A 113503-nucleotide genomic window follows, 5' to 3' on the forward strand; every position below is an offset into this window, starting at 1 on the left:
CGGCCGGGATCAGGTCCATGCGGCGAAAGCCGTCGGGCCGGGCGCGGGGCCGGATCGCCGCGGGTGCTAGGTGGTGATGGTGCAGCCAGCTGAGCGGCTGTGCCAGCGCCTGCACGTCGGTGCCGTGGAACGAAGCGACGCCGAACAGGATCTCGATGCCGCGCGCCAGAACGTAATCGGCCAGTGCGTTCCACATCAGGAACATGCCCGAGCCGCCGCGATAGGCCGGGTCGACGCAGGACCGGCCCAATTCCAGGAGCGACCGCCCCGAGGCGCGCAGCGGCGCCAGGCCATATTCGCTGTCGCAATAGAAGCGGCCGAACGCCTCGGCCCGCTCGCCCGGCAGCAGGCGATAGACGCCGACCACATGGTCCAGGTCATCGCGCGAGCGGCGGTTGTCCACCAGCACCAGATGATCGACGACCGGGTCGAACTCGTCCCGCTCGAACCGGCCCTGATGGTCGACCAGCAGGCCGTCACCGCCCAGCTCCTCGACGAAGACGCGATAGCGCAGGCGCTGCGCGGCCAGAAGGTCGACTTCGTCCGTGGCAAGACGGGTCGCGAAATAGGACGTCTCTGGCGTCATCTTACGGCCTGGAACCCTGACTGATGGTATTTGGTCCCGTGTCTAGGCGGGGGAAGGGGACATTGCAACCGCTCGCGAATCCGGCGATGCAAGGGCGATTGACACACCTAAAAGTTGAATTACTCTGCCTTGATCGCTTAAAAGGGGTCGGTTGTGACCAGTTCAAGATCGATATGTCTGCCGTTCACGACCTGCTTGCCGGCATTGGTGAAATTGATGGTGATCCGGTCCCCGATGCGCGACTGGACCTGTCCGGTGCCCCATTCAGGCGCGCCGGGATGGCGCACGATCATGCCGGGTTCCAGGATTTCATTCATCTCACGCCCTTTCCTGAGGCATCATGCAGGCTAACCTTCCATGAACGATCTGACAATCCACTGCCCGCCCGAACCCCCCGGCGCCATCGCGCCCGAGCGCCTGGCGGCGCTGGTCGGTTCGCGGCTTTGCCATGACATCGTCTCGCCCCTGGGCGCGATCGGCAACGGGTTGGAGCTCTTGCAGCTTTCCGGCGCCTGGCCCGGCATCGACGCCAGTCCCGAGATGCAGCTGATCGCCGAAAGCGTCGAGGCGGCGCGGGCGCGGGTGCGCTGGTTCCGCGTGGCCTTCGGTCATGCCGCGCCGGACCAGCGGCTGAGCATGGCCGAACTGGCCGCGCTGTTTGCCGATGTCGAGAAAGGCGGGCGCATCCGCCTGCGGCTGGAAGCCGAGGGCGACCTGCCGCGCCCCGAGGCGCGCATGATCCTGCTGGCGCTGATGTGTCTTGAGACTGCGATGCCCTGGGGCGGCAGCGTGCTGGTCTGCCGGGGCGCCAGCGGCTGGCGGCTGGTGGCGGAATGCAGCAGGACCAAGCCCGACCCGGCGCTATGGTGCTGGCTGGATGCCGCCCCCGGGCGCGAGCGGCCCGAAGCGGGCGCCTCCGAGGTGCATTTCCCACTGCTCGCCGGCTTCGCCCTTGCCGCAGGCCGACCGCTGGCATGGGAGCTGGACGGGACCGGCGGCGAGATCGCGTTCTGAGGCTCGGATCCCGCCGGGTTTCGCCGCCCGGGCCTTGGTCCGATCAGGGCCGGATGGTGCCGTCGCCGGTGACCAGATACTTGAAGCTGGTCAGCTGCTCGGCACCGACCGGCCCGCGCGCATGCATCTTGCCGGTGGCGATGCCGATCTCGGCGCCCATGCCGAACTCGCCGCCATCGGCGAATTGCGTCGAGGCATTGCGCATCAGGATGGCGCTGTCGAGCCCGCTGAAGAAGCGCTCGGCCGTGGCGTCGTTTTCGGTCAGGATCGATTCGGTATGGCCCGAGCCATGGCGGCGGATATGGGCGATCGCCTCTTCGACGCCATCGACCAGCTTGACGGCGATGATCTTGTCCAGGAACTCCTGCCCGAAATCCGAGGGCTCGGCCGGCACGGTGCCCGGCACCTTGGCAAGCTCGCCCTCGGCCCGCACCTCGACGCCTGCGTCCAGCAGGTCCTGGACCAGCACGGGACCGTGTTTCGTATAGAACTGCCAGTCGATCAGCAGGCATTCGGCGGCGCCGCAGATGCCGGTGCGCCGCGTCTTGGCGTTCAGAACCACGCGGCGGGCCTTGTCCAGGTCGGCGTCGCGGTCGGCATAGACGTGGCAGATGCCTTCCAGATGGGCAAAGACCGGCACGCGGGCCTCTTTCTGCACCAGCCCGACCAGCCCCTTGCCGCCCCGCGGCACGATCACGTCGATATAGTCCTGCGCGCGCAGCATGGCGGCGACCGCCTCTCGGTCGCGGGTCGGCACCATCTGGATCGCCGTCTCGGGCAGGCCGGCCTGCTTCAGCCCGGTGACCAGCGCCCGATGGATCGCGGCCGAGCTGTTCAGGCTTTCCGAGCCGCCGCGCAGGATCACCGCATTGCCGGCCTTCAGCGCCAGCGCGGCCGCATCGGCGGTGACGTTCGGCCGGCTTTCGTAGACCACGCCGATCACGCCCAGGGGCGTGGCCACGCGCCGGATGTTCAGCCCGTTCGGCCGATCCCATTCGGCCAGCACCTTGCCGACCGGGTCCGCCTGCGCCGCGACCGAACGCAGCCCCTCGGCCATGGCGCGGATGCGCGCGGTATCGAGCTTCAGCCGGTCCAGCATGGCGGGCGAAAGGCCCTTTTCCTCGGCGTAATGCATGTCCTCGGCATTGGCGTCGAGGATGGCATCCTCGGTCCCGAGGATCGCATCGGCGGCGCCGATCAGGGCGGCATGCTTGCGCTCGGCGCTCGTCTCGGCCAGCACGGCTGCGGCGGCGCGGGCCTTTTGCCCCAGATCCGCGATCAGCGCATCGGCATCGGAAGAGGTCAGGTCTTTCATGGCAGCATTCCCTTGCATGACGCCTGAGATAGGCCCGGGCGCGCCGAAAAACCAGATGGAAAGGGGGAAGGTGCAGGATTCTGTTGCCAGGCTCCTGCGGGCCCCGCCTTACGCTGCTAGGCGGAAGGGCTTAAGTTTCGGTTACCCGAGCTGCTTACGCAGCCAGAGCCACCGGAGCACGGTTGTCGTTGGCAACTGTACATTTTGCACCGATGACGGTGGTAGCTCACCGAGACAAAGCAAACAGCTTTAGACGTTCGTCGATCCTGTTTCGGCCCCATGTGCCCCCAACGAGGGATTCTGGTGGAGCCGCCGGGTACCGCCCCCGGGTCCGATCCGCTTATTACCTGCGCGTTTATGTCCATAGTCCGGGCGAACCCGAACCCCACGAATATAGGCGCCGCCGTTTCGGCATGCAAGGGAGGGGAACGCCGTTCCCCTCTTGTCCCGCTGCGCGGGCCAATTCACCCCATGGAGTATTTGGAAAACGGAGAAAACCGGGATGCGCCGCCCGGCCTTCTTCGTTCCTCAAATACTCATGCGGCCGTTCCACCGGCGAAACGCCCCGCCAAGGGGGCGGGGCACGGCAAGAAAGGGCGGGGCGGTCAGAAGCCGGCCTTGATCTTTTCGAATTCCTGCAGCTGCCTTTCGCGCTGCTGCGGGTCGTTCGGGGTCTGGGCCAGGATCGGGGCGTCCACGGGCGAGAGTCCCTCCTGCACGGCCGGCTCGTCCTTGATCGTCTCCATGGCGACGGTCGAGGTATGGCCGTAGCCGATCGTGTCCAGGAGGCCCTTGGCCGATTCGGGCGCGAGCCAGGCGTTGATGAAATCGTAGGCCTTGTCCTCGTTGCCCGGGCCGTTCTTGAGGTTGATGAAGCCGCAGAAGAAGGTCGAGCTGCCCTCCTTGGCCGCGCGCTGGAAGCCGACCGGGAAGCCGTCGTTTTCCAGCAGCACCACGCCGTCGTTCCAGGACCAGGCCACGTCCACCGCGCCCGATGCCATCAGCTGTGCCTGCTCGGCCGGGTCGGCCCAATAGGCGGCGACGTTCTGATGCGCCTGGCGCAGCCAGTCGGCGGCGGCGGCGAACTGTTCGTCGGTGACTTCGGTCCAGTCGGTGGTGCCGGTGGCCAGGTAGGCCAGCGCCCAGACATCGTCGGCCGAATCGGGCAGCGAGGTGCGGCCCTGGTATTTCGGGTCGATGAAGATGTTCAGGCTGGCCACGTCCTCGGCCGGGACGTTCTCGGTATTGTAGGCTACTGCGGTCGCGCCCCAGTCGGTGGGGATATACCAGACGCCCTCGTCGTCCTTGAATATCTCGGAATCGAGGAATTCCGGGGCGAGGCTTTCGAAGGCCGGGATCTTCGACACGTCCCAGGGCTCGATCAGCCCGGCGTCGCGGTATTTCGACACCATCTGCGAGCAGGGATGGGCGACATCCGCCTTGAAGCCCGAGGCGAGCTTTTGATAGGCCTCGTCGTCATCGCCGTAGAAGGCGAAGGTGGGGCTGGTGCCGTGCTTGTCGATATAGCCCTGGAAGATCACCGGCTCCTCGAAGCCGGCCCAGTCGAAGACGGTGAGTTCGGGGTCGGCGGCCCAGGCGGCCGTCAGGCTGGTGCTGGCAAGCGCGAGCACCAGGGCGGGGAAGCGAAGAGGTTTCATGTCGGAGCTTTCCTTGAGGCAGTCTGGCATGACGCTAGCCGCCTCGCCGCATCCTCGCAAGCGCGGCCGCGCCTACCAGCGCCCCGAGGCGCCGCCGCCCCGCGACGAGCCGCCGCCGAAGCCCGAGGCGCCGCCTGCGCCCCGGTTGGCCTTGCTGCGCAGCACGGCGCCGTTCGGGCCATACCACACCGTTTGCCGGCGCAGGCGCTGGCGGGTTTCCGACCAGCCGCAGGCCGGGCAGCGCCTCGTGACATCGTCGTGCGAGACCATGTGGCCGCCCTCGGGCAGCGGGGTTTCCAAGGGTGCGACCCGCGTTTCCAGGCCGCGACGGCCGCATTGCGGGCAGCGGTTGCGGTGCCAGAGCTGCCGCGCGATGGCGCCGAGGATCAGGAGCCACGCGCCGCCGAAGAGGAAGGGGACGATCCGGTCCATCATTCCGCGTTCGGGCGCCCGGAGCGGCTGGCCCGCCGCCACCGGCCGGGCGATCAGTTCGATCACCGCCTGGGTTCCGTCGCGGATGCCGCGCGACATCCGGCCGTCGCGGAAGGCGGGCAGCATGGTGTTGCGCATGATCTTTTGCGCCAGGATGTCGGCGTCGTTTTCGTAGCCGCGGCCAAGCTCGATCCGTGCCTCGCGGTCATCGGCCAGCACCAGAACCATGAAGCCGTCGTTGCGCGCGCCGTCGCCCACGCCCCAATGGTCGAAGAGCCTTGTGGCAAAGGCCTCCAGCCCGTCGGTTCCGCCGTAGCGCGCCCGGTCGGTCAGGGTGACGACGGTGCCCTCGATGCCGGTCTGGGCGTCGAGTGTGCTGAGCGCCGTGTCCAATGCCTGCGCATCCTCGGGCGTGAGCAGCCCGGCGAAATCGTTCACGCGCAGGTCCTGCCAGTCGGGCAGGGTCTGCGCATGGGCGGGGGCCAGCAGCGCCAGCCAGAGGAGCGTGAACAGCAAGGCCGGTGCCCGGGCGGCCCGAAGCCTGGGGGGTGGGGCGGTCCTGGGCAGCCTAACCATGGTCGCTCCTTGCCTGGCCTATTATCCCGGCAGGATCTCGGGGCCGCCGGTGATCTGCGGGTCGGGCTGGCCGATCACGTCGTCGTCGCGGCCGGCGAACTCGACCGCGCGCAGGATGGTCTGGATCGCGGCGATCCGGGCGCGGCGCTTGTCGTCGGCGCGGATCACCGTCCAGGGTGCGATGCCCGAATGGCTGCGCAGCAGCGTGTCCCGGATCGCCGCGCTGTAATCGTCCCATTTCGCCAGCCCGTCCACGTCGATGGGGCTGAGCTTCCATTGCTTCAGCGGATCGCGCTCGCGGTCGAGGAAACGCTTGAGCTGCTCGGCCCGGCCCACCTCCAGCCACAGCTTGACCAGGATCACCCCGTCGTCGGCCAGCATGGTCTCGAACAGCGGCAACTGGCGAAAGAAGGTCTCGCGCTGCGCGTCCGTGCAGAAGCCGAAGACCTTTTCCACCACGCCGCGGTTATACCAGCTGCGATCGAACAGCGCGATCTCGCCCTTGGCGGGCAGCCAGTCGACGTAGCGCTGGAAATACCATTCCCCCGCCTCGCGTTCGCTGGGCTTGGGCAGCGCGACGATATAGGCCGAGCGCGGGTTCAGGTTCTCGCGCACGCGCTCGATGGTGCCGCCCTTGCCGGCGGCGTCGCGGCCCTCGAACAACACCACCATGCGCTTGCCGGTATGGATCACGTCGCGCATCAGCCGCACCAGCTGCAGTTGCAGCCCGGCCATCCGCTCGTCGTAATCCTTGCCCTTCATCTCCTCGGCATGGGGATAGCCGGGGTCGAGGATGCGCTTGCCGTCAGCGGCCGCGACCGCCTTGCGCAGCGCATCGGGAGCGTCCTTTTCCAGATAGCGGGTGATCGCGCCGACAAAGGGCAGGTCGGGCAGCGATTTCGCCCCCTTGGTCCCGTTCTTTCCGCCATTGCCGTTCTTGCTCATGCTTACGCCTCGCCGATGCGGTTCAGGTCGAAATGGGTAGTCTGGTAGATCTCGTTGATCCAGTTACCGTAGAGCAGATGCGCATGGCTGCGCCAGCGGTTCGTCGGCGCGCGCGAGGGATCGTCGTCCGGGTAGTAGTTCACCGGCACGTTGATCGGCTTGCCCGAGACCACGTCGCGGTCGTATTCGTCCTTCAGCGTCGTGCTGTCATATTCGAAATGGTTGAAGACATAGAGCGCGCGATGGTCCGTGTCCTGCAGCAGGCACGGCCCGACCTGGTCCGAGGCGATCAGCGTCTGCAGCGCCGGGATGGCATCCACCTCGTCCTGGCGCACCTCGGTCCAGCGGCTGACCGGGACCAGCACGTCGTCGGAAAAGCCGCGCAGATAGGGGCTGGCCGGCACCAGGTTGCGGTGGCGGAAGCAGCCGAAGGCCTTGTGGTCCAGCATGTGCTTTTCGAGGCGATGGAAATGCCACGCCATCGCCATGCCGCCCCAGCAGACGCCGAAGGTCGAATGCACATGGCTTTGCGTCCATCGAAAGACCCGCGTCAGTTCCTCCCAATAGGTCACCTCTTCGAAGGGCAGGTGCTCGATGGGCGCGCCGGTGATGATGAGACCGTCGAACTTCTCGCCCGTCTCCTCGACCTCGCAGAAGCGGCGGTAGAAGGATTGCAGGTGATCGGCCGCCGTGTTGCGGCTTTCGTGGTCCGACATGCGGATCAGCTGGAAGTCGATCTGCAGGGGCGTGGCGCCGATCAGCCGGGCGAACTGGTTCTCGGTCTGGATCTTCTTGGGCATCAGGTTCAGCAGCCCGATGCGCAGCGGCCGGATGTCCTGCGTCGCCGCCCGGCCCGGCGACATGACCATGACGCCTTCGTTCGACAGGATGTCATAGGCGGGCAGGTCATTGGGCAGGGTGATGGGCATCATGCGTCCTTTCTGTCGATCTTTCCGGCGGCGGTTGCGCCGGCGGGCCGTCTTTCGATGGCATGGCCGATCAGGGCGATCAGGTCGGCCGGGTTTGTCACCTCCGCGACCTCCTCGGCCAGCAGCGTCACGCCCCGCCGGGCCATGGCCTCGTAGCGCGGCTGGCGGTGGGCCAGCGCCCGGGCATAGGTCCAGCGGATGAAGTCGTCGGGGTTCACCTGGTCCTCGCGCAGCCCCTTTTCGACCCGGTAGTCGGTCCAGGCCCGGTCGAGGAACTCCGGCTGGTAATACATCGGTTTCGGCGCGCGGTCGAAGCGGCGCACCAGTTCCTCGGTATGCGCGTCCGAACCCTTGATCCAGACCAGCAGCAATTCCCGCTCCAGCGCGTCCAGCACCGGGTCGGTCTGGGCGAATGGGTCCACCACCTCGCAGACCGAGCCGCCGGAATCGCAGACGAAATTGCCGAGGTTGTAGATTTCCTGCGCGCGGCGGATGAAATGGCCGGTATCCAGCAGCGCCGCGATCTCGGCCATGCGATGCTGGTCCTGGCGGCGCATGTATTCGTCGAATTCCAGCCCGCCGCGGGTCACGCTGCCCGGCTTGCCCAGGTAGGTGGAAAGCGGCGCCAGGTTCTCGAAGGTGATGTTGCTGGCGATATAGACCGAATCCGACAGAAGCAGCTCGCGCAGGAACGGCACCTTCATCGCCTCGCGCTTGAAGTTGTCGGCGATGAGTTCGCCCATGTAGCGGGTGCCGATGCGGTAATCGACCGAATAGTGGAACCACTCGCCCGAGCCGCGCAGCATCGAGGCAAGGAAGGTCTTGCCCAGCCCCGACATGCCGAAGAACAGCACGCGCTTGCGGGGTGCGGCCAGCCATTCGGCCTTGGACTGGTAAAGCATGGGCGATCCTTATCTCCGGGCTTGGCGATAGTTAGTCCCGCGCAGGGCCAAGGAAAAGGGGGCGCGTCCCCCGGAACAGGCGGCAAGCCCCGCCGCCGCTTGGAACTTCGAGGCGGGCCACGCCCGCGCGCCCGACCCCCGGGCGCCCTGTTGCAACCGGACCGCGACGGTTGGAAAAGGCTTTGTAGTCGCGGCTTGCCGACGCAAAATCGCCCCAGGCTGGCCGGGAAAGGGGACAGGGAATGGAACAGGGGCTTCTGATCGCGCGGCTGTTTCTGGGCGTGCCCTTCATCGTCTGGGGCATCCTGAAGCTCAGGGGCGGCGAGGCCAGGATCGCGCCGCTGATCGCGGCGATGGGACTGCCCGACGCCACGGCGCTGGCCTATCTGGTCGGATTTTGCGAGCTTCTGGGCGGGTTGGCGGTCGTGCTGGGCTATCCCGTGCGCACGGCGGCATTGCTCTTGGGCCTGTGGTGCCTGGTGACCGGCTATCTGGAGCATCGCGGCAATGCGACCGAGCTGCTCAAGAACGTGACCATGGCCGGCGGCTATTTCGCGCTGGTGGCGGCGGGCGGCGGCGCTCTGGCGCTGTTCGGCGGCGCACCGGCGGGCGTGCTGGGCTGGCTGCCCTGACGAATCGGGCGGCGATTTCCGCCGCGCCGCCGCGTTAATCAATCCGCAGTAGCGTAGGCCCGACAATCGCGCTATGCTGCGCACCAGACCCGGAAAACGGGCAAGATATATCGAGGCAGTGACGGCGGTATCCCATGACCGAGATGGTCTTTGGCACCACGCCCGTGCGGGCAGGTGACCCGATTCTTCCACGTTGGTGGCGCACGCTTGACCGATGGTCCCTGGCCTGCGTGCTGGGGCTGTTCGCGGTCGGGCTGCTTCTGGGGCTGGCGGCATCGGTGCCGCTGGCCGAAAAGAACGGCCTGCCGCAATTCTATTACGTCACCCGCCAGGCGGTGTTCGGCGCCATGGCGCTGGTGGTGATGCTGGTGATCTCGACCTTCTCGCCCCGGATGGTGCGAAGGATCGGCGTGCTGGGCTTTCTGGCCGCACTGGTGGTGCTGGTCGCGCTGCCCTTCATCGGCACCGATTTCGGCAAGGGCGCGGTGCGCTGGCTGCGTTTGCCCGGCGGCATGTCGGTGCAGCCGTCGGAATTCCTCAAGCCTTGCTTCGTCGCCATCTGCGCCTGGTTCATGGCGGCAAGCCAGGAGGTGGGCGGCCCGCCCGGCAAGACCTTCTCCTTCGGGCTGGCGGTGATCGTGGTGCTGCTGCTGGCCATGCAGCCCGATTTCGGGCAGGCCTCGCTGGTGCTGTTTTCCTGGTGCGTGATGTATTTCATCGCAGGCGCCCCGCTTTACCTGCTGGGGGGCGTGATGGGGCTGGCCTGTATCGGCGGCGTCTTCGCCTATGGCGCATCCGAGCACTTCGCCCGCCGCATCAACGGCTTCCTGGCCGCCGAGGTCGATCCGCGCACCCAGCTCGGCTATGCCACCAACGCCATCCAGGAGGGCGGCTTCTTTGGCGTCGGCGTGGGCGAGGGCTCGGTCAAGTGGTCGCTGCCCGATGCGCATACCGATTTCATCATCGCGGTCGCGGCCGAGGAATACGGGCTGATCCTGGTCCTTATCATCATCGCGCTTTACGCCACCATCGTCGTCCGCTCGCTGTTGCGGCTTCAGGACGAGCGCGATCCCTTCGTGCGCATCGCCGGCACCGGGCTTGCCTGCGCCTTCGGCGTGCAGGCGCTGATCAACATGGGCGTGGCGGTGCGGCTGTTGCCGGCCAAGGGCATGACGCTGCCCTTCGTCAGCTACGGCGGCTCGTCGGTGATCGCCTCGGGCATCGCGATGGGGATGCTGCTGGCGCTGACCCGCTCGCGCCCGCAGGGCCGCATCGGCGACGTGCTGGGACGGGGTCGGGGATGAGCGCCGCACCGCTTTGCCTGATCGCTGCCGGCGGGACCGGCGGCCACATGTTTCCGGCGCAATCGCTGGCCGAGACGCTGCTGGCGCAGGGCTGGCGGGTCAAGCTTTCCACCGATGAACGGGGCGCGCGCTATGCCGGCGCGTTCCCGGCCGAGGTCGCGCGCGAGGTGGTCAGCTCCGCCACCACCGCGCGCGGCGGTGCGCTGGCCAGGCTCGCCGTGCCCTTCCGCATCGGTGCCGGCGTGCTGGCGGCGATCCGGGCGATGCGGGCCGACCGTCCCGCGGTGGTGGTGGGGTTCGGCGGCTATCCGACCATCCCGGCCATGTCGGCGGCGCTGGTGCTGCGCATTCCGCGCATGATCCATGAGCAGAACGGCATCATGGGCCGGGTGAACATGGCCTTTGCCCGCCGGGTGGATCGCGCGGCCTGCGGCACCTGGCCGACCCGTCTGCCCCCCGGCGTGCAGGGCATCCATACCGGCAACCCGGTGCGGCAGGCGGTGCTGGACCGGGCCGGTGCGCCCTATGTCCCGCCGGGCGAAGGGGGCCTGAACCTGCTGGTGATCGGCGGCAGCCAGGGTGCGCGCGTGCTCTCGGACATGGTGCCCGAGGCCATCGCCGGCCTGCCGGACGAGATGCGCACCCGCCTGTCGGTCAGCCATCAGGCCCGCGCCGAGGATGCCGAGCGCGTGATTGCCGCCTATGCGAGTGCCGGCATCAGCGCCGTGGTGCGGCCCTTTTTCGACGACGTGCCGCAGCGGCTGGCCGATTGCCAGCTGGTCATCAGCCGGGCGGGCGCCTCGTCCATCGCCGACATTACCGTGATCGGCCGCCCGGCCATCCTGATCCCCTATGCCGCAGCCACCGGCGACCACCAGACCGCCAACGCCCGTGCCCTTGCGGAATCCGGTGCGGGCGTCGTCCTGCCCGAATCCGTGCTTGACGCCGAGAGCCTGAGGCGCGACATGCGGGACATCCTTTCCGACAGCGCCCGCGCCACCGCCATGGCAGCTGCCGCGCTAACGCTTGCCCGCCCCGACGCGGCGCAGCGCCTTGCAGATCTAGTGACGGAACTGACCCGATGAATGCAGCGACCAAACTCCCGGGCGAACTGGGCCCCATCCATTTCGTCGGCATCGGCGGCATCGGCATGTCCGGCATCGCCGAGGTGTTGATGACGCTGGGCTACCAGGTGCAGGGCTCGGACGCGAAGCGCTCGAAGATCACCGACCGGCTGCAGACGCTGGGCGCCACCATCTTCGAAGGCCAGCGTGCTGAAAACATTGGCGAAGCCGGCGTGGTGGTGATCTCGACCGCCATCAAGAAGGGCAATCCCGAGCTTGAAGAGGCCCGCCGCCGCGGCCTGCCCGTCGTGCGCCGGGCCGAGATGCTGGCCGAGCTGATGCGGCTGAAATCCAACGTCGCCATCGCCGGCACGCATGGCAAGACCACCACCACCACCATGGTCGCGACGCTGCTGGATGCGGGCGGCTTCGACCCGACCGTCATCAATGGCGGCGTGATCCACGCCTATGGCAGCAACGCCCGCGCCGGCGCCGGCGAATGGATGGTGGTCGAGGCGGACGAATCGGACGGCAGCTTCAACCGCCTGCCCGCGACCATCGCCATCGTCACGAATATCGACCCCGAGCATATGGAGCACTGGGGCAGCTTTGACGCGCTGCGCAAGGGTTTCCAGGATTTCGTCTCGAACATCCCCTTCTACGGCCTTGCCGTCTGCTGCACCGACCACCCCGAGGTGCAGTCGCTGGTGGGCAGGCTGACGGATCGCCGCGTCGCCACCTTCGGCTTCAACGCCCAGGCCGACGTGCGCGCCATCAACCTGCGCTATGAAAACGGCGTGGCGCATTTCGACATCGCGCTGCAAGGCGAGGCCGAGCTGAACGAGGGCGAGGTGCCGGTGATCGAGGGCTGCACCCTGCCGATGCCGGGCGATCACAATGTTTCGAATGCACTGGCCGCCGTGGCCGTCGCCCGCCACCTGGGCATGAAGCGCGCCCAGATCCGCGAGGCGCTGGCGCGCTTCGGCGGGGTCAGCCGCCGCTTCACCCGCGTGGGCGAGGTGGACGGCGTCACCATCATCGACGATTACGGCCATCACCCGGTCGAGATCGCGGCGGTGCTGAAGGCCGCGCGGCAGGCGACCAAGGGCCGGGTGATCGCCGTGCACCAGCCGCATCGCTATTCGCGGCTGTCCAGTCTTTTCGACGATTTCTGCACCTGCTTCAACGAGGCCGACGTGGTCGCCATCGCCGAGGTCTATTCTGCCGGCGAGGAACCGATCCCCGGCGCGTCGCGCGACGACCTGGTGGCCGGGCTCATCGCCCATGGCCATCGCCATGCCCGCGCGGTGATGGACGAGGGCGACCTGGAACGGCTGGTGCGCGAACAGGCGCGGCCGGGCGACATGGTGGTCTGCCTGGGCGCCGGCACGATCTCGGCCTGGGCCAACAACCTGCCCGAGCGGCTGACGGAGAAAGCCGCGTGATCGCCCTGGCCAGCCATCCCGCCACCGCGGCGCTTTGCGCGGTGCTTTGGGGCGTGATGGCCTGCCTTCTGCCCTTCGTGCGGCTGCGCTGGCGTCATTCGGTGCTTTGGACGCTGGTGTTTTTCGGCGTGCCGGTGCTGGGCTGGCTGACCTATCTTTGCGGACCCGGCTTCGGCGTGCTGTTCCTGGCGCTTGGCCTGTCGCTGCTGGTCTGGCCGCCTTTCGAGACGCGCCGCCGCCGCCGGCACGGGGCGCATTGAGGCCATGGAGATCGTCTGGCTGATCGTCGGCGCGACCGTGGCCGCGATGCTGTGGTTCGGCGCGGCGCGCATGGGCTCGCGTTCTTTCGCGGTGCTGGCGCAGGGGCTTGTCGCGCTGCTGGTCTCGGCGGGGCTTTGCTACCTGATCGGGTCGGGCAAGACCGGCGGCTATCTTGCCGGCATCATCGGCGCGGTGCTGAGCCTGCTGATGCTGATCGCCGCTGCTGCCGTGGCGGCGGGGGCGCTGCTGCGCTGGCTTTACGATCGCCTGCGGCCGCCGGCGCCGGCGCGTGCGCCGCTGCGCCCGGCATGGGACCTGATGGGCGTCGGCGCCCTGTCTGCGCTGGCGGTCATTCTCAGCGCCATGGAGTGACGCGCATCCCCTTGTCAGGGCGGGGGCGACGAGGCGCCACTGCAGGAGGTGACGAACTGGTCGACCTGTTACCCCGCCTCACTGGACGCCGGGCAGATCGTGGCCGAGATGATGGCACATTGACCGCCGCGGATGCGGCCGCATTGACGGGCTGCGCCGCGCTGATTAGGAGCGCAGCATGACCCAGACGCTTCCCACCCCCCGCGGCAGCCTGACCCCGAACCGAACCCTTGCCGACCTGACCTGGCTGCGGGTCGGCGGCCCTGCGGACTGGCTGTTCCAGCCCGCGGACGAGGCCGACCTGGCCGCGTTCCTCGCGGCGCTGGACCCCGCGATCCCGGTCTTTCCGATGGGTGTCGGATCGAACCTGATCGTGCGGGACGGCGGCATCCGCGGCGTGGTGATCCGGCTGGGGCGCGGCTTCAACGCCATCGCCTGCGAAGGCGGCACCGTCACCGCCGGGGCTGCGGCACTGGATGCGCATGTCGCGCGCCGCGCGGCCGAGGCGGGGCTGGACCTGACCTTCCTGCGCACCATTCCGGGCAGCATCGGCGGTGCGGTGCGCATGAATGCCGGCTGTTATGGCACCTATGTCGCCGATCACCTGGTCTCGGTCCGCGCCGTGGCCCGCGACGGCGGCCTGCATGAGATCGCGGCAGCCGACCTGCGCTTCGGCTATCGCCATTCCGATCTGCCCGAGGGCTGGGTCGTCATCGAGGCGCGTTTTCGCGCCGAGCCGGGCGATCCCGCCGAGCTGGCCGCTCGGATGGAGGAACAGCTTGCGCGGCGCGATGCAAGCCAGCCGACGAAGGATCGCAGCGCCGGCTCGACCTTCCGCAACCCGGCCGGGTATTCGTCGACCGGGCGGGCGGATGACAGCCACGAATTGAAGGCATGGACCCTGATCGATGCCGCCGGGCTGCGCGGCCATCGCCTGGGCGGGGCGCAGATGTCGGAAAAGCACCCGAACTTCCTGCTCAATGCCGGCGGCGCCACCGCCGCCGAGCTGGAGGCGCTGGGCGAACTGGTGCGCCGCAAGGTGCGCGAGACCAGCGGGCACGAGCTGAAATGGGAGGTCATCCGCGTAGGCCGGCCCTAGGAACCGGCCGTAACCTGCCGTCATTGCCGGAAATATCGCGGCAAACGCGAAAAGGGACTTTTGCGATTCCGCCCAAGCGGCTATCCTGACCTGACAAATACCCGGATCAACCGGGGACATGAGGCAGAAATTGGCGGGCAGGTCGAGCAGGACGGCCCCGAAAGTCGTGGTCCTGATGGGCGGACCCTCGGCCGAGCGCGAGGTGTCGCTTTCGTCGGGGCGTGAATGCGCGGTTGCGCTGCGGCAGGCGGGCTATGAAGTCGTGGAATTGGATGCGGGCAGGGATCTGCCCGCGCGTCTGGCCGAGCATGCGCCGGACGTGGTCTTCAACGCCCTGCATGGCCGCTGGGGCGAGGATGGCTGCGTGCAGGGCCTGCTGGAATGGCTGGGCTGGCGCTATACGCATTCCGGCGTGCTGGCCTCGGCGCTGGCCATGGACAAGTCCCGCGCCAAGGAGATCCTTCGCCTTGCCGGCCTGCCGGTGCTGGACAGCCTGATCGCCGATGCCGACGAGGTGCGCGCCCGCCACGTCATGGCGCCGCCCTATGTGGTCAAGCCGAACGACGAGGGCTCTTCGGTCGGGGTCTATATCGTGCACGAGGCCGCGAACGGCCCGCCGCAGCTTTCCGACAAGATGCCCGCGCGGGTCATGGTCGAAACCTATGCCCCGGGGCGCGAGCTGACCGTCGCCGTGCTGGGCGACCGCGCGCTTGGCGTGACCGAGATCGTTACCGAGGGCTGGTATGACTACGACGCCAAATACACGCCCGGCGGCTCTCGCCACGTCATCCCGGCCGACATCCCCGAGGAAATCGCCGCCGCCTGCCGCGATCATGCGGTGCAGGCGCATCGGGCGCTGGGGTGCCGCGGGCTGACCCGCAGCGATTTCCGCTGGGACGAAAGCCGCGGGCTGGATGGGCTGATCATCCTCGAGGTGAACACCCAGCCCGGCATGACGCCCACCTCGCTCGCGCCCGAGCAGGCGGCCCATTCCGGCATGGACTTTCCCGCGCTTTGCCGCTGGATCGTCGAGGAGGCGCTATGCAGGGCCTGAACCCCTTTCACCGCGACCAGGGGGCGGGGGGCCGGCCGGCCCCGGTGCGCCCCGCGCCCGCGCGTCCCGCCCCGGTGGCGCCGCGCACGCCGAGAAAGGACCCCGCGCCCTCGCGGCTGGCCTATCGGCTGAACCGGATGATGCTGCGGCCGCTGGTGCGGCGGCTGGTGCATGTCGGGCTGCCCGCCTTTCTGGCGGCGCTGGTGGCGGGGATCTGGCTTTCGGACGACACCCGCCGCGCCAACCTGACCGGCGGCGTCGACGCCATCGTGGACCGCATCCAGCATCGCGACGAATTCATGGTCAAGATGATGACCATCGAAGGCGCCTCGCCGGTGGTGGACAAGGGGCTGCGCGCCATGCTGCCGGTCGAACTGCCGGCATCGAGCTTCGAGATCGACCTGGAAAAGCTGCGCGAACGGGTGCTCAAGCTGGACGCGGTCGAGACGGTCGACCTGCGCATCAAGCCGGGCGGCGTGCTTTCGGCCGTGGTGACCGAGCGGGTGCCGGTGGTGCTGTGGCGCCATGCGCGCGGCATCGAGCTGCTGGACAAGACGGGGCATCGCGTCGCCTCGGTCACCTCGCGCGAGGTGCGCGGCGATCTGCCGATCATCGCCGGCGAGGGCGCCGACCGCGCCGCGCCCGAGGCGCTGGCGCTGATCGACGCCGCCGGGCCGATCCTGCCGCGCTTGCGCGGGCTGGAGCGCATGGGCGAACGGCGCTGGGACGTGGTGCTGGACCATGGCCAGCGCATCAAGCTGCCCGAGGACAAGGCGCTTCAGGCGCTGGAACGCGCCATAGCGCTGAACGGCGCCCTGCACATGCTGGACCGCGACATCTCGGTCGTCGACCTGCGGCAGGAGGCGCGGCCGGTGGTCCGGCTGGGACTGGAGGCGCAGAACGCCATCCGCCAGGCCCGAGGCCAGCCGGAACTGGGCCCGGACGGAACGCCGCTTGCGCCCGAGGCGACGGCGGGCAATGCGGCGAAAGCCAAGAAAAAGAGCGGCTAACAGCTTGAGGAGGCAGGGGAAATGAAGGATCTGTATCAGGGCCAGCGGGCAATGCGGAACATGCGCCGCCAGGCCATGCAGCGCGGCGTCATCGCGGTTCTGGACATCGGAACCTCGAAGATCGCCTGCCTCGTCCTGCAATTCGACGGCCCAAGCCAGTTCCGCGAGACCGACGGCGTCGGCCCCATGGCCGGGCAGTCGAATTTCCGCGTCATCGGCACCGCCACCACCCGTTCGCGCGGGATGCGCTATGGCGAGATCGAGACCATGGCCGAGACCGAGCGCGCCATCCGCACCGTGATCCAGTCGGCGCAGAAGGTCGCGGGCGTGCGCGTCGATCATGTCATCGCCTGCATCTCGGGCGCCCGGCCGGCCAGCTATGGCCTTGCGGGCGAGATCGTGCTGCCCGCCGGCAAGGTCGGAGAGGGCGACGTGGCGCGCGTGCTGGCCGCCTGCGAGGTGCCGGATTTCGGCCGCGGGCGCGAGGTGCTGCATGCCCAGCCGGTGAATTTCGCCCTCGACGGCCGCTCGGGCCTGTCGGACCCGCGCGACCAGTCCGGCAGCAGGCTGGCCTGCGACATGCATGTGCTGACCATCGACGGCGATGCGGCCAGCAACCTGGTGCATTGCATCCGGCGCTGCGACATGGAACTGGCGGGCGTGGCCTCGGCCTCCTATGCCTCGGGGCTTGCCGCGCTGGTCGAGGACGAGCAGGAACTGGGCGCCGCCTGCATCGATCTGGGCGGCGGCACCACCGGGGTTTCGGTCTTCATCAAGAAGCACATGATCTTTGCCGATGCCGTCCGCTTCGGCGGCGAGCTGATCACCCAGGACATCGCCAAGGGGCTGCGGGTCGGCCATGCCGTGGCCGAGCGTCTCAAGACCCTGCATGGCGGGCTGGAGGCCACCGGCCGCGACGACCGCGAGATGATCGAACTGGGCGGCGAGACCGGCGACTGGGACACCGACCGCCGCGCCGTCAGCCGCGCCGACCTGATCGGCATCATGCGCCCGCGGGTCGAGGAGATCCTGGAAAACGTCGCCGGCATCCTGGACGCGGCGGGCTTCGATTCGATGCCCTCGCGCCAGATCGTGCTGACCGGCGGCGGCAGCCAGATCCCCGGGCTGGACGTGCTGGCCTCGCGCATGCTGGGCCAGAACGTGCGGATCGGCCGGCCGCTGCGCATCCAGGGCCTGCCGCACAACGCGACCGCGCCGGGCTTTTCCTCGGCCATCGGGCTGGCCTTGCTGACCGCGCATCCACAGGACGAATGGTGGGATTTCGACATGCCCACCGAACATTATCCGGCGCGCAGCCTGCGCCGGGCCTATCGCTGGTTCCGCAACAACTGGTAGGGCTGCGGAACCCGGATGCGGTGGTGTGGGCGCGCGCCTCCACCACATGCAGCAGAATGGGCAAGATGCCGCCGAAAACCCCAGCGTCCACCGCGATATTTGGTGTGCCGGGTGTGTTTTTCGGGTGACGCTCGGCGCGAATCTGGCTAGGCTGGCCAGCATACGGGGATTCGACCGGACTGCGCACATGTCCGGCGCAACAGATGAAGGCAGGCGAGACATGGAACGGCAGATTCACCTGATGCTGAATGATGACCAGGAACTGAAGCCGCGCATTACCGTCTTCGGCGTCGGTGGTGCGGGTGGCAATGCGGTCAACAACATGATCGACAAGCAGCTGGAGGGCGTCGAGTTCGTCGTGGCGAATACCGATGCCCAGGCGCTGCAATCCTCCAAGGCCGAAAGCCGCATCCAGATCGGTCCCAAGGTGACCGAGGGGCTGGGCGCCGGCGCCAAGCCTTCGATCGGCGCCAAGGCCGCCGAGGAAACCATCGAGGACATCGTCGACCACCTGATGGGTGCGCATATGTGCTTCATCACCGCCGGCATGGGCGGCGGCACCGGCACCGGCGCTGCCCCGATCATCGCTCAGGCCGCGCGCGAGATGGGCATCCTGACCGTCGGCGTCGTGACCAAGCCTTTCCAGTTCGAGGGCACCAAGCGCATGCGTCAGGCCGAGGAGGGCGTCGAGCAGCTCCAGAAGGTCGTGGACACGCTGATCATCATCCCCAACCAGAACCTGTTCCGGCTGGCCAACGAAAAGACCACCTTCACCGAAGCCTTCGCCATGGCCGACGACGTGCTCTACCAGGGCGTCAAGGGCGTGACCGACCTGATGGTGCGCCCGGGCCTGATCAACCTCGACTTCGCCGACGTGCGCGCCGTGATGGACGAGATGGGCAAGGCGATGATGGGCACCGGCGAGGCCTCGGGCGAGAACCGCGCCGTGCAGGCGGCCGAGAAGGCCATCGCCAACCCGCTGCTGGACGAGATCAGCCTGAACGGCGCCAAGGGCGTGCTGATCAACATCACCGGCGGCTACGACCTGACCCTGTTCGAAATGGACGAGGCGGCCGAGAAGATCCGCGAAAAGGTCGATTCCGACGCGAACATCATCGTCGGTTCGACGCTGGACCCGTCGATGGAGGGTTCGATCCGCGTCTCGGTCGTGGCGACCGGCATCGACGCCTCGGCGGCCGAGCTTCCCGTGCCGCGCCGCGGCATGAAGGAGCCGCTGACCCAGCACCCGCCCGTCGCGCAAAAGCCGGTCGAGGAAGAGCTGCCGGTGCCGCCGCGCCGCACCGCGCCCATCGCCGAATCCGCGCCGGTTTCGCGCCCGCAACCCTCGGCTCCGGCCGCGCATTACGACGAAGAGGACATGCCGCGCCCGGCCTATCAGCCCGAGCTGCGCCAGCCCGCTGCCCCGGCTGCACCCGCCGCGCAGGGTGATGCGCTGAACGGCGATGCGGGCGGCTTCGTTGCACCCACCCGCCGTCCGCAGGCCCCGGCCGGCACGCCCTCGGATGCGGTGATGCAGCGCCTTGCCGCCGCCGTGCAGAAGGCGCCCGAGCGTCAGGCCGCAGCCCAGAACCGCGCCGCCCAGCAGCAGCAGCCGGCCGAGCAGGGTCGTGCGCAAGGCCGCATGGGTGGGCTCAGCCGCATGCTCGAACGCATCTCGGGTCATGGCGAACAGGCCGACAAGCCGGCGCCCTCGACCATCGCCGAGCGCGTGAACGAACGGGTCGCGGCGCGCAACCGCAGCGGATTCGATGCCGGTTTCGACGATCTGGCCAGCCCCGACCGAGCCGGCGACAATGTCGAGATCCCGGCATTCCTGCGCCGCCAGGCGAATTGAGCCGATCACAAGATTCCGGCGACGGATTGAGAGGGGACCGCTTTGGCGGTCCTTTTCCATTTTGAAATCATATGGTTACGGATGGAGGCCGGGTAGGGGACGGAACCCCCGGCCGATTGTTTCACCCCGTTACAAAAGGTTATTTGAGCAATCGGCAGGGGATGCCTAACTGAACTTCACGGCTGGCGGGAAGTCCCGTCGCCAAGGTTGTTCACAGGAATCGGCAGGCAAGACCATGCAGACCACCATCGCTCAGAAAGCCCAGTTCCGCGGCGTCGGGCTGCATTCGGGTGCGGCCGTCCGGCTGACGATCCTGCCGGCTCCGGCGGATCACGGCATCGTCTTCGTGCGCACCGATCTGGACCGCGCCCGCATTCCGGCGAACTGGGACCACGTCACCCCCTCGCAGCTTTGCACCTTGCTGGACAACGGCCGGGGCGCCACCGTCTCGACGGTCGAGCATGTGATGGCGGCGCTGTCGGGAACCGGCATCAACAATGCCGTGGTCGAGGTGAACGGGCCGGAAGTCCCGATTCTCGACGGTTCCTCGGCGCCCTTCGTGCAGGGCATTCTGGAGGCCGGCCTGCGCCAGCAGCACGCCCCCCTGCGCGCGATCCGCGTCCTGCGCGAGGTCGAGGTGCAGCAGGGCGAGGCTTTTGCCCGCCTGTCGCCCGCCGATCACCTGGAGATCCATTTCGACATCGACTTCGTGGATGCGGCGATCGGCCACCAGGAAAAGCGCCTCGACATGGCGAATGGCAGCTTCGTGCATGAGCTGATGGACAGCCGCACCTTCTGCCGCCAGGCCGACGTGGTGCAGATGCAGCGCAACGGGCTGGCGCTTGGCGGCACCTACCTGAACGCCGTGGTGGTCGATGGCGACAAGGTGCTGTCGCCGGGCGGCCTGCGCCACCGCGACGAGGCCGTGCGCCACAAGATGCTGGATGCGGTGGGCGACCTCGCGCTGGCCGGGGCGCCGCTTCTGGCGCGCTATACCGGCCATCGCGCCGGGCATGCCATGACCAACAAGCTGCTGCGCGCGCTTTTCGCCCAGCCGGATGCCTGGGAATGGGTCACGCTGACCCCGGCGATGGAAAGCCGCCAGCCCGGCGCCGGGGTCATCGCCTCGGCCGCGCGGCTTGCGCCCCGCGCCCGCCAGCTGGCCGTCGCCTGAAGGTGACGGCCGTGCCGCCGCTTTTGCGGTTTTGGCATTTTGCGCAGCCGGATTTTCTGTGCTAGGACGACCGGGCCGCGCGGGCCTTCCGCCCATGCGGCGGCGTGAATTTCTGACGGGCGGGATGGAATGACAGTCATCAGATCGGGTTCCTTGGTCGCGGCTGTGCTGTCGTTGGGCCTTCTGGCAGGGTGCTCCGGCGGTGCGGGGAAGAAGCCCGAATCATTCGAGAATTTCACCGCGGAAGAGATCTACAAGCGCGGCGAATACGAGCTGGAGAATTCCCGCAGGCCCAAGGACGCGGTGCAATACTTCACCGAGGTCGAGCGGCTTTATCCCTATTCCGAATGGGCGAAGCGTGCGCTGATCATGCAGGCCTATTCCTATCACCGCGCCCGCGACTACGAAGAGGCGCGCGGTGCCGCGCAGCGCTTCATCGACACCTATCCGGGCGACGAGGACGCGGCCTATGCGAAATACCTGCTGGCGCTGTCCTATTACGACCAGATCGATGAGATCGGCCGGGACCAGGGCCTGACCTTCCAGGCCCTGCAGTCGCTGCGCGAGGTGATCGAGCAATATCCCGACACGGAATATGCCCGCTCGGCCATCCTGAAGTTCGACCTGGCCTTCGACCATCTCGCCGCCAAGGAGATGGAGATCGGCCGCTACTACCTCAAGCGCGGCCATTACACCGCGGCGATCAACCGTTTCCGCGTCGTGGTCGAGGAGTTCCAGACCACCAGCCACACGCCCGAGGCGCTGATGCGCCTGACCGAGGCCTATCTGGCGCTTGGCCTGAACGACGAGGCGCAGACCGCGGGCGCGATCCTGGGCCACAACTTCCAGTCCTCGCCCTTCTACCAGGATGCCTTCGCCCAGCTGCGCGGCCGTGGCTTGCAGGCCGAAGCGCGCGGCGACAGCTGGCTGACTCGGGTCTATCGCCAGGTCATCCAGGGCAAGTGGCTGTAGCCCGGCGATGCTGCGGCATCTCGACATCCGCGACATGCTGCTGATCGACCGGCTGGAACTGGCGTTCCGGCCGGGCCTGAACGTGCTGACCGGCGAGACCGGGGCGGGAAAGTCGATCCTGCTCGACTGCCTGGGCTTTGTCCTGGGCTGGCGCGGCCGTGCCGATCTGGTGCGCGCGGGGGCCAGCCAGGGCGAGGTGACGGCGGTCTTCGACCTGCCGCCCGGCCATCCCGCCCGCACATTGCTGGACGAAGCGGGCTTTCCGGTTTCCGACGAGCTGATCATCCGCCGGGTGAATGCCGGCGACGGGCGCAAGACCGGCTGGATCAACGACCGCCGCGCCTCGGGCGAGGTGCTGCGCATGCTGTCCGAACTGCTGGTCGAGCTGCATGGCCAGCATGACGACCGCGGCCTTCTGAACCCGCGCGGCCATCGGCTGCTGCTCGATGCCTTTGCCGGCGTGGACCTGGCGCCGACCCGTGCCGCCTGGGCCGCCCGGCGCGCGGCGCGCGCGGCGCTGGAGCGGGCCGAGGCGGCGCTGGCTGCCGCCAGGGGCGAGGAGGAGTTCCTGCGCCATGCGGTAGCCGAACTGGACAAGCTCGATCCGCAACCGGGCGAAGAGGCCGAGCTGGATACCCGCCGGCGGGCCATGCAGGGCGCCGAGCGCATCCGCGAGGACGTGGCGCGGGCCTTGCAGGCGCTGGGGCCCGAGGGGGCCGAGGGCGCGATGCTGGATGCCGCGCGTTGGCTCGACGGTGCCGCCGAGCGGGCCGAGGGCCGGTTGGAGAACCCGGCCGCCGCATTGCAACGGGCGTTGATCGAACTGGGCGAGGCGGTCTCGGGCGTCGAGGCGGCGCTGGAGGCGATGGATTTCGACCCGCGCGACCTGGAGGCGACCGAAGAGCGGCTGTTCGCGCTGCGTGCCCTGGCGCGCAAGCATGACGTGCTGGCCGACGATCTGGCGGGCCTGGCCGACGAGTTGCGGGCGCGGCTTTCTCGGATAGACGCGGGCGAGGGGGATCTGGCGCGCCTGCGCGACGCGGTGGCTGCGGCCGATGCCGCATATGACGCGGCGGCGGCTGCCCTTTCGCAACAGCGCGCCGCGGCTGCCGAGCGGCTCGATGCCGCGATGGCGGCCGAGCTTGCGCCCTTGAAGATGGAGCGGGCGGTTTTCAGAACCCGGCTGTCCGAGGCCGAGCCGGGCCCCGAGGGTCGCGATGCCGCCGCCTTCACCGTCGCCACCAATCCGGGCGCGCCGGCCGGTCCGCTCGACCGCATCGCCTCGGGCGGCGAGTTGTCGCGTTTCCTGCTGGCGCTCAAGGTCTGCCTGGCGCGGGGCAACGATGCGCTGGTGCTGATCTTCGACGAGATCGACCGCGGCGTGGGCGGCGCCACCGCCGATGCGGTGGGCCGGCGCCTTGCCCGGCTGGCCGACGGGGCGCAGGTGCTGGTCGTCACCCACAGTCCGCAGGTCGCGGCGCTTGGCGGGCATCACTTCCGGGTGGCGAAATCGGTGCAGGACGGCATGACCACCTCGCAGGTCACGGCGCTGACCGCCAGCCAGCGCATCGAAGAGATCGCACGCATGCTTTCGGGCGAAGAGATCACGCCCGCCGCGAAAGAGGCGGCGCGCGCCCTGCTGCAGGTCTAGTCCATGATCCGGTCCACCTGCCGGATGATCGACAGCACCTGCGCGCTTTCCGGGTCATAGCGGATCAGCTTGCCGTCGACGATGCCGTAGCGGCTGCCCGAGGGCGCCTCGCTCATGCCGTAGAGGCCGGGGCGCGTCACCTGATGCAGGCGCGCGTTGTCGAGACGATCACCCACCCGCAGCATGGTGGGCGCTTCGGCGGCGGCCGGTTCCGCCGCCTGCCCGGCACTTTGGGCAAGAGTGGCCGGGGCAAGGACGGCGAGCAGCCCGGCGGCGAGAATCAGGCTCTGGCGATTGCGTAACATGGCTCCAGCCTGGCACAGAAAACTTGATCGAGGGTTAAACGCCGCAAACCCCCGATCGGCTCCCTCACGAATGCGAGAAATCAGCCCTGCCGGTGCCGAGCCTCGAATCTGGGCAGCATGGCCGAGAAATCGCGGCCCTTTCCGTCCTCTTCCTCGACGAAGCGGGCATAGAGCGCGGCGGCCAGTTCGCCCATCGGCGTGTCGGCATCCGCGGCCTCGGCGGCCTGCTGGGATAGGCGCAGATCCTTGAGCATCAGCTCGGCGGCGAAGCCCGGCTTGTAGCCGTTGTCGGCAGGCGACGCCGGCCCCACCCCCGGCGCAGGGCAATAGGCGTTCATCGACCAGCTGTAGCCCGAGGAGGTCGATACCACGTCGAACATCCTCGCGCGGTCCAGCCCCAGCTTGTCGGCCAGCGCAAAGGCTTCGCAGGTGGCGATCATGGTCACGCCCAGGATCATGTTGTTGCAGATCTTGGCGGCCTGGCCGGCGCCCGCCTCGCCGCAATGCACCGCCTTCTGGCCCATGATGTCGAAGAGCGGCTTCACCTTGTCGAAAGCCTCGGCCGAGCCGCCGACCATGAAGGTCAGCGTGCCGGCGGTGGCACCGCCGACCCCGCCCGAGACCGGCGCGTCCAGCGCGCCCAGGCCCGCCGCCTGCGCCTGCCCGGCCACCGCGCGGGCGCTTTCCACGTCCACCGTCGAGCAATCGCAGAACACCGCGCCCGCGGCCATGGCCGGGACGATCTCATCCGCGACCGCGCGCAGGATGGCGCCGTTCGGCAGCATGGTGATCACCACCTCGGCGCCCGCGGCAGCCTCGGCGGCGCTGGCGGCCTTGACGACGCCCTCGGGCATCGGCGCGGCCAGGTCGAAGCCCGCGACCTTGTGCCCCGCCTTGGCCAGATTGGCCGCCATCGGGCCGCCCATATTGCCCAAGCCGATGAATCCGATCTTCATTTGCCGTTCTCCCATTCGATTTCGTCCTCGCCCAGCGGCGCCAGCATCGCCTCGACATGCGCCGGGCTGGCATCGGCCGACCATTGCGGGTTGCGATCCTTGTCGATGATCTGCGCCCGCACGCCTTCCAGGAAATCGCTCTCGGCCGTGGCGCGGGCGGTAAAGCGCAGCTCTCGCGCCAGGCTGTCGCGCAGGCTGGCATCGCCGCGCGCGGCACGCACCAGCGCCAGCGTAGCCGCCATCGACAGGGGCGAGTTGCGGCGCAGCGGCTTCAGCGCCGCCTCGTCGCCCGCCGCCTCCAGCGCGGCGACGATCTCGGCCACGGTATGGCCGCCGAAGGCCGAAAGGTCGCGGCCCTCCAGCGGCGCCTCGGGGCGGGGGTGGGGCGCGAGCGCCGCCACGTCGCCGGTCTCGGCCAGCCGCTCGATCAGCGCCGGCCATTCCGCCTCGGGGATATAGCTGTCCGCAAAGCCGGTGAAGATCGCGTCGCCGGCGCCGATCCGCGCGCCGGTCAGGCCCAGGTATTCGCCGCAGCGGCCGGGCGCATGGCCCAGAAGCCAGCTGCCGCCCACGTCCGGGATCAGGCCGATGCCGGTTTCGGGCATGGCGATCTGGGTGCTGTCGCCGACGATGCGGTGGCTGGCATGGCCGCCGACGCCGACGCCGCCGCCCATCACGAAGCCCTGCATGAAGGCGACGATGGGCTTGGGATATTCGGCGATCCGCGCGTTCATGCGGTATTCGTCGCGGAAGAACTCGCGGCCGACCCGGTGGTCGCCTTCCAGCCCGGCGCGATAGACGGCGGCGATGTCGCCGCCCGAGCAGAAGGCGCGCTCGCCCTCGGCATCGATGACGACCAGCGCCACCTCGGGATCGTCGCGCCACTCTTGCAGCGCCGCGTCGATGGCCAGCGCCATCTCGTGGCTCAGCGCGTTCAGCGCCTGCGGGCGGTTGAAGGTCAGGCGCCCGGCGCGGCGGTCCTTGCGGATGATCATCTCGGCCATTCAGTCACGCTCCGCCAGCAGGGCGCGGCCGACGATCAGCCGCATGATTTCATTGGTGCCTTCCAGGATCTGGTGCACGCGCAGGTCGCGCACGATCTTTTCGATCCCGTAATCGGCAAGATAGCCGTAACCGCCATGCAATTGCAGGCACTGATTGGCGACCTCGAAGGCGCGGTCGGTCACATGCAGCTTGGCCATGGCGCAGAACTTGCTGGCGTCGCGGTCGCCCCGGTCCAGCTTCCACGCCGCCTGGCGCAGGAAGATGCGCGAGGATTGCAGCGCCGTCTCCATCTCGGCCAGACGGAATTGCAGCGCCTGGAACTGGTCCAGCGTCTGGCCAAAGGCGCGACGCTCGCCCATGTAGCGCAGCGTCGCGTCCAGCGCCGCCTGTGCGCCGCCAAGCGCACCGGCCGAGATGTTCAGCCGCCCGCCGTCCAGGCCGGCCATGGCATAGGCAAAGCCCCGGCCTTCCTCGCCGATCAGGTTCTCCTCGGGGATGACGCAATCGTCGAACTGCAGCTGGGCGGTCGGCTGCGCCTTCCAGCCCATCTTGTGCTCGAGCGCGCCGAAGCTGAGGCCGGGCGTGCCGGCCTCGACCACCATGGTCGAGATGCCGCGCGGCCCGTCCTGCCCGGTGCGGACCATGACCAGATAGCAATCCGAATAGCTGCCGCCCGAGATGAAGGCCTTGGTGCCGTTCAGCTTCCAGCCGCCCTCGACCCGCTCGGCCCGCGTGCGCAGCGCGGCGGCGTCCGAGCCCGAGCCCGGCTCGGTCAGGCAATAGGAGAACACCTTTTCCATGCTGCACAGGCCGGGCAGCCAGCGCGCCTTGTTCGCGTCGGTGCCGAACTTGTCGATCATGCCGCCGCACATGTTGTGGATCGACAGGAACGAGCCGACCGAGGGGCAGGCCATGGCCAGCGCCTCGAAGACCAGCGTTGCGTCCAGGCGCGAAAGCCCGGTGCCGCCGTGTTCCTCGCCGACATAGACGCCGCCGAAACCCAGCTCGGCGGCCTTTTGCCACAGTTCGCGCGGAATGGTGCCCGCCTCTTCCCAGGCGCGGGCTTGGGGCGCGATCTCCGCCGTCCCGAAATCCCGGGCCAGATCGAATATCGCCTGCTGCTCTTCGCTCAGCGCGAAATCCATGTGCTCCCCCTCATGTCTTTCGTGATGATGTATCTTGCCGGTCATGGCCGGGAAATGTTGCGCAAGTTTTGCAGGCTTGCGCGGAAAAGGGCGGGGGCGTCTCCGCCCCCGCCCGAAAGTCGCTTAGTCCATGGCCTTGAAGTTCAGCGCCACGCCGTCCTTGATGCCCGAGAACCAGCGGGCGGTGACGGTCTTGGTCTTGGTGTAGAAGCGGAAGGCGTCCGGGCCGTATTGGTTCAGGTCGCCGAAGGCCGACTTCTTCCAGCCGCCGAAGGTGTAGTAGCTCAGCGGCACCGGGATCGGGAAGTTGATGCCGACCATGCCCACGTTCACCCGGCTGGCGAAGTCGCGCGCCGTGTCGCCGTCGGCGGTATAGATCGCCGTGCCGTTGCCATAGTCGTTGTCCATGACCAGGTTCAGCGCATCCTCGTAGCTTTGCGCCCGCACGGTCGAGAGCACCGGGCCGAAGATCTCTTCCTTGTAGATCTCCATGTCGCGGGTCACGTTGTCGAAAAGCGACGGGCCGCAGAAGAAGCCGTTCTCATAGCCCTGGATCTTCAGCCCGCGGCCGTCCACGACCAGCTTGGCGCCCTGTTCCACGCCGGAATCGATCAGGCGGTTGATGCGCTCCTGCGCGGCCTTGGTGATGACCGGGCCGAAATCCACGTCCTCGCCGGCGGTATAGGGGCCGACCTTCAGCTTTTCGATCTTGGGGATCAGGCGTTCGATCAGCGCGTCGGCAGTCTTGTCGCCGACCGGCACCGCGACCGAGATCGCCATGCAGCGTTCGCCCGCCGCGCCGAAGCCGGCGCCGACCAGCGCGTCCGCCGCCTTGTCCAGGTCGGCATCGGGCATGATCAGCATGTGGTTCTTGGCGCCGCCGAAGCATTGCGCGCGCTTGCCGTTGGCGGCGGCGCGGCCATAGATGTATTGCGCGATCGGGGTCGAGCCCACGAAGCCCACGGCCTGCACGGTCGGGTGGTCCAGGATCGCGTCCACGATCTCCTTGTCGCCGTTGACGACCTGCAGCACGCCGTCGGGCAGCCCGGCCTCTTGTGCCAGTTTCGCCAGCATGATCGAGGTCGAGGGCACGCGCTCGGACGGCTTCAGGATCATCGCGTTGCCCGAAGCCAGCGCCGGACCCATCTTCCACAGCGGGATCATCGCCGGGAAGTTGAAGGGGGTGATGCCCGCGACCACGCCCAGCGGCTGGCGCATCGAGTAAAGGTCGATGCCGGGGCCGCCATTGTCGGTGAACTCGCCCTTGAGCAGCGCCGGCGCGCCCATGCAGACCTCGATCACCTCAAGGCCGCGCTGCACGTCGCCGCGCGCATCGGGCAGGGTCTTGCCATGCTCGCGCGAGACCAGCTCGGCCAGCTTGTCCATGTTGTCGTTGATGAGCTGGCCGAATTTCATCATCACCCGCGCGCGGCGCTGCGGGTTGGTGGCGGCCCAGGCGACCTGCGCCTTTTCGGCGCTGCGCACGGCGGCGTCCAGCTCGGCCGGGGTGGCCAGCGGCAGGCGGGCGATCACTTCGCCGGTCGCCGGGTTCATGACATCGCTGAAGCGGCCCGAGGTGCCCTTGACCTCTTTGCCGTCGATCCAGTGCGAAAGTTCTTCCATGGGTGCCTCCCGAGGGTTTCACGGTTCGGGCGGATCATAGACTTGCAGCATTGCCGGAAAAAGAGGAAGTCTGGCAAAAGGGTTTTGCATTTCTGCAAAGGTGGCCGGCATGGACTGGGACGACCTGCGCATCTTTCTGGCCGTGGCGCGCGCCGACAGCCTGTCGGGGGCCGGTCGCCGGCTGGGCATCGACGCCTCGACGGTGGGCCGGCGGGTGGCGCGGCTGGAAGGCGCGCTGGGGGCCAAGCTTTTCGTCAAGACGCCGCAGGGCTATGCGCTGGCGCCCGAGGGCGAGCGGCTGCTTCCCCATGCCGAGGCGGTCGAGGCGGCGCTGAGCGGTGCCGAAGAGGCGCTGAGCGGGCCGGGCGACCTGACGGGACAGCTGCGCATCGGCGCGCCGGACGGCTGCGCGAACTATCTTTTGCCGCAGGTCTGCGCGCGCCTTTCCGAGGCGCATCCGCAGCTGGAGATCCAGATCGTCGCGCTGCCGCGGGTCTTCAACCTGTCCAAGCGCGAGGCGGACATGGCCATCGCCGTTTCGCAGCCGCAGGCGGGGCGGCTGGTGGTGCAGCGGCTGACCGACTATCAGCTGCACCTGGCGGCGCATGAGGATTACCTGCGCGCCCATCCGCCGATCCGCTCGCGCGAGGATCTGCGCGGTCATCGCATGATCGGCTATATCGCCGACATGATCTTCGACCGCGAACTGGATTACCTGACCGAGACGGGCGCGGAATGGGCGGCGCTGACCTCGAACTCGGTCTCGGTGCAGATGCAGGCGATCCGGGTGGGGGCGGGGCTGGGCATCGTGCACGACTTTGCGATTCCCTTCTGCCCCGGCGTGCGGCGGGTTCTGGCAGACCAGATTTCGCTCAGGCGCAGCTTCTGGCTGATCCGGCACGCCGACGACCGCCGCTCGCAGCGGATGAACCGGCTGGCGGATGCGCTGGCGCAGGGCCTCCGGGCCGAGGTGGCGCGGCTTCAGGCGCTTGTCGTCCCTTGATCGCTGCACTGCGACATCGGGCTTGACGCAAGCGCGGGTTGAGGTGACGCTGGGCGCCAGGACAGCCTTCGCCAGCCTGAGGAGGAATAGCAATGCTCGTCAACCAGATCCTTTCGATGAAAGCCAGCGGCGAGATTTTCACCGTCGCCCCGGGCGCCAGCGTGGCCGATGCCGCCAAGCTGCTCTCGGAAAAGCGCATCGGTGCGATCGTGGTCTCCGAGGATGGCAAGGTTCCGCTGGGCATCCTGTCCGAACGCGACATCGTGCGCGAACTGGGCCGGCGCGGCGCCGATGTGCTTGGCCTGCCGATCACCGAACTGATGACCCACAAGCTTGCGACCTGCACCACGGGCGAGGATGCGCTGGTGATTCTGGACCGCATGACCCAGGGCCGTTTCCGCCACCTGCCGGTGGTGGACGAGGCGGGTGCGATGGTGGGGCTGATCTCGATCGGCGATGCGGTCTCGGCCCGGCTCAAGGAGCTTGCGGCCGAGAAAGAGGCCCTGACCGGCATGATCATGGGCAATTGAGCCGGCGCCTTCCCGCCCGTCCCGCGAATCGCCGGATGGGCGCATGGCCTTGCATTCCTTGGCGAAACCCTGTTTGACTGTCGGCATTCGGCGAGGAGAAGGCAATCCCATGCGCATCGGGCTTTACCCAGGCACCTTCGATCCCATCACTCTGGGTCATCAGGACATCATCCAGCGCGCGCTGGAGCTGGTGGACCGGCTGGTGATCGGCGTCGCCATCAACCGCGACAAGAGCCCGCTGTTCGCGCTTGAGGATCGCGTCGCCATGGTGCGCGAGGAATGCGACCGGATCGTCGCCAAGCGCGGCGGCGAGATCGTCGTCCACCCGTTCGAGAACCTGCTGATCGATTGCGCCCGCGATGTCGGCGCCACGGTCATCGTGCGCGGGCTGCGGGCGGTGGCGGATTTCGAATACGAATTCCAGATGGTCGGCATGAACCGGGCCATGGACGACAGCATCGAGACGGTATTCCTGATGGCCGATGCCCGCCGCCAGGCCATCGCCTCGAAGCTGGTCAAGGAGATCGCGCGGCTGGGCGGGGACGTCTCGAAATTCGTCTCGCCCACCGTCAGGGATGCGCTGGTCGGCCGTTTCGCGCGCTGAGGCTGTTTCTTTACCATCGGCCTGCTAACCTTTGTCCCATCGACGGAGGAACAGATGGTCGTGACCGATTCGGACCCCAAACCCATTCCCACCCCGATTCCCGATCCCGAGCGGGAGCCGCTGCCCGACCCCTTGCCCGATCCGGGCCCGGACGAGATCCCGCTGCCGGCGGTGATCGGCCTTGACGCCATTCCGGCGGTGCTGGCGGCGGGCTGGCGGGATTTTCGCCGCGCCCCCGCCTTTGGCCTGCTGTTCGCGGCCTTCTATGTCATGGGTGGGCTGGTGCTGACGGCGGTCGCAACGGCTGCGGGGCAGGAATGGTGGTTGATGCCCTTCGTCGTCGGCTTTCCGCTGATCGCGCCCTTTGCCGCCGTCGGTCTTTACGAGGTCAGCCGGCGCATCGAATCGGACCGGCCGCTGATCTGGCGTGAGGTGCTGGCCGTCGTCATCGCGCAAAAGGACCGGCAGGTGCCGTCGATGGCCATGGTCATCCTGCTGATGTTCATGTTCTGGGTGTTTGTCGCCCATACCATCTTTGCACTGTTTATGGGCGTTTCGGCGCTGACCAACATCACCTCCTCGCCCGAGGTGCTGTTGCAGGGCCGCGGCCTGGTCATGCTGGTGGCAGGGACGGCGATCGGTGCGGGCTTTGCGGCGCTGCTGTTCTCGATCACCGTGGTCGGGCTGCCGCTGATCCTGGACCGCGAGGTGGACCTGATCTCGGCCATCATCGCCAGCTTTCAGGCGGTCGGGGCCAATCTGCCGGTCATGCTGTCCTGGGCGCTGGTGATCGCCACGTTGCTGTTTGCCGGCATCGTGCCGCTGTTCCTGGGGCTGTTCATCGTGCTGCCGGTGCTGGGCCATGCCAGCTGGCACATGTATCGCCTGCTGATGCCGGACGCCGAGCCGATGTCATGAAAAAGGGCGGCACAAGGGCCGCCCGTCCTGCCGGATGATCCTGCGATCACTCGGCCGCGTCGGCCTCGCGCGCGGTGGGGGGCGCCAGCTTCTTGGTGACGCCATTGGCCAGCGGATCTTCCTGGCGCTGGACCGAGCCTTCGAAATGGGCGCCGGATTCGATGGCGATGGTCTTGTGGATGATGTCGCCCTCGACGCGGGCAGTGGCGGTCAGGCGGACCTTCAGGCCACGGACGCGGCCGACGACGCGGCCGTTCACCACCACCTCCTCGGCGACGATCTCGCCGCGGATGGTGGCGCTTTCGCCGACGACCAGCTGATGGGCGCGGATGTCGCCCTCGACCGTGCCTTCGATCTGGATATCGCCCTGGGTCTGGATATTGCCGGTGACGGTCAGGTCCGAGGACAGGACCGAAGGCGTGGTGCGCGCCCGCGGCGCGGCTGCCGGAATGTCGTAACTCGTGTCGAGGCTGCGCGCGGGTTCGGGCTCGGGGGTCGGCTGGGTGCGGGGGCCAGGTTCGGTGACACGGGTCTTAGAAAACATTTTGGGCTGCCTTGATGAAGCTCATGGGATTCACGGCACGGCCGTTCACGCGGACTTCGTAATGAAGATGCGAGCCGGTCGATCTGCCGGTATTGCCCATATCACCGATCTGGCTGCCGCGCGATACCTTTTGGCCGGCCTTCACGCGAATCTTGGACAGGTGGCCATAGCGGGTTTCGGTGCCCAGCTCGTGCTGGATCTTGATCAGGTTGCCATAGCCGCGCTGCCAGCCGGCAAAGATTACCGTGCCCTCGCCCGTGGCATAGACCGGCGTGCCGACCGGGGCGGCCATGTCGATGCCCTCATGCGCGCGGCCCCAGCGCCGGCCGAAGGGCGAGGTATAGCGGAAAGCCGACTTCACCGGCATGGCCAGCGGCATCTTCTCGATGGCGATGCGATAGCTGTTCACCTGGTCCAGCGTGATCAGGATCTCGTTGGCCTTGGCCTCGCCCTGGCTGATCTCGGCATTGCCGCTGGAGGAATAGCTGACCGGGTTCAGCGGCCCGCCCTGGCCGGAATAGCCGCGGCGCACGGTCTTGAGGATCTCGTCCGGGTTCATGCCGACGGCGCGGAACATGTCGTCCAGCGGCTTGACCGAGACCGAGACGGCATCTTCGAGCTGCGCCAGGATTTCGTCGTTGCGCGCGACGATCTGGTCGCGCTCCAGCGTGACGGCGTCGGCAAGGCGCTTGGCGTCCTCGGCCTGCTGCACTGCCTCGATGCGCTGGCTGGCCGCCTGCTTCAGCTCGCCCGACAGGATGTCCAGCGCGGCTTGCAGTTCGGCGGTGCGGACGGGGGCGGCCTCGCCATCGGCGGCGGCCAGGGCCTCGGCCTGGTGCTGGGCCCTCACGACATCCTGCAGGCTGGCCTGCACCGCGCCCAGGCCGGTTTCCAGTTCGCGCCGCTGCGCTTCGGATTCCAGCAGCAGCGACTGCATGCGCGACACCTGGTCCAGCGCGACGGCAAAGCGGTTCTGCGCGGCCGCGGCCTCGGCGGCGCGGCGGTCGCGTTCGGCGGACAGGTCGGTCAGCCGCGCTTCGAAGGCGCTTTGCGCCAGCCGCGCCTCGTCGCGGGCCGAGCCGGCGCTGATCGCGTCGATGACCAGGATCGAGCTGGCGATGATCGACCAGCCGAAAACCAGTGCGATCCCGCCAAGGCCAAGAAGCTGCGTGGCCGGACGCAGCCGCAGGAAGCGGGTCGTTTTGTCCGATTTCAGGAAGAGGCGCTGCTCTGGCAGCCAGCGCTCAAGCACCGAATTCAGGCTATGAGTGATGCGCAATGTCCCGGGTCCATATTGTTTCGGCCGACCTGCCGGGCAGAGGCGGTCATGGCTGCGCACGGATAAATCCGACCTGTGCTCAAAGCGCAACAGCGGTGGGGCCTCTGCACATCCCTTGGGCGGATTGACGCCGATCCATGCCCAGGCGGCGGGTGGATATCCGCCGGTGGCAAGGGCAATCGGCAATGCAACCCAAGATTGATCTCGGGAATAATCCAGGCAAATGGCTGAAATGGAAAGTATAATTTGTCAGCACGATTGCCCGGATCGCTTTCGGCCGGCCACAGCGCCCATTTGTCGCAGACTGGGGAGTTTGCCACGCAAATGGGCAGGGTGCCCTGATCCCGGTGCCGGGCCGGGCGATTCCCTTGCGGTTTTCGCGGCCGGCGCAGGAACCGTGCGGCGGTTCGGGGCGTTTGCGGCCGTTTCAGGCGATCTCATAGGGCAGCGGCCCGGGCCGATCCGGGGGGATGCGGATATGGCGGTCCACGGGGGGCACGGAACGCTGATGGCAGTTCGGCCGGGGGCAGATCCGGCAAGAGACGCCGATCGGCTCGAACAGCTGCGGATTGCCGATATCCAGCCCGTCGGCATAGACCACCTCGCGGGCATGGCTGATCTCGCAGCCCAGCCCGATGGCGAAGCGGCGCACCGGGGCGCCGAAGGCGCCCGCGGGTTTCGATACGTCCCGCGCCAGCAGCAGGTAACGCTTGCCGTCCGGCGTCTCGGCCAGTTGCCGCAGGAAGCGGCCGGGCGTCTCGAAGGCCTGATGCACGTTCCACAGCGGGCAGGCGCCGCCGAAACGGGCGAATTGCATCCGCGTGGCGGAGTGGCGCTTGGTGATCGTGCCCGCCTGATCGACGCGGACGAAAAAGAACGGCACGCCCCGGTCGCCGCCGCGTTGCAGGGTCGAGAGCCGATGCGCGACCTGTTCCAGCGAGGCGTGGAACAGATGCGCCAGCCGTTCCAGGTCGTGCCGTTCGGTCCGGGCGGTGGCAAGAAACTGGGCATAGGGCATCATCGCCGCGCCGGCGAAATAGTTCGCCAGCCCCAGTCGCGCGATGTCGCGGGCCGAGGCGCTGCGGAACCGCGCAAGCTCCAGCGTCGCTTCCAGAAGGTCGCCGCGCGTTTCCAGCGCCAGCAGATGCAACAGCTGGAAGGCTTGCGTCGCGGGCTCGGCCGCCGCGTTCAGCGTGATGCGCTTGCCCTCGCGCAGATAGACCGGGCCGCTGCCCAACTCGGCCATGACCACCTCGATGCCGCGCTCGGCCAGCGCGGCGATGGCGCGGTCCAGCGGGCGCAGGTCGGGACGCGAACGGGCGAAATGCTCGGCGGCGCGGTCCACGGCGTCGATATAGTTGTCGCAGTAATGGAAGAAGTCCCGCACCTCTTCCCAGGGCGAGGGCGTGGCATTCTGCGCCCCGGCGCCAAGCGCCTCGTCCAGCGCGGCCAGCCGCTCCTGCCCCTCGCGATGGGCGCGATAGAGGTCCAGGAAGGCGCGGGCCAGCGCCGGCGCATTGGTCGCGGCCAGCCGCAGGTCGGCGCGCGGCGGCGTGGCGTCGAACAGCGGATCGGCCAGCGCCTCGGCCATGTCCATCACCATGCGCTCGGCATCGCCCACCGCCATGGCACCCAGATCGACCGAGAATTCCGAGGCGAGCCGCAGCAGCACCCCGGCCGAGACCGGGCGGTGGTTGTTCTCCATCTGCGAAAGATAGGGCAGCGAAACGCCCAGCCGGTCGGCGAAGGCGCGCTGGGTCAGCCCGGCGCGGGCACGCGTCTCGCGCAGCGCGACGCCGGCATAGATCTTCTGGGTGGCCATCTGACCTCCTGGCTTTGCAAAGACAGGGATACGCTTTGCAAATGCCTTGCCGCAAGAGGGATCAGCCGCGGTTGATGACCTGCCTTTCGCGGATCATGACCCACAGGATGAAGCCGATCGAGGCGACGGCCGACCCCGCCATGATGACCAGCAGCGGCGAGGCGCCGGTATCGTCGTGCAGCAGCGCGCCGGCCAGCGCGGCCAGGCCCGCGCCGCCCGCCACCGCCATGGCGCCGCCCAGCCCGCTGGCGGTGCCGGCCAGTTCGGGGCGCACGCTCATCATCCCGGCATTGGCGTTGGGCAGGAGCATGCCGTTGCCCAGCCCCATCAGCCCGACCGAGCCGAAAAAGACCAGCGGTGTCAGCCCGCCCATCAGGTCGACCACCAGCGCCAGCACCAGGAAGACCGAGCAGATCAGCGCTCCCGACAGGATCATCCGGTTCATGCCGATCCGGGTCGAGAACCGGGCCGAAAGGTAATTCCCCAGCGCATAGCCGATCGAGGGGCCGGCGAACCAGTAGCCGACCTCGGCCGGCGACAGGTGCAGCACCACCTGGCCGACAAAGGGCGCGCCGCCCAGATAGGCGTAGAACGATCCGGCGCTGAGCGTCGCAGCCAGCGCATAGCCCCAGAACCGCTGCGAACGGGCCAGGACCGGATAGGTCGCGACCTGCTGGCGCAGCGGCACGCCGCCGCCGCGCGCCGTCTCGGTCAGGTCGAAGGCGCACAGCGTCATGACCGCCAGCCCGGCCAGCCCCATGGCGACGAAGCTGGCCCGCCAGCCCAGCGTCTCGTCCAGAACGCCGCCCAGGGTGGGCGCGACCATCGGCACCAGCGACATGCCCATGGTGACATAGCCGATCATGCTGGCCGCCTGTTCGGCCGGCACGATGTCGCGTACCACGGCACGGCTGATGACGAAGCCGGTCGTCACCACCGCCTGGATCAGGCGGAAAAGCATGAACCAACCGGCATCCGTGGCCAGCAGCGCCCCAAGGGTCGCCAGCAGGAAGATCGCAAACGATCCCAGCACCACCGGCCGGCGCCCGAAACGGTCGCTGATCGGGCCGCAAAGCAGTTGCAGGACCGCGCTGACCGCCAGGAAGGCCGAGACGGACAGCTGCATGAAGCCGTATTCCACGCCGAAATCCCGCGCCATGGCCGGCAGCGAGGGCAGGAAGATATTCATCGAAAGCGCCCCGGCGGCCGAGATCGAAACCAGCGTCAGGATGCTTGGACGGCGGGGAGTGGAGGGGGTCGCGCTGCTCATGCCCGCACCTTTGCCCGGCCGGCGGGCGAAGGCAATCGCCTGTTTACGCGGCACTGTTTCGCGTCAATGCGCAGTGCTGCCGGAATTGTGGAAGATCAGGAAGGCGCCGAAGCAGATGCAGGCAAAGCCGGCCGCCACGTTCCAGGTCAGCTTCTCGCCCAGCCAGGCCCAGGAGAACAGCACGAAGACTGAGAGGCTGATCACCTCCTGGATGGTCTTGAGTTGCGCGGCGTTGAAATGCCCGTAGCCGCTGCGGTTCGCCGGCACCTGCAACACGTATTCGAAGAAGGCGATGCCCCAGCTGACCAGGATGACCAGCAGCAGCGGCGCGGCCTTGAACTTCAGATGCCCGTACCAGGCGACGGTCATGAACAGGTTCGACAGGATCAGCAGGCCGATGGTGACGAAAGGCACCGGCAGGTTCATTCGGCAGGATCCCAGCTGCGGTGTTTTTCCAGGTTTCCGAAGCGGGTGAAGCGGCCCTCGAAGGACAGCTCGACCGTGCCGATGGGGCCGTGGCGCTGCTTGCCGATGATGACCTCGGCCTTGCCGTGGCAGGATTCCATGACCTGCTGCCAGGTGGCCATCTTGTCGAGGTCGTGGTCGGCGGGCTTCTCGCGCTCGCGGTAATATTCCTCGCGGAAGACGAACATCACGATATCGGCGTCCTGCTCGATGCTGCCGGATTCGCGCAGGTCGGAAAGCTGCGGGCGCTTGTCCTCGCGCGCCTCGACCTGGCGCGACAGCTGCGACAGGGCGATGACGGGGATGTCCAGTTCCTTAGCGACGGCCTTGAGGCCCTGGGTGATCTCGCTGACCTCGTTGACGCGGCTGTCCTTGGCCGAGGCTGCGCGCAACAGTTGAAGATAGTCCACGATCAGCAGGTCCAGCCCCATGGTGCGCTTGAGCTTGCGGGCCCGCGCGGCCAGTTGGTTGATCGGCAGTGCCGGCGTGTCGTCGATGTAAAGCGGGCAGTTCTGCAAGTCGTGCGCGGCCTTGACGAAGCGGCGGAACTCGTCCTCGGTCATGTCGCCGCGGCGGATCGCCTCGCTGGGAACCTCGGCGGCTTCGGACAGGATGCGCGCGGCCAGCTGCTCTGCCGACATCTCCAGGCTGAAGAAGCCGACGACGCCGCCCGCCACCGTACCATGGCTGCCGTCGGGCAATTCGCCCAGCTTGTGCGACTTGGCGACGTTGAAGGCGATGTTGGTCGCCAGCGAGGTCTTGCCCATCGAGGGCCGGCCGGCCAGGATGATCAGGTCCGATCGGTTCAACCCGCCCATCTTGCCGTCGAGGTCGACCAGCCCGGTCGAGACGCCCGACAGCCCGCCGCCCCGGCTGAAGGCGGCATTGGCGGCGTTCAGGGCCCCGGTGACGGCGGCAAGGAAACTCTGGAACCCGCGTTCGGCCACGCCCTGCTCGCCGAGCTTGTAGAGGACCTGCTCGGCTTCCTTGATCTGCTCCTCGGCGGAATCGCTGACCGAGACGGTCGAGGCACGCGCGGCGATGTCCTGGCCCAGCCCGATCAACTCGCGGCGCAGGGCGAATTCGCGGATCATCTGCGCATAGTCGCGTGCGGCATGGGACGAGATCGCCGCCCCCGCCAGCCGCGCCAGATAGGCCGGGCCGCCCAATTCCTTGAGCCCGGCGTCGTGCTCCATGAAGGCCTTGATCGTCACGGGGCTTGCCAGCGCGTTCCTGGCGATGCGCTCGGCGCAGATCTCGTAGATGCGTCGATGGACCGGGTCGTAGAAATGCCGCGCCTGGATGATGCGGGAAACGTGGTCGTAGACCTCGTTATTGGTCAGGAGCGCGCCCAGCAACTGCTGCTCGGCCTCGATCGAGAAGGGCACCGCCTGCGCGGCGGCGGCCTCGGCGATCTCGCCGGGCTTCCTGACTTCGACGGCGCGCAACTCGCTCATCCCATGCTCTCCGACGTCCGACTCGGCTGGGGGTCGTTATCCACCTTATGCGCCCCGGGGTCCATCGGGATATGCTGTGGATAAGCTGTGGGCGAATTGCCGCCCCCGCGCCTGTGGCAAGGGCGGCATGGGTATTTGAAAAACGGAAAAGACAAGGTGCGGCACCCGGTCTTTCCGTTTCTTAAATACCCATGCGACCGTGCGGCAGCTCGATGCAGCCGCCGCGGGGATTTCAGGGATGCGCGGCTTGCCAGGCGCGGGGATCGGTCAGGAAGCTTTCGACTTCGGTGAGCGTCGCCTCGTCATAGAAGCCTTGCGCCTTGGCTTCGGCCAGCACGTCCCACCAGGTGCAGAGATAGTGCAGCCGGACGCCATGGTCGGCCAGGCGCTGCGTGGTTTCGGGGAAGATGCCGTAATAGAAGATCACCGCCGTATCGGCGCAGGTCGCGCCGGTCTCGCGGATCGCATCGACGAAGCTCAGCTTCGAGCCGCCGTCGGTGGTCAGGTCCTCGACCAGCAGCACCCGCTGGCCCTCGGTCATGGCGCCTTCGATCCGCGCGTTGCGGCCGTAGCCCTTGGGCTTCTTGCGCACATAGGTCATCGGCAGTTCCAGCCGCTCGGCCACGAAGGCGGCGAAGGGGATGCCCGCCGTCTCGCCGCCGGCGACATTGTCGAAGGCGGCAAAGCCCGCTTCGCGCAGCACGGTCGCCGCCAGGAAATCCATCAGCGTCGAGCGGATGCGCGGAAAGCTGATCAGCTTGCGGCAGTCGATATAGGTCGGTCCCTTCAGCCCCGAGGCATAGGTAAAGGGCTCGGCCGCGTTGAAGTGCACCGCCTTGATCTCCAGCAGCATGCGGGCGGTCAGCCGGGCGATTTCCTCATGCGGAGGGAAGGGCAGGGTCATGCGGGGTCCTCAACGTGCCAGTAGAGCGGGAAGCCGGGGTCGAAGACGGTGACGGTTTCGTCGCCGGCGGCGATATGGGTCGGATATTCGGCGGGCGTGTCGCGCCGGACCAGCCGGATGCGGTCCTGGTTCGGCTCCATGCCGTAGAAGGCGGCGCCGTTGAGCGAGGCGAAGCCTTCGAGCCGGTCGAGCGCGCCTTCCTCCTCGAAGACCTGCGCCAGGATGGACATGGTGTTCGGCGCGGTGAAGCAGCCGGCGCAGCCGCAGGCCGCTTCCTTGGCGCGGTCGGGATGCGGCGCCGAGTCGGTGCCGAGGAAGAAGCGCCCATCGCCCGAGACCGCCGCCTTGCGCAGCGCCAGGCGGTGGGTTTCGCGCTTGGCGACCGGCAGGCAGTAGTAATGCGGCCGGATGCCGCCCGCCAGGATGTGGTTGCGGTTGATGACCAGGTGGTGGGTGGTGATGGTCGCGCCGATATCGTCGTTGGCGGCGACATAATCCACGCCGTCCGACGTGGTGATATGTTCCATCACCACGCGCAAGCCGGGCGTGGCGCGGCGGATCGGGTCCAGCACGCGGTCGATGAACGCCGCCTCGCGGTCGAAGATGTCCACTGCCGGATCAGTCACCTCGCCATGGAAGAGCAGCGGGATGCCGGCTTCGGCCATGGCTTCCAGCACGCCTCGCACCTTGTCGAAGTCGCGCACGCCCGAGGCCGAATTGGTGGTCGCCCCGGCCGGATAAAGCTTGACGGCCGAGATGATTCCCCCGGCATGGGCGGCCACCACATCGGCCGGATCGGTGGTTTCGGTCAGGTAGAGCGTCATCAATGGACGCAACGTCACTTTCGGACCCAGCGCGGCCCGGATCCGGTCGCGATAGGCGGCCGCCTGCGCCCCCGTCACCACGGGCGGCACCAGGTTCGGCATGATGATCGCCCGGCCAAAATGGCCGGAAAATGAAGCCACTGCCTGCAGCATGGCGCCATCGCGCAGGTGCAGGTGCCAGTCGTCGGGGCGTCGGAGCGTCACGGATTTGGTCATGATTTTTCCTGTATACCGGGTGCGGCAGCAAGGCCATAGGGCAAAGATCCGTCCCAGCCGGCCTCTTGGCATTTCGTCGCCATGGGCGCAGCCTCTCTCGCCTGTTGTTCGCGCAAAGGGAATTCGTGTGATGGGTTTCGGAATGATGAACTACTCGGCCATGCAGGCGCCTCTGATGCTGTGGCAGCAGATGGCGCGCATGGCCTGGGAATCGCAGATGGTCATTGCCTTGCGGACGGCGGGCATGATGGGCCTTCTGCGACAGGACGCCGCCGAACCGCAGCGCATGGTGATCGAAAAGGCCGATGCCGCCTCCGAGGCGCTGCATGCCGCGTTGCGCGCGGCCGGGCGGGGCGAGCGGGCCGATCGGGTCATGGCGGCGGCGCTGCGGCCCTATCGCAGGCGCACCCGCGCGAACGTGCGGCGCCTGTCGGGCAAGGACTGAAGGCGCCTGCCGCGGCCCTGGGCCGGATGTGAAAACGCGCCCCCGTTTACCGGGGGCGCGTTTCGCTTTTCACGTCCGAGTCACGGGGCTCAGATCAGCTTGCCCATGGCGACCGCGGTGTCGGACATGCGGTTCGAGAAGCCCCACTCGTTGTCATACCAGGTCAGGATGCGGCAAAGCCGGCCCTCCATCACCTTGGTCTGGTCCATGTGGAAGACCGAGCTGTGCGAATCGTGGTTGAAGTCCGAGGAAACCAGCGGTTCGTCGGTATAGCCCAGGATGCCCTTCAGCGAACCGTTGGCGGCGGTGCGGATCGCTTCGTTGATCTCTTCGACCGAGGTGTCGCGGGCGGCTTCGAAGACCAGGTCCACGACCGAGACGTTCGGGGTCGGCACGCGGATCGCGACGCCGTCCAGCTTGCCCTTGAGCTCCGGCAGCACCAGGCCCACGGCCTTGGCCGCGCCGGTCGAGGTCGGGATCATCGACAGCGCCGCGGCGCGGGCGCGATACAGATCCTTGTGCATGGTGTCCAGCGTCGGCTGGTCGCCGGTATAGCTGTGGATCGTGGTCATGAAGCCGCGGGCGATGCCGATGCTGTCGTTGAGCACCTTGGCGACGGGCGACAGGCAATTGGTTGTGCAGCTGGCGTTCGAGACGACGATGTCGTCCTTGGTCAGCGTGTCGTGGTTCACGCCATAGACGATGGTCTTGTCGGCATTGTCGCCGGGGGCCGAGATCAGCACGCGCTTGGCTCCGGTCGACAGGTGCGGCTGCACCTTTTCCTTGGAGGCGAAGATGCCGGTGCATTCCATGATCACGTCGATGTCGCCCCAGGGCAGTTCGGCCGGGTTGCGGATCGCGGTGACCTTGATCGGGCCGCGGCCGACATCGATAGAGTCGTCGGTCACCTTGACCTCGGCGGGGAAGCGGCCGTGGACCGAATCGTAGCGCAGCAGATGCGCATTGGTCTCGACCGGGCCGAGGTCGTTGATCGCCACGACCTCGATATCATTGCGTCCCGATTCGATGATCGCGCGCAGCACGTTCCGACCGATCCGGCCAAAGCCGTTGATCGCTACCTTTACAGCCATAGGTTTCCTCCGCCGCTGATGATGTTCCGCGCTGCAAATAGCCCGCATCGCCGGGGGAATGCAAATGCCTGAACCCCCTTGGGGCGGAAACTCGACCGAAAGGCCTATGTTAGCGGTGCAATTGCGGCATATCGACGCGGGTGGGCCATCCGGGCGACGGTGCAGGGCCCGGGCCGGGGCATAATTCGCTGCGATGGGTGCCGGATGCGGGCGAATCGCGCAGGCTGTGGGGTCAGCGCCAGAAGCTGAGAAACTCGATCAGGCTGGCGAACTGCTTGCCCAGGAACACCGGCAGGCCCCAATGCAGCACCAGGGCATCCGCCGCGAACAGTCCCAGGATGAAAAGGCCCAGCGTGAGCGCGATCTGATTTGTCATACCGTCCGTCCCGGGGCTGCCTTGCTTGCGTCGCGATGCGCCGTTCCGCCCCTTGCTAGGGCAGAGGCCGGGTCCAGGCAAGGCATTGCGCCTTTCCCCGCCTTGCACGATGCCGCCATGCGCCGTCCTGCTGCGGCGTCCTTGCCGCGCGTCCGTTCCGGTCCTGCGGTGCCGGGTTCGATGGGCCGGGTCCGGGGGGCCGGTTGGCCGCCCTGCCGGATCAGCCGGTCGGGCTTTCCGTTTCCGCCTCCTCTTCCTCGGGTTCCTGCGCGATCAGGAACAGGTCGCCCGCCGCTTCCATGCGGCGGATGGTGATCACCACCTGGTCCATGGCCTCTTCGGCGTCCCGGGTCGAGACCTTGCCCAGTCCCTCCATCTCTTCGCGCATCGATTCGGCCAGGCGGGGCGAGATGCCGCCCAGCAGGAAGTCCACGGTTTCGCGCGACGGGCCGCGGGCGCCGGCCAGCGCCTTGAGCAGCACGGGGTTGTCCACCTCGCGCATAATGCGGGGGATGTCGCGCGCGTCGATGCGGCGGGGGATATGCGCCCAGGTGAAGATGGTCTTGCGCACCTCGCCCGCGAAGACGGCATCGTCGTCGTCCAGCCCGGCCAGCACGCTGTCGCGCATGCCGGAGGGCGAGAAGTTCAGGATCGCACCGACCTTTTCACCCGCCTTGCCCTCCAGCGGCGGTTGCGGAACGGCGGCGGCCGCCTGGATCAATGCCCTGCCGATGCGCCGCAGCGCCTCGGTCCCGATGCCGCCCGTCAGCGACATCGCATAGGCGATCTGGCGGGCGCGTTCCTTTTCGAGCAGGCCGAACACCTCGGCCGCGCGCGGCACCGGCAGTTTCGAGAACATCACCGCCGCGATCTCGATCGCTTCGGTCCTGGCCAGCTCGGCCAGCAGGCCCGGCGCCATGGCCGCGATGCTGTCCCACGGATCGCCGGCGCCGTTCAGCGCCGCCAGGCGCCGCAACTCGTCGGTGGTGTCGGGGGAAAGGTGGCCGTCGAGCAGGTTCAGCGTGCCGTCGATATCGCCCGGAAAGGACAGGCTGATCGCCTCCAGCCGGTCGCAGAATTCGGAGACGATGGCATTGCGCGTCTCGCGGTCGATGACGCCCATCAGCGCCATTTCCTGTGCCAGTTCGGTCTGCAATTCCGGCGGCAGCCGGGCCAGGTCGATGTCCCCGCCCTCGGCCAGCACCAGCCGCACGATCACCGCCGCCTTCTGCCGCGGACTGAGCCCCGCCGTCGCCCCGAGCGCCGGAACACCCATGGATTGCCCCCGATTCCCAACTTTCCGGGGGCAATCTGGCAGGGAAAAGCGAACAGGCGGTTAATGCGCGCCGTTTTCGCCGAAGACCCGGGCGAAAATCGTGCCCACATGCTTGGTGTGATAGCCCAGGTCGAATTTCTCCTCGATCTCGGCGGGCGAAAGCGCGGCCGTCACCTCGGCATCGGCCAGCAGCTCGGTCTTGAAGTCGGCGCCCTGTTCCCAGACCTTCATGGCGTTGCGCTGCACCAGGCGATAGGCGTCCTCGCGGCTGACGCCGGCCTGGGTCAGGGCCAGAAGCACGCGCTGGGACATGACCAGGCCCTTGAACTTGTTCATGTTCTTCAGCATGTTTTCGGGGTAGACCACCAGCTTTTCGATCACGCCCGCCAGGCGGTTCAGGGCGAAGTCCAGGGTGATCGTCGCGTCCGGCGCGATGCCGCGTTCGACCGAGGAATGGCTGATGTCGCGTTCATGCCACAGCGCCACGTTCTCCATCGCCGGGACCACCGCCATGCGCACCAGGCGGGCAAGGCCGGTCAGGTTCTCGGTCAGCACCGGGTTGCGCTTGTGGGGCATGGCCGAGCTGCCCTTCTGGCCGGGGCTGAAATATTCCTCGGCCTCCAGCACTTCGGTGCGCTGCATGTGGCGGATCTCGATGGCGATGTTCTCGATCGAGCTGGCGATGACGCCCAGCGTGGCAAAGAACATCGCGTGGCGGTCGCGCGGGATGACCTGGGTGCTGATCGGCTCGGGGGAGAGGCCCATCTTCGCGCAGACATGTTCCTCGACGCGGGGGTCGATATTGGCGAAGGTGCCGACCGCGCCCGAGATGGCGCCGGTCGCGACCTCGTCGCGGGCGCGTTCCAGCCGTTCGCGGCCGCGCGCCATCTCGGCGTAGAAGCGGGCGAAGGTCAGGCCCATGGTGGTCGGCTCGGCATGGATGCCGTGGCTGCGGCCGATGCGGACGGTGTTCTTGTGCTCGTAGGCGCGTTTCTTCAGCGCGGCCAGCACCTTGTCCATGTCGGCCAGCAGGATGTCGGCGGCCCGCACCAGCTGGACGTTCAGCGTGGTGTCCAGCACGTCCGAGCTGGTCATGCCCTGATGGACGAAGCGCGCCTCTTCGGCACCGATATGCTCGGCCAGATGGGTCAGGAAGGCGATGACGTCGTGCTTGGTCACGGCCTCGATCTCGTCGATGCGGGCGACGTCGAACTCGACGTCCCTGGCCTTCCAGACCGCTTCGGCGTTCTCGCGCGGGATCACGCCCAGGTCGGCCTGGGCGTCGCAGGCATGGGCCTCGATCTCATACCAGATCCGGAACCTGGTCTCGGGCGACCAGATGGCGGTCATTTCGGGGCGGGCATAGCGCGGGATCATCGGGGGCTCCTGTGTTTGCGGGGGTTCTAGTCGCTTGCCTCACGTCCCGCAACCGCGCCGGCATCATCGCGGGGCAGAGGCCCTTGCCGGGCGCGGCATCCGGCAGGCGGATCGCGAGGGAAGGCCCCCTTCGCGCCGAAAGGCCCCGCCCAAAGGAAAAGCCGCCCCGTGGGGCGGCTTTCCCGTGTCACTGTCCCTGCCGTGGATCAGCAGCTGTAATACATCGCGTATTCGATGGGGTGCGGGGTATGCTCGTAGGCATAGACCTCTTCCCATTTCAGCTTGATGTAGCCTTCCAGCTGGTCGCGGGTGAAGACGTCGCCGGCCAGCAGGAAGTCCATGTCCTTCTCCAACTCCTCCAGCGCCTCGCGCAGCGAGCCGCAGACGGTCGGGATCTCGGCCAGTTCCTCGGGGGGCAGGTCGTAGAGGTCCTTGTCCGAGGCCGGGCCCGGGTCGATCTTGTTCTTGATGCCGTCGAGGCCCGCCATCAGCAGCGCGGCAAAGGCCAGGTAGGGGTTCGCGGCCGGATCGGGGAAACGGGCCTCGACGCGCTTGGCCTTCGGCGACTCGGTCCACGGGATCCGCACGCAGCCCGAGCGGTTGCGGGCCGAATAGGCGCGCAGCACCGGGGCCTCGAAGCCGGGGATCAGGCGCTTGTAGCTGTTGGTCGCCGGGTTGGTCAGCGCATTGAGCGCCTTGGCGTGCTTGAGGATGCCGCCGATGAACCACAGCGCCTCTTGCGACAGGTCGGCATATTTGTCGCCGGCGAACAGCGGCTTGCCGTCCTTCCAGATTGACATGTTCACATGCATCCCCGAGCCGTTGTCGCCCTTCATCGGCTTCGGCATGAAGGTCGCGGTCTTGCCATAGGCGGCGGCGACGTTGTGGATGACGTATTTGTATTTCTGGATGTTGTCGGCCTGCTCGACCAGCCCGCCGAAGATCATGCCAAGCTCGTGCTGGGCGGTGGCGACCTCGTGGTGGTGCTTGTCGACCTTGATGCCCATGCGCTTCATGGTCGAGAGCATCTCGCCGCGGATGTCCTGGGCCGCATCGACCGGGTTCACCGGGAAATAGCCGCCCTTGTGGGCCGCGCGATGGGCGAGGTTGCCGTCCTCGTAGACGGTGTCGGTGTTCCAGGCGGCATCGACCGAGTCGATCTCGAAGCCGACCTTCTGCGGCGTCACCGAATAGCGGACGTCGTCAAAGAGGAAGAACTCCGCCTCGGGGCCGAAATAGGAGATGTCGCCGATGCCCGAGGATTTCAGATAGGCCTCGGCCTTCAGCGCGGTGCCGCGCGGGTCGCGGGCATAGGGCTCGCCGGTGTCGGGCTCGACCACGTTGCAATGCACGCAAAGCGTCTTTTCGGCATAGAACGGGTCGATATAGGCCGAGGATGCGTCCGGCATCAGCTTCATGTCGGACTGGTCGATGGATTTCCAGCCGGCGATCGAGGAGCCGTCGAACATGAAGCCTTCCTCGAAGAAGTCCTCGTCCACCAGATCGGCGACCAGCGTCACATGCTGCAGCTTGCCCTTGGGATCGGTGAAGCGGACGTCGACATATTCGACTTCCTCGGCCTTCATCAGATCCAGAACGTCCTTGACTGTCATTGGGATCCTTCCTCCATCAGTCTGCCCGGCGCCGCCGCCGGGCATGGGTCATTGGTTCATGGTGCGGGTGGGCGGGATCAGACCGCGTCGTCGCCGGTCTCGCCGGTGCGGATGCGGATGGCCTGTTCGACCGGCAGGATGAAGATCTTGCCGTCGCCGATCTTCTCGGTGCGCGCGGCCGAGATGATGGCGTCGACGGCGGCTTCGACCAGGTCGTCGGGCAGCACCATCTCGATCTTCACCTTGGGCAGGAAGTCCACCACGTATTCCGCGCCGCGATAAAGCTCGGTATGGCCCTTCTGCCGGCCGAAGCCCTTGACCTCGGTGACCGAGAGGCCCTGGACGCCGACTTCCTGAAGGGCCTCTTTCACATCGTCCAGTTTGAAGGGCTTGATGATGGCTTCGACTTTCTTCATCGCCTGATCCTTCTCTCGCGACTTGCCTGCGACCTGATTGGCGGGTTTGATGATGCGCGTCCATGCGGCTTGATGGGGAAAGCGGCATGCAGACAGCGAATCGCGGGCATGTGCCCGAATATTATGCAGGTTGCCTGAATTATGTGCGATGAAGCGGCCCAGAGGCGCGAAATCCTGACGACTCGGCAGATGCGTGCGGTCGAGGGCGCCGCCATCGGCAGCGGCAGCGTCACCGGGTCGGCGCTGATGGAGCGGGCCGGCGCGGGCGTCCTGTGCGAGATGCTGGCACTGTGGCCCGAGTTCGAGCGGCCGGGGCATGCGGTGATTCTCTGCGGTCCCGGCAACAACGGCGGCGACGGCTATGTGGTGGCGCGACTCCTGGCCGAGCGCGGCTGGCAGGTGCGGCTGGCGGCGCTGGCACCGCCCGCGACGCCCGATGCGCAGGTCGCCGCCGCCTGCTGGCAGGGCGCGGTGGCGGCGCTGTCCGATCTCGGCCCCGAGGATTTCCCGCCCGGCTCGCTCTGCATCGATGCGCTGTTCGGCACCGGGCTGGTGCGGCCGCTGGCGCCCGGCATCGCGGCGCCCCTGCGGCTGGCGGCAGCGCAGGGCTGCCGCATCGTCGCGATCGACATTCTCAGCGGGCTTTGCGCCGACAGCGGCCGGGTTCTCGGCGGGCTCGACCTGCCCCGGGCGGCGCTGACCGTCAGTTTCCAACGCGCCAAGCTGGGTCATGTCCTGGCGCAGGGCGGGGATCTGAGCGGCGTGCTGCGCATCGTCGACATCGGCATCGACGGCTGGATGGCGGCGGCAGGCGAGCCCGGGCGCTTCGCGGGGCCGGTGCCCGCGCTCGCCAAGCGGGCCGGCCATAAATACGACCATGGCCATGCGCTGGTCCTGGGCGGCGGGCCGGGGCAGGGCGGAGCGGCGCGATTGACGGCGCGGGCGGCGCTGCGCATCGGTGCCGGGTTGGTGACGCTGGCCTGTCCGCCCGAAGCGCTGCCGGAAAACGCCGCAAGGCTGGATGCGGTGATGCTGCGCCCCGTCGCCGACCGCGCCGGGCTGGAGCATCTGCTGGAGAATCCGCGCTTCAACGCGCTGGGCCTCGGGCCCGGACTGGGGCTTGACCGGGCGCGGGATCTGGTGCCCGCCGTGCTGGCCTCGGGCCGGGCGGCGCTGCTTGATGCCGATGCGCTGACCGCCTTTGCCGATGCGCCCGAGGCGCTGTTCGCCGCGCTGCATCCGGGGGCGGTGCTGACCCCGCATGGCGGCGAATTCGCCCGGCTGTTTCCCGATCTGGCGCAGCGGCTGGCCGCACCGGCCGAGACGGGCCCGGCCTTTTCGCGGCTGGACGCGGCGCGGCAGGCGGCCGAGCGGGCGGGCTGCGTGGTGCTGCTCAAGGGGCCGGACACGGTGATCGCCGCGCCGGGGGGCGAGGCGCGCGTCGCCGCCGCCGTGGGCGAGGCGCAAGCGCCATGGCTGGCGACGGCGGGCGCGGGCGACGTGCTGTCGGGCATCGTCACCGGGTTGCTGGCGCGCGGCTTCGCGCCGCTGGAGGCCGCCGCGACCGGCGCCTGGCTGCATGCCGAGGCGGCGCGCGATTTCGGCCCCGGCCTGATCGCCGAAGACCTGCCCGAGCGGATTCCGGCGGTGCTGCGGGCTTTGGGCTGCTGAACTTTCCGCTCGCAAGCCGCCGAGGGCTTTGCTAAGAGGGGCGCCGATCCCTCGCCGCCTCGTGGCTGATGCGGATCGGCATGCGGGTGTGGCGAAATTGGCAGACGCACCAGATTTAGGTTCTGGCGCCGCAAGGCGTGGGGGTTCAAGTCCCTCCACCCGCACCATTCAGTAAAACCAAGGGCTTTGACTGAAACGACGCTGCGCGGTCCTAGGGATTCGCGGCGGAAACAGCGATTTCCCAACCGCTCCCCCGTGCCCTCTATTCGTCCCGCCGCGGCGAAGCCCCTTGTGCCCGTGATGGGGCAGCCCGCGGGCAGGGATGCCCGTCCAGCCCGCCCCCGGATCAACCGCCGCGCATGCGCCGCAGGTAGCGGGCAGAAGCGTCCCGCCGACAAGCGCGCCGACCGCCGGGGCGCGTGGCCGGGTTTCCCAGACGTCCCGCTTCGGGTCGGAACAGGGCTGCGGAAAGGGGCCGCAACCAGGAGATGTTCGGTGAATCCCCCGCCCGTTTCGGAATAAATCATTGAATATCAATTGATTGAATGGTGATTTGTGAGGGGCTGTTAACCTATCCTAAAGGGTAGCTGGCCGAAACCGAACAGATCGTTTTAATTGTATCTCATTAAGCAATCTCTATTGTTGGTTGGTGAGTGATGTTGGTGAATGGCAAGGCCACGCATGCTACGGGCATGCATTATCCCCATGGCGACAATGGCAGCCTGACCTTTCTGCAGGTCTCGGGGATCGGGGTCGGCGGACAGGGCTTTTCGGGCTCGGTGGCCGACTGGTGCGAGCAGGGCTTTTCGATCTGCGAAAGCTACCTGATCGAGGCGCAGAACCTCTTCGTGGAAGGCGATCCCTCGGGGTTCCTGGCCATGGCCGAGGCGCAGTTCGACGCCGAGCTTGTCGATGAGGTGCTGCTCCATGCCAACGCCCTGCTGAAGGGCGTGGCCTTTTGCCGCCTGGCAGGGCGGCTGCAACTGGCCGAGACGGGCGATGCCCCTCTTGGCCTGAACTGGACGGCCATCGCCAACCTTTGGTGCGCGATGGAGACGACCAAGGGCGACATGCGCATGCCGCGCCTGGCGCCGGAATTCGAACGGCGGATGCGCGGCGCGATGCGGCTGTCCTGAGCGGGCCCGCAGGCATCGGAATGCTTGGATCGCCGGCTGGTTTTGGCTATGACGGCGCTCCAGTCAGCAGAGGATGCCGCCCGTGGACGCAACCGACCGCATTGCCCGCACCATCGCCGCCGAGATCAGCGCCAGCCCCACCCAGGTCGCTGCGGCCTCGGCCTTGCTGGACGGGGGTGCGACCGTGCCCTTCGTCGCGCGCTATCGCAAGGAGGTGACGGGCGGGCTGGACGACACGCAGCTGCGCACGCTGTCGGAACGGCTGGCCTATCTGCGCGAACTCGAGGCGCGGCGGGTCTCGATCCTCGAATCGATCAAGGGGCAGGGCAAGCTGACCGACGAACTGGCCCGCGCCATCGCCGGGGCCGGGACCAAGGCCACGCTCGAGGACATCTACCTGCCCTTCAAGCCCAAGCGCCGCACCAAGGCGATGATCGCCCGGGAAAACGGGCTGGAGCCGCTGTTGCGTGCCATCCAGGAAAACCGTGCCGCCGAACCCGAGGCGCTGGCGGCGGGCTATCTGGCCGAGGCGGTGCCGGACGTGAAATCGGCGCTGGACGGCGCGCGCGACATCCTGGTCGAGGAACTGTCCGAGAATGCGGCGCTGCTGGGCCGGCTGCGCGAATTCATGCAGGCCGAGGCGATCATCTCGGCCAAGGTGGTGCCGGGCAAGGAGCAGGTCGGCGCCAAGTTCAGCGACTATTTCGACCAGTCCGAGAAATGGGCGAGCATCCCGGCGCATCGCGCGCTGGCGATCCTGCGCGGCGCCAAGGAAGAGGTGCTGACCATCGAGATCGCGCCCGAGCCGGAAACCGGCGCGGCGCGGGCCGAGGGCATCGTCGCCTCGGCGCTGGGACGGCTGGGCGATCAGCCGGGCGACCGCTGGCTGCGCAAGGTGGCGGGCTGGTGCTGGCGGGTGCGGCTGTCGAACACCATGTATATCGACCTGCTGACCGAGCTGCGCGCGCGCGCCCATGCCGAGGCGATCCGGGTTTTCGCCCGCAATCTCAAGGATCTGCTGCTGGCCTCGCCCGCCGGCCCGCGCCCGACCATCGGGCTGGACCCCGGCATCCGCACCGGGGTCAAGCTGGCGGCGGTGGACGGCACCGGCAAGCTGGTCGAGACGGCGACGCTGTATCCCTTTCCGCCTAAATCCGACCTGCGCGGGGCCGAGGCCGCGCTGGCCGCCGCCATCGTCAAGCACGGGATCGAGCTGATCGCCATCGGCAACGGCACCGCCAGCCGCGAGACCGAGCGCTTCGTGGCCGAGGTGCTCAAGCGCCTGCCCGAAGGCGTGAAGCAGCCCGTGAAAGTAATCGTCAGCGAGGCCGGCGCCTCGGTCTATTCCGCCTCGGAACTGGCGGCCAAGGAGTTTCCCGGCCTCGACGTGTCCTTGCGCGGCGCGGTCTCCATCGCCCGGCGCCTGCAGGACCCGCTGGCCGAACTGGTCAAGGTGCCGCCCGAATCGATCGGCGTCGGCCAATACCAGCACGACGTGGACCAGCGCCAACTGGCCAGGACGCTGGAGGCGGTGGTCGAGGACGCGGTGAACGCGGTGGGGGTGGACCTGAACACCGCCTCGGCGCCCTTGCTGGCGCATGTCGCGGGGCTGGGTCCGTCGCTGGCGCAGAACATCGTTGCCTGGCGCGACGAGAACGGCGCCTTCCCGTCGCGCGCTGCGCTGAAGAAGGTCGGCGGCCTCGGCCCGCGCGCCTTCGAGCAATGTGCGGGCTTCCTGCGCATCCGCGATGGCAAGGAGCCGCTGGACGCTTCCTCGGTCCACCCCGAGGCTTACGGTGTCGCGCGCAGGATCGTCGCCGCCTGCGGCCGCGACATCCGCCAGATCATGGGCGACGGCGCGGCGCTGAAGGGCATCCGCGCGGAAGCCTTCGTCGATGAGCATTTCGGCCTGCCCACCATCCGCGACATCCTGTCCGAACTGGAAAAGCCCGGCCGCGACCCGCGCCCGAGCTTCGTCACGGCAAGCTTCGCCGAGGGGGTCGAAGCGATCGGCGATCTGCGTCCCGGCATGGCGCTGGAGGGCACGGTGACGAATGTCGCGGCCTTCGGCGCCTTCGTCGATATCGGCGTGCATCAGGACGGGCTGGTGCATATCAGCCAGCTTGCCGACCGTTTCGTCAAGGACCCGAACGAGGTGGTGAAGGTCGGCGACGTGGTCAAGGTGCGGGTGACCGAGGTGGACGTGGCGCGCAAGCGCATCGGCCTGACCATGCGCAAGGACGGCGGCGCCTCGGCCCGCGACGCGCAGAAAGAGCGCGGCCCCAAGGCCCAGCCGGCACGCGGCCCGAAATCCGCCGCACCCGCCGGAAAGGAACAGCCCGGCGCATTGGGCGCGGCGCTGCTGAACGCGCTGCGAAAGAACTGAGGCGGGCTCCATCCGTCGCCGAAACGCTCCGCCGAACCTTCCCCAGGGGGAACATCGGGCAGGTCGCAGGGCGAAAGCGTCAGGGCACCAGCAGCGCCGCGCGGAACTCGGGATCCGAAAGCACCACCTCCTTGGTGCCCAGCTCCGCCGCCCGCCGCAGCGCGCGCGAGGTCTGGACCTGCGCGAATTCGACCGCCTGGGCAAGGCCGCGCCCCTGGCCAAGCGCGGCGGCGATCAGCCCTGCGAACAGGTCCCCGGTCCCGGCCAGCGCCACCGGCAGGTGCGGTGTCGGGTGCCGCGTCAGCCCCTGCGGCCCCAGGATCACGCTTTCCAGCATCCCGGGCGCCGTCTCGCGCAGCTTGCAGCCGGTGACGATCAGCTGCGCCTCGGGCGCCATGCGCAGGGCCAGCGCGGCGCGGTGGACATCGGCCAGCTCCGCGATGGGCTGGCCGGTCAGCCAGGCGACCTCGAACGGGTTGGGCGAGGCGATGTCGGCCATGGGCAGCAGCCGGTCGCGGAAGGTGTCGGCGATCTCCTGCGGCACATAAAGCCCCGGCTGCTCGTCGCCCAGCACCGGATCGCAGTAATAGCGCAGGCGCGGGTTCGCCGCCTTGGCGCGGGCGACGAAATCGGCCGTCAACTGCGCCACCTCGACCGAACCGATATAGCCGGTCAGCAGGAAATCCGCGCGTTCCGGCAACCCGCGGTCCCAGGCGCCCTGCAACAGCTCGGCAAAGAAATCGCCCGGCAGCGGCCGGCCGCGCAGGGTCGGATAATCGGGGGTGTTGGAAAAGATCACCGTCGGGATCGGCGCCACCTCCAGCCCTGCTGCCAGCATCGGGAACACCGCCGCCGAATTGCCGACATGACCCATGACCACCTGGCTCTGGATCGAGATCACCAGCGGGCGGGTCATGCGCTGCCCTCCAGCCGCTTCGACCAGTCCTCGACCCGGCCGCTTTCCAGCCGGCGGACGGCATAGCGCCGCCAGCCCTCGGCCAGGATGTCCAGCGCGGCGATGCCCTGCAACTCGCCAAGGTTCAGCCGGTCCACGTAAAGCGCATGCCAAAGCCGGCGCAGCGTCCAGTCCGGTGCCACGCGGTCGACCAGTTCCAGCCGGTCGCCGGGCGCGACGATCCCCGGCTCCAGCACGCGGTAGTACCAGCCGGTGCGGCCGCTCTCCTGAACGCGTCGCGCCATGGTTTCGACCCCGAAGCGGTGGTTCAGCTTCCAGCAGGGCTGGCGCCCCTGCGAGACCTGCACCAGGGCCGAGCCGAGCCGGAAGATGTCGCCCACCGCCACATCCGCCTCGGTCAGTCCCCAGGTCGAGATGTTCTCGCCAAAGGCGCCGGGCGCATCCAGCAACCCCCTGATTTCTCTGTTCTCCAAATACTCCACGGGGGTTCGGGGGTGTGAAACCCCCGGCGGTTCCGCCGGGCGCAGCAGCCCAAGCTCTTCGCGCCACGCCGCATAATGGTCGAAGGGATAGTGATGCACGGCCTTTTCCGGCCCGCCATGCACGCGGCGGTCGGCCTGCTCGTCGCCCGAAAACCCCTCGGGACCAAGGGCGAGCGGGCGATCCACCGGGCGCTTGTCGATGCCGCTTTTCTGGTCGCTTCCGGGCAGCGGGGCGGCCTTGCCCGTCAACAGGATGATCTCCGCCATGGCTTCCCTCTGTTCGCGCGTCGCACCCAGATTAGCCAAAGCCCCGGCAGGCTCAAGGGAGCGGGACGGGGGCCGGGCGGCCATGGCGCCGCCCGAACCATGGGCAGCGCCGCCCACGACTGCCCGCCAATCGCGCAAAACCGGGACGGGCTGGGTCGCGTGCGGCGGGATGCGTTGCGGGCGCGGGGTTCCGGTGGCACCTGCTGGGACGGGAGAGAGCAGGAAGCAGATGGACAAGCGCCTTTCGATCGTCGTCATCGAATCCGACCCGGAGCGCGCCGCCCCGATCGTGGACGGGCTGCGCGAGATCGGCGACCACGACATCCGCATCATCTCGGAAGAAACCGGCCTCGCGCGCCACATCGCCGAATGCCGGCCCGACATCGTGCTGATCGACCTGGCCAATCCCTCGCGCGACGTGCTCGAAGAGCTGGCGCTGGCTTCCGGCCCGACCGAGCGGCCGGTGGCGATGTTCGTGGACCGCTCGGATGAGCATCTGACGCGCGCTGCGGTCGAGGCGGGGATATCGGCCTATGTCGTGGACGGGCTGCGTCCCGACCGGATCAAGCCGGTGCTGGATGCGGCCATCGCGCGCTTTCACATGTTCCAGCGCATGCGGGCCGAACTGGCCGCGACCCGCGCGGCATTGGAGGAGCGCAAGGTGATCGACCGCGCCAAGGCCGTGCTGATGAAGGCGCGCGGCATCGACGAAGAGGCCGCCTATGCGCTGTTGCGCAAGACGGCAATGGACCAGGGCAAGCGCGTGGCCGAGATCGCGCAACAGCTGGTCCTTGCCGCGGGGTTGCTCTCATGCCGCTGACGCCCCTGCGCCTGGGCTATGTGCCGCTGATCGATGCCGCGCCGCTGATCGTGGCGCGCGAGCTGGGCTTTGCCGCCGAGGAGGGGCTGGAGTTCCAGCTTCTGCGCCTGGGCGCCTGGGCGCAGGCCCGCGACATGCTGGGCGCCGGGCTGATCGAGGCGGCGCATATGCTGGTGCCGATGCCGGTCGCGCAGGCGCTGGGGCTTGGCCCGGCGCTGCCCGACCTGGACCTGGTGATGTTCCTGTCCCAGGGCGGGCAGGCGGTTGCGGTCAGCGCCGCGCTGGCCGCAAGGATGCGCGAACAGGGCCATGATTTCGACTTTCGCGATGCCCGCAAGGCCGCCCGCGCGCTGCATCGCGCCGCTCCTGACCGGCTGCGCGTCGGCGTGCCGTTCCATTTCTCGACGCAGCTGGAACTGATCCGCCACTGGCTCGGTGCCTGCGGCCCCGGCCCGGCGCTGGAGGTCGTGACCGTGCCGCCGCCGCTGATGGCCGAATCCATGGCCGCGGGCGAGGTCGATGCCTTCTGCGTCGGCGAGCCCTGGGCATCGAGCGCGGTGGACCGGGGCCTTGCCGCGCTGCTCTTGCCCGGCACGGCGATCTGGGCCTCGCCGCCGGAAAAGGGGCTGGTGCTGCGCCGCGACTTCACCGAAGGCCAGCCGCAGGTGACGGGTGCGCTGATGCGTGCCGTCTGGCGTGCCGGGCGTTGGCTGGACGAGCCCGAGAACCGCGATACCGCCGCCGAGATCCTGTCGCGGCGCGAATATCTGGACCTGCCGGCGGAACTGGCCGAGCGCGGCTTGACCGGGCGGTTGCAGGTCACGCCCTCGGGCGAGATCCGCCATGTGCCGGGTTTCATCGCCTTCCACGCCGGCGCGGCGAATTTTCCCTGGAAAAGCCTGGCCGCATTCTTTGCGCAGCGCATCGCCCTGCGCCACGGGCTGGAACCGGGACCGGCGATGGAAAAGGCGATGGCGCATTTCCGCACCGATCTTTACCGCCAGCACCTGCGTGCGGCGGGGGCGGCCTTGCCCGGCGCCTCGGCCCGGCTGGAGGGCGCGCTGGCGCATGACCGCGAGGTCGCGGCCGAAAAGGGCCAGATGATTCTGCGCGCCGATGCCTTCTTCGACGGCACCATCTTCGAACCACCCTTCGCCGGCTGAGCGTTTTGCAGGCAGGCCGGGCGCGGTGCTGCCCGGCTTTCGGGCGGAGTCGGCGGAGGATGCTGCGATGCCGCATCAAGGCTTGATCCGGGCTGCGTCCTGACCCAGTCTGATCCCATGGCCCGGCGCAACGGCGCGCCAACGGCCCGCTCGCAATGATGCGGCACGGATTCCCGCGACGATGCGGAAATCCTCTCCTCCGAAAGCGCAATCCCGCTGCGGCCTTTCGCCGCCCGTCCGCGCTTTCCGACAGCCTTCGCCATCAGCAACGCATCGGAGCCACCATGCCCGCCGTTCCCCCCGTTCCGCCATCCGAGGCCAGCCGCGCGCTGGGCCTCTCGACCTTCGCCTTTACCATCTGCTTCGCCGTCTGGACGATCTTCTCGATCATCGGCCTGCAGATCCGCGAGCAGCTTTCCCTGACCGAAACCCAGTTCGGCCTGCTGATCGGCCTGCCGATCCTGACCGGCTCGCTGGTGCGCATCGGGCTGGGCGTGCTGACCGACCGGCTGGGCGGGCGGCTGGTCTATACGATGACCATGCTTTCCGCCGCCGTCGCGACGTTCCTTTTGTCCCTTGCCACGACCTGGCTGCAGATGCTGCTGGCGGCGCTGGGCGTCGGGCTGGCCGGCGGTTCCTTTGCCGTCGGCGTGGCCTATGTCTCGCGCTTCTATGCCGAGGGGCGGCAGGGCACGGCGCTGGGCATCTTCGGCACCGGCAATGTCGGGGCCGCCGTGACCAAGTTCGCCGCGCCCTTCGTCATGCTGGCGCTGGGCTGGCAGGCGACCGCGCAGATCTGGGCCGCCGCGCTGGCGCTGGCCGCCGTGCTGTTCTGGCTGCTCAGCAAGGACGATCCCGTCACCGCCGCAGGGGCCGGCCGCAAGGCGCCGCTGCGTGCCGAGTTCGCGCCGCTGGGTCAGGTGCGGGTCTGGCGCTTCTCGGCCTATTACTTCTTCAGCTTCGGCGGGTTCGTGGCGCTGGCGCTGTGGCTGCCGCATTACCTGACGCAGGTCTATGGCTTCGGTGTCGGGACCGCCGGCATGATCGGCGCGGCCTATTCCATCCCCGGCTCGATCTTCCGCGCCTATGGCGGGGTGCTGTCCGACCGGATCGGGGCGCGGGCGGTGATGTATGCGACCTTCATCGTCTCGCTGGTCGCGACGGCGATCCTGTCGATCCCGGCGGGGGTGCCGGTGCCGGTCTTCCTGGCGGTGATCTTTGTGCTGGGCTTCTTCATGAGCCTGGGCAAGGCGGCCGTCTACAAGCACATCCCCAGCTATTACCCCGGCCATGTCGGCGCGGTCGGCGGGCTGGTCGGCATGATCGGCGGTCTGGGCGGCTTTGCCCTGCCGCTGCTCTTCGGCTGGCTGCGCGACCAGACCGGGCTGTGGTCCAGCTGCTTCATGGCGCTGTTCCTGCTGGTCGGGCTCTGCGCGCTGTGGATGCACGCCTCGATCCGCCAGATGGGCCGCGCGCCCCTGCAAGCCGCCTGAGAAAGGAGTCACGCCATGAAGAAACTTGTCGTCATCGGCGCCGGCATGGCCTCGGGCCGCCTGCTGGAGCAGCTGTTCGAGGCCGCGCCCGGCGAATGGCATGTCACCCTGTTCAATGCCGAGCCGCGCGGCAATTACAACCGGCTGATGCTGTCGCCGGTCCTGTCGGGCGAAAAGACCTATGAGCAGATCGTCACCCACGACGCGGACTGGTATGCCGCGCATGGCGTCGATTGCCGCTTCGGCGAGCCGGTGGTCAGGATCGACCGCGCCAATCGCGCCGTCTATTCCAACGCGGGCGGCGCACCCTATGACGCGCTGGTCATCGCCACCGGCTCGGCGCCCTTCATCATTCCGGTTCCGGGCAGCGACCTGCCGGGCGTGGTGACCTATCGCGACCTCGAGGACACCAACGCGATGATCGAGGCCGGCGTGGCCGGCAAGGATGCCGTGGTGATCGGCGGTGGGCTTCTGGGCCTTGAGGCCGCGGCCGGCATGGCGGCGCGCGGCGCCCGCGTCACCGTCGTCCACCTGATGGGCCACCTGATGGAGCGGCAACTGGACCCCGCCGCCGGCTACCTGCTGCAACGCGACCTGGAGCGGCGCGGCATCAAGGTGCATTGCAAGGGTGCGACCAAGGCGATCCTGGGTCATGGCCAAGCCGAGGCGGTGCTGCTGGAGGACGGCACCGTCCACCCTGCCGACCTGGTCTGCATGGCGGTGGGCATCCGCCCCGAGGTGCGGCTGGCCAACGACGCGCATCTGGAGGTCGAGCGCGGCATCGTCGTCGATGACGCCCTGCGCACCAGCGATCCGCATATCTTCGCGCTTGGCGAATGCGTCGAGCATCGGGGCCAGGTCTTCGGCCTTGTCGCGCCGCTTTACGACCAGGCCAAGGTGCTGGCCCGGACCCTGCTGGGCGAGGAGGCTGCGTTCCGCCCGGTGCAGACCGCGACCAAGCTGAAGGTGACGGGCTGCGACCTGTTCAGCGCCGGCGACTTCGCCGAGGGCGAGGGGCGCGAGGACATCGTGTTCCGCGACCCCGGCCGCGGCATCTACAAGCGGCTGGTGCTGGAAAACGACCGCATCGTCGGCGTGGTCATGTATGGCGACACCGCCGACGGCAACTGGTTCTATGGGCTGATGAAGGACGAAACCGACGTCGGCGAGATGCGCGACACGCTGATCTTCGGCCCGGCTTTCCAGGGGGGGGCCAAGCTGGACCCTATGGCGGCCGTTGCAGCCTTGCCGCCTGAGGCGGAGATCTGCGGCTGCAACGGCGTCTGCAAGGGAGCGATCACCGACGCGGTGCTGAATGGCGCCACCACGCTGGAGGCGGTGCGCGCCTGCACCAAGGCCAGCGGCTCCTGCGGCACCTGCACCGGGCTGGTCGAGCAGGTGATGAAGCTGACGCTGGGCGACGGCTTCGTCGCGCCCGCGCCCGCCGGCATGTGCAAATGCACCGATCACAGCCACGAGGACGTGCGGCGGCTGATCCGCTCCATGGGGCTGAAGTCGATCCCGGCCGTCATGCAGGAACTGGGCTGGAAAACGGTGGGCGGCTGCCATTCCTGCCGCCCGGCGCTGAACTATTACCTGCTGGCCGAATACCCGCTGGACTATCGCGACGACCGCCAGTCGCGTTTCGTGAACGAAAGGAACCACGCCAATATCCAGAAGGACGGCACCTATTCGGTGGTGCCGCGCATGTGGGGCGGCGTCACCACGCCCTCCGAGTTGCGCGCCATCGCCGACGCAGCCGAGAAATATGCCGTGCCGATGGTCAAGGTCACCGGCGGCCAGCGCATCGACCTGCTGGGCGTGAAGAAAGAGGACCTGCCGCATATGTGGGCCGACCTGAACGCCGCCGGGCTGGTCTCGGGCCATGCCTATTCCAAGGGGTTGCGCACGGTGAAGACCTGCGTCGGCAGCGAGTTCTGCCGCTTCGGCACCCAGGATTCGACCGGGCTGGGCATCCGGCTGGAAAAGCTGCTTTGGGGTTCGTGGACGCCGCACAAGGTCAAGCTGGGCGTCTCGGGCTGCCCGCGCAACTGCGCCGAGGCGACCTGCAAGGACGTGGGCGTGGTCTGCGTCGACAGCGGCTACCAGATCAGCGTCGCCGGCGCCGCCGGGATGGAGGTGAAGGAGACCGAGCCCCTGGCCGCGACCCCGTCCGAGGACGAGGCGGTCGAGATCATCACCGCCTTCGTCCAGCTTTACCGCGAACATGCGCGCTATCTGGACCGGCCCTATAAATGGGTGGCCAAGGTCGGGCTCGACTGGGTGCGCGAGCAGATCGAGGACGTGCCCACCCGCCGCGCGCTGGTCGAGCGGTTCGAGATCAGCCAGTCGGTCTATCGCCGCGATCCCTGGGCCGAACACTCCACCACCACCGAGACGCCCAAATGGGCACCCCTTGCCGATCTGACGCTGGAGGCTGCGGAATGACCATTTTCATCGATATCGGCGCCCTGGAGGACATTCCCCGGCAGGGCGCGCGCGTGATCCGCACCGCGCAGGGCTGCGTCGCGGTGTTCCGCACCATGGACGACCGGGTCTTTGCGCTGGACGACCGTTGCCCGCACAAGGGCGGCCCGCTGTCCGAGGGCATCGTGCATGGCGATCGCGTGACCTGCCCGCTGCACAACTGGGTGTTCGACATGAACTCGGGCACCGCGCAGGGGGCCGACGAGGGCGCGGTCCGCACCTGGCCCGTGCGCGTCGAACAGGGCCGCATCCTGATCAGCGCCGAACTCGTCTCGCGCCCCCGCGCCGCCTGAAGGAGCAAACTCATGTCCTATGTCAATCCTGCCGATTTCGCGAAGAAGATGATCGATGCCGGCGAAGCCAAGGTCTTCATGTCCACCAAGGACACGCTGATCCGCGCCTATATGGCCGGCGCGATCCTGGCGCTTGCCGCCGCCTTCGCCGTGACCGTCACCGTGAACACCGGCGAGCCGCTGATCGGCGCGCTGTTGTTCCCGGTCGGTTTCTGCATGCTCTACCTGCTGGGCTTCGACCTGCTCACCGGGGTGTTCACGCTGGTGCCGCTGGCGCTGATCGACCGGCGGCCGGGGGTGACCTTGCGCGGCATGCTGCGCAACTGGGGCCTGGTCTTTTGCGGCAATTTCGCCGGCGCCTTCACCGTCGCGGTCTTCATGGCGATCATCGTCACCTTCGGCTTTTCCGAGGCGCCGAACGCGGTGGGCGAAAAGATCGGCCATATCGGCGAGGGGCGGACGCTCGGCTATGCCGCCCATGGCGCGGCGGGGATGCTGACGCTGTTCGTCCGCGCGGTCATGTGCAACTGGATGGTTTCGACCGGGGTGGTCGCGGCGATGATGTCCACCACCGTCTCGGGCAAGGTCATCGCCATGTGGATGCCGATCCTGATCTTCTTCTACATGGGTTTCGAGCATTCCATCGTGAACATGTTCCTGTTCCCCGCCGGGCTGCTTCTGGGTGGGCAGTTCACCATCATGGACTACATGATCTGGAACGAGATCCCGACCGTGCTGGGCAACCTGGTCGGCGGGCTGACCTTTGTCGGCGCCATGATCTATGCCACGCATCACAAGACCTCGCCCCGGCGCGCGGCTGATGCGACCGCCGAAGCCCCCGCCCGGCCCGCGGCCGTTCCCGCCGAATGAGGAAGCCGATGCAGACCATCCGCACCACCTGTCCCTATTGCGGCGTGGGCTGCGGCGTGCTGGCGACGCCCGACGGCAAGGGCGGGCTGGGCATTGCGGGCGATCCCGATCATCCCGCGAACCGGGGCCGGCTTTGCGTCAAGGGCTCGGCGCTTGGCGAGACGGTCGGCCATGGCGGCCGGCTGCTCGCCCCGCGCATCCACGGGCGCGAGGCCGGCTGGGACGAGGCGCTGGACCTGGTCGCGCACCGCTTCCGCGACACCATCGCCGAGCACGGGCCGGATTCGGTCGCCTTCTACGTCTCGGGGCAGCTTTTGACCGAGGATTACTATGTCGCCAACAAGCTGATGAAGGGCTTCATCGGCTCGGCCAATATCGACACCAATTCGCGGCTTTGCATGGCCTCGGCCGTTGCGGGGCACCGGCGAGCCTTTGGCACCGACACGGTGCCGGGGCTCTACGAGGATCTGGAGCTGGCCGATACGGTGGTGCTGGTCGGCTCGAACCTGGCCTGGTGCCATCCGGTGCTTTACCAGCGGCTGGCGGCGGCGCGCGAGGCGCGGGGCACGCGCGTCGTGGTGGTCGATCCGCGCCGCACCGCGAGTTGCGACATTGCCGACCTGCATCTGGCGCTGGCGCCGGGCGTGGATGCGGCGCTGTTCAACCTGCTGCTGGCCGAGATCGCGCGGCGCGGCCTAGCCGGCGGGGATGCTGCCGCGCATCTGGACGGGTTCGACGAGGCGCTGGCCGCCGCGCGCGGGACGCTGCCCTCGGCCACCGGGCTGGCGCACAGCCAGTTGCGGCAGTTCTTCGACCTGTGGTGCGGCAGCGACAAGGTGGTGACGGTCTGGTCGCAGGGCGTGAACCAGTCCGACAGCGGCACCGACAAGGTGAATGCGATCCTGAACTGCCATCTCGCCAGCGGCCGCATCGGCCGGCCGGGCATGGGCCCGCTCAGCGTCACCGGCCAGCCCAATGCCATGGGCGGGCGCGAGGTCGGCGGGCTGGCCAACATGCTGGCCTGCCATCTGGAGATCGAGAACCCGGCGCATCGCGAGGCGGTGCGCGGCTTCTGGAACGCGCCGCGCATGGCCGAGCGGCCGGGACTGAAGGCCGTGGACATGTTCCGCGCGGTCGAGGATGGTCGGATCAAGGCGCTGTGGATCATCTGCACCAACCCCGCCGCGACCATGCCCGAGGCCGATCGCGTCTCCCGCGCCATTGCCGGCTGCGATTTCGTGGCGGTCTCGGACATCATGGCGCGGACCGACACCACGCGGCTGGCGCATGTCCTGCTGCCGGCGACCGGCTGGGGCGAAAAGGACGGCACGGTGACGAATTCCGAACGCCGCATCAGCCGCCAGCGCCGCACCCTCGCCCCCGCCGGGCAGGCGCGCGACGACTGGCGCATCCTGGCCGAGGTCGGGTGCCGCATGGGCTGGGCCGATGCCTTCGGCTGGACCAGCCCCGCGCAGGTCTTTGCCGAACATGCCGCACTGTCCGGCGTCGCAGGCGGGCTGGGCAGCGATTTCGACATCTCGGCCCATGCCGGGATCACCGCGGCCGAATATGACGCGCTGGAGCCCTTTCTGTGGCCGCAATCGGCAGGCAGGCAGGGCGGGCGGTTCTTTGGCGACGGGCGGTTCCATACCCCCTCGGGCCGCGCGCGGATGGTCGCGGTGACGCCGCGCCCGCCGCAGCCGGTGGATGCGGATCATCCGTTCCGGCTGAATACCGGCCGGGTGCGCGATCATTGGCACACCATGACCCGCACCGGCCTGTCGCCGCGCCTGTCGCGCCATCTGGCCGAGCCCTTCCTGGAACTGCACCCCAGCGATGCGGCCCGGCTGGACCTGACGCCCGCGAGCCTTGCCGAGGTCTGCGGCCCGCATGGCCGTGCCGTGCTGCGGGTGCTGGTGACCGACCGGGTGGCGCCGGGCCATCCCTTTGCGCCGATGCATTGGACGGGCGAGACCGCGCCCTCGGGCCGGATCGATGCGCTGGTGCCGGGGACGGTCGATCCGGTCTCGGGCCAGCCGGCCCTGAAATCGGCGGCGGTGGCGATCCGGCCTTTTGCCGCGCGCTGGTTCGGCTTTGCCGTCTCGGCGGGTGCGATCCGGCCGGATTGCGACTATTGGGCGCGGGCGACGCTGCCGCGCGGAGAGCAGGCCGAACTGGCCGGGCTGGAGGTGCCGCAGGACTGGACCGCCCATGCCCGCGCGCTGTTCGGATTGCCGGACGAGCCGCTGGTGCTGCACGACCGGACGCGCGGGCAGGTGCGGCTGGCCTTTTTGCGCGATGGCCGGCTGCAGGCGGCGCTGTTCGTCGCGCCGGGGCCGGTGGGCCTGTCGCGCAGCCATGTCGCGGCGCTGCTGGGCGAGGGCGGCGCCGAGGCGCTGGCCGGCCACCCCGGCGCCGACCGCCCGGACGAAGGCGCGCTGGTCTGCGCCTGCTTCGGCATCGGCGTGAACAGCATCGTGCAGGCCATCGCCACCCGGCGCCTGACCTCGGTCGAGGCGGTGGGGCAGGCGTTGCGGGCGGGCACCAATTGCGGCTCGTGCCGCCCCGAGATCCGCGCGCTGCTGGAGGCCGGCACCGCCTGCCGCGCGGCGGCCGAGTAGGGATCGGCCGCGCCTATTCGCCGTCGCAGGCAAAGACCATGGCGCTGCCCGGCTGGGCGGCGACGTGGATCAGGCTGCCCGGCGCGGGCAGGATCAGGCCGGGAACGCGGGATTTCATCGCCGCGCCGCCGGGTTCCAGCCGCATCTCGATCAGGCTTTCGCGACCCAGATAGCGCGCACGCTCGACCCGGGCCGGCGTGCCGCCGGTGTCGGTGTCGGGGTCGGTGGGCACCAGGTGCTGGGGACGGATGGCGACCTCGGCCCGGCTGCCTTCGGCAAGGCCGGGGGCCGGAAAGGTGCCCAGGCTGGTCTGAACCCGGCCGCCTGACACCCGGCCAGAGACGATGTTCAGGTCCGAGAAAAAGGCCGCGACGCCCCGATCTGCCGGGCGGTTGTAAAGCTCGTCCGGGCGGCCTTCCTGGATCAGCCGGCCCTTGCGCATGACGGCGATGCGATGGCCCATCAGCATCGCCTCTTCGGGATCGTGGGTGACCATCAGCACCGTGGTTTCGGTTTCGCGCAGCAGGTCCAGCGCCGCGTCGCGCACCCCGTCGCGCAGCCGGTGGTCGAGGCTGGAGAACGGTTCGTCCATCAGCATCACGCAGGGGCGCGGCGCCAGGGCCCGGATCAGCGCCACGCGCTGCTGCTCGCCCCCCGAAAGCTCGTGCGGATATTTCGCGGCATGGCCGGACAGGCCGACGCGCTCCAGCAACTCGCCGATCCGGTCGCGGTTCTGCCGTGCTGGACCTTGCAGGCCGAAGCCGACATTGGCCGCCACGTCCAGATGCGGGAACAATGCGAAATCCTGGAATACCAGCCCGACCGGGCGCCGTTCGGGCGGCAGGAAGCCGCCGGCGTCGGACATGGCCCGGCCGCCGATGCGGACGGCGCCGGAATCGGGCCGCTCGATGCCGGCGATCATGCGTAGCGTGGTCGACTTGCCGCAGCCCGAGGGGCCGAGCAGGCAGGTCACCTCGCCCTGCGCCACGTCGAAGCCAACATCCTCGACCGCCGCCACGCCTGCGAAGCGGCGGCACAGCGCCGAAACCTCCAGCATGGGCAGGGATGGGGCGGGGTCCGGCGCGGCATCGCGCGCATCCACCTGGCTGGCCCATTCGGGAGGGCTGGCGAATTGGTTCATCGGCATCCCTTCGTGGCCGCAGACGCATGAGGATTATTTACATTGCTAATTAGTTTAGTAAACATGTCGAGAAATCGCAAGGAGGACAGGCTATGCGTCTCGGACTATCTGGACTGATCGGTGCCGTGCTGGCTGCGCAGGCGGTTGCCGCAAGCGCCCAGGAACTGAACCTTTACACCACGCGCGAGCCGAATCTGATCGAGCCGCTGCTGGCCTCGTTCACCGAAACGACCGGGGTGAAGGTCAATACCATCTTCCTCAAGGACGGCCTGCCCGAGCGGGTCGAGCAGGAGGGCGAGGCCTCGCCCGCCGACGTGCTGATGACCGTGGATATCGGCAACCTGGTCGATCTGGTCGATCGCGGCCTGACCCAGCCCGTCGAATCCGAGGCGCTTTCCGCCGCCATCCCCGAGAACCTGCGCGACAAGGACGGCAACTGGTTCGCGCTGTCGCAGCGGGCGCGGGTGCTTTACGCCGAGAAGGACCTGGATCTTGCGAGCTTTACCTATGAAGACCTCGCCAAGCCGGAATGGAAGGGCAAGGTCTGCATCCGCTCGGGGCAGCATCCCTATAACGTGGCGCTGACCGCCTCCTACATCGTGCATCACGGCGAAGAGGCCGCCAAGACCTGGCTGGAGGGCGTCAAGGCGAACCTGGCCCGCACCGCCGGCGGCGGCGACCGCGACGTGGCCCGCGACATCATGGGCGGCATCTGCGAGATCGGCATCGCCAATTCCTACTATGTCGGCCTGATGCGCAGCGGCGCCGGCGGTCCCGAGCAGGAGGAATGGGTCAAGGCGATCAAGGTCGTCCTGCCCACCTTCGAGGATGGCGGCACGCAGGTGAACGTCTCGGGCGCGGCGGTGGCCAAGAATGCCCCGAACCGCGACCAGGCGGTGCAACTGCTGGAATACCTGGTCTCGGACGAGGCGCAGAAGATCTATGCCGAGGCGAATTTCGAATATCCGGTCAAGCCCGGCGTCGCGGTCAGCCCGGTGATCGAGGATATTGCCGATCTCAAGGTGGACGGCACCGACCTGACCGAGATCGCCCGCCAGCGCAAGGCGGCGAGCGAACTGGCCGAGGCGGTGGGCTTCGACAACTGAGCCCGTCCGGGACACAGGCCGCATGACACCGGAACTGGCACAGCGCCCCCGCGTCCGCGCGGGGGTGGGTTGGCAGGCGGCAGCCCTGGCTGTCGCCGCGCTCGTTCTGCTGCCGGTGCTGGCGCTGGGGCTGTTCGCGCTGCAGGGCAGCCCGGGGCTTTGGGCGCATCTGGTCAGCAACGTGCTGCCGGTCGCGGCGCGGCAGACGGTGATCCTGCTGGTGGGCGTCGGCATCATCGTCGCGACGCTCGGCACGGCGACGGCCTGGCTGGTCGCGGCCTGCGATTTCCCAGGGCGGCGCTTTTTCGGCTGGGCGCTGCTGCTGCCCTTGGCGGTGCCGACCTATATCGTCGCCTATGCCTATCTGGACCTGCTGCATCCGGTCGGGCCGGTGCAGGGCGCGATCCGCGGCTGGCTGGGCTATTCCAGCCCGCGCGAGTTCCGCCTGCCCGACATCCGCTCGATGCCGGGCTGCATCCTGCTGCTGGGGCTGGTGCTTTACCCCTATGTCTATCTGCCGGTGCGGGCGCTGTTCGCGATGCAGGCCGGCAATCTGCTGGACGCAGGGCGGACGCTGGGGGCGGGGCCGGTCGCCACCTTCCTGCGCGTGGCGATTCCGCTGGCCCGGCCCGCCGTCGCCATCGGCACGGCTCTGGCGCTGATGGAGGCGATGAACGACATCGGCGCGGCCGAGTTCCTGGGCGTGCGCACGCTGACCGTCTCGGTCTATTCGACATGGATCAACCGCTCGGACCTGCCGGGGGCGGCGCAGATCGCCTTGGCGATGCTGGCCATCACCATGGCGCTGGTCATGCTGGAGCGGCGCGGCCGCAGGCGCCAGCGCTACGCGGCGGGCGCGCAGCGCAGCCAGCCCTTGCGGCGCACGCGCCTGCGCGGCTGGCGGGCCTGGGGGGCCATGCTGGTCTGCGCGCTGCCGGTCACATTCGGCTTTGCGGCCCCGGCCTGGTATCTGGCCGGCGCGGCCTGGGCGCGCTATCGCTTTGCCGGGCTTTCGCCGCGCATCCTGGAAGAGGCGGGCAACACCGCCTTCTTCGCCGGGCTGGCGACGCTGGTCGCGCTGCTGCTGGGGCTGGTGGTGACCGGTGCGGCGCGGATGCGGCCCGGCACCCTGACCCGGACGATGGTGCGGCTTTCGACGCTGGGCTATGCCGTGCCGGGCACCATCCTGGCGATCGGGCTCTTGCCGGTGATCGCGCTGGCCGACCGGCAGATCGCCGCGGTCTCGCAGGCGCTGCTGGGCGTGGGGCCGGGGCTTTTGCTGCTGGGTTCCGGCGCGGCGCTGATCTATGCCTATGTCGCGCGCTTCCTGGCCATCGCCAGCGGCGGGATCGAGGCGGGGCTGAGCCGGGTGCCCCGCTCGCTCGACCATGTGGCGCGGACGCTGGGGCGCAGCCCCGGCCAGGTGTTCCGCGAGGTGCATGTGCCGATCTCGCGCCCGGCGCTGGCGGCCTCGGGGCTGTTGATCTTCGTCGATTGCGTCAAGGAACTGCCCGCCACGCTGCTGCTGCGGCCGCTGAACTTCGAGACGCTCTCGACCCATCTTTACGGCGAGGCGGCGCGCGGCACCTATGAGGACGCGGCCATCGCCGCGCTGATCATCGTGCTTATCGGCATCCTGCCGGTGATCGTCCTGGCGCGGACGATCCGCCGGTGATTGCGGCATATTGTCCCTTTCCTCCGGCGCGGATTTCTGACAGGGCTGCGGATATGCGGGTTCAGGACGGATATCGGACGGCGGGGCTTGGGCGCGGCGCGTCGCTGCGGCGACTGTGCTGCTGGCTGGCGGTGCTGCCCTTCCTGCTGTTTTCGCTGATCCTGCCCGGCACCATGATCGCCCGCGACGCGCAGGGCAGCGTCACCGTCGTGCTGTGCTCGGGCGAGGGGCCGGTCCAGATGGTCGTGGCCGCCGATGGCAGCCTGGTCCCGGCCGACGAGGCGCCGCATGCCGATCACCATGCCTGCGACTGGGCGCCCCATGGCCAGCCGCTGTTGCAGGGCGCTGCCGCCGATGCGCCGGTGCCGCTGTTGCCGCCGCTGCGCATGGCGCGGGTGCTGGATCTGCCCGACCACCTTTATCGCGCCGAGATGCTGGCGCCTTCGGCGCGGGGGCCGCCCGTGCTCGTCTGACGGAACCTTGCTTCGGCAGCCCGTGGGCCAGGACCCGGCGGGCGCTATTCCCATCAGATGAGAACGATCATGCAGAACCATGTTTTCGGCGCGCTTTGCGCCACGCTTCTTGGCCTTGCGGCCGGTCCCGCCCTGTCCCATGCCACGCTGGAGCGGTCAGAGGCCCCGGCCGGCGCCGCCTATCGCGCGGTGATCCGCATCGGCCATGGCTGCGACGGCCAGGCCACCCACACCCTGCGGGTCGAACTGCCCGAGGGCTTCTACAACGCCAAGCCCATGCCCAAGGCTGGCTGGGTGCTGGAGACGGTAAAGGGCCCCTATGCCCAGCCCTTCGACAACCACGGCACGCAGATGACCGAGGGCACGCGCGAGGTGATCTGGTCCGGCGGCGAATTGCAGGACGACTGGTATGACGAATTCGTCATCCGCGGCACCGTCGGCGCGGATGTGGCGCCGGGCACGGTGCTGTATTTCCCGACCGTGCAGGAATGCGCGGATGGCAAGGCGGACTGGACCGATGTCTCGGGCAGCAAGGAGGTGCCGAACCCGGCGCCGGGCCTGACCGTTGCCGCCGGCAAGGCCGGGCACGGCCATGGCCATGGCGATCACGCGGCGGCGAGCTCGGCCGGGCCGGTGATCCTGGGCGACCTGACGCTGGACGGCGGCTTCAGCCGCGCCACACCCCCCGGTGCGCCGGTGGCGGGCGGCTTCCTGACCATCGCCAACGGCGGGGCCGAGGATCGGCTGGTCGCGGCCAGCGCCGATTTCGCGGGTCGCACCGAAATCCACGAGATGGCCATGGAGGGCGAGGTGATGCGGATGCGCGAACTGCCCGAGGGCCTGCCGATCCCCGCCGGCGGCACGGTTGAACTGAAGCCTGGCGGCTATCACCTGATGTTCATGGAGTTGAAGCAGCCGCTGGTCGAGGGCGAGACGGTGAATGTTACCCTGAGCTTTGAAAAGGCGGGCGAGGTCAGCCTGCCGCTGGCGGTCGGGCCGCGCAACGCGGGCGCGCAAAAAGGAGATGGCCATGGCGGGCACTGAACGCAAATCCGGGCTGAAACCGCTGCGCTACGCGTTGTGGGCGCTGGTCGTGCTGGCCCTGGCCGGCTTGGGCTGGTTCCAGTTCGTCTCGCCCCGCACGGGATCCGGTTCCGGCTCGGTCGCCGATGCCGGCGCCGCGGCGCTGGGGCGGGGCGAGTATCGGCTGACGGCGACCGACGGGACCGAGTTCAGCCAGGCCGCGCTGAAGGGACAGCCCTCGGCGGTGTTCTTCGGCTTTACCCATTGCCCGGATGTCTGCCCGACCACGCTGGGCGATGTGGCCAGCTGGCAGGAGGAACTGGGCGAGGACGGCAAGAACCTGCGGGTGTTCTTCGTCACCGTCGATCCCGAACGCGACACGGTCGAGGCGCTGCGCGAATACGTCTCGTGGGTGCCGGGCGTGCTTGGCGTCTCGGGCACGCCGGAAGAGGTTGCCAAGGCGATCAAGGCTTTCCGCATCTATGCCCGCAAATCGCCGCTGGAGGGCGGGGATTACACCATGGACCATTCCTCGACCATGCTGCTCTTCGACGGCAACGGCGACTATGCCGGGCTGATCGGCTATCAGGAGGATCGCGAGCGCGCGCTGGCCAGCCTGCGCCGCCTGCTGAGCAGCTGACCCTTTGTGCGGCGCCGGGTTTCCGGCGCCGCCTTCCGATCCGGCGCGTGGCCGCTGGATCCCCAGATTTCTGCATCCGAAATGTTTTGGAAGGCTCCTGCGCGGCCGATTATGGGCTGCTCCGGCCGATTCGGCCTGAAAAACGGCCATCGGGCTCGGATGGAGATATCCATGTTAGCGTATGACATCTGCTGCGCCCGCGGCACGGCTTTGCCGATGGGCTCCACAATGCGGATTTTCTCAGGAAACGCATGGTTTTTTGCCTGCCGCTCGGATCGTTCCGCGCGGTCCTGCCGGATTTCTTGACCGGATTGGCTGGATGCGGTAAAAACTTCCCGAAAGGTTTCGGATTGACTGCGGAAGGGCATGGACAAGGCCCCGAAGCTGCGAACGGTGCTGGGGAGGCACCTTTACCAAGGGGAGGAAATCGATGGGAAAATTCAGCCGGGGCGCGCTGCGCCCGGTCGCATTGGCTGCGCTGATGGGCGGCATCGCGCTGCCTGCCGCGGCGGACGAGCTGTTCTATGTCGCGGGCGGGGTCGGCAAGCAGGCCGAGCATTTCAAGGACCTTGTGAAGCCCTGGGAGGAGCGCACCGGCCATACCGTGACGCTGGTGCCGATGCCGCAATCCAGTTCGGACCAGTTCGCGCAATACCGGCTGTGGCTGGCGGCGGGGACCAGGGACGTCGACCTGTATCAGACCGACGTGATCTGGGCGCCGCAGCTTTCCGAATATTTCGTCGACCTGTCCGATGCGGCCAAGGATATCGTCGGCGAGCATTTCCCCTCGGTCATCGAAAGCCAGACCTCGGACGGCAAGCTGGTGGCGCTGCCGCTTTATACCGATGCACCGGCGCTGTATTATCGCACCGACCTGCTGGAGAAATACGGCAAGCAGGTGCCCGGGACCTGGGCCGAACTGACCGAGACCGCCAGGCTGATCCAGGACGGCGAGCGTGCGGAAGGACAGGGCGACCTGTGGGGCTTCGTCTGGCAGGGCAATGCCTATGAAGGACTGACCTGCAACGCGCTGGAATGGGTGAAATCCTTTGGCGGCGGCCAGATCGTCGAGGCGGACGGCACCGTCTCGATCAACAACCCGCAGGCGGTGGCGGCGCTGGAACTGGCGGCAAGCTGGATCGGCACCATCAGCCCGCGCGGCGTGCTGGCCCACAAGGAAGAAGAGGCGCGCGGCGTCTGGCAGACCGGCAACGCGGTCTTCATGCGCAACTGGCCCTATGCCTTTGCGCTGAGCGGGGGCGGGGACAGCGCGGTCAAGGGCAAGTTCGACGTGGCGCCCCTGCCCGCCGGCACCGAGGAGGCCGGCTCGGCCGCGACCCTGGGCGGCTGGAACGTCGCGGTGTCGAAATTCTCGACCAAGCAGGAGGCGGCGGTCGATCTGGCGCTTTATCTCGCCTCGGCCGAGGCGCAGAAGCGGCGCGCACTGCTGGACGGCAACCTGCCGACCGTGGTCGCGCTTTACGACGATGCCGAGATCGCCGAGGCGGTGCCGCTGATCCCGCGCTGGAAAGACGTCTTTGCCGATGCGGTCCCGCGCCCCTCGGGACCGGTCAAGAGCAAGTATAACGAGATCTCGGCGAAGTTCTGGTCGGCCGTGCATGACACGCTGTCGGGCAACGGCACCGCGGCCGAGAACCTGGAGCTTCTGGAACTGGATCTGACCGATCTGCAAGGCTCGGGCTGGTAAGGCGCTTTGCGGGGGCTGGCGGGTTTGCGCCGGCCCCGACCGGCCCCTGCGGCCGATGAGGAGTTTCCCCATGACTGACCCCATCGCGGGCCGCAGCGGCGGTCCCAGCCTGCGGCAGCGTCGGCAAAGGGCGGCCTTCTGGTTCCTGGCCCCCATGCTTTTCGCGCTGCTTTGCGTCGCGGCCTGGCCGCTGGCGCGCACCATCTGGTTCTCACTGACCAACACCACGCTGTCGAACCTCTACGGCGGCGAGTGGATCGGCTTCGACAACTACCTGTCGATGCGCACGCTGTCCTCGGGGCGGGTGGTCTGGCGCGGCACTCTGGTCGATCCGGCCTGGTGGAACGCGGTCTGGAACACCGTCCGCTTCTCGCTGATCTCGGTCGGGTTCGAGACGGTTCTGGGCCTGATCGTGGCCCTGGTGCTGAATGCCGAGTTCAAGGGCCGCGCCCTGGTGCGCGCCGCCATCCTGATCCCCTGGGCGATCCCGACCATCGTCTCGGCCAAGATGTGGGCCTGGATGCTGAACGACCAGTTCGGGATCCTGAACGACATCCTGCTGCGGCTGGGGCTGATCGGCGAAAAGATCGCCTGGACCGCCAGCACCGAGACAGCGATGACCGCCGTGCTGATCGTCGATATCTGGAAGACCACGCCCTTCATGGCGCTGCTGATCCTGGCCGGGTTGCAGATGGTGCCGCGCGACATCTACGAGGCGGCGCGGATCGACGGCATCCATCCGGTCAAGGTGTTCTTCCGCGTCACCCTGCCGCTGATCAAGCCGGCGCTGATGGTCGCGGTGATCTTCCGCATGCTGGACGCGCTGCGCATCTTCGACCTGATCTATGTGCTGACGCCGAACAGTTCGGCCACCAAGACCATGTCGGTCATCAGCCGCGAGAACATGATCGACTTCGACAAGTTCGCCTATGGCGCGGCGCAATCGACGCTGCTTTTCGCGATCATCGCCGTCTTCGTCAGCGCCTATATCTGGCTCGGCCGCGTGGACCTGGGCGGGGAGGGCTCGAAATGACCCGTCACAAGCTGCTGAAACGGATCGGCTTTTATGCGCTGGTCGCGGTGATCGTCGTCTTTTCGGTCTTTCCCTTCTACTATGCCGTGGTGACCAGCTTTGCCTCGGGGACGGCGCTGTTTCGGGTGAACTACCTGCCCTCGGGGTTCGATCTGCGCAACTACCAGGCAGTGCTGGGCTCGAAGAACTTCCTTTATTCCATCGGCAACTCGCTGATCATCGCGACGCTGACGGTCGGGTTGTCGCTGTTCCTGGGCGTCACCGCCTCATACGCGCTGGCGCGGGTGCGGTTCCGGGGGCGGGGGCTGTTGCTGATGACCATCCTGGCCGTGTCGATGTTCCCGCAGATCGCGGTGCTGGCCGGGCTGTTCGAACTGGTGCGCTTTTTGGGCATCTTCAACACCCATTGGGCGATGATCCTGTCCTATACGATCTTCACGCTGCCCTTCACCGTCTGGGTGCTGACCACCTTCATGCGCGACCTGCCGGTCGAGATCGAGGAGGCGGCCATCGTCGACGGCGCCAGCCCCTGGATCATCATCACCCGTGTCTTCCTGCCGCTGCTGTGGCCGGCGATGGTGACCACCGGGCTTCTGGCCTTCATCGGCGCCTGGAACGAATTCCTGTTCGCGCTGACCTTCACCAGCACCGAAAGCATGCGCACGGTCCCGGTGGCCATCGGCCTGCTTTCGGGCGCGTCCGAGCAAGAGATCCCCTGGGGTCCGATCATGGCCGCCTCGGTCATCGTGACGGTGCCGCTGATCGTCCTCGTCCTCATTTTCCAGCGCAAGATCGTGGCGGGCCTGACCGCCGGCGGCGTGAAAGGTTGAACCATGGCCAAGATCGAGTTGAAGAACGTCACCAAGTCCTATGGCGGCTTGCAGGTCATCAAGGGCATCGACCTGGAGATCCGCAAGGGCGAGTTCATGGTCTTTGTCGGCCCGTCCGGCTGCGGCAAGTCCACGCTGTTGCGACTGGTCTCGGGGCTGGAGGAGATCACCACCGGCGACATGCTGTTCGACGGGCAGCGGGTGAACGACCTGGTGCCCTCGGACCGCGGCATCGCCATGGTGTTCCAGAGCTATGCGCTTTACCCGCATATGAAGGTCTATGACAACATGGCCTTCGGCATGAAGCTGGCCAAGGCCGGCAAACCCGAGATCGACCGCCGCGTGCGCGAGGCGGCGCGGCTGTTGCAGATCGAGCATCTGCTGGACCGCCTGCCCAAGCAACTGTCCGGCGGCCAGCGCCAGCGCGTCGCCATCGGCCGCGCCATCGTGCGCGACCCGCGCGTCTTTCTGTTCGACGAGCCGCTGTCGAACCTCGACGCGGCGCTGCGCGTGCAGACGCGGCTGGAGATCGCCCGGCTGCACCACGGCATGGAGGACGTGACGATGATCTACGTCACCCATGACCAGGTCGAGGCGATGACGCTGGCCGACCGCATCGCCGTGCTGCGCGACGGCAAGCTGGAGCAGGTCGGCACGCCGGCCGAGCTTTACGAGCGGCCGAACTCCACCTTCGTCGCCGGGTTCATCGGCAGTCCCAAGATGAACTTCCTGACCGACGGTTTCGCCCATGCGCATGACTGCGCGACCCTGGGCATCCGGCCCGAGCATATCGACATCGTCGAGGCCGGCCCGTGGTCGGGCGAGGTCGTCCATGCCGAGGATCTGGGCGCCGATCATTACCTCTTCGTCGAGATCGGCGCGGCCGAGCCGCTGGTCGTGCGCCAGTCGGGCAAGCTGGCCCTGCCGCTGGGCACGCGGCTGAGCCTCGCGCCGCGCCTGGGCCACCTGCACCGTTTCGACGCCAACGACGCGCCTATCCGCTGAAATCACCACCCGCTCCCGCAGGGGAGCAACAAGGAGCGATGAATGACCATCCGTGTCACTGTCTGGGGCGAGAACGTCCACGAGCAGAAGAACAAGACCGTCGCGGGGATCTACCCGGACGGCATGCACAACACCATTGCCGGGGCGCTGAACCGCGATGCGGGCATCGCGGCCGGCAGCGTCACCCTGCAAGACCCCGAGCATGGGCTGACGGCCGAGAAGCTGGCCGAAACCGACGTGCTGATCTGGTGGGGCCATTGCGCCCATGGCGAGGTGCAGGATGCGGTGGTCGAGCGCGTGGCCGAGGCGGTCTGGTCCGGCATGGGCATGATCTTCTTGCATTCGGCGCATTTCTCCAAGCCGTTCAAGCGGCTGATGGGCACGCCCTGCAACCTGACCTGGCGCGAGGCGGGCGAACGCGAGCGGCTGTGGCTGACCTCGCGCAACCATCCCATCGCCGCCGGCCTGCCCGATCATTTCGAGCTGGAGCACGAAGAGATGTATGGCGAGCCCTTTGGCGTGCCCGAGCCGCTGGAGACGGTCTTCGTCAGCTGGTTCGCGGGCGGCGAGGTGTTCCGCTCGGGCCTGACCTACAAGCGCGGTGCGGGCAACGTATTCTATTTCCGGCCCGGCCACGAGACCTATCCGACCTATCACGACGCCAATGTGCAGCGGGTGATCCTGAACGCGGTGAAATGGGCGCATAACCCGGCCACGCGGCTGGCGGAGCCGACCGTCGCGCCCAATGTCCCGGTCGAGCAGGCGCTGGAGCCGATCGAGGAACGCGGTCCCAAGCTGCATGCCGCCGGCGAAGAGGGCTATCGCTGATGGTCCGGCTTCTCGTCATCGGCACCGGCGGCATGGCGGCGAACCATGCCCGCGCCTTTGCCGCCATTCCCGGCGTCGAACTGGTCGGCGGCGTGGACCCCAGGCCCGGGCCGCTGGCCGCCTTCAACGCCGAACATGGCATCGCGCACGGCTTCGCCAGCCTGGACGAGGCGCTGGCCTGGGGCGGGTTCGACGCCGCGACCAACGTGACGCCGGATGCCGCGCATTACCCGACCACCATGCCGCTCTTGGCGGCGGGCAAGCATGTGCTTTGCGAAAAGCCGCTGGCCACCAATGCCGCGGATGCCGGGGCCATGGCCGAGGCGGCGGCGCGGGCCGGCGTGGTGAACATGGTCAATCTCAGCTATCGCGACGTGCCGGCGCTGCAAAAGGCTGCCGCGATGGTGCGCGCGGGCGATATCGGCACTGTGCGGCATTTCGAGGCGAGCTATCTGCAAAGCTGGCTGACCCAGCCCAGCTGGGGCGACTGGCGGTCCGACCCGAAATGGCTGTGGCGGGTTTCGACCGCGCATGGCTCCAAGGGGGTGCTGGGCGATGTCGGCATCCATATCCTCGATTTCGCTACCTATGTCGCCGGGCAGGACGCGGCGCAGGTTTCCTGCCTGCTCAAGACCTTCGACAAGGCGCCGGGCGGGCGGATCGGGGATTATGTGCTGGACGCCAATGACAGCGCCACCATGCAGATCGTGCTGGAAAACGGCGCGCTGGGGACGGTGGCGGCGACGCGCTTTGCCACCGGGCACCTCAATGACCTGCGGCTGCGGCTTTATGGCGACCGGGGCGGGCTGGAGGTCGGCTTCGAGAACCGCGTCAGCCGGCTGCGCGCCTGCCTGTCGCCGGACCTGGAAACCGCCGCCTGGCACGAGGTCGACTGCCCGCCGGTGCCGACGATCTACCAGCGCTTCATCGCCGCGATCCGGGGCGAGGGCGCGGCCGATCCCGATTTCGCCCGCGGCGCCGCGCTGCAACGCCTGTTGGACCGGGCCGAGGAATCCTCGGTCGAGGCCGGTCTCGGCCTCGCCGTCTAGGCGCAACCGATCCGGCGGCGGCCTTCTCCTCCCTGCCGCCGCCGGACATCCCGCAAGGAGCATGCCATGACCCAGACCGTTCCCGCGCAATCCCGCCGCGCGCCCCGCATCCGCCTTGGCATGGTCGGCGGCGGGCAGGGTGCCTTCATCGGCGGCGTGCACCGCATCGCCGCCCGCATCGACGACCAGTATGAGTTGGTCGCGGGCTGCTTTTCCTCGACGCCCGGCAAAAGCGCGGCCTCGGCGGCGGAACTGGGCGTGGGCCGCGCCTATGGCGATTTCGCGCAGATGGCGATGCGCGAGGCGCGGCGCAAGGACGGGATCGAGGCGGTCGCCATCGTCACCCCGAACCACCTGCACGCCCCCGTCGCCCGCGAGTTCCTGAAACGCGGCATCCATGTCATCTGCGACAAGCCCCTGACCGCGACCCTGCCCGAGGCGCGCAAGCTGGCCAAGGCCGCTGCGGATTCGGACGCGCTGTTCGTGCTGACGCACAACTATACCGGCTATCCGATGGTCCGGCAGGCCCGTGCCATGACCCTTGCGGGCGAATTGGGCGAGATCCGGCTGGTGCAGGTCGAGTATGCGCAGGACTGGCTGGCCGAGCCCATCGAGCAGGCGGGCAACAAGCAGGCCGGCTGGCGCACCGATCCGGCGCAATCCGGTGCGGGCGGGGCCATCGGCGACATCGGCACCCATGCCTTCAACCTTGCCGGCTTCGTGACCGGGCTGGAGCTTGAGGCACTGGCCGCCGACCTGCAAAGCTTCGTGCCGGGCCGGGCGGTCGACGACAACGGCCATGTGCTGCTGCGCTACCAGGGCGGGGCGCGCGGGATGCTGTGGTGCAGCCAGGTCGCCTCGGGCTGCGAGAATGCGCTGCGGCTGCGGGTTTATGGCACCCGCGCCGGCATCGAATGGGCGCAGGAAGAGCCGAATTACCTGTGGGTCGCGCCCCTGGGCCGGCCGCGCTATCGGCTGTCGCGAGGCGGTTCCGGCACGGGGGCCGAGGCCGCGCGCCTGACCCGCATCCCCGCCGGCCATCCCGAGGGCTATCTGGAGGGTTTCGCGAACATCTATGCCGAGGCGGCGCGCGCCATCCTTGCCCGTCGCGCCGGCGCCGTGCCCGACCCGGCAGTGACCTTCCCCGGCATCCGCGAGGGGTTGGAGGGCGTGGCCTTCGTCGATGCCTGCCTGCGCTCCAGCAGGCGCAACGGCGCCTGGGTCGCGCTGGCGCTTTAGGCCCGGCGGCGGCGGAACCTCCGCATTCTGCCGCATTGTCGCAGCGGTTCCCATGCCGGCCATTGTTCGCGCCGCCCTGCCTATGCTACCCCGCGCCGCGAGAATGGAGGCGCGCGTGATCCTTTGCGAATTCGGTCCCGGGGGCGGGCCGGTCCTGTTTCGGGACCCGCGGGAATTGCTGGTGGTGACCCGGCCCGAGGACGTGGCCCCTGCGCTCGACCATCTGGAGGCCCGGCGCCGGCAGGGGGCATGGATCGCGGGCTACCTGTCCTATGAGCTGGGCTATGCGCTGGAGCCGGTGCTGGCCCGCGACATGCCGGCCGAGCGCCGCACGCCGCTGCTGGCCTTTGCCGTCCATGACGCGCCCCGGCCGGCCCCGCCGCTGCCCGCGGGCGACGCGGCCCGGCTGGCGCCGCTGAAGCCGCTGATCTCGCTGCAGGATTATGCCGCCGCCTTTGCCCGGACCCGCGACTATATTGCGGCGGGGGATTGCTATCAGATCAACCTGACCTTTCCCATCGGTTCGCGCCTCGTTTCCGGCTCGGCGCTGGAGCTTTACGCTGCGCTGGCCGCGCGCCAGCCGGTGGGCTTCGGCGCCTATGCCGATCTGGGGCAGGGGCCGGTGGTGGTCTCGCGCTCGCCCGAGCTGTTCTTCCGCCTTGACGCGCAGGGCCGGATCGAGGCGCGGCCGATGAAGGGCACGGCGCCGCGCGACCCCGATCCGGCGCGCGACGCGGCCCTGGCGGCGGGGCTGGCGGCATCGGAAAAGAACCGGGCCGAGAACCTGATGATCGTGGACCTGCTGCGCAACGACATCGCCCGCATCTCGCGCGTGGGCTCGGTGCGGGTGCCCGAGCTTTTCGCCGTGGACAGCTTTGCCACCGTCCACCAGATGAGTTCGCGCGTGGTGGGCCAGCTGGAACGCCCGGCCGAGCTGGGCGCGCTGATGCGGGCGCTGTTTCCCTGCGGCTCGATCACCGGCGCGCCCAAGATCCGCGCCATGCAGATCATCCGCGAGGTCGAGCCCTTTGCGCGCGGCGTCTATTGCGGCGCCATCGGCTGGATGGCACCGGACGGCGCGGCCTGCTTCTCGGTCGCGATCCGCACGCTTTCGGTCTGGCCGGATGGCGAGGTCACGCTGAATGTCGGTGGCGGCGTGGTGCAGGATTCGACCGCCGAAGGCGAATGGGAGGAGGCGCTATGGAAAGCCCGCTATGCGCAGGATCTGACGACCCCGGATTGCGGCTGATCGAAACGGTGCTGTGGGACGGCGCCCGCTGTCCCCGGATCGAGGGGCATCTGGCGCGGCTGGCGGCGGGGGCGCAGGCGCTTGGCTGGCCCTGCGACCCGCAGGCCGCCCGCGCCGCGCTGGTTGCGCCTGCCGGCCAGCCGGCGCGGCTGCGGCTGACGCTGGATCGCGCCGCGCGGATCGAGGTGACGCGGGGCCCCTTGCCGCAGTCGCGCCCGGAATGGCGGCTGGCGCTGGCCGGCACGCGGCTCGGCTCGGGCGATCCCTGGCTGCGGCTCAAGACCACGCGGCGGGCGCAATACGACGATGCCCGCGCCGCGCTGCCCGAGGGGATCGAGGAGGCGATCTTCCTGAACGAGCGCGGCGAGGTCTGCGACGGCACCATCACCACGGTCTTTTTCGACCGCGGCCAGGGCATGCGCACGCCGCCGCTGTCCTGCGGGCTTTTGCCGGGCGTGCTGCGGGCTGGGATGCTGGCCGAGGGGGCCTGCCGCGAAGAGTTGCTGCCGGCCGGGGATCTGCCGCATGTCCGGCTTTGGGTCGGCAATGCGCTGCGCGGGTTGATCCCCGCCGTCTGGGCGGGCTGAGCCGGTCAGGCCAGGTCGGCCAGCTCGCGTGCGGCGCGTTGCAGCGCCGGCAGATGCGTCATGGCCGTGTCCAGGGACATGCGCTGGACGGGCGCGTGAAAGGTCACGGCGGCCAGCACCCGGCCGCGCGAATACAGCGCCGGGACCGAGATGCCGACCATGCCGGGGATGAATTCCTGGTCGTCGATGGCGTGGCCCTGTTCGCGCACGCGCGCCAGCTCTTCGCGCAGGCTTTCGGCGCTGGCGAAGGTGTTCGGCGTATGCGGATGCAGTTGGGCGTGGCGCAGGAAATGCTCGACGCTCTGCGGGTTCATGAAGGCCAGGCAGACCTTGCCGGCGGCGGTCGCATGCAGCGGCACGCGGGTGCCCAGCCGGATCACCAGCCGCAAGGGCCAGTTCGTCTCGACCCGGTCCACATAGACCAGCGTGTCGCCCTCGGGGATCGAGATCGAGCAGGTTTCGCCCACCGAGGCGAACAGCCGGACCAGCACGTCGTGGCGCGCCAGGTCGTATTGGCCGGCATGCATGACGCCCAGCATCATGCGCCGCAGCTTGAGGCCGGGCAGATAGCTGCGCCCATCGAGTTGCCGCGACAGGTAGCCCTCTTGTTCCAGGGTGGCGACCAGACGGTGGATGGTCGGCTTGGGCAGGCCGAGGCTGGCGTTGATCTCGGTGGCGGTCATCGGCCGCGCCTCGCGCGCCAGCACTTCCAGGATCTGGAGATTGCGCAGGCTTGGGGGCGCCTGGGAACTGTCTTGATACTCTTGCATGGCCTGGAACCCGGTCGCTTTACCGTTCTTATTATCGCAGGAGGGCAGGAGGTCCAGACGTCGCGGGCGCCACTACATCCTTTTGCGCGGATGGCGGCAGGTGCCGGTCCCCGGTCGCTGCACTGTAGCATTTGCGTTGCCCGAGCGTCATCCATCGGTTAGGAACCGCGACTCACAGACCCCGGCAGTTCTGGTATCGGGGGCCGGGCGCACTATATCCGGGGTGACTGCGACGCGGGCAGAGTGGGGGGACCAAATGCTCGATCTGACGACCATCCGCAGCGAGCTCGGCTCGCATTACGATCTCGAGCCCTCGCTCGAGCTGGCCGAGCGCATGGCCGATATCCATGCCCGGATGGGCCGCGTCATGCCCTGGCCCGACTGGGCGATCCATGCCCCCTATGTCGCCGCGATCAACAAGCTCAAGAAAGAGCGCAATGCCGTGGTGCTGGCGCATAACTACATGACGCCGCAGATCTATCACGGCATCTCGGACGTGGTGGGGGACAGCCTGGCGCTGGCCATCGCCGCGACCAAGGTCGAGGCCGAGGTGATCGTGCAATGCGGCGTGCATTTCATGGCCGAGACCTCGAAGATCCTGAATCCGCGGAAAACGGTGCTGATGCCCGACATGGAGGCCGGCTGCTCGCTGGCCGAAAGCATCACCGCCGAGGGCATCGCCGAGATGCGGGCGCGTTATCCCGGCGCGCCGGTGGTCAGCTACGTCAACACCACCGCCGAGGTGAAGGCCGCGTCCGACATCTGCTGCACCTCTGCCAATGCGGCGCAGATCGTCGCGGCGCTGGAAGGCGACACGATCATCATGACGCCCGACAAATGGCTGGCGCAGAACGTCGCGAACAAGGTGCCGCAAAAGCGCATCGTCTGGTGGGACGGCGCCTGCATCGTGCATGAGCAGTTCACGGCGCAGGATCTGCGCGATTTCCGCGACTGGAACCCGGGGCTTAAGATCATCGCCCATCCCGAATGCCCGCCCGACGTGGTGGCCGAGGCCGATTACGCCGGTTCGACCGCCAATATCCAGGGCTGGGTCGAGACGGAGCGGCCCAGGCAGGTGATGCTGGTCACGGAATGCTCGATGGCCTCGAACATCTCGGACGCCAATCCCGAGGTCGAGTTCCTCGGCCCCTGCAACATGTGCCCCTATATGCAGAAGATCACGCTGGAAAAGGTGCTGTGGTCGCTGCACACCATGACCGGCGCGGTCGAGGTCGATCCGCAGGTCGCGGACCGCGCCCGGCGGGCGGTGCAGCGCATGATCGACCTGTCGCAACGCCTGGCGGCCTGACGGATGCGCGAAACCTCGACGCCCCGCGTCATCATCGTCGGCGCGGGGCTGGGCGCGCTTTACGCGGCGCTGAAACTGGCGCCGCGCCCGGTGCTGATGATCTCGCCCGAGGTGCTGGGGCAGGGCGCAAGCTCGGCCTGGGCGCAGGGCGGGGTGGCGGCGGCCATGGACCCGGCCGACAGTGCGCAGGCGCATGCCCGCGACACGCTGCTTGCCGGCGCCGGCACCGTCGATCCCGCCGTCGCGGCGCTGGTCACGGACGAGGCGCGGGCGCATATCCTGGACCTGACCCGGCTCGGCACCCCCTTCGACCGCAAGCCCGACGGCGGCTATGTGCTGTCGCGCGAGGCGGCGCACAGCTTTGCCCGCGTCGTGCGGGTGCAGGGCGACCAGGCCGGGGCCGAGATCATGCGGGCGCTGGTCGCCTGCGTGCGAGAGACGCCCTCGGTCCAGGTGCTGGAGGGCGTCATGGCCACCGGCCTGCGCGTCGAGGAGGGCGTGGTCGCGGGGGTCGAGGTCACGCTTTCCGGTCCGCAGGGCTCGGCGCCCTTCCTGATCCGCGCGCCGGCGGTGCTGCTGGCGGGCGGCGGCTCGGGCGGGCTTTACGCGCTGACCACCAATCCGCCGCGCATCCGCGGCCAGGTGATCGGCATGGCGGCGCGGGCCGGGGCCGAGATCGGCGATGCGGAATTCGTGCAGTTCCACCCCACCGCCATCGGTTGCGGCGAAGACCCGGCGCCGCTGGCCACCGAGGCGCTGCGCGGCGAGGGCGCGCATCTGGTCAACCGGCTGGGCGAGCGCTTCATGCTGGCGGTGCATCCCGATGCCGAGCTTGCGCCGCGCGACGTGGTGGCGCGTGCGATCTATGCCCAGACGCAGGCGGGCTTGCGGCCGATGCTGGACACCCGCGGCTGCCTGGGCGACCGCATCGTGACCGAGTTCCCGGCCGTCGCGGGGGCGTGCTCGCGCGCGGGGATCGACCCCACCCGCGAGCCGATCCCGGTGGCCGCCGCCGCGCATTACCACATGGGCGGCGTGGCGGTGGACGCCGAGGGGCGGGCCAGCCTCGACCGGCTTTGGGTCTGCGGCGAGGCCAGCTCGACCGGGCTGCATGGTGCGAACCGGCTGGCCTCGAACGGGCTTCTTGAGGCGCTGGTCTTTGCCCGCCGCTGCGCGCTCTCCATCGAGGCGCTGCTGGGCCCGGCGCAGGACGCGCCCGAAATCCTGCTGCCCGATCTGCCGCCCGGCCCCGTGCCCGACCCGGCGCTGGTCGCCCGCCTGCGCCGCGCCATGACCGAGGGCGCGGGGGTTTTGCGCGATGCCGGGGGCCTGAGCCGCTGCCTGCGCGAGATCGGGACCATCGAGGCGGCGCAGCCCGATTGCCCGGCGCTCATGAACATGACCGCCACCGCCACGCTGATCGCCGCCGCGGCGCTGATGCGGCAGGAAAGCCGCGGCGCGCATTGCCGCACCGACTTCCCGCAGACCGCGCCCGAGGGTCGCCGCTCGCGCCTGCGGCTGGCCGATGCGCTGGCCCTGCGCGCCTCGCTTGAACCGGAGACGACATGACCGAGATGCCCCCGCTGCCCGAGATGATCCTGGAGCCGCTGCTGCGCGCCGCGCTGACCGAGGATCTGGGCACCTATGGCGACATCACCACGCGCACGGTGATCCCGGCCGGCACCCGCTATCGGGCGCGGATCGTGGCGCGCGAGGCGGGCGTGGCCTCGGGGATGCAACTGGCGGGCATCGCCTTTCGCCTGATCGACCCGGGCCTCGCATGGCGGCCGCTCCATCCCGACGGCAGCCGCTTCCAGCCCGGCGACACCCTGGCCGAGATCGAGGGCGAGGCGGCCTCGATCCTCTCGGCCGAGCGGGTGGCGCTGAACTTTGCCGGCCGGCTGTCCGGCATCGCCACGCAGACGGCGGCATTCGTGGCCGAGACGGCGGGCACGAAGGCGCGCATCACCTGCACCCGCAAGACCACGCCGGGGCTGCGGCTGGTCGAGAAGCAGGCGGTCCTGCATGGCGGCGGCTTCAACCACCGCTTCGGCCTGTCGGACGCGATCCTGGTCAAGGACAACCACATCGCGGCGGCGGGCGGCATCCGGCCGGTCCTGCAGGCGATCAAGGCCCGCGCCTCGCACATGATGCGGGTCGAGATCGAGGTGGACCGGCTGGACCAGCTTGCCGAGGTGCTGGAGGAGGGCGGCGCCGATGTCGTGCTGCTGGACAACATGCAGACGGCGGAGTTGCGCGAGGCGGTCGCCATGACCGCGGGCCGCGTGGTGCTGGAAGCCTCGGGCAACATGCGACTCGCCCGTGTGGCCGAGGTGGCGGCGACGGGGGTGGACTACATCTCGGTCGGCGCGCTGACCCATTCGGCGCGCACGCTGGATCTGGGTCTGGATTTCTGACCAAAATCGCGTCGCTGCGGAAATCCCGAACTTACTCAGGTCACTGAACCGCGTATCTCGAAAATGACCGGCTGCGGCCCGGATCGCCAATGCCCGGCCGATACCGGGCGTTTCCGCCACGTTCCGCCGAAAAGCAGTTATCGCTAACATTTTTCCTTGCATGGCTTGCGGTCTGTCGTGCTTTAAGCAGAGTCGGGGAAACGGCCCGGATTTCCTTGCGGGCGCGATGACTGGACAGGGGAACGAATGGCCAAGGACGAGATGCCCAAGAGCGATTTCCGCGATGCAATCCTGTGGCACCTGACCTATACGCTGGGCAAGGACCCGGATCATGCGCAGGTCTTCGACTGGCGGCTGGCGCTGAGCCATGCGGTGCGCGACCGCATCGTGGATCGCTGGATGGCATCCACCCGCGCCACCTATCGCGCCGATGCCAAGCGGGTCTATTACCTGTCGATGGAATTCCTGATCGGCCGGCTGCTTCAGGACAATATCGTCAACCTGCAACTGGCCGACCAGGCGCAGGCGGCGATCGAGAGCTTCGGCCTCGATTACCGCGACCTGCTGCTGGACGAGCCCGACGCGGCGCTGGGCAATGGCGGGCTGGGGCGGCTGGCGGCCTGTTTCATGGAATCGCTGGCCACGCTGGGCTGCCCGGCCTATGGCTACGGCATCCGCTACGAGCACGGGCTGTTTCGCCAGAGCTTTGCCGAGGGCCGGCAGATGGAGGCGCCCGAGGACTGGCTCGCGCAGCCCTATGTCTGGCAGTTCGAGCGCCCCGAGGCGCGTTTTACCCTGGGTTTCGGCGGCCGCGTCGTCACCCGCGACGGCAAGCCGGTCTGGGAGCCCGAGAACTTCGTGCAATCCGAAGCCTATGACGTCCCGGTCATCGGCTGGCGGGGAGCCTGGGCCAACACGCTGCGGCTCTGGGCCGGGCGGGCGGTCGACCCCTTCGACCTCGGCCGCTTCAACGCCGGCGACTTCACGGCGGCCGCCGAGGCCGAGGCGCTGGCCCGCACCATCTCGCGCGTGCTTTATCCCGAGGATTCGACCGAAGCCGGCAAGCGGCTGCGGCTGACGCAGGAATATTTCTTCTCGGCCGCGTCGATCCGCGACATGCTGCGCCGGTTCGAGGCCGATCACGCCGACCTGCGCCTCTTGCCGCAAAAGGTGGCGATCCAGCTCAACGACACCCATCCGGCCATCGCCGGGCCGGAATTGCTGCGCATCCTGCATGACGAGCGCGGCCTGCCCTTCGACGAGGCGCTGGCGATCACCCGGGCCTGCGTGAACTACACCAACCACACGCTCTTGCCCGAGGCGCTGGAAAGCTGGGGCGAGGGGCTTTTCGGCGAGTTGCTGCCGCGCCATCTGCAGATCATCGACCGCATCGATGCCGAGGACGCCAAGGCCCATCCCGACCGCCGGAACGCGGCGCGGGGCGAGAGGCGGGTCAGGATGGGCGAGCTGTCCTTCATCCTGTCGAACCGCGTCAACGGCGTCTCGGCGCTTCATACCGGGCTGATGAAGACCACGGTTTTCGCCGACCAGCATCGCATCTGGCCCGATCGCATCGTGAACCAGACCAACGGCGTCACCCCGCGCCGCTGGCTGCATGGTTGCAACCCGCGCCTGTCGCGGCTGATCACCCAGACCATCGGCGACGGCTGGGTGGGCGATCTGGAGCAGTTGCAGGCGCTGGAGCCCCATGCCGCCGATGCCGGCTGGCTGGAGCAGTTCGCCGCCGTGAAGGCCGCGAACAAGGCCGATCTGAGCGACTGGGCCCGCCGCGAACATGGCCTGACGCTGAATCCGCAGGCGCTGTTCGACGTGCAGATCAAGCGCATCCACGAATACAAGCGCCAGCACCTGAACATCCTGGAGGCCATCGCGCTGTGGCAGGAGATGCGCGAGAACCCGTCCGCCGACTGGACGGCGCGGGTCAAGATCTTTGGCGGCAAGGCGGCGCCGGGCTATTTCTTCGCCAAGGACATCATCCGGCTGATCAACGACGTGGCCGGCGTCATCAATGCCGACGCGGCGACGAACGAAAAGCTGCAGGTCGTCTATCTGCCGAATTACAACGTGACGCTGGCCGAGCGGCTGATCCCCGCCGCCGACCTGTCCGAGCAGATCTCGACGGCCGGCAAGGAGGCGTCGGGCACCGGCAACATGAAGTTCGCGCTGAACGGTGCGCCGACCATCGGCACGCTGGACGGCGCCAATGTCGAGATCCGCGAGCTGGTGGGGCCCGAGAACTTCTTCCTGTTCGGCCTGACCGCCGAGGAGGCCGAGGCCCGTCGCGCCGTTCCCGACCATGCCGCCAGGGCGGTCGCTGGCGATCCGCGGCTCAAGCGCGCCATCGAGGCGATCCGCAGCGGCATCTTCAGCCCAGGCGAGCCGGACCGCTATGCGAATATCGTCGAGAACCTGACGGGGGCGGATTACTTCCTCGTCGCCTCGGATTTCGCCGATTACTGGCGGGCGCAGCGCGAGGTCGATTTCGCCTATGCCGACCGCGACGGCTGGGCGCGGATGGCGGCGCTGAACGTGGCGCGCTCGGGCTGGTTCTCGTCGGATCGCACGATCCGCGGCTACATGCAGGACATCTGGAACGCGAAAAGCCTGCTCGGGCAGGAGTGACGCCATCGCGGAGGGGGAACCATGGCGCAGATCGACCCGAATGAAGTCGCGGATCCCGCGGTGCTGGCCCGCATCGTCGAGGGACGCTTCGACGATCCCTTCGCGGTCCTTGGCCCGCATCAGCGGGGCAGCATGCGGCATGTCACCGCCTTCGACCCCGGTGCGATCGAGATGGCGGCCATGGTGGGCGGCAAGGCGCATCCGCTGAACCCGGTCGAGGGCTGTCCGGGCCTGTTCCACGGCAAGGTGCCCGGCGCGGAACCCTATCTGCTGCGCGGGCGCCGCGACGGCGAGGAATGGCTGGTCGAGGATGCCTATCGCTTCGGCCCGTTCCTGGGCGAGCTTGACGAATACCTGCTGGGCGAGGGCCGGCACCAGCGGCTTTGGCAGGCGCTCGGCGCCCATGTGATCGAGCATCAGGGCACGCGCGGCACGCATTTCGCGGTCTGGGCGCCCAATGCCCGCCGCGTGTCGCTGGTCGGGGATTTCAACGCCTGGGACGGGCGGCGCCATGTCATGCGCAGGCGCGGCGCGACCGGCGTGTGGGAGATCTTCATGCCCGATCTGGGCGAGGGCACGGCCTATAAATACGAGATCCTCGGTGCCTATGGCGGGCTGGCGCAAAAGGCCGATCCGGTCGGCTTCGGCGCCCAGCACCCGCCGGCGACGGCTTCGGTGGTGTGCGAGATCGCGGGCTATGGCTGGTCGGATGGCGGCTGGATGGGCACGCGGGCCGAGGCGCAGCGCATCGACCGGCCGATCTCGATCTACGAGGTGCACCTGGGCAGTTGGCGCAGGAAGGACGGCGGCCGGCCGATCTCGTATCGCGAGGCGGCGGTGGAACTGGTCGAGTATGCCAGGGATATGGGCTTCACCCATATCGAACTGCTGCCGATCAGCGAATATCCCTTTGACGGCTCCTGGGGCTATCAGCCGGTCGGGCTGTTCGCGCCGACGATCCGCTTTGGCCCGCCGCACGAGTTCCGCGACCTGGTGAATGCCGCGCACAAGGCGGGGCTGGGGGTGATCCTGGACTGGGTGCCGGGGCATTTTCCGACCGATCCGCACGGGCTGGTGCAGTTCGACGGCACCGCGCTTTACGAACACGCCGACCCGCGCGAGGGCTTTCATCAGGACTGGAATACCCTGATCTACAATTACGGCCGCAGCGAGGTGATGAACTACCTGACCTCGAACGCGCTTTATTGGCTCAGGGAATATCACGTCGACGGGCTGCGGGTGGATGCGGTGGCGTCGATGCTCTACCGCGACTATTCCCGCGCCGAGGGGCAATGGGTGCCGAACAAGGACGGCGGGCGCGAGAATTACGAAGCCATCGCCATGCTGCAGGAGATGAACCGCCTGACCTATGGCGAGGAGCCGGGCATCATGACGGTGGCCGAGGAATCGACCTCATATCCCAGGGTCTCGCGGCCGGTGCACGAAGGCGGCCTGGGCTTTGGCTTCAAGTGGAACATGGGCTGGATGAACGACACGCTGGACTATATCCGGCGCGAGCCGATCCATCGCAAGCATCATCACCACCAGATGACCTTCGGCCTGCATTACGCCTTTTCCGAGAATTTCATCCTGCCGATCAGCCATGACGAAGTGGTGCACGGCAAGGGCTCGATGCTGGCCAAGATGCCGGGCAGCGAATGGGAGAAATTCGCCAACCTGCGCGCTTATTACGGCTTCATGTGGGGCCATCCGGGCAAGAAGCTGTTGTTCATGGGCCAGGAATTCGCCCAAGGCTCGGAATGGAACCACGACGCCGAGATCGACTGGGCCTGCATCGGCAACCCGCTGCATTACGGCATGCAATTGCTGGTGCGCGACCTGAACGCGATCTATTGCGCCACGCCCGCGCTTTACGCGCGTGATTGCGACGGCGCGGGCTTCCAGTGGATCGAGGCCAACGACGCCGCCCATTCCATCTATGCCTGGGTGCGGCGCGGGGGGCCGGGCGACCCCGAGGTGGTGGTGGTCTGCAACTTCACCCCGGTCGAACGCAGCGGCTGGCGCATGGGCTTTCCGCAGGCGGGCCTGTGGCGCGAGGTGCTGAACACCGATGCCGAGGTCTATGGCGGGGCCGGGCGCGGCAATCTGGGCCGTATCTCTGCCCTGCCGGGCGAGAGCCATGGCCAGCCCGCCCATGCGGAACTGGTGCTGCCGCCGCTTTCGACGCTGATCTTCATCAAGGACGACAAGACGTAACCATCCCGCGCGCAGGCGCCGGGTAAAGAGGGAGGGGATAGAGATGGCCCAGCGTGAGGAAAGGCTTTCCAGAAGATCCATGGCCTTCATTCTGGCCGGCGGACGCGGCTCGCGCCTGCGCGAACTGACCGACAAGCGGGTCAAGCCGGCGGTCTATTTCGGCGGCAAGTCGCGGATCATCGACTTTGCGCTGTCGAACGCGCTGAACTCGGGCATCCGCAAGATGGCGCTGGCCACGCAATACAAGGCCCACAGCCTGATCCGCCATGTCCAGCGCGGCTGGAACTTCTTTCGGGCCGAGCGCAACGAATTCCTGGACATCCTGCCCGCGTCCCAGCGCTACGACGAGTCGATGTGGTATCGCGGCACGGCCGACGCCGTGGCGCAGAACATCGACATCATCGACAGCTACGGCGTGGATTACGTCCTGATCCTGGCCGGCGACCATATCTACAAGATGGATTACGAGCTGATGATCCGCCACCATGTCGAGGCGGGCGCGGACGTGACCATCGGCTGCCTGACCGTGCCGCGGGCCGAGGCCTCGGCCTTCGGGGTCATGGCGGTGGACGGCAAGGACGTCATCACCAGCTTCCTGGAAAAGCCCAAGGACCCGCCCGGCACGCCCGACGACCCGGATGTGACGCTGGCCTCGATGGGCATCTATGTGTTCCGCTGGGATTTCCTGCGCGACCTGTTAATCCGCGACATGCAGGACGACAATTCCAGCCACGATTTCGGCAACGACCTGATCCCGGCCATCGTGCGGGACGGCAAGGCGCAGGCGCATCGCTTCGCCGACAGCTGCGTGCGGGCCTCGGGCGATCCGGTCTATTGGCGCGACGTGGGCACGGTCGATGCCTTCTGGCGGGCGAATATCGACCTGACCGACTTCAACCCCGACCTGAACCTGTGGGATCGCGACTGGCCGATCTGGACCTATTCCGAACTGGTCCCGCCCGCGAAGTTCATCCATGACGAGCCGGACCGCCGCGGCAGCGCCGTCAGCTCGCTGATCTCGGGCGGCTGCATCATCTCGGGCAGCGAGATCCGCGAGTCGCTCTTGTTCACCCAGGTCCACACCAATTCCTATTCCAGCCTGGAGCGCGCGGTGGTGCTGCCCTATGCCAACGTCGCGAGGCACGCACGCTTGACCAATGTGGTCATTGACCGCGCCGTCAGAATCCCCGAAGGGCTGGTCGTCGGCGAGGACCCCGACGAGGACGCGAAATGGTTCCGCGTCTCGGAAGGCGGCGTCACGCTGATCACGCAGGACATGCTGGATCGAAGGGAAGCGTCTTTATGACAAGGGTTCTGTCCGTCGCCTCGGAATGCGTGCCGCTGGTCAAGACCGGCGGCCTTGCCGATGTGGCCGGCGCGCTGCCGGCCGCGTTGGCCGGGCAGGGCGTCGGGATGCGGGTGCTGTTGCCCGGCTATCCCGCGGTGCTGGAGGCCGCGGCCAAGGCGCCGGTGGTGCGCGAGATCCCGGATCTGTTCGGCGGCCCGGCCTGCATCCGGCGCGGTGCGCTGGGAAAGGCGGTGCTTTACATCCTGGACGCGCCGCATCTTTTCGACCGGCCGGGCGGCATCTATCTGGGGCCGGACGGCCGCGACTGGCCCGACAATCCGCAGCGTTTCGCCGCGCTTTGCAAGGCAGCCGCGCTGATCGCCGCCGAGGGCGTCGAGGACTGGCGCCCGCAGGTGCTGCACCTGCACGACTGGCAGGCGGGGCTGACCCCGATCTATCTGCGCCAGGCGGGGGTGCGCGACGTCAGGACGCTGCTGACCATCCACAACATCGCCTTTCAGGGGCTGGCCCCGGCGCATATGCTTTCGGCGTTGCAATTGCCGGCGCATCTCTTCAACCCGAGCGGTTTCGAATATTGGGGCCGGATCTCGGCGCTGAAGGCGGGGATCGTCTTTGCCGACAAGGTCTCGACCGTCAGCCCGACCTATGCCGAAGAGCTGATGACCCCCGAATTCGGCATGGGGATGGAGGGCGTGCTGGCCGACCGCGCCGGCGATTTCACCGGCATCCTGAACGGCATCGACCTGGACGCCTGGAAGCCGCCCTATGCCACGCCCCAGGGCAAGGCGCCCCATCGCGCGGCGCTGCGCAAGGAATTCGGACTGCCCGAGGCGGACGGGCCGCTTTGCGTGGTGGTCTCGCGGCTGACCGGGCAGAAGGGGCTGGACCTGTTGATCGAGGCGCTGCCGGCGCTTCTGGAAAACGGCGGCCAGCTGGCGGTGCTGGGCTCGGGCGACCCTGGGCTTGAGGCGGCTTTCGCCAAGGCCGCCGCCCGCCATGCCGGCGTTGCCTTGCGGCTGGGCTATGACGAGGCGCTGTCGCGGCGCATGATCGCCGGCGGCGACGCCATCCTCGTGCCCTCGCGCTTCGAGCCCTGCGGGCTGACGCAGCTTTACGGGTTGCGCTTTGGCACGCTGCCGCTGGTGGCGCTGACCGGCGGGCTGGCCGACACGGTCATCAACGCGTCGGTGGCGGGGCTGGCCGCCGGGGTGGCGACCGGGGTGCAGTTCCATCCGGTCGATGCGCGGACGCTGTCCCGCGCGCTGACCCGGCTTTGCGCGCTCTGGCATCAGCCGGCGGCGTGGCAACGCATGATGGACAATGCCATGGCCCACCCGGTCGGCTGGGACGCCTCGGCGCGCGCCTATGCCGAGCTGTTCGAGGCGATGGCCGCCTGATGACCGGGCTGCGTATCTTCGAGGGCCGGGCGGAACCGCTGGGCGCCACTTTCGATGGCGATGGCGTGAACTTCGCCGTGTTTTCCGAACATGCGCGGCGGGTGACGCTGTGCCTGTTCTCGCCCGACGGCCGGACCGAGACGCACCGGCTGGACCTGCCGGAACGCGACGGCGATGTCTGGCACGGCTATGTCCCCGGCCTGCGCCCCGGCCAGCTTTACGGGCTGCGCGCCGACGGCCCCTATGCGCCGGCCGAGGGGCACCGCTTCAATTATCACAAGCTGCTCATCGATCCCTATGCCAAGCGGCTGACCCGGCATCCGGTCTGGCACGACGCGCTGATGGGCTATGCCGTCGGCTCGCCCGACGCCGATCTCAGCTTCGACCGCCGCGACAGCGCGCGCTTCATGCCGCGCTCTGTGGTCGAGGATCCGTCCTTCGCCTGGGGCGCCGACCAGCCGCCGCGCCGCGACATCGCCGAGACGGTGATCTACGAGGCCCATGTCAAGGGCCTGACCCAGCTGCATCCCGACGTGCCCCATCGCGGCAGCTTTCTGGGCCTCGCCTCGGACCCGGTCCTGGAACACCTGCAATCCCTGGGCGTCACCGCGCTGGAGCTGCTGCCGGCGCAGGCCTTCCTGAACGACCGTTTCCTGCTGGAAAAGGGGTTGGTGAACTATTGGGGCTACCAGACGCTGGGCTTTTTCGCCCCTGACCCGCGCTATCTGGCCAAGGATCAGATCGCCGAGTTCCAGCACATGGTCGCCCGCATGCACGCTGCCGGGATCGAGGTCATCATGGACGTGGTCTACAACCACACCGGCGAGGGCAACGAGCTTGGCCCGACGCTGTCCTTTCGCGGCCTCGACAACCGCAGCTATTACCGCCTGCAGGAAAATCCCCGCCATTACGTCGACGACACCGGCACCGGCAACACGCTGAACGTCAATCACCCCATGGTGCTGCGCATGGTCATGGACAGCCTGCGCTATTGGGTCGAGGTGATGCATGTGGACGGCTTTCGCTTCGATCTTTGCACGGCGCTGGGGCGGCGGGTGCGCGGCGGTTTCGACCGCAGCGCCTCATTCTTCGATGCGATCCGGCAGGACCCGGTGCTGACGCGGGCCAAGCTGATCGCCGAGCCCTGGGACATCGGACCCGGCGGCTATCAGGTCGGGGGCTTCCCGCCGCCCTTCCTGGAGTGGAACGACAAGTATCGCGACGGCATCCGCCGCTTCTGGCGCGGCGACGCGCGGCAGGTGCCCGAGCTTGCCGACCGCATGGCCGGCTCGGCCCGGCAGTTCGACCATTCAGGCCGGCCCGCCACCTCGTCGGTGAACTTCCTAACCGCGCATGACGGCTTTACGCTGATGGATGTGGTCAGCTACGGCGAAAAGCACAACGCCGCCAATGGGGAACAGAATCGCGACGGCCATTCCGAGAATTTCTCGGACAACATGGGTGTCGAGGGGCCCAGCGACGATCCCGCCATCCTTGACGCCCGCGCGCGCCGGCGCCGCAACCTGCTGGCGACGCTGCTTTTGTCGCAGGGCACGCCGATGCTGCTGGCCGGGGACGAGCTGGGCAATTCGCAGGCCGGCAACAACAACGCCTATTGCCAGGACAACCAGATCGGCTGGGTGCAGTGGGACGGCGCCGATCCTGCGTTTCTGGACTTTACCCGCAGGCTCATCGCCTTTCGCCGCGCCCATCCGATCCTGCGGCAGAAACGCTTTCTGCATTCGCGCCCGCGCCTGACCGACGGGCTGCCCGACCTGTTCTGGCTGCGCCCGGACGGAGAGGAGATGACCCCGGCCGACTGGGGCAATCCCGAGCTGCGCGTGCTTTGCGCCGAGCTGCGCATGGCCGCCGGCACCCCCGATTATGCGCAGCGCGAGGAGGCGCTGTTTCTGGTCTTCAACAACGGCGACCCGCTGGAGGTGGTGCTGCCCGAACGCCCCGAGGGCTGGCGCTGGCGGCTGCACCTGGACACCAGCCGCCCCGATCTGGCCCCGCATGTGATCGAGGGCGACCGGCTGGCGGTGGACGGCCAGTCCGTCCTCGCCTTCGATCTGGAGCGCGACCGTGACTGATCCGCGCCTGATCCTGGCGGAACGGATGGGCGTGCTGCCGGGCTTTCACGACCTTGCCGGGCAATGGCGCGAGACCTCGGTCGAGACCGCCGCGGCGCTGCTTGCCGCCATGGGGCTTGCCGTGCCCACCGCGGCCGAGGCGCAGGCGGCGCTGGAGGCTCACGCCGACCGCCTGCCGCGGGACGTGATCTGCGCCGCCGGTTCCCGCCCCGACCTGGCCGTCGGCGACTGGCAGGTGACGTTCGAGAATGGCGCCCAACAGGAGGGCCGCGGCCCGCTGCCCGCGCTGCCGCTGGGCATCCACCGTTTGCAGGCCGGGGGCCGGGACTATACGCTGCTTGCCGCGCCGCCGCGCCTGCCCGAGCCGGCGCGGTGCTGGGGGCTGATCGCGCCGCTTTACGGCATCTCGCAGGCGGGGATCGGCAGCTATGCCGACCTTGCGGTGCTGGCGCGGGGCATGGGCGGGCAGGGCGCGGCTTTCCTGGGCATGAACCCGGTCCATGCCGGCTTCCCGACCGTGCCGCATCTCTTCAGCCCCTACACCCCGTCGCATCGCCGGCGGCTGAACGTGATCCACCTGCCCGGCGGCGCGGGCACCCCCGGCCCGCGTGTCGATTACGCCCGCGACATCCCGGCCCGCATGGCGGCGTTGCGCGCGGAATACGACGCCTTTCCGGGCGATCCGGCCTTTGACGCCTGGCAGGCGGCCGAGGGCGAGGGCCTGCAGCGCTTTGCCCTGCATCAGGCGCTGTCGGTTCGGCTGGGCGCCTTCTGGAGCGATTGGCCGGCGACGCTTGCCTCGCCCGACACGCTCGCCGCCCTTGCCGCGCGCGCGGAACTGGCCGGCGAGATGCGCTTTCATGCCTGGCTGCAATGGCGGGCCGAACGGGCGCTGGCGGCGGCCGGGCAGGCGGCGCGCGACGGAGGCATGGCGCATGGGCTCTATCTCGACCTCGCCGTGGGCACCCATCCCTTCGGTGCCGAGACATGGGAGGATCGCGCCAGCTTCGCCTTTGGCGCCTCGCTTGGCGCGCCGCCCGACGGTTTTGCGCCCGAGGGGCAGAACTGGTCGCTGGCACCCTTCAACCCGCTGGGCCTGCGCGCCCAGGCCTATGCGCCGCTGGCCGAAACCCTGCGCCGCCAGCTGCAATTCGCGGGCGTGCTGCGCATCGACCACATCCTGGGCTTCGAGCGCGCCTTCTGGGTGCCCGATGCGGCACCCGGCGCCTATGTCGCCATGCCGCGCGACGCCATGCTGGCCGTGGCCCGGATCGAGGCCGCGCGTGCAGGCGATGCCGTCATCGTCGGCGAGGATCTGGGCAATATCCCCGAGGGGCTGCGCGATGCGCTGGCCGCCTCGGGCATCCTCGGCTGCCGCGTCGCGATGTTCGAGCGCGACGGCTGGCATCCGCCGGTCTTTCGCCCTGCCGAAGCCTATGACCGCGGCGCCATCGCCAGCTTTTCGACCCATGACCTGCCGACGTGGCGCGGCTGGCGGCAGGGCGCCGATATAACGGCCCGCGGCCGCATCTCCGGCCAGGATACCGCCACCCAGCACAGCGAACGCGCCGAGGAGGTTGCCGCCTTCGACCGGCTCCTGCCCGATCCCGGCGTCGATGTGCTGCACGGCTTTCTGGCCCGCACGCCGTCGCGGCTGGTGGCGGTGCAGGCCGAACTGCTGCTCGACATGGCCGACCAGCCGAACCTGCCCGGCACGGTCGGCGAATATCCGAACTGGCAGCTGCGCCTGCCGGTGGCGGCCGGGGATTTCCCGGCATTGCCCTCGGTCGCGCGGACTGCCAGCATCATGCGTGACCACGAACGCTAAGGAGAGGTCCATGACCGTTCACACCGTCCCGACCCAGCCCATCGCGGGGCAGAAACCCGGCACCTCGGGCCTGCGCAAGAAGACCCCGGTCTTCATGCAGCCGCATTACCTGGAAAACTTCGTGCAGGCGATCTGGAACGGCACCGGCGGCGCCGAAGGCAAGACCTATGTGCTGGGCGGAGACGGGCGCTATTTCGGCGACCGCGCCGCGCAGGTCATCCTGCGCATGGCGGCGGCCAGCGGCGCGAAAAAGGTGATCGTCGGGCAGAACGCGCTGCTCTCGACCCCCGCCGCCTCGCACCTGATCCGGCTGCGCGGGGCGGATGGCGGCATCATCATGTCCGCCAGCCACAATCCCGGCGGCCCGACCGAGGATTTCGGCGTCAAGTATAACGTCGCCAATGGCGGCCCGGCGCCCGAGCCGGTGACCGAAAAGATCTTCGAGGCCACCAAGGCGCTGACCGAATACCGCATCCTGGACGCGCAGGACGTCGACCTGTCCACGCCGGGGACCAGGATTCTGGGCGGGATGGAGATCGAGGTGGTCGATCCGGTCGCCGACTACGCCGACCTGATGCGCTCGATCTTCGACTTCGACAAGATCCGCGCGCTGTTCGCGGACGGCTTCCGCATCCGCTTCGACGCCATGCACGCGGTGACCGGACCCTATGCCAAGGCGATCCTGGAGGGTGAGTTGGGCGCGCCCGCGGGCTCGGTGGTGAATGCTGTCCCAAGCCCCGATTTCGGCGGCGGCCATCCCGATCCGAACCCGATCTGGGCCAAGGATCTGATGGATGCGATGTTCGGCGCGGATGCGCCCGATTTCGGCGCCGCCTCGGACGGGGATGGCGACCGCAACATGATCGTCGGCCGCGACTGCTATGTGACGCCTTCGGACAGCCTTGCGGTGCTGGCGGCCAACGCGACGCTGGTCCCGGCCTATGCCGGCGGGCTGAAGGGCGTGGCGCGCTCCATGCCGACCTCGCGGGCGCTGGACCGGGTGGCCGAGAGCCTGGGCCTTGCCTGCTACGAGACGCCGACCGGCTGGAAGTTCTTCGGCAACCTGCTCGATGCCGGCAAGGCGACGCTCTGCGGCGAGGAAAGCGCCGGCACGGGCTCGGACCATGTGCGGGAAAAGGACGGGCTCTGGGCGGTGCTGTTCTGGCTGAACCTGCTGGCCGAGCGCCGGCAGCCGGTGGCCGGGATCATGGCCGATCACTGGGCGAAATACGGCCGCAACTATTATTCCCGCCACGACTACGAGGCGGTGGATGCGGCGGCCGCGGGCGAGCTGGTGGCGGCGTTGCGGGGCAAGCTGGACGGCCTGCCGGGCCGGTCCGCGGCCGGGCTGCGGATCGAGGCGGCGGACGAGTTCGCCTATGACGACCCGGTCGACGGCTCGCGCAGCGAGGGACAGGGCCTGCGCATCATGACCGAAGGCGGCGGGCGCATCGTGCTGCGCCTGTCGGGCACCGGCACCGAGGGCGCGACGCTGCGCGTCTACCTGGAGCGGGTCGAGACCGACCCGGCCCGGATGCAGGACGATCCGCAAGAGGCGCTGGCCGGGGTCATCGCCGCCGCCGAGGAAATCGCCGGCATCCGCGCCCGCACCGGCCGCACCGCGCCCGACGTGATCACCTGAGCGCCGGTTTAGCCCGTCGGGGGCCGGGCTCAGCCGGCGGCCAGTTCGTCCCAGCAGGCCAGCGCATGGCCGGCATACATCATGCCCGGCCCGCCGCTCATCTGGATCGCCATGGACAGCACGTCGCCCAGTTCCTCGCGCGTGGCGCCAGCCTTCATCAGCGCCTCGACATGAAGCAGGATGCAGGGTTCGCAACGCTGGACGATGGCCATGCCAAGGGCGATGAATTCCCTGGTCTTGACGTCCAGCACGCCGCCGTCATGCACCGCCTTGGACAGCGTGCCAAAGCCCTTGGCGGTGTCGGGGATGGCCTTGTTCATTACCCGCAATTCGCCGCGCATCCCGTCGATCTTTGCCTTGTAGCTCATGGTTCGCACTCCTTCTGGGCCGGGCATGGCCTTAGCCCGGCGCGAATGGGTGCGGCTTGATCCAGATCAAGGAAGTTGCGAATTTTCGCAGGTTTGCGGCAAGGTTCAGACCCGCCGCCCGCGCACCCAGGTCTCGCGCATGACCGGCGTGTCCTCCAGCATCGCGAAGCGGATCAGGTCGGCGCGCAGCCCCGGCGCAAGGCGGCCGCGGTCGGCCAGCCCCGCCGCCCGGGCCGGGTTGGCCGTCACCGTCGCCACGGCGCGCGGCAGGTCGTCCCATATCCGCGCCAGGATCAGCGCCCCGGCCAGCAATCCCGAGGGCACATAGTCCGACGACAGGATGTCCAGGTGCCCGGCCCGCGCCAGTTCTGCCGCCGAGACATTGCCGGAATGGCTGCCGCCGCGGATCAGGTTCGGCGCCCCCATCATCACCATGATGCCGTGGTCGTGGCAGGCGGCCGCTGCCTCGGGGGTGGTCGGGAACTCGGCCAGCCGCACGCCATGGCCGGCCGAAAGCGCGACATGTTCGGCCGTGGTGTCGTCGTGGCTGGCCAGCACCGCGCCCAGCCGGTGCGCGATCTCGACCGCGGCGGCCTCGTGCCGGTCGCCGAAGCGCGCGCGCAGATCCTTGAGCCGGGCGACGTGATCGGCGAATTCCGCGTCCGAAAGCTTGTATTTCCCCTGCACGTATTGCGCCAGCTTCGAGACGTCGCGGAACTGGCGCTGGCCGGGAGTGTGATCCATCAGGCTGATGATGCCGACCCGGTCCTCGGGCCCGAACTCGTCCAGCTCGGCCAGCAGGGTCTGCGAGCAGATTTCGGCGCGCAGATGCAGGAAATGGCTGATGCGCAAGGCGTCCCGCGCCCGGATCGCCGCCAGCTCATGCGCCAGTTCGCGGGCATATTTGTCGTAATCCTGATCCGGCCCCTCGTTCGGGATCGAGCCCACGCGCATGGCGTCGAAGACCGTGGTGATGCCGCAACCGGCAAGCTCGGCGTCATGCGCCAGGATGGCGGCGGCATGGGGCCAGTCCACGCCGGGGCGCGGGCGGATGTGGCGCTCCAGGTTGTCGGTGTGCAATTCGACCATGCCGGGGGCGAGGTAGTCGCCGCCCATGTCCAGCGCACCGGCGGGAACGGCGGTGCCCGGCTGGATCGCGGCGATGGCGCCGTCCTCGACGACGATGGCACCGGGCGTCACGGCTTCGGGCAGGATCAGGCGGGCATTGGCGAGGATGGTGCGGGTCATGGCGGGCTTTCGGGTTTCGGCGGGCAAGGGGTGGCCGATTGCGGCGCCATGGTCAAGCGCGGCGCCCGGTGGGCCGGGGGCGGGGGCGCTGCCCCCACGCCGGACCGGCCCCTTGGCGGGGCCTGTCCGGCGTTCCCCCGGGGTATTTCGGCAACGGAAAGGGCGCAGGAGCGGTCAGTTGCAGAGCGCGGCCACCCATTGCGGCACCACCTCGGTCGCGGGGCCGGTGCGGCGATCGGTGAAATCGCGGCTGACGGCCGAGGCGGCCAGGTTCAGTTCGACCGTTTCGGCACCGTTGCGGCGGGCGTGCTGCGCCAGCCCCGCCGCCGGATAGACGAGGCCCGAGGTGCCGATGGCGGCGAAGAGGTCGGCCTGTTCGACCGCCTCCCATATCCGCTCCATGTGATAGGGGATCTCGCCGAACCAGACGATGTCGGGCCGTGTCTGCGGCTTGCCGCAGCTGGGGCAGGAGTCCAGCGCCCGCATCACCAGCGCCGCCGGCCAGCGATGCCCGCAGCCGGCGCAGAGCGCGCCGAGCAGGCTGCCATGCATGTGGATCACCTCGGGCGAGCCGCCGCGTTCGTGCAGGTCGTCCACGTTCTGCGTGACCAGCGTCACCCGGTGATGTTCCGCAAGCCGTGCAAGCGCCCGATGCGCAAGGTTGGGCTGGGCGCGGGCGGCATCGGCGCGGCGCTGGTTGTAGAAGCGATGCACCAGGGCCGGGTCGCGCTGAAAGCCCTGGGGCGTGGCGACGTCCTCGATCCGGTGGGATTCCCACAGCCCGTCGGTGGCGCGGAACGTCCTGATCCCGCTTTCGGCCGAAATGCCGGCCCCCGTCAGCACGGTGATGCGCATGAGATCCTCAGCGCGCGCAATAGGCCTCGGCTGCTGCGGCGAAGTTCTTGTAGCGCGCCCAGAAGGCGTTGTCGGCATCGCTTTTCGACATGCGCACCTCTTGCGCCTTGTCCGCATCGCGGAAGAAGCGGGCGGCGCGGCGCTGGTCCGAACGCGACAGCGTCTGGTCGGCGACCTGCTGGATGCAGCCGCAGACCTGGCTGCTGCGCGCGGCGCGTTCCGAACGCACGCAGGCGGAATCGATCGGACCGGCGACGGCGAGCGGCGTGGTCAGCACCACCGCGGCGGCGGCGATCATCAGTCGGTTGAACATGTCTGTCTCCTCGGCTCCTGCCGCGGCAACGGGGCTGGGCACCCTCTTTCGGCCGCGCATCTTGTGGGGCAAAGCTTAGCAGAAGCCGCCCTGCGCCTCAATTGCGACAGGGCGGCATGGGCCGGCCCAAGGATGGCGGCCGGGGCGCAAGCGACCCCAAGATATGCGTTCAGGCCGGCTCGGGCGTATAGCCCGCTTCGCGAATCACCTGGGCCGCGCGGGCGGCATCCAGCCCCTCGACCGCGACGCTGCGCGAGGGCAGGTCGCAGGCGGCCCGACCGCCCGCCTCGGTTACCGCCCTTTCGATGGCGGCGGTGCAATGGCCGCAGCTCATGTCCTCGACGCGGAATTTCATCGGCCCGTCCTTTCGCCCGTTTTTCGCCTGGCCCGGGCCTTTCGCTTGCCTGGGAAGCGGCCTATGATCGCGTCGCGGCGCCGCGGGCGCAACTCCCCCTCATGAGGCTGCGACCAATGGTCACCGAAAACTTCCGTGGCGCGATCCTGATGGTCGTCTCGATGGTGCTGTTCGCCTTCGAGGACATGTTCATCAAGCTGCTGGCAGCCGAACTGCCCTATGCGCAGGTGCTGGCCCTGATCGGGCTTCTGGGCTTTCTGGCCTTCGGCGCCATGCTGAAGCTCAAGGGCGGGCGGCTGTTCACCCGCGACCTTGCCCGCCCCATCGTGCTGTTCCGCGGGTTGATGGAGGCGGTGGGCTCGATCGGCATCGTCGTGGCGCTGGCGCTGACCGAACTGTCCTCGACCTCGGCGATCATGCAGGCGCTGCCCCTGGCCATCGTGCTGGGCGCGGCGCTGTTTCTGGGCGAGCCGGTCGGCTGGCGGCGCTGGAGCGCGATCATCGTCGGCTTTCTTGGCGTGCTGCTGGTGATCCGGCCGGGGCTGGCGGGCTTCCAGCCGGTCTCGCTGATGGCGCTGATGGCGGTGGTGGGACTGGCCGCGCGCGACATCGCCACCCGCCGCGTGCCGGCCCATATCCGTTCCGACCAACTGGCCGCCTCGGCCTTCTTCGCCATCCTGATCGCCGCGGTGCTGATGGGGCTGGTGCTGGGGCAGGAATTCGTCCTGCCGAGCCTGCGGCAATGGCTGCTGTTCCTGGCCTGCATCATCGTGGGGGTCGGCGGCTATGCGCTGCTGGTCAGCGCAACCCGGCTGGGCGAGGCCTCGGCGCTCGCACCCTATCGCTATGCCCGGCTGGTCTTTGCCCTGATCCTCGCCTTTCTCGTCTTCGGCGAGCGTCCCGACGCGCCGACGCTGACCGGCGCCGCGATCATCGTCGCCTCGGGCTGCTACACCATGTGGCGCGAGGCCGCGCTGCGCCGCCGCCGGTTGCGCGAGGCCGGTTTCGTCACGGCCGCATGAACCCTCTTTCCGCAACGCCAAAGCCCTTGTATAGCCCGGCCATGACCGACCTTGACCTCATCCGCAATTTCTCGATCGTGGCCCATATCGACCACGGCAAATCCACCCTGGCCGACAGGCTGATCCAGCTGACGGGCACGGTCGCCGAACGCGACATGAAGGCCCAGCTGCTCGACAGCATGGATATCGAGCGCGAGCGGGGCATCACCATCAAGGCCAACACCGTGCGCATCGAATATCCGGCGCGCGACGGGCGGACCTATGTGCTGAACCTGATCGACACGCCCGGCCATGTGGACTTCGCCTATGAGGTCAGCCGTTCCATGCGCGCGGTCGAGGGCTCGCTGCTGGTCGTGGACGCCACCCAGGGGGTCGAGGCGCAGACGCTGGCCAATGTCTACCAGGCCATCGATGCCGGGCACGATATCGTGCCGGTGCTGAACAAGATCGACCTGCCCGCGGCCGAGCCCGACCGCGTCAAGGAACAGATCGAGGACGTGATCGGCATCGACGCCCATGATGCCATCGAGATCTCGGCCAAGACCGGCCTTGGCATCCCCGACGTGCTGGAGGCCATCGTCACCCGCCTGCCGGCCCCCAAGGGCGACCGCGACGCGCCCCTGAAAGCCATGCTGGTCGATTCGTGGTATGACCCCTATCTGGGCGTCGTGGTCATGATCCGGGTCATGGACGGGGTGATCCGCAAGGGCGGCCGCATCCGCATGATGCAGACCAATGCCGTCTACGGCATCGACAAGCTTGCCGTGCTGCGCCCGCAGATGCAGGATATCGCCGAACTGGGGCCGGGCGAGATCGGCGTGCTGACCGCCTCGATCAAGCAGGTGCGCGACACCCGCGTCGGCGACACCATCACGCACGAAAGAAAGGGCACCGACACCCCGCTGCCGGGCTTCAAGCCGGCCCAACCGGTGGTGTTCTGCGGGCTGTTCCCTGTCGACGCCAACGATTTCGAGGCGCTGCGCGACGCCATCGAGAAGCTGGCGCTGAACGATGCGAGCTTCAGCTACGAGATGGAGACCTCGGCCGCGCTTGGCTTCGGCTTCCGCTGCGGCTTCCTGGGGCTTCTGCACCTGGAAGTGATCCGCGACCGGCTGGAGCGCGAATACGACCTGGACCTGATCACCACCGCGCCCTCGGTGGTGTTCCGGCTGCATATGAAGGACGGCGAGATGCGCGAGTTGCACAACCCCGCCGACATGCCCGACCTGACCTATGTCGACCATATCGAGGAGCCGCGCATCCAGGCCACGATCATGGTGCCGGACGAATATCTTGGCGACGTGCTCAAGCTCTGCCAGGACCGCCGCGGCATCCAGATGGACCTGACCTATGCCGGCAACCGGGCGATGGTGGTCTACGACCTGCCGCTGGCCGAGGTGGTCTTCGACTTCTACGACCGGCTGAAATCGGTGACCAAGGGTTATGCCAGCTTCGACTACCAGATCAGCGAGTATCGCGAGGATTATCTGGTCAAGATGTCGATCCTGGTGAACGACGAGCCGGTGGATGCGCTGTCGATCATGGTCCACCGCGACCGCGCCGAATCGCGTGGCCGGGCGATGGTCGAGAAGTTGAAGGAACTGATCCCGCGCCACATGTTCAAGATCCCGATCCAGGCCGCCATCGGCAGCCGCGTGATCGCGCGCGAGACGTTGTCGGCGATGCGTAAGGACGTGACGGCGAAATGCTATGGCGGCGACGCGACGCGCAAGAAGAAGCTGCTGGAAAAGCAGAAGGCCGGCAAGAAGAAGATGCGCCAGTTCGGCAAGGTCGAGATCCCGCAGACCGCCTTCATCCAGGCGCTGAAGATGGACGGCTAGGGGCGGCACGCAAGTCCTGGCCGCGTGAGCCCTGCCGTGAAACCCATGGCGCGGTCTTGGCCGCGCCGCGCCGGGCCGGATTGCGTCTGCCCCTTTCCGCCGGTTCCTGGACCGGCCTGCTTCCATGCCGAAAATTCGCGCGGGCCGGAATGGCCGGCCCCGTGCCGGTGCGGGCCGTGATCGCCTGGGCGGCCGGCCATCCGCCGAAAGCGCAGTGCTGTATCCCGAGCAACCCGATGGGCGCGCTCACCGTATCGCCTGGCAGGCATGTTCAGGATATTGAGCAATCCTGATTGAAAACGCCTCTTTCCTGCCTTATGACGGGCACCGTCACCCCTGCGGCCTGTGCAGCCTTGGCGGCCGGCAAGGGGGCGCGCAATTCCAGCAGGGGGACAGGATGAACTATCCGGACACGCAGCTTTTGATCGACGGCGCCTGGCGTCCCGCGCGGGACGGGCGCAGCCTGCCGGTGCTGAACCCGGCCACGGGGGCCGAGATCGGCCGCGTCGCCCGCGCCGGCATCGCCGATCTGGACGAGGCACTGGCCGCCGCCGACCGCGCCTTTTCGGAATGGAAGCGCAGCTCGCCGCTGCATCGCTCGGACCTGATGCGCAAGGCGGCGGCGCTGCTGCGCGAGCGCGCCGAAGCCATCGCCGCGCTGATGGTGGCCGAACAGGGCAAGCCGCTGGCGCAGGCGCGGATCGAGACCCTGGCCGGGGCCGAGATCATCGAATGGTTCGCCGAAGAGGCGCGCCGCACCTATGGCCAGGTCATCCCGCCGCGGCTGCCGGGCGTCACCCAGCTGACGGTCAAGGAGCCGCTGGGTCCGGTCGCCGCCTTCACGCCGTGGAATTTCCCGATCAATCAGGCGGTTCGCAAGGTTTCAGCCGCATTGGCCGCGGGCTGCACCATCATCGTCAAGGCGCCCGAGGAAACCCCGGCCTCGCCTGCAGAACTGGTCCGCTGCTTTGTCGATGCCGGCGTGCCGGCGGGGGTGGTGAACCTGGTCTATGGCGATCCGGCCGAGATTTCGTCCTACCTGATCCCGCATCCGGTGATCCGCAAGGTGTCCTTCACCGGCTCGACGGCGGTGGGCAAGCAACTGGCGGCGATGGCCGGGCTGCACATGAAGCCCGCCACCATGGAGCTGGGCGGCCATGCGCCGGTGCTGGTCTTCGACGATGCCGATGTCGATGCGGCGGTCGCGGCCATGGCGGCCTCGAAGCTGCGCAATGCCGGGCAGGTCTGCATCTCGCCCACGCGGTTCCTGGTGCAAGAGGCGGTGGCGGATCGTTTCACCGAAGGCTTCACCGCCGCTCTGGCCACCGCCAAGGTCGGGCCGGGAACGGACCCGGACAGCGCCATGGGGCCGCTGGCGAACGAGCGCCGCATCCCCGCCATCGAGCGGCTGATCCGCGACGCGCTGGATCGCGGCGCCCGTCTGGCGACCGGCGGCGCGCGGATCGGCAACGAGGGCTGGTTCTTTGCTCCGACCGTGCTGACCGACGTGCCCGCGGATGCGGCGGTGATGAACGAAGAGCCGTTTGGCCCCATCGCCGTGGTCAACCGTTTCCGCAGCGACGACGAAGCCTTTGCCGAGGCGAACCGGCTGCCCTATGGCCTGGCCAGCTATGCCTGGACGGGCAGTTCGGTCCGCGTGCAGCGATTGCAGGACGAAATCCAGGCCGGGATGCTGACGATCAACCATATCGGCCTGTCGCTGCCCGAGCTGCCCTTTGGCGGCATCGGCGATTCCGGCATGGGAACCGAGGGCGGGTCCGAGGCGATCGGCGCCTATCTGCAAACCCGCCTGGTCACCCGCAAGGGCTAAAGATCAGGGGCTAGAGATAGGGCGGGGTGCAGGCGCTGACGACCACCGCCTCGCGATCCGAGACATTGCGGAAGCGATGCGGCTGGGTCGAGGCGAACAGATAGCTGTCCCCCGCCTTCAGCACCCGGGTCTGGTCGGCCACGGTCAGCTCGATCTCGCCGGCGACGACGATGCCGCCCTCGCTGCCGTGATGGGCCAGCATGGTCTCGCCGGTATCGGCGCCCGGCTCATAGCGTTCGTGCAGGATCTGCAGGTTGTGCAGCCGCGCGTCGCCGACCTGGCGCAGGGTCATGCGGCCGACCGGCCCCTGCGCCGCGGAATAAAGCCGCGAGGTCAGGTCGCGCAGTTCGGCCGGGGTAAAGAAGGGCTGCGGGCTTTGCGGCAGGTCCGGCTCGAAGAACTCGGACATGGTGACGCCCAGCCCGCCAAGGATCTTGCGCAGCGAGGCGACCGAGGGGCTGGAGCGCCCGGTCTCGATCATCGAGACCTGGCCATGCGGCACGCCCGAAGCCTCGGCCAGTTGCCGCTGCGACATGTTTGCCGCGCTGCGCAGCTCTTTCAGCCGCGCGCCCACGTCGAAATCGCTCATCCTTGCCCCGATGCCGTTTTGCGAGAGGGTATCAGGGCCGGGGATTGCGCGCCAGTTCCGCATCTTGTCGCAGATCGAAGAAAATCATTGCTCAATATATTGAGCATGATGTAATCCGATTCCATCAGCATGGAGGTCTGGATATGGAATCGAAGCAGTTGATCGAGCGGCGCAAGGCGGCGGTGGCGCGGGGCGTCGGCACGCGGGACATCTATGCCGTCCGGGCCGAGAATGCCGAACTTTGGACCGCGGACGGCCGGCGGATGCTGGATTTCGCCGCTGGCATCGCGGTGAACAATACCGGCCATCGCCATCCCCGGGTGATCGAGGCGGTGCAGCGCCAGATGCGGGACTTCACCCATACCTGCTTCCATGTCGCGCCCTACGAAGCCTATGTCGCGCTGGCCGAGCGGCTGAACGCGCTGACCCCGGGAGATTTCGCGAAAAAGACCATGTTCGCCACCACCGGCGCCGAGGCGGTCGAGAATGCGGTGAAGATGGCGCGGGCCTTTACCGGGCGTTCGGGCGTGATCGCCTTCAACGGCGCCTTCCATGGCCGCACGCTTCTGGGCATGGCGCTGACCGGCAAGGTCGCGCCCTACAAGGCCGGCTTCGGCGCCATGCCGCCCGAGATCCATCACGCCATCTTCCCGAACGCCATGGCCGGCGTATCCGTCGCGCAGGCCGTCGCGCATCTGGAAACGCTGCTGGCCTCGTCGATCGACCCCCGGCGCGTGGCGGCGATCATCGTCGAGCCGGTCCAGGGCGAGGGCGGCTTCAACGTCGCGCCGCCCGAGTTCCTGGCCGCGCTGCGCCGCATCTGCGACACGCATGGCATCGTGCTGATCGGCGACGAGATCCAGGCCGGCATGGCCCGCACCGGCCGCATGTTCGGCTTCCAGCATTCCGGCGTGGCGCCCGACCTGGTGACCATGGCCAAGGGGCTGGCCGGGGGCTTTCCGCTGTCGGCGGTGACCGGCCGGGCCGAGATCGTGGACGCGCCCGCCCCGGGCGGCCTGGGCGGCACCTATGCCGGCAACCCGCTGGCCATCGCCGCCGCGCTGGCCGTGCTGGAGGTGATCGAGGACGAAGACCTTTGCGCCCGCGCCGAGGAAATCGGCTCGGCCATCCGCTCGCGCCTGCAGAAGCTGGCCGAACGGTTCCCGGCCATCGGCGATGTGCGCGGCCTTGGCGCGATGAACGCCTTTGAACTGGTGCAGGCCAGCGACCGCAGCCAGCCCGACGCACAACTGACCGCCGCCATCGTGGCCGAGGCCGAGGCGCGCGGGCTGATCCTGCTGTCCTGCGGCACGCGCTACAACGTGATCCGCCTGCTGCCGCCGCTGACCATCCCCGACGAGCAATTGTCCGAGGCGCTGGCGATCCTGGAAGCGGCCATCGAGGCGGCGCTGGTCCCGGCCTGAAAGCGGGCGGCCCCGGCCGCCCGTTATCCCATGCCGTCCCGTGCCATGCGGTCGGCGATCCAGTCGCGAAAGGCGGCCAGCGGCTTCAGCCCGGCCTTGCGCTCCGGCCAGGCCAGCCAATAGGCGCCGCTGCCCGGCACGCCCTGGCGCAGCACCGGCGCCAGCCGGCCCTCGGCGATCTCGACCCGGGCCAGGTAATCGGGCAGGAGCGCGATCCCCAGTCCCGAAATCGCCGCCTGGATCATCATCGAGAACTGGTCCATCATCATCCCGTCCAGCGGCGCCGGCGGCTCGGCGCCCTGTCCCCGGAACCATGCCTGCCAGGCATCGGGGCGGGTCGGCAGCTGCAACAGCACCATCCCGGCCAGATCGGCGGGTGCGGCCACCGGGTTTCGTGCCAGCAGATCGGGCGCGGCGCAGGCGGTCAGTCTTTCGTCGAACAGTTTCAGATGCTCGGCCCCCGGCCAGTCGTCCCGGCCGTAGAAGATCATCGCGTCAAAGGGCTCCTCATCGAAGCTGAAGCGGCGAAAGCGCGTGGTCAGGTTGATCGACACGCCCGGATGCCCTGACAGGAAATCCGGCAGCCGCGGCGCCAGCCAGCGCGTGGCAAAGGTCGGCAGAACCGCCAGATCCAGTGAGCCTCCATCCGGGTTGGCGATCAGCGACATGCTGCCGCGCTGGATCAGGTCCAGCGCGGCGGAAATATCGCGGAAATACCGCTCGGCCGCCTCGGTCGGGGTCAGGCGCTTCTTGTGGCGGATGAACAGTTCCTGCCCCAGCTGCGCCTCAAGGCTTTGCAGCAGCCGGCTGACCGTGCTTTGCGTCAGCCCCAGGTCCTGCGCCGCGCCGGTGACCGAGCCGGTGCGCATCACCGCGTCGAAGGCCAGCAGCAGGCTGAGGTTCGGAAGAAAGCGCCTTTGCCGCAAGAACATTCACCCCATGCATGAAGTAATGAGGATTATCCATTTTCCGGCCCGGTTTGAAAGCGGTAATGAATGATCCGACAAGCATCAGCGCATGAGGCATGACGTGACGACGAAATCGCACAAGGGCAGCCCTTTCTCGTGGTCCGACCCGTTCCTGCTGGAGGATCAGCTGACCGAGGAAGAACGGATGATCCGCGACAGTGCCGCGGCCTTCGCCGCCGACCGGCTGGCGCCGCGGGTCGAGGCCGCCTATCTGAACGAGGAGACCGATCCCGAGATCTTTCGCGAGATGGGCGCCTCGGGCCTGCTGGGCGTCACCGTGGACGAGGCCTATGGCGGCGTCGGCGCCTCTTACGTTGCCTATGGGCTGGTCGCGCGCGAGATCGAGCGCATCGATTCGGGCTATCGCTCGATGGCCTCGGTGCAAAGCTCGCTGGTGATGTTTCCCATCGAGGCCTATGGCAGCGAGGCGCAGAAGCAGAAATACCTGCCGAAACTGGCCTCGGGCGAGTTCATCGGCTGCTTCGGCCTGACCGAGCCGGATGCGGGCTCCGACCCCGCGGGCATGCGCACCGTGGCCCGCAAGACCGGGGGCGGCTATGTGTTGAACGGGTCCAAGATGTGGATCTCGAACGCGCCCATCGCCGATGTCTTCGTGGTCTGGGCCAAGTCCGAAGCGCATGGCGGCAAGGTGCGCGGCTTCGTGCTGGACAAGGGCACGCCCGGCCTTTCAGCGCCCAAGATCGAGGGCAAGCTGAGCCTGCGCGCCTCGATCACCGGCGAGATCGTGATGGAGAATGTCGAGGTCGGCGAGGACGCGCTGCTCCCGAATATCGAGGGCATGGGCGGTCCCTTCGGCTGCCTGAACCGCGCGCGCTACGGCATCAGCTGGGGCGCCATGGGCGCGGCCGAGGATTGCTGGTTCCGTGCCCGGCAATACGGGCTGGATCGCCACCAGTTCAACCGCCCGCTGGCCGCGACGCAGCTTTACCAGAAAAAGCTGGCCGACATGCAGACCGAGATCGCGCTGGGGCTGCAAGCCAGCCTGCGGGTCGGGCGGCTGTTCGACGAGGGCAAGTTCGCGCCCGAGATGATTTCCATCGTCAAGCGCAACAATTGCGGCAAGGCGCTGGAGATCGCGCGCCAGGCCCGCGACATGCATGGCGGCAACGGCATCCAGATCGGCTATCACGTCATGCGGCACGCGCAGAACCTGGAAACGGTGAACACCTATGAGGGCACGCATGACGTGCATGCGCTGATCCTTGGCCGGGCGCAGACCGGCATCCAGGCGTTTGCGTGATGGATCAGCCGGCGCTGAAGGGGCTGCGCGTCGTCGAACTGGCGCGCATCCTGGCCGGGCCGTGGATCGGCCAGACGCTGGCCGATCTGGGCGCCGAGGTCATCAAGGTCGAGGCGCCCGAGGGCGACGACACCCGCCGCTGGGGCCCGCCCTTCATCGAGCGGCCGCGCGCCGACGGGACGACCGAACGGGTCGCGGCCTATTTCCACGCCGCCAATCGCGGCAAGCGCTCGGTGACTTGCGACTTCAACGATCCCGCTGATCTGGAGCGCCTGCGGGCGCTGATCGACCAGGCCGACGTGGTGATCGAGAATTTCAAGCTGGGCGGATTGCGCAAGTTCGGCCTGGACTACCAGACGCTTTCGGCACGCAATCCGCGGCTGGTCTATGCCTCGATCACCGGCTTCGGGCAGGACGGGCCGCGGGCGGCGCAGCCGGGCTATGATTTCCTGATCCAGGGCATGTCGGGCATCATGGACCTGACCGGCGATCCGCAGGGCGAGCCGCAAAAGGTCGGCGTGGCCTGGATCGACATCTTCACCGGGCTTTACGGGGTGATCGCCGTGCAGGCGGCGCTGGCCGAGCGGGCGCGGTCGGGCCTGGGCCAGCATCTGGACCTGTCGCTGCTGGATTGCGGGGTGGCGGTGCTGGCCAACCAGGCGACGAACTACCTGCTGGGCGGCGCGGTGCCGCACCGGCTGGGCAATGCGCATCCCAACATCGTGCCCTATCAGCTGTTCCCGGCCTCGGACGGGCATCTGATCGTCGCCTGCGGGAATGACCGTCAGTTTGCAGCGCTGTGTCGAGTGCTGGAACTGCCCACACTGGCGGATGACCCGGACTTTGCCACCAACCCCGCGCGGGTGGCGAACCGTGCGCGGCTGGTGCCGCTCTTGGCCGAAGCCACGCGCCGCTTTGCCCGCACCGCGCTGATCGCCGCGCTGGAAGGGGCGGGTGTCCCCGCCGGCCCGGTCAACGACGTGGCCGAGGCCCTGGCCGAGCCGCAGGTCCAGGCCCGCGGCCTGCGCATCGCGCCCGAGGGCATCGCCGGGCTGCGCAGCCCGTTGCGCTTTTCGCGCAGCCCGCTGGTGACCGAACGCGCGGCCCCGGCGCTTGGCGATGGCGAATGGCGCTTTGAGGGCTGAGCCCTAGCCCTGCCGCCCCGCGCGGCAGGCGGCGCGATAGCTGCTGGGGGTCTGGCCGAACATGGCCCGGAACAGCCGCGAGAACTGTGCCTGGTCGCCGAAGCCGAAGCGATAGGCGATGGCGGCCAGCGACAGGTCGCCCGGCATCTGCAACATGTCCCGTGCCGCCCTCAGCCGCGCCTCGCGGATGAATTGCGCCACCGTGGCGTCGGTATCGCCGAACAGGTCGTGCAGATACCGTTTCGAGATGCCGCAGGCCGCGGCCACCGTCCCGGGCGATAGCTCGGGATCGGTCAGGTTGCGCAAGATCGCGTCCTGCGCGCGCTTCAGATGCGCGGCGCGGACCACCGTGGCCACGCCGCCGTCGGTTTCCGCCTGGCGGTCCAGCGCCAGCGCCAGCAGCTCGATCAGGTGCCGGCCCAGCACATCGGCGGCCCCCTCCGCATCGGACAGGGCATGGGCGCGGCGCACCGTCTCGGCGAACAAACCGCCCAAGCCGTCGCGCCCGTCGAAGACGGTGGCGCAAAGCCGGTCCGGCTGGCGCAGCCTTTCGGCCAGCGCGCCACGGGCGATCTTCATCACCAGAAGGTCGTTGCGTGCCTGATAGGCGAAGCGATAGGGCTCGTCGCCGCGCTCGATGATGAAGCCGCCGGGGGCGCAGGTGATGTCGCGGCCCAACTGGCGGAACAGCACCGGCGCGAGGCTGGGGATGGTGACCAGGTATTCCTCGGCCTCGCCCTGCCGGATCAGGCCGGGCACCCGCTCATAGCGCGCCGGTTCGGTGCGCAGCCGCGACAGCGACACCGGCCCGGCGCTGCGCCGCTCCAGCCGGCCCTGGAACGTGGCAGGATCGCGATAGCTCAGGTGCAGCGGAAAATAGGTGTCCGCGATGATGGCCGACCAATGCGCCGCGCGCTCGGGCGGTGCGGCCGCGGCGGTGCTGTAGCTTTCCAGGGTCATGATGCGCCTCCCCGCATCGGTTCCGCGATTCGTAGCGTGCCCGGAGCAATCGGGCAAAAGAAAACTCGCGCGCGGGGCAGGCGGCTGCGCCGCGGGGCAAATCCTGCCGCGCGGATCGGCAAGGCTGCACGGAATGACAAGTTTATCCGCACCCGCCGTCAAGACCGCGGGCCGGCCGCGCCGCACCATGGCCTGACCGAAAAGATGCCGCGCCAGACGGCACGCCACAGGGAGAAGACCATGAACCAGCCGTTGCCCGGCTGCCCTGCTGCGCGCGCCCACGCGGCCCAAGACAGGGAAAAGCCATGACCAGACCAAAACCCGACCCCATCACGCTTTCGGTGGTGCGCGGCGTGTTGGAGACCACGCAGCGCGAGATGACGCTGACGCTGGAACAGACCGCCCGCAGCTCGGTCTTCAACCTCGCGCATGATTATTCGACCGCGCTCTTCAACCACACGCCCGAGATGATCCTGCAAGGCCAGGACATTCCGATCCACCTCGGCAGCCTGATCCCGGCGATGAAATCGGTCGCGAACTTCTTTCAGGGCGACATCCACGAGGGCGACCTGATCCTGCACAACGACCCGGCCTATGGCGGCAGCCATATCATCGACACCTGCATGTATTACCCGGTCTTCTACCAGGGTGAGCTGGTGTTCTGGACCGTCTGCAAGGGCCACCTGACCGATGTCGGCGGCCCGGTCCCGGCGGGCTACAACCCCAACGCGACCGAGATCTATGCCGAGGGGCTGCGCATCCCGCCCGTCAAGCTGTGGGATCGCGGCAAGCCGCGCCACGACGTGATGAACCTGCTTCTGACCAACATGCGCGCGCGCCGCGACCAGGAGGGCGACTTCAATGCCCTGATCGGCGCTTGCCAGGTCGGCGCCCGCAACCTGGTCCGGCTGATGGACAAATACGGCAAGCAGGTGGTGCAGGACTGCATCGCCGAACTCCTGGACATGGCCGAGGCGCATATGCGCAAGCTCATCGCGCAGGTGCCCGACGGCACCTATACCGGCACGGCGGTGCTCGAGGATGCGGGCCACGGCTTCGGCGACATGGACATCACCGCCACGGTGACGATCCAGGGGGACGGCTGCCACATCGCCATCAACTCGCCGCCGCAGGTGCCCTATTTCATCAACAGCTACGAAGGCAACAGCCATTCCGGCGTCTACCTGGGCCTGATGATGTTCGCGCAATTGCCGCCGCCCTATAACGAGGGGCTCTATCGCTGCGTGACCACCGACATGGGTCCGCGCGGCACGCTCTGCAACGCGAAATCCCCCGCGCCGCACATGAACTGCACCACCACGCCGATGGAGACGCTGACCGACGCGGTGCGGCTGGCCTTCGAGCAGGCGGCGCCGGCCAAGGTCTCGGCCAGCTGGGGCCATGCCAACGGCTGCAACATCGCCGGCTGGGACAAGCGCCATGACGAGGAATATGTAACCATGGTGCTGGCCTCGATCATCTCGGGGGCGGGGGCCACGGCCAGCCAGGACGGCTGGCACGCCTGCGGGCCGGAATGCTGCTTCGGCGCGCTGACCTCGGGCGATATCGAGATGCTGGAACACAGCTATCCGATCATCATCCACCGCTATTCGCTGATGCAGGATTCGGGCGGCGCCGGCCAGTTCCGCGGCGGCTCGGGCACCTGCTGGGAGGTCGAGCCGCTGGACAGCCCGATGACGCTGGTCACCTTCGGCGAGGGGCGCCGCATCCCGGCCATGGGTGCGGCCGGCGCCCGCTCGGCGCTGATCCCGCCCAAGGTCGGCCGGCTCGAGGTGACGCGCAATGGCGAGACGCAGGTCATCACCGAAAACGTCATCGAGACCATCCAGCCCGGCGAACGCGCCGCGAACCGCAATCCCGGCGGCGGCGGCTACGGCAACCCCTATGCCCGCCCGGTCGAGAAGGTGGTCGAGGATGTCAGGAACGGCCTCGTCAGCCTGGAGGGCGCGCGGCTGGATTACGGCGTCGTCATCGCCGATGCCGCGACGCTTGCCGTCGATCACGCCGCCACCGCCGCCCTGCGCGCCGCGTAAGCCCTTCTCCGTTTTCCAAATACTCCGCGGGGGTCCGGGGGCGCGAAGCCCCCGGCGCCGGGCCCGCCGGAGGCAGCCAAAGATGGAACCCGCCATGAAACACCAATATCGCCTTGGCATCGACGCCGGCGGCACCTTCACCGACTTCATCCTCGCCGACCGCGAGGGCGCCCTGCGTATCTTCAAGGCGCTCTCGACCCCGCAGGACCCGACGCTGGCCATCAGGAACGGCCTTGCGCTGATCGAGGAAGAGACGGGCATCACCCCGCGCGATCTGGTCTCGAACGCCGATCTCTGCATCAACGGCACCACGGTGGGGCTGAACGCGCTGATCACCCATACCGGCGCCAAGACCGGCCTGATCGCCACCAGGGGGCACGAGG

The 113503-nt window shown here is 68.3% G+C and carries 101 protein-coding genes, 1 tRNA gene and 1 other RNA gene (2 of these 103 only partly in view); 63 read left to right on the top strand and 40 right to left on the bottom strand.

Features of this window, described 5'->3' with window-relative positions; translation table 11 throughout:
- Both olsB and QPR87_RS09855 read right to left on the bottom strand, forming a co-directional pair.
- A protein-coding gene (gene olsB / locus QPR87_RS09850; RefSeq protein WP_285049420.1) for an L-ornithine N(alpha)-acyltransferase crosses the window boundary here: on the bottom strand, positions 1-586 show its 5' portion. The gene continues 194 nt to the left of window position 1, outside the view; only the first 586 of its 780 coding nucleotides appear in the window; it begins with the start codon at positions 584-586; the stop codon falls past the left edge of the window.
- Between the two features lie 137 nt (positions 587-723).
- On the bottom strand, positions 724-903 hold the full coding sequence (locus QPR87_RS09855) for a DUF3553 domain-containing protein (protein WP_011750730.1): 180 nt from the start codon (positions 901-903) through the stop codon (positions 724-726).
- Positions 904-943: 40 nt separating this feature from the next.
- On the opposite strand from QPR87_RS09855, the gene QPR87_RS09860 reads away from it, so the two are divergent.
- Positions 944-1600, top strand: coding sequence for a histidine phosphotransferase family protein (locus tag QPR87_RS09860; RefSeq protein ID WP_285049423.1), 657 nt, complete (start codon positions 944-946; stop codon positions 1598-1600).
- A gap of 43 nt (positions 1601-1643) precedes the next feature.
- Here the strand turns inward: QPR87_RS09860 and QPR87_RS09865 are convergent, their stop codons facing one another.
- The 7 genes from QPR87_RS09865 to QPR87_RS09895 all read right to left on the bottom strand — a co-directional run bounded on the left by QPR87_RS09865 (position 1644) and on the right by QPR87_RS09895 (position 8357).
- Positions 1644-2915 carry a glutamate-5-semialdehyde dehydrogenase gene (locus QPR87_RS09865; RefSeq protein WP_285049424.1) on the bottom strand — a complete coding sequence of 424 codons (1272 nt, stop codon included), beginning with the start codon at positions 2913-2915 and terminating at the stop codon, positions 1644-1646.
- Positions 2916-2984: 69 nt separating this feature from the next.
- Positions 2985-3338, bottom strand: a transfer-messenger RNA (tmRNA) gene (ssrA, locus tag QPR87_RS09870).
- Between the two features lie 182 nt (positions 3339-3520).
- Positions 3521-4573, bottom strand: coding sequence for an ABC transporter substrate-binding protein (locus QPR87_RS09875; RefSeq protein WP_285049426.1), 1053 nt, complete (start codon positions 4571-4573; stop codon positions 3521-3523).
- Between the two features lie 72 nt (positions 4574-4645).
- Positions 4646-5521 (bottom strand): TPM domain-containing protein, encoded by an 876-nt coding sequence (locus QPR87_RS09880; protein ID WP_285049427.1) that lies wholly within the window; start codon positions 5519-5521, stop codon positions 4646-4648.
- 81 nt (positions 5522-5602) lie between these two features.
- The gene (gene ppk2, locus QPR87_RS09885) at positions 5603-6526 is read right to left on the bottom strand and encodes a polyphosphate kinase 2 (protein WP_285049428.1); all 924 of its coding nucleotides are present in this window, start codon (positions 6524-6526) and stop codon (positions 5603-5605) included.
- A gap of 2 nt (positions 6527-6528) precedes the next feature.
- Positions 6529-7455: a homoserine O-succinyltransferase gene (locus QPR87_RS09890; RefSeq protein WP_231000625.1), complete on the bottom strand. Its 927-nt coding sequence runs from the start codon at positions 7453-7455 to the stop codon at positions 6529-6531.
- Positions 7455-8357 carry a hypothetical protein gene (locus QPR87_RS09895; protein ID WP_011750723.1) on the bottom strand — a complete coding sequence of 301 codons (903 nt, stop codon included), beginning with the start codon at positions 8355-8357 and terminating at the stop codon, positions 7455-7457. Before QPR87_RS09895 ends, QPR87_RS09890 begins: the two co-directional genes overlap by 1 nt.
- Positions 8358-8599: 242 nt before the next feature.
- On the opposite strand from QPR87_RS09895, the gene QPR87_RS09900 reads away from it, so the two are divergent.
- The 14 genes from QPR87_RS09900 (at position 8600) to recN (ending at position 23606) form a co-directional block, all read left to right on the top strand.
- Positions 8600-8989 (top strand): DoxX family protein, encoded by a 390-nt coding sequence (locus tag QPR87_RS09900; RefSeq protein WP_011750722.1) that lies wholly within the window; start codon positions 8600-8602, stop codon positions 8987-8989.
- Between the two features lie 134 nt (positions 8990-9123).
- The gene (locus tag QPR87_RS09905; protein ID WP_011750721.1) at positions 9124-10293 is read left to right on the top strand and encodes a peptidoglycan glycosyltransferase FtsW; all 1170 of its coding nucleotides are present in this window, start codon (positions 9124-9126) and stop codon (positions 10291-10293) included.
- Positions 10290-11378, top strand: coding sequence for a UDP-N-acetylglucosamine--N-acetylmuramyl-(pentapeptide) pyrophosphoryl-undecaprenol N-acetylglucosamine transferase (locus QPR87_RS09910; protein WP_285049432.1), 1089 nt, complete (start codon positions 10290-10292; stop codon positions 11376-11378). Before QPR87_RS09905 ends, QPR87_RS09910 begins: the two co-directional genes overlap by 4 nt.
- Positions 11375-12802 (top strand): UDP-N-acetylmuramate--L-alanine ligase, encoded by a 1428-nt coding sequence (murC, locus tag QPR87_RS09915; RefSeq protein ID WP_011750719.1) that lies wholly within the window; start codon positions 11375-11377, stop codon positions 12800-12802. Before QPR87_RS09910 ends, murC begins: the two co-directional genes overlap by 4 nt.
- The gene (locus QPR87_RS09920) at positions 12799-13062 is read left to right on the top strand and encodes a DUF2484 family protein (protein WP_285049433.1); all 264 of its coding nucleotides are present in this window, start codon (positions 12799-12801) and stop codon (positions 13060-13062) included. The genes murC and QPR87_RS09920 overlap by 4 nt, the downstream gene beginning before the upstream one ends.
- Positions 13063-13066: 4 nt before the next feature.
- A complete protein-coding gene (locus tag QPR87_RS09925) occupies positions 13067-13435 on the top strand; it encodes a hypothetical protein (protein ID WP_011750717.1) in 369 nt (122 codons plus the stop codon).
- A gap of 178 nt (positions 13436-13613) precedes the next feature.
- Positions 13614-14534, top strand: a complete 921-nt coding sequence (gene murB, locus QPR87_RS09935) for a UDP-N-acetylmuramate dehydrogenase (protein ID WP_285049436.1) — start codon at positions 13614-13616, stop codon at positions 14532-14534.
- A 130-nt stretch (positions 14535-14664) separates the two neighbouring features.
- Positions 14665-15588 carry a D-alanine--D-alanine ligase gene (locus QPR87_RS09940; RefSeq protein WP_175474396.1) on the top strand — a complete coding sequence of 308 codons (924 nt, stop codon included), beginning with the start codon at positions 14665-14667 and terminating at the stop codon, positions 15586-15588.
- The gene (locus QPR87_RS09945) at positions 15576-16598 is read left to right on the top strand and encodes a cell division protein FtsQ/DivIB (RefSeq protein ID WP_104492742.1); all 1023 of its coding nucleotides are present in this window, start codon (positions 15576-15578) and stop codon (positions 16596-16598) included. Before QPR87_RS09940 ends, QPR87_RS09945 begins: the two co-directional genes overlap by 13 nt.
- A 21-nt stretch (positions 16599-16619) precedes the next feature.
- A complete protein-coding gene (gene ftsA / locus QPR87_RS09950) occupies positions 16620-17954 on the top strand; it encodes a cell division protein FtsA (RefSeq protein ID WP_285049438.1) in 1335 nt (444 codons plus the stop codon).
- Between the two features lie 220 nt (positions 17955-18174).
- Positions 18175-19809, top strand: coding sequence for a cell division protein FtsZ (gene ftsZ, locus QPR87_RS09955; RefSeq protein WP_285049440.1), 1635 nt, complete (start codon positions 18175-18177; stop codon positions 19807-19809).
- Positions 19810-20044: 235 nt separating this feature from the next.
- Positions 20045-20983: a UDP-3-O-acyl-N-acetylglucosamine deacetylase gene (lpxC, locus tag QPR87_RS09960; protein ID WP_011750711.1), complete on the top strand. Its 939-nt coding sequence runs from the start codon at positions 20045-20047 to the stop codon at positions 20981-20983.
- Between the two features lie 129 nt (positions 20984-21112).
- Positions 21113-21955: an outer membrane protein assembly factor BamD gene (locus tag QPR87_RS09965; protein ID WP_011750710.1), complete on the top strand. Its 843-nt coding sequence runs from the start codon at positions 21113-21115 to the stop codon at positions 21953-21955.
- Between the two features lie 7 nt (positions 21956-21962).
- Positions 21963-23606: a DNA repair protein RecN gene (gene recN, locus QPR87_RS09970; protein WP_285049442.1), complete on the top strand. Its 1644-nt coding sequence runs from the start codon at positions 21963-21965 to the stop codon at positions 23604-23606.
- Here the strand turns inward: recN and QPR87_RS09975 are convergent.
- From QPR87_RS09975 to QPR87_RS09995, 5 genes are all read right to left on the bottom strand, one after another.
- The gene (locus QPR87_RS09975) at positions 23603-23911 is read right to left on the bottom strand and encodes a hypothetical protein (protein WP_011750708.1); all 309 of its coding nucleotides are present in this window, start codon (positions 23909-23911) and stop codon (positions 23603-23605) included. The genes recN and QPR87_RS09975 overlap by 4 nt on opposite strands.
- An 80-nt stretch (positions 23912-23991) precedes the next feature.
- Positions 23992-24867 carry a 3-hydroxyisobutyrate dehydrogenase gene (gene mmsB / locus QPR87_RS09980; protein ID WP_285049444.1) on the bottom strand — a complete coding sequence of 292 codons (876 nt, stop codon included), beginning with the start codon at positions 24865-24867 and terminating at the stop codon, positions 23992-23994.
- On the bottom strand, positions 24864-25871 hold the full coding sequence (locus QPR87_RS09985) for an enoyl-CoA hydratase/isomerase family protein (protein WP_011750706.1): 1008 nt from the start codon (positions 25869-25871) through the stop codon (positions 24864-24866). The genes mmsB and QPR87_RS09985 overlap by 4 nt, the downstream gene beginning before the upstream one ends.
- Positions 25872-27017 (bottom strand): acyl-CoA dehydrogenase family protein, encoded by a 1146-nt coding sequence (locus tag QPR87_RS09990; RefSeq protein ID WP_285049446.1) that lies wholly within the window; start codon positions 27015-27017, stop codon positions 25872-25874. It lies immediately after the preceding gene.
- Between the two features lie 123 nt (positions 27018-27140).
- A complete protein-coding gene (locus QPR87_RS09995; RefSeq protein ID WP_104492747.1) occupies positions 27141-28640 on the bottom strand; it encodes a CoA-acylating methylmalonate-semialdehyde dehydrogenase in 1500 nt (499 codons plus the stop codon).
- A 109-nt stretch (positions 28641-28749) separates the two neighbouring features.
- On the opposite strand from QPR87_RS09995, the gene QPR87_RS10000 reads away from it, so the two are divergent.
- From QPR87_RS10000 to QPR87_RS10015, 4 genes are all read left to right on the top strand, one after another.
- Positions 28750-29643: a LysR family transcriptional regulator gene (locus QPR87_RS10000; RefSeq protein WP_285049448.1), complete on the top strand. Its 894-nt coding sequence runs from the start codon at positions 28750-28752 to the stop codon at positions 29641-29643.
- Between the two features lie 92 nt (positions 29644-29735).
- Positions 29736-30173 (top strand): CBS domain-containing protein, encoded by a 438-nt coding sequence (locus tag QPR87_RS10005; protein WP_011750702.1) that lies wholly within the window; start codon positions 29736-29738, stop codon positions 30171-30173.
- Positions 30174-30282: 109 nt separating this feature from the next.
- Positions 30283-30777, top strand: a complete 495-nt coding sequence (coaD, locus tag QPR87_RS10010; RefSeq protein WP_011750701.1) for a pantetheine-phosphate adenylyltransferase — start codon at positions 30283-30285, stop codon at positions 30775-30777.
- A gap of 54 nt (positions 30778-30831) precedes the next feature.
- Positions 30832-31695 carry a DUF2189 domain-containing protein gene (locus QPR87_RS10015; protein ID WP_285049451.1) on the top strand — a complete coding sequence of 288 codons (864 nt, stop codon included), beginning with the start codon at positions 30832-30834 and terminating at the stop codon, positions 31693-31695.
- Positions 31696-31741: 46 nt separating this feature from the next.
- On the opposite strand, the gene QPR87_RS10020 is transcribed toward QPR87_RS10015, so the two are convergent.
- From QPR87_RS10020 to pyrC, 8 genes are all read right to left on the bottom strand, one after another.
- Positions 31742-32239 carry a bactofilin family protein gene (locus QPR87_RS10020; RefSeq protein ID WP_011750699.1) on the bottom strand — a complete coding sequence of 166 codons (498 nt, stop codon included), beginning with the start codon at positions 32237-32239 and terminating at the stop codon, positions 31742-31744.
- On the bottom strand, positions 32229-33518 hold the full coding sequence (locus QPR87_RS10025) for a M23 family metallopeptidase (RefSeq protein WP_041530486.1): 1290 nt from the start codon (positions 33516-33518) through the stop codon (positions 32229-32231). Before QPR87_RS10025 ends, QPR87_RS10020 begins: the two co-directional genes overlap by 11 nt.
- A gap of 427 nt (positions 33519-33945) precedes the next feature.
- A complete protein-coding gene (locus tag QPR87_RS10030; RefSeq protein WP_011750697.1) occupies positions 33946-35340 on the bottom strand; it encodes a helix-turn-helix domain-containing protein in 1395 nt (464 codons plus the stop codon).
- 61 nt (positions 35341-35401) lie between these two features.
- A complete protein-coding gene (locus QPR87_RS10035) occupies positions 35402-36610 on the bottom strand; it encodes a multidrug effflux MFS transporter (RefSeq protein WP_285049452.1) in 1209 nt (402 codons plus the stop codon).
- A gap of 63 nt (positions 36611-36673) precedes the next feature.
- A complete protein-coding gene (locus QPR87_RS10040; protein ID WP_011750695.1) occupies positions 36674-37036 on the bottom strand; it encodes a DMT family protein in 363 nt (120 codons plus the stop codon).
- Complete coding sequence (locus tag QPR87_RS10045) at positions 37033-38532, bottom strand: replicative DNA helicase (RefSeq protein WP_011750694.1); 1500 nt, start codon at positions 38530-38532, stop codon at positions 37033-37035. Before QPR87_RS10045 ends, QPR87_RS10040 begins: the two co-directional genes overlap by 4 nt.
- Positions 38533-38764: 232 nt before the next feature.
- Complete coding sequence (locus QPR87_RS10050; RefSeq protein ID WP_011750693.1) at positions 38765-39436, bottom strand: orotate phosphoribosyltransferase; 672 nt, start codon at positions 39434-39436, stop codon at positions 38765-38767.
- Complete coding sequence (pyrC, locus tag QPR87_RS10055) at positions 39433-40476, bottom strand: dihydroorotase (RefSeq protein ID WP_011750692.1); 1044 nt, start codon at positions 40474-40476, stop codon at positions 39433-39435. Before pyrC ends, QPR87_RS10050 begins: the two co-directional genes overlap by 4 nt.
- A 130-nt stretch (positions 40477-40606) precedes the next feature.
- Between pyrC and QPR87_RS10060 the strand changes: the two genes are divergently transcribed.
- The gene (locus QPR87_RS10060; protein ID WP_011750691.1) at positions 40607-40921 is read left to right on the top strand and encodes a hypothetical protein; all 315 of its coding nucleotides are present in this window, start codon (positions 40607-40609) and stop codon (positions 40919-40921) included.
- An 89-nt stretch (positions 40922-41010) separates the two neighbouring features.
- Here QPR87_RS10060 and gap read toward each other — a convergent pair whose 3' ends face one another.
- The 6 genes from gap to QPR87_RS10090 form a co-directional block, all read right to left on the bottom strand.
- Positions 41011-42012, bottom strand: coding sequence for a type I glyceraldehyde-3-phosphate dehydrogenase (gene gap, locus QPR87_RS10065; RefSeq protein WP_285049453.1), 1002 nt, complete (start codon positions 42010-42012; stop codon positions 41011-41013).
- A gap of 232 nt (positions 42013-42244) precedes the next feature.
- Positions 42245-42388, bottom strand: a complete 144-nt coding sequence (locus QPR87_RS10070; protein ID WP_285049454.1) for a hypothetical protein — start codon at positions 42386-42388, stop codon at positions 42245-42247.
- A gap of 220 nt (positions 42389-42608) precedes the next feature.
- On the bottom strand, positions 42609-43664 hold the full coding sequence (locus QPR87_RS10075; RefSeq protein ID WP_104492752.1) for a flagellar motor switch protein FliG: 1056 nt from the start codon (positions 43662-43664) through the stop codon (positions 42609-42611).
- Between the two features lie 60 nt (positions 43665-43724).
- Positions 43725-45041 (bottom strand): adenylosuccinate lyase, encoded by a 1317-nt coding sequence (gene purB, locus QPR87_RS10080; protein ID WP_285049455.1) that lies wholly within the window; start codon positions 45039-45041, stop codon positions 43725-43727.
- A gap of 206 nt (positions 45042-45247) precedes the next feature.
- Entirely contained in the window at positions 45248-46654 is a 1407-nt protein-coding gene (gene glnA / locus QPR87_RS10085) for a type I glutamate--ammonia ligase (RefSeq protein WP_011750687.1), read from the bottom strand.
- 77 nt (positions 46655-46731) lie between these two features.
- Entirely contained in the window at positions 46732-47070 is a 339-nt protein-coding gene (locus QPR87_RS10090; protein WP_010398051.1) for a P-II family nitrogen regulator, read from the bottom strand.
- A gap of 141 nt (positions 47071-47211) precedes the next feature.
- Here QPR87_RS10090 and QPR87_RS10095 point away from each other — a divergent pair, with 141 nt between their 5' ends.
- The 4 genes from QPR87_RS10095 to QPR87_RS10110 all read left to right on the top strand — a co-directional run bounded on the left by QPR87_RS10095 (position 47212) and on the right by QPR87_RS10110 (position 52263).
- Positions 47212-48741, top strand: coding sequence for an NAD(P)H-hydrate dehydratase (locus QPR87_RS10095; RefSeq protein ID WP_285049456.1), 1530 nt, complete (start codon positions 47212-47214; stop codon positions 48739-48741).
- 82 nt (positions 48742-48823) lie between these two features.
- Positions 48824-48908, top strand: a tRNA-Leu gene (locus QPR87_RS10100).
- Positions 48909-49433: 525 nt separating this feature from the next.
- A complete protein-coding gene (locus tag QPR87_RS10105; RefSeq protein ID WP_128493073.1) occupies positions 49434-49877 on the top strand; it encodes a hypothetical protein in 444 nt (147 codons plus the stop codon).
- Between the two features lie 73 nt (positions 49878-49950).
- Positions 49951-52263: a Tex family protein gene (locus tag QPR87_RS10110; protein ID WP_285049459.1), complete on the top strand. Its 2313-nt coding sequence runs from the start codon at positions 49951-49953 to the stop codon at positions 52261-52263.
- Between the two features lie 79 nt (positions 52264-52342).
- On the opposite strand, the gene pdxY is transcribed toward QPR87_RS10110, so the two are convergent.
- Both pdxY and QPR87_RS10120 read right to left on the bottom strand, forming a co-directional pair.
- A complete protein-coding gene (pdxY, locus tag QPR87_RS10115; RefSeq protein WP_285049461.1) occupies positions 52343-53179 on the bottom strand; it encodes a pyridoxal kinase in 837 nt (278 codons plus the stop codon).
- Positions 53176-53928, bottom strand: coding sequence for an MOSC domain-containing protein (locus QPR87_RS10120; protein WP_285049463.1), 753 nt, complete (start codon positions 53926-53928; stop codon positions 53176-53178). The genes pdxY and QPR87_RS10120 overlap by 4 nt, the downstream gene beginning before the upstream one ends.
- Positions 53929-54157: 229 nt before the next feature.
- Here QPR87_RS10120 and QPR87_RS10125 point away from each other — a divergent pair, with 229 nt between their 5' ends.
- From QPR87_RS10125 to QPR87_RS10155, 7 genes are all read left to right on the top strand, one after another.
- Positions 54158-54748 (top strand): ANTAR domain-containing response regulator, encoded by a 591-nt coding sequence (locus QPR87_RS10125; protein ID WP_011750681.1) that lies wholly within the window; start codon positions 54158-54160, stop codon positions 54746-54748.
- Positions 54739-55911 carry a CmpA/NrtA family ABC transporter substrate-binding protein gene (locus QPR87_RS10130; RefSeq protein WP_285049466.1) on the top strand — a complete coding sequence of 391 codons (1173 nt, stop codon included), beginning with the start codon at positions 54739-54741 and terminating at the stop codon, positions 55909-55911. Before QPR87_RS10125 ends, QPR87_RS10130 begins: the two co-directional genes overlap by 10 nt.
- A 284-nt stretch (positions 55912-56195) precedes the next feature.
- On the top strand, positions 56196-57404 hold the full coding sequence (locus tag QPR87_RS10135; protein WP_285049468.1) for an MFS transporter: 1209 nt from the start codon (positions 56196-56198) through the stop codon (positions 57402-57404).
- Positions 57405-57419: 15 nt separating this feature from the next.
- Positions 57420-59852: a nitrite reductase large subunit NirB gene (nirB, locus tag QPR87_RS10140; RefSeq protein ID WP_285049471.1), complete on the top strand. Its 2433-nt coding sequence runs from the start codon at positions 57420-57422 to the stop codon at positions 59850-59852.
- Entirely contained in the window at positions 59849-60184 is a 336-nt protein-coding gene (nirD, locus tag QPR87_RS10145) for a nitrite reductase small subunit NirD (RefSeq protein ID WP_104492759.1), read from the top strand. Before nirB ends, nirD begins: the two co-directional genes overlap by 4 nt.
- 12 nt (positions 60185-60196) lie before the next feature.
- A complete protein-coding gene (locus QPR87_RS10150) occupies positions 60197-61054 on the top strand; it encodes a formate/nitrite transporter family protein (protein ID WP_231000040.1) in 858 nt (285 codons plus the stop codon).
- Positions 61055-61062: 8 nt separating this feature from the next.
- Positions 61063-63675: a nitrate reductase gene (locus tag QPR87_RS10155; protein ID WP_285049475.1), complete on the top strand. Its 2613-nt coding sequence runs from the start codon at positions 61063-61065 to the stop codon at positions 63673-63675.
- A 13-nt stretch (positions 63676-63688) separates the two neighbouring features.
- Here QPR87_RS10155 and QPR87_RS10160 read toward each other — a convergent pair whose 3' ends face one another.
- Positions 63689-64816 (bottom strand): ABC transporter ATP-binding protein, encoded by a 1128-nt coding sequence (locus QPR87_RS10160; protein WP_285049476.1) that lies wholly within the window; start codon positions 64814-64816, stop codon positions 63689-63691.
- 92 nt (positions 64817-64908) lie between these two features.
- On the opposite strand from QPR87_RS10160, the gene QPR87_RS10165 reads away from it, so the two are divergent.
- The 14 genes from QPR87_RS10165 (at position 64909) to QPR87_RS10230 (ending at position 79261) form a co-directional block, all read left to right on the top strand.
- Positions 64909-65922, top strand: a complete 1014-nt coding sequence (locus QPR87_RS10165) for a Fe(3+) ABC transporter substrate-binding protein (protein WP_011750673.1) — start codon at positions 64909-64911, stop codon at positions 65920-65922.
- A gap of 22 nt (positions 65923-65944) precedes the next feature.
- Positions 65945-67597: an ABC transporter permease gene (locus QPR87_RS10170; RefSeq protein WP_285049477.1), complete on the top strand. Its 1653-nt coding sequence runs from the start codon at positions 65945-65947 to the stop codon at positions 67595-67597.
- Between the two features lie 53 nt (positions 67598-67650).
- Positions 67651-68070, top strand: a complete 420-nt coding sequence (locus QPR87_RS10175) for a DUF2946 family protein (protein ID WP_285049478.1) — start codon at positions 67651-67653, stop codon at positions 68068-68070.
- A 69-nt stretch (positions 68071-68139) separates the two neighbouring features.
- Positions 68140-69114: a DUF1775 domain-containing protein gene (locus QPR87_RS10180; RefSeq protein ID WP_199766636.1), complete on the top strand. Its 975-nt coding sequence runs from the start codon at positions 68140-68142 to the stop codon at positions 69112-69114.
- Positions 69101-69733 (top strand): SCO family protein, encoded by a 633-nt coding sequence (locus QPR87_RS10185; RefSeq protein WP_011750669.1) that lies wholly within the window; start codon positions 69101-69103, stop codon positions 69731-69733. The genes QPR87_RS10180 and QPR87_RS10185 overlap by 14 nt, the downstream gene beginning before the upstream one ends.
- Before the next feature lie 430 nt (positions 69734-70163).
- Positions 70164-71441, top strand: coding sequence for an ABC transporter substrate-binding protein (locus QPR87_RS10190; protein WP_285049481.1), 1278 nt, complete (start codon positions 70164-70166; stop codon positions 71439-71441).
- 70 nt (positions 71442-71511) lie between these two features.
- Positions 71512-72474 (top strand): carbohydrate ABC transporter permease, encoded by a 963-nt coding sequence (locus tag QPR87_RS10195; protein ID WP_011750667.1) that lies wholly within the window; start codon positions 71512-71514, stop codon positions 72472-72474.
- The gene (locus tag QPR87_RS10200; RefSeq protein WP_011750666.1) at positions 72471-73304 is read left to right on the top strand and encodes a carbohydrate ABC transporter permease; all 834 of its coding nucleotides are present in this window, start codon (positions 72471-72473) and stop codon (positions 73302-73304) included. Before QPR87_RS10195 ends, QPR87_RS10200 begins: the two co-directional genes overlap by 4 nt.
- A 3-nt stretch (positions 73305-73307) precedes the next feature.
- Positions 73308-74309 (top strand): ABC transporter ATP-binding protein, encoded by a 1002-nt coding sequence (locus QPR87_RS10205; RefSeq protein ID WP_285049483.1) that lies wholly within the window; start codon positions 73308-73310, stop codon positions 74307-74309.
- A gap of 42 nt (positions 74310-74351) precedes the next feature.
- Positions 74352-75137: a ThuA domain-containing protein gene (locus QPR87_RS10210; protein WP_231000034.1), complete on the top strand. Its 786-nt coding sequence runs from the start codon at positions 74352-74354 to the stop codon at positions 75135-75137.
- Complete coding sequence (locus QPR87_RS10215; protein WP_285049486.1) at positions 75137-76186, top strand: Gfo/Idh/MocA family protein; 1050 nt, start codon at positions 75137-75139, stop codon at positions 76184-76186. Before QPR87_RS10210 ends, QPR87_RS10215 begins: the two co-directional genes overlap by 1 nt.
- 66 nt (positions 76187-76252) lie before the next feature.
- Complete coding sequence (locus QPR87_RS10220) at positions 76253-77425, top strand: Gfo/Idh/MocA family protein (RefSeq protein WP_285049488.1); 1173 nt, start codon at positions 76253-76255, stop codon at positions 77423-77425.
- A gap of 115 nt (positions 77426-77540) precedes the next feature.
- Positions 77541-78674, top strand: a complete 1134-nt coding sequence (locus tag QPR87_RS10225) for an aminodeoxychorismate synthase component I (RefSeq protein ID WP_285049490.1) — start codon at positions 77541-77543, stop codon at positions 78672-78674.
- On the top strand, positions 78626-79261 hold the full coding sequence (locus tag QPR87_RS10230) for an aminotransferase class IV family protein (protein WP_041530482.1): 636 nt from the start codon (positions 78626-78628) through the stop codon (positions 79259-79261). The genes QPR87_RS10225 and QPR87_RS10230 overlap by 49 nt, the downstream gene beginning before the upstream one ends.
- A gap of 5 nt (positions 79262-79266) precedes the next feature.
- On the opposite strand, the gene QPR87_RS10235 is transcribed toward QPR87_RS10230, so the two are convergent.
- A complete protein-coding gene (locus tag QPR87_RS10235) occupies positions 79267-80031 on the bottom strand; it encodes an IclR family transcriptional regulator (protein ID WP_285049492.1) in 765 nt (254 codons plus the stop codon).
- 256 nt (positions 80032-80287) lie between these two features.
- On the opposite strand from QPR87_RS10235, the gene nadA reads away from it, so the two are divergent.
- The 10 genes from nadA (at position 80288) to QPR87_RS10285 (ending at position 96886) form a co-directional block, all read left to right on the top strand.
- Positions 80288-81340 (top strand): quinolinate synthase NadA, encoded by a 1053-nt coding sequence (gene nadA, locus QPR87_RS10240; protein WP_285049494.1) that lies wholly within the window; start codon positions 80288-80290, stop codon positions 81338-81340.
- Positions 81341-81343: 3 nt separating this feature from the next.
- The gene (locus tag QPR87_RS10245; protein WP_285049496.1) at positions 81344-82909 is read left to right on the top strand and encodes an L-aspartate oxidase; all 1566 of its coding nucleotides are present in this window, start codon (positions 81344-81346) and stop codon (positions 82907-82909) included.
- Positions 82906-83757 carry a carboxylating nicotinate-nucleotide diphosphorylase gene (gene nadC, locus QPR87_RS10250; RefSeq protein WP_011750656.1) on the top strand — a complete coding sequence of 284 codons (852 nt, stop codon included), beginning with the start codon at positions 82906-82908 and terminating at the stop codon, positions 83755-83757. The genes QPR87_RS10245 and nadC overlap by 4 nt, the downstream gene beginning before the upstream one ends.
- 246 nt (positions 83758-84003) lie before the next feature.
- Positions 84004-86400, top strand: a complete 2397-nt coding sequence (locus QPR87_RS10255) for a glycogen/starch/alpha-glucan phosphorylase (protein ID WP_285049498.1) — start codon at positions 84004-84006, stop codon at positions 86398-86400.
- Between the two features lie 21 nt (positions 86401-86421).
- Complete coding sequence (glgB, locus tag QPR87_RS10260) at positions 86422-88617, top strand: 1,4-alpha-glucan branching protein GlgB (protein ID WP_285049500.1); 2196 nt, start codon at positions 86422-86424, stop codon at positions 88615-88617.
- Between the two features lie 43 nt (positions 88618-88660).
- The gene (gene glgC / locus QPR87_RS10265; RefSeq protein WP_104492773.1) at positions 88661-89923 is read left to right on the top strand and encodes a glucose-1-phosphate adenylyltransferase; all 1263 of its coding nucleotides are present in this window, start codon (positions 88661-88663) and stop codon (positions 89921-89923) included.
- Positions 89920-91323, top strand: a complete 1404-nt coding sequence (gene glgA / locus QPR87_RS10270) for a glycogen synthase GlgA (protein WP_285049502.1) — start codon at positions 89920-89922, stop codon at positions 91321-91323. The genes glgC and glgA overlap by 4 nt, the downstream gene beginning before the upstream one ends.
- Positions 91323-93416 (top strand): glycogen debranching protein GlgX, encoded by a 2094-nt coding sequence (glgX, locus tag QPR87_RS10275; protein WP_285049503.1) that lies wholly within the window; start codon positions 91323-91325, stop codon positions 93414-93416. The genes glgA and glgX overlap by 1 nt, the downstream gene beginning before the upstream one ends.
- A 25-nt stretch (positions 93417-93441) precedes the next feature.
- On the top strand, positions 93442-95244 hold the full coding sequence (locus QPR87_RS10280) for a 4-alpha-glucanotransferase (protein WP_502921604.1): 1803 nt from the start codon (positions 93442-93444) through the stop codon (positions 95242-95244).
- A 10-nt stretch (positions 95245-95254) separates the two neighbouring features.
- A complete protein-coding gene (locus tag QPR87_RS10285) occupies positions 95255-96886 on the top strand; it encodes an alpha-D-glucose phosphate-specific phosphoglucomutase (protein WP_285049505.1) in 1632 nt (543 codons plus the stop codon).
- A gap of 29 nt (positions 96887-96915) precedes the next feature.
- Here QPR87_RS10285 and QPR87_RS10290 read toward each other — a convergent pair whose 3' ends face one another.
- The 5 genes from QPR87_RS10290 to QPR87_RS10310 form a co-directional block, all read right to left on the bottom strand.
- A complete protein-coding gene (locus QPR87_RS10290; RefSeq protein WP_011750648.1) occupies positions 96916-97254 on the bottom strand; it encodes a carboxymuconolactone decarboxylase family protein in 339 nt (112 codons plus the stop codon).
- A 105-nt stretch (positions 97255-97359) separates the two neighbouring features.
- Positions 97360-98502 carry an alpha-D-ribose 1-methylphosphonate 5-triphosphate diphosphatase gene (locus QPR87_RS10295; protein ID WP_011750647.1) on the bottom strand — a complete coding sequence of 381 codons (1143 nt, stop codon included), beginning with the start codon at positions 98500-98502 and terminating at the stop codon, positions 97360-97362.
- A gap of 174 nt (positions 98503-98676) precedes the next feature.
- Positions 98677-99357 (bottom strand): NAD-dependent deacylase, encoded by a 681-nt coding sequence (locus QPR87_RS10300; protein WP_285049506.1) that lies wholly within the window; start codon positions 99355-99357, stop codon positions 98677-98679.
- A gap of 7 nt (positions 99358-99364) precedes the next feature.
- The gene (locus QPR87_RS10305) at positions 99365-99670 is read right to left on the bottom strand and encodes a hypothetical protein (RefSeq protein WP_041530480.1); all 306 of its coding nucleotides are present in this window, start codon (positions 99668-99670) and stop codon (positions 99365-99367) included.
- A 169-nt stretch (positions 99671-99839) separates the two neighbouring features.
- Entirely contained in the window at positions 99840-100025 is a 186-nt protein-coding gene (locus tag QPR87_RS10310; RefSeq protein ID WP_041530479.1) for a heavy-metal-associated domain-containing protein, read from the bottom strand.
- A gap of 116 nt (positions 100026-100141) precedes the next feature.
- On the opposite strand from QPR87_RS10310, the gene QPR87_RS10315 reads away from it, so the two are divergent.
- From QPR87_RS10315 to QPR87_RS10325, 3 genes are all read left to right on the top strand, one after another.
- Complete coding sequence (locus tag QPR87_RS10315) at positions 100142-101047, top strand: DMT family transporter (RefSeq protein WP_041530478.1); 906 nt, start codon at positions 100142-100144, stop codon at positions 101045-101047.
- Positions 101048-101088: 41 nt separating this feature from the next.
- A complete protein-coding gene (gene lepA, locus QPR87_RS10320; protein WP_285049507.1) occupies positions 101089-102888 on the top strand; it encodes a translation elongation factor 4 in 1800 nt (599 codons plus the stop codon).
- Positions 102889-103285: 397 nt separating this feature from the next.
- Positions 103286-104719, top strand: coding sequence for an NAD-dependent succinate-semialdehyde dehydrogenase (locus QPR87_RS10325; RefSeq protein ID WP_285049508.1), 1434 nt, complete (start codon positions 103286-103288; stop codon positions 104717-104719).
- Between the two features lie 10 nt (positions 104720-104729).
- Here QPR87_RS10325 and QPR87_RS10330 read toward each other — a convergent pair whose 3' ends face one another.
- Entirely contained in the window at positions 104730-105308 is a 579-nt protein-coding gene (locus tag QPR87_RS10330) for a cupin domain-containing protein (protein WP_041530683.1), read from the bottom strand.
- Between the two features lie 143 nt (positions 105309-105451).
- Here QPR87_RS10330 and gabT point away from each other — a divergent pair, with 143 nt between their 5' ends.
- Positions 105452-106732, top strand: coding sequence for a 4-aminobutyrate--2-oxoglutarate transaminase (gene gabT / locus QPR87_RS10335; RefSeq protein WP_285049509.1), 1281 nt, complete (start codon positions 105452-105454; stop codon positions 106730-106732).
- Positions 106733-106755: 23 nt separating this feature from the next.
- Here the strand turns inward: gabT and QPR87_RS10340 are convergent, their stop codons facing one another.
- Positions 106756-107664, bottom strand: coding sequence for a LysR family transcriptional regulator (locus QPR87_RS10340; protein ID WP_350310451.1), 909 nt, complete (start codon positions 107662-107664; stop codon positions 106756-106758).
- A gap of 85 nt (positions 107665-107749) precedes the next feature.
- Between QPR87_RS10340 and QPR87_RS10345 the strand changes: the two genes are divergently transcribed.
- Together QPR87_RS10345 and QPR87_RS10350 are read left to right on the top strand one after the other, a co-directional pair.
- Positions 107750-108961 (top strand): acyl-CoA dehydrogenase, encoded by a 1212-nt coding sequence (locus QPR87_RS10345; protein ID WP_231000021.1) that lies wholly within the window; start codon positions 107750-107752, stop codon positions 108959-108961.
- Positions 108961-110106, top strand: a complete 1146-nt coding sequence (locus tag QPR87_RS10350) for a CaiB/BaiF CoA transferase family protein (protein ID WP_285049510.1) — start codon at positions 108961-108963, stop codon at positions 110104-110106. The genes QPR87_RS10345 and QPR87_RS10350 overlap by 1 nt, the downstream gene beginning before the upstream one ends.
- Before the next feature lie 3 nt (positions 110107-110109).
- Here QPR87_RS10350 and QPR87_RS10355 read toward each other — a convergent pair whose 3' ends face one another.
- Positions 110110-111066 (bottom strand): AraC-like ligand-binding domain-containing protein, encoded by a 957-nt coding sequence (locus QPR87_RS10355; protein ID WP_285049511.1) that lies wholly within the window; start codon positions 111064-111066, stop codon positions 110110-110112.
- A 305-nt stretch (positions 111067-111371) separates the two neighbouring features.
- Between QPR87_RS10355 and capB the strand changes: the two genes are divergently transcribed.
- Both capB and capA read left to right on the top strand, forming a co-directional pair.
- Entirely contained in the window at positions 111372-113120 is a 1749-nt protein-coding gene (gene capB, locus QPR87_RS10360) for a caprolactamase subunit beta (RefSeq protein WP_285049512.1), read from the top strand.
- A gap of 94 nt (positions 113121-113214) precedes the next feature.
- Positions 113215-113503: the 5' end (the start) of a caprolactamase subunit alpha gene (gene capA, locus QPR87_RS10365; protein WP_285049513.1), read on the top strand. The gene runs 1835 nt beyond the window's last position; only the first 289 of its 2124 coding nucleotides appear in the window; it begins with the start codon at positions 113215-113217; its stop codon lies beyond the right edge, outside the window.

Source organism: Paracoccus sp. SSJ, assembly GCF_030234105.1.
Lineage (GTDB): Bacteria > Pseudomonadota > Alphaproteobacteria > Rhodobacterales > Rhodobacteraceae > Paracoccus > Paracoccus denitrificans.

Bases quoted from the DNA above. Each gene is read 5' to 3' on its own strand.
- QPR87_RS09995 (WP_104492747.1), bottom strand. From the start codon at position 28,640: ATGGAAGAACTTTCGCACTGGATCGACGGCAAAGAGGTCAAGGGCACC.
- QPR87_RS10060 (WP_011750691.1), top strand. From the start codon at position 40,607: ATGGGTTTCGGAATGATGAACTACTCGGCCATGCAGGCGCCTCTGATG.
- QPR87_RS10195 (WP_011750667.1), top strand. From the start codon at position 71,512: ATGACTGACCCCATCGCGGGCCGCAGCGGCGGTCCCAGCCTGCGGCAG.
- QPR87_RS10245 (WP_285049496.1), top strand. From the start codon at position 81,344: ATGCGCGAAACCTCGACGCCCCGCGTCATCATCGTCGGCGCGGGGCTG.
- QPR87_RS10180 (WP_199766636.1), top strand. From the start codon at position 68,140: ATGCAGAACCATGTTTTCGGCGCGCTTTGCGCCACGCTTCTTGGCCTT.
- QPR87_RS10350 (WP_285049510.1), top strand. From the start codon at position 108,961: ATGGATCAGCCGGCGCTGAAGGGGCTGCGCGTCGTCGAACTGGCGCGC.
- QPR87_RS10040 (WP_011750695.1), bottom strand. From the start codon at position 37,036: ATGAACCTGCCGGTGCCTTTCGTCACCATCGGCCTGCTGATCCTGTCG.
- QPR87_RS10070 (WP_285049454.1), bottom strand. From the start codon at position 42,388: ATGACAAATCAGATCGCGCTCACGCTGGGCCTTTTCATCCTGGGACTG.
- QPR87_RS09875 (WP_285049426.1), bottom strand. From the start codon at position 4,573: ATGAAACCTCTTCGCTTCCCCGCCCTGGTGCTCGCGCTTGCCAGCACC.
- murC (WP_011750719.1), top strand. From the start codon at position 11,375: ATGAATGCAGCGACCAAACTCCCGGGCGAACTGGGCCCCATCCATTTC.
- QPR87_RS10315 (WP_041530478.1), top strand. From the start codon at position 100,142: ATGGTCACCGAAAACTTCCGTGGCGCGATCCTGATGGTCGTCTCGATG.
- QPR87_RS10230 (WP_041530482.1), top strand. From the start codon at position 78,626: ATGGAAAGCCCGCTATGCGCAGGATCTGACGACCCCGGATTGCGGCTG.
- QPR87_RS09905 (WP_011750721.1), top strand. From the start codon at position 9,124: ATGACCGAGATGGTCTTTGGCACCACGCCCGTGCGGGCAGGTGACCCG.
- QPR87_RS10120 (WP_285049463.1), bottom strand. From the start codon at position 53,928: ATGGCGGAGATCATCCTGTTGACGGGCAAGGCCGCCCCGCTGCCCGGA.
- mmsB (WP_285049444.1), bottom strand. From the start codon at position 24,867: ATGAAGATCGGATTCATCGGCTTGGGCAATATGGGCGGCCCGATGGCG.
- gap (WP_285049453.1), bottom strand. From the start codon at position 42,012: ATGGCTGTAAAGGTAGCGATCAACGGCTTTGGCCGGATCGGTCGGAAC.
- QPR87_RS09965 (WP_011750710.1), top strand. From the start codon at position 21,113: ATGACAGTCATCAGATCGGGTTCCTTGGTCGCGGCTGTGCTGTCGTTG.
- QPR87_RS10125 (WP_011750681.1), top strand. From the start codon at position 54,158: ATGGACAAGCGCCTTTCGATCGTCGTCATCGAATCCGACCCGGAGCGC.
- QPR87_RS10175 (WP_285049478.1), top strand. From the start codon at position 67,651: ATGCGGGTTCAGGACGGATATCGGACGGCGGGGCTTGGGCGCGGCGCG.
- QPR87_RS10005 (WP_011750702.1), top strand. From the start codon at position 29,736: ATGCTCGTCAACCAGATCCTTTCGATGAAAGCCAGCGGCGAGATTTTC.
- QPR87_RS10285 (WP_285049505.1), top strand. From the start codon at position 95,255: ATGACCGTTCACACCGTCCCGACCCAGCCCATCGCGGGGCAGAAACCC.
- QPR87_RS10035 (WP_285049452.1), bottom strand. From the start codon at position 36,610: ATGAGCAGCGCGACCCCCTCCACTCCCCGCCGTCCAAGCATCCTGACG.
- QPR87_RS09925 (WP_011750717.1), top strand. From the start codon at position 13,067: ATGGAGATCGTCTGGCTGATCGTCGGCGCGACCGTGGCCGCGATGCTG.
- nirD (WP_104492759.1), top strand. From the start codon at position 59,849: ATGACCATTTTCATCGATATCGGCGCCCTGGAGGACATTCCCCGGCAG.
- QPR87_RS10310 (WP_041530479.1), bottom strand. From the start codon at position 100,025: ATGAAATTCCGCGTCGAGGACATGAGCTGCGGCCATTGCACCGCCGCC.
- QPR87_RS10150 (WP_231000040.1), top strand. From the start codon at position 60,197: ATGTCCTATGTCAATCCTGCCGATTTCGCGAAGAAGATGATCGATGCC.
- QPR87_RS09910 (WP_285049432.1), top strand. From the start codon at position 10,290: ATGAGCGCCGCACCGCTTTGCCTGATCGCTGCCGGCGGGACCGGCGGC.
- QPR87_RS10020 (WP_011750699.1), bottom strand. From the start codon at position 32,239: ATGTTTTCTAAGACCCGTGTCACCGAACCTGGCCCCCGCACCCAGCCG.
- glgB (WP_285049500.1), top strand. From the start codon at position 86,422: ATGGCGCAGATCGACCCGAATGAAGTCGCGGATCCCGCGGTGCTGGCC.
- QPR87_RS09975 (WP_011750708.1), bottom strand. From the start codon at position 23,911: ATGTTACGCAATCGCCAGAGCCTGATTCTCGCCGCCGGGCTGCTCGCC.
- QPR87_RS09855 (WP_011750730.1), bottom strand. From the start codon at position 903: ATGAATGAAATCCTGGAACCCGGCATGATCGTGCGCCATCCCGGCGCG.
- QPR87_RS10185 (WP_011750669.1), top strand. From the start codon at position 69,101: ATGGCGGGCACTGAACGCAAATCCGGGCTGAAACCGCTGCGCTACGCG.
- QPR87_RS10205 (WP_285049483.1), top strand. From the start codon at position 73,308: ATGGCCAAGATCGAGTTGAAGAACGTCACCAAGTCCTATGGCGGCTTG.
- QPR87_RS10190 (WP_285049481.1), top strand. From the start codon at position 70,164: ATGGGAAAATTCAGCCGGGGCGCGCTGCGCCCGGTCGCATTGGCTGCG.
- QPR87_RS10105 (WP_128493073.1), top strand. From the start codon at position 49,434: ATGCATTATCCCCATGGCGACAATGGCAGCCTGACCTTTCTGCAGGTC.
- QPR87_RS10200 (WP_011750666.1), top strand. From the start codon at position 72,471: ATGACCCGTCACAAGCTGCTGAAACGGATCGGCTTTTATGCGCTGGTC.
- recN (WP_285049442.1), top strand. From the start codon at position 21,963: ATGCTGCGGCATCTCGACATCCGCGACATGCTGCTGATCGACCGGCTG.
- QPR87_RS10110 (WP_285049459.1), top strand. From the start codon at position 49,951: ATGCCGCCCGTGGACGCAACCGACCGCATTGCCCGCACCATCGCCGCC.
- glnA (WP_011750687.1), bottom strand. From the start codon at position 46,654: ATGACAGTCAAGGACGTTCTGGATCTGATGAAGGCCGAGGAAGTCGAA.
- nadA (WP_285049494.1), top strand. From the start codon at position 80,288: ATGCTCGATCTGACGACCATCCGCAGCGAGCTCGGCTCGCATTACGAT.
- glgA (WP_285049502.1), top strand. From the start codon at position 89,920: ATGACAAGGGTTCTGTCCGTCGCCTCGGAATGCGTGCCGCTGGTCAAG.
- lpxC (WP_011750711.1), top strand. From the start codon at position 20,045: ATGCAGACCACCATCGCTCAGAAAGCCCAGTTCCGCGGCGTCGGGCTG.
- QPR87_RS10170 (WP_285049477.1), top strand. From the start codon at position 65,945: ATGACACCGGAACTGGCACAGCGCCCCCGCGTCCGCGCGGGGGTGGGT.
- glgC (WP_104492773.1), top strand. From the start codon at position 88,661: ATGGCCCAGCGTGAGGAAAGGCTTTCCAGAAGATCCATGGCCTTCATT.
- QPR87_RS10220 (WP_285049488.1), top strand. From the start codon at position 76,253: ATGACCCAGACCGTTCCCGCGCAATCCCGCCGCGCGCCCCGCATCCGC.
- murB (WP_285049436.1), top strand. From the start codon at position 13,614: ATGACCCAGACGCTTCCCACCCCCCGCGGCAGCCTGACCCCGAACCGA.
- QPR87_RS10160 (WP_285049476.1), bottom strand. From the start codon at position 64,816: ATGAACCAATTCGCCAGCCCTCCCGAATGGGCCAGCCAGGTGGATGCG.
- coaD (WP_011750701.1), top strand. From the start codon at position 30,283: ATGCGCATCGGGCTTTACCCAGGCACCTTCGATCCCATCACTCTGGGT.
- QPR87_RS10345 (WP_231000021.1), top strand. From the start codon at position 107,750: ATGAGGCATGACGTGACGACGAAATCGCACAAGGGCAGCCCTTTCTCG.
- QPR87_RS10325 (WP_285049508.1), top strand. From the start codon at position 103,286: ATGAACTATCCGGACACGCAGCTTTTGATCGACGGCGCCTGGCGTCCC.
- QPR87_RS10305 (WP_041530480.1), bottom strand. From the start codon at position 99,670: ATGTTCAACCGACTGATGATCGCCGCCGCCGCGGTGGTGCTGACCACG.
- QPR87_RS09865 (WP_285049424.1), bottom strand. From the start codon at position 2,915: ATGAAAGACCTGACCTCTTCCGATGCCGATGCGCTGATCGCGGATCTG.
- QPR87_RS10280 (WP_502921604.1), top strand. From the start codon at position 93,442: ATGGGCGTGCTGCCGGGCTTTCACGACCTTGCCGGGCAATGGCGCGAG.
- QPR87_RS09985 (WP_011750706.1), bottom strand. From the start codon at position 25,871: ATGGCCGAGATGATCATCCGCAAGGACCGCCGCGCCGGGCGCCTGACC.
- QPR87_RS10135 (WP_285049468.1), top strand. From the start codon at position 56,196: ATGCCCGCCGTTCCCCCCGTTCCGCCATCCGAGGCCAGCCGCGCGCTG.
- QPR87_RS10330 (WP_041530683.1), bottom strand. From the start codon at position 105,308: ATGAGCGATTTCGACGTGGGCGCGCGGCTGAAAGAGCTGCGCAGCGCG.
- QPR87_RS10210 (WP_231000034.1), top strand. From the start codon at position 74,352: ATGACCATCCGTGTCACTGTCTGGGGCGAGAACGTCCACGAGCAGAAG.
- QPR87_RS10235 (WP_285049492.1), bottom strand. From the start codon at position 80,031: ATGCAAGAGTATCAAGACAGTTCCCAGGCGCCCCCAAGCCTGCGCAAT.
- QPR87_RS10075 (WP_104492752.1), bottom strand. From the start codon at position 43,664: ATGGGTGTTCCGGCGCTCGGGGCGACGGCGGGGCTCAGTCCGCGGCAG.
- pyrC (WP_011750692.1), bottom strand. From the start codon at position 40,476: ATGACCAAATCCGTGACGCTCCGACGCCCCGACGACTGGCACCTGCAC.
- QPR87_RS10165 (WP_011750673.1), top strand. From the start codon at position 64,909: ATGCGTCTCGGACTATCTGGACTGATCGGTGCCGTGCTGGCTGCGCAG.
- QPR87_RS10295 (WP_011750647.1), bottom strand. From the start codon at position 98,502: ATGACCCGCACCATCCTCGCCAATGCCCGCCTGATCCTGCCCGAAGCC.
- QPR87_RS10015 (WP_285049451.1), top strand. From the start codon at position 30,832: ATGGTCGTGACCGATTCGGACCCCAAACCCATTCCCACCCCGATTCCC.
- purB (WP_285049455.1), bottom strand. From the start codon at position 45,041: ATGATCCCGCGCTATGCCCGCCCCGAAATGACCGCCATCTGGTCGCCC.
- QPR87_RS10090 (WP_010398051.1), bottom strand. From the start codon at position 47,070: ATGAAGAAAGTCGAAGCCATCATCAAGCCCTTCAAACTGGACGATGTG.
- ftsA (WP_285049438.1), top strand. From the start codon at position 16,620: ATGAAGGATCTGTATCAGGGCCAGCGGGCAATGCGGAACATGCGCCGC.
- lepA (WP_285049507.1), top strand. From the start codon at position 101,089: ATGACCGACCTTGACCTCATCCGCAATTTCTCGATCGTGGCCCATATC.
- QPR87_RS09900 (WP_011750722.1), top strand. From the start codon at position 8,600: ATGGAACAGGGGCTTCTGATCGCGCGGCTGTTTCTGGGCGTGCCCTTC.
- nirB (WP_285049471.1), top strand. From the start codon at position 57,420: ATGAAGAAACTTGTCGTCATCGGCGCCGGCATGGCCTCGGGCCGCCTG.
- QPR87_RS09890 (WP_231000625.1), bottom strand. From the start codon at position 7,455: ATGCCCATCACCCTGCCCAATGACCTGCCCGCCTATGACATCCTGTCG.
- QPR87_RS09990 (WP_285049446.1), bottom strand. From the start codon at position 27,017: ATGGATTTCGCGCTGAGCGAAGAGCAGCAGGCGATATTCGATCTGGCC.
- QPR87_RS10000 (WP_285049448.1), top strand. From the start codon at position 28,750: ATGGACTGGGACGACCTGCGCATCTTTCTGGCCGTGGCGCGCGCCGAC.
- QPR87_RS10050 (WP_011750693.1), bottom strand. From the start codon at position 39,436: ATGACCCTGCCCTTCCCTCCGCATGAGGAAATCGCCCGGCTGACCGCC.
- QPR87_RS10045 (WP_011750694.1), bottom strand. From the start codon at position 38,532: ATGAGCGAGTTGCGCGCCGTCGAAGTCAGGAAGCCCGGCGAGATCGCC.
- capB (WP_285049512.1), top strand. From the start codon at position 111,372: ATGACCAGACCAAAACCCGACCCCATCACGCTTTCGGTGGTGCGCGGC.
- ftsZ (WP_285049440.1), top strand. From the start codon at position 18,175: ATGGAACGGCAGATTCACCTGATGCTGAATGATGACCAGGAACTGAAG.
- QPR87_RS10155 (WP_285049475.1), top strand. From the start codon at position 61,063: ATGCAGACCATCCGCACCACCTGTCCCTATTGCGGCGTGGGCTGCGGC.
- QPR87_RS10340 (WP_350310451.1), bottom strand. From the start codon at position 107,664: ATGTTCTTGCGGCAAAGGCGCTTTCTTCCGAACCTCAGCCTGCTGCTG.
- pdxY (WP_285049461.1), bottom strand. From the start codon at position 53,179: ATGACCCGCCCGCTGGTGATCTCGATCCAGAGCCAGGTGGTCATGGGT.
- QPR87_RS10215 (WP_285049486.1), top strand. From the start codon at position 75,137: ATGGTCCGGCTTCTCGTCATCGGCACCGGCGGCATGGCGGCGAACCAT.
- QPR87_RS10030 (WP_011750697.1), bottom strand. From the start codon at position 35,340: ATGGCCACCCAGAAGATCTATGCCGGCGTCGCGCTGCGCGAGACGCGT.
- QPR87_RS10290 (WP_011750648.1), bottom strand. From the start codon at position 97,254: ATGAGCTACAAGGCAAAGATCGACGGGATGCGCGGCGAATTGCGGGTA.
- nadC (WP_011750656.1), top strand. From the start codon at position 82,906: ATGACCGAGATGCCCCCGCTGCCCGAGATGATCCTGGAGCCGCTGCTG.
- QPR87_RS09895 (WP_011750723.1), bottom strand. From the start codon at position 8,357: ATGCTTTACCAGTCCAAGGCCGAATGGCTGGCCGCACCCCGCAAGCGC.
- QPR87_RS09945 (WP_104492742.1), top strand. From the start codon at position 15,576: ATGCAGGGCCTGAACCCCTTTCACCGCGACCAGGGGGCGGGGGGCCGG.
- glgX (WP_285049503.1), top strand. From the start codon at position 91,323: ATGACCGGGCTGCGTATCTTCGAGGGCCGGGCGGAACCGCTGGGCGCC.
- QPR87_RS10255 (WP_285049498.1), top strand. From the start codon at position 84,004: ATGGCCAAGGACGAGATGCCCAAGAGCGATTTCCGCGATGCAATCCTG.
- QPR87_RS10355 (WP_285049511.1), bottom strand. From the start codon at position 111,066: ATGACCCTGGAAAGCTACAGCACCGCCGCGGCCGCACCGCCCGAGCGC.
- gabT (WP_285049509.1), top strand. From the start codon at position 105,452: ATGGAATCGAAGCAGTTGATCGAGCGGCGCAAGGCGGCGGTGGCGCGG.
- QPR87_RS09860 (WP_285049423.1), top strand. From the start codon at position 944: ATGAACGATCTGACAATCCACTGCCCGCCCGAACCCCCCGGCGCCATC.
- QPR87_RS10130 (WP_285049466.1), top strand. From the start codon at position 54,739: ATGCCGCTGACGCCCCTGCGCCTGGGCTATGTGCCGCTGATCGATGCC.
- QPR87_RS10095 (WP_285049456.1), top strand. From the start codon at position 47,212: ATGTGCGATGAAGCGGCCCAGAGGCGCGAAATCCTGACGACTCGGCAG.
- ppk2 (WP_285049428.1), bottom strand. From the start codon at position 6,526: ATGAGCAAGAACGGCAATGGCGGAAAGAACGGGACCAAGGGGGCGAAA.
- QPR87_RS10300 (WP_285049506.1), bottom strand. From the start codon at position 99,357: ATGCGCATCACCGTGCTGACGGGGGCCGGCATTTCGGCCGAAAGCGGG.